Annotated in this window: 104 protein-coding genes and 5 pseudogenes (2 of these 109 running past the window's edge); 41 read left to right on the top strand and 68 right to left on the bottom strand. The window is 60.3% G+C overall.

What is annotated here, in order from left to right:
* The 3 genes from KQ661_RS20685 to KQ661_RS20675 form a co-directional block, all read right to left on the bottom strand.
* Positions 1-447, bottom strand: the 5' portion of a protein-coding gene (locus tag KQ661_RS20685; RefSeq protein ID WP_216690283.1) for an FKBP-type peptidyl-prolyl cis-trans isomerase. Its footprint begins 150 nt before the window's first position; only the first 447 of its 597 coding nucleotides appear in the window; its start codon is at positions 445-447; its stop codon lies beyond the left edge, outside the window.
* Positions 448-536: 89 nt separating this feature from the next.
* Positions 537-1,580, bottom strand: a complete 1,044-nt coding sequence (locus KQ661_RS20680) for an FKBP-type peptidyl-prolyl cis-trans isomerase (RefSeq protein WP_216690282.1) — start codon at positions 1,578-1,580, stop codon at positions 537-539.
* A 37-nt stretch (positions 1,581-1,617) separates the two neighbouring features.
* A complete protein-coding gene (locus KQ661_RS20675) occupies positions 1,618-2,664 on the bottom strand; it encodes a DHH family phosphoesterase (RefSeq protein ID WP_216690281.1) in 1,047 nt (348 codons plus the stop codon).
* A 225-nt stretch (positions 2,665-2,889) separates the two neighbouring features.
* On the opposite strand from KQ661_RS20675, the gene KQ661_RS20670 reads away from it, so the two are divergent.
* On the top strand, positions 2,890-3,300 hold the full coding sequence (locus tag KQ661_RS20670; RefSeq protein WP_216690280.1) for a nucleoside-diphosphate kinase: 411 nt from the start codon (positions 2,890-2,892) through the stop codon (positions 3,298-3,300).
* Positions 3,301-3,411: 111 nt separating this feature from the next.
* Here the strand turns inward: KQ661_RS20670 and KQ661_RS20665 are convergent, their stop codons facing one another.
* The 7 genes from KQ661_RS20665 to KQ661_RS20635 form a co-directional block, all read right to left on the bottom strand.
* Complete coding sequence (locus KQ661_RS20665; protein ID WP_216727908.1) at positions 3,412-4,506, bottom strand: AAA family ATPase; 1,095 nt, start codon at positions 4,504-4,506, stop codon at positions 3,412-3,414.
* 33 nt (positions 4,507-4,539) lie between these two features.
* The gene (locus KQ661_RS20660; RefSeq protein ID WP_216690278.1) at positions 4,540-5,826 is read right to left on the bottom strand and encodes a nucleoside permease; all 1,287 of its coding nucleotides are present in this window, start codon (positions 5,824-5,826) and stop codon (positions 4,540-4,542) included.
* Between the two features lie 147 nt (positions 5,827-5,973).
* A complete protein-coding gene (locus tag KQ661_RS20655) occupies positions 5,974-7,089 on the bottom strand; it encodes an alkene reductase (protein ID WP_216727907.1) in 1,116 nt (371 codons plus the stop codon).
* A gap of 178 nt (positions 7,090-7,267) precedes the next feature.
* On the bottom strand, positions 7,268-7,882 hold the full coding sequence (locus tag KQ661_RS20650) for a superoxide dismutase (protein WP_216727906.1): 615 nt from the start codon (positions 7,880-7,882) through the stop codon (positions 7,268-7,270).
* 106 nt (positions 7,883-7,988) lie between these two features.
* Positions 7,989-8,402 (bottom strand): nucleoside deaminase, encoded by a 414-nt coding sequence (locus tag KQ661_RS20645; RefSeq protein ID WP_216690275.1) that lies wholly within the window; start codon positions 8,400-8,402, stop codon positions 7,989-7,991.
* Between the two features lie 27 nt (positions 8,403-8,429).
* Positions 8,430-8,984 carry a hypothetical protein gene (locus KQ661_RS20640; protein ID WP_216727905.1) on the bottom strand — a complete coding sequence of 185 codons (555 nt, stop codon included), beginning with the start codon at positions 8,982-8,984 and terminating at the stop codon, positions 8,430-8,432.
* Positions 8,985-9,156: 172 nt separating this feature from the next.
* On the bottom strand, positions 9,157-9,597 hold the full coding sequence (locus KQ661_RS20635) for a hypothetical protein (protein WP_216727904.1): 441 nt from the start codon (positions 9,595-9,597) through the stop codon (positions 9,157-9,159).
* Between the two features lie 252 nt (positions 9,598-9,849).
* Here KQ661_RS20635 and aspS point away from each other — a divergent pair, with 252 nt between their 5' ends.
* The 4 genes from aspS to KQ661_RS20615 all read left to right on the top strand — a co-directional run bounded on the left by aspS (position 9,850) and on the right by KQ661_RS20615 (position 13,832).
* Positions 9,850-11,613, top strand: a complete 1,764-nt coding sequence (aspS, locus tag KQ661_RS20630) for an aspartate--tRNA ligase (protein WP_216727903.1) — start codon at positions 9,850-9,852, stop codon at positions 11,611-11,613.
* A gap of 3 nt (positions 11,614-11,616) precedes the next feature.
* The gene (locus KQ661_RS20625) at positions 11,617-12,078 is read left to right on the top strand and encodes a hypothetical protein (protein ID WP_216727027.1); all 462 of its coding nucleotides are present in this window, start codon (positions 11,617-11,619) and stop codon (positions 12,076-12,078) included.
* A 208-nt stretch (positions 12,079-12,286) separates the two neighbouring features.
* A complete protein-coding gene (locus tag KQ661_RS20620; RefSeq protein WP_216690271.1) occupies positions 12,287-12,475 on the top strand; it encodes a hypothetical protein in 189 nt (62 codons plus the stop codon).
* A 370-nt stretch (positions 12,476-12,845) separates the two neighbouring features.
* Positions 12,846-13,832, top strand: a complete 987-nt coding sequence (locus tag KQ661_RS20615; RefSeq protein WP_216727902.1) for an SWIM zinc finger family protein — start codon at positions 12,846-12,848, stop codon at positions 13,830-13,832.
* A gap of 59 nt (positions 13,833-13,891) precedes the next feature.
* On the opposite strand, the gene KQ661_RS20610 is transcribed toward KQ661_RS20615, so the two are convergent.
* The 11 genes and pseudogenes from KQ661_RS20610 to KQ661_RS20560 all read right to left on the bottom strand — a co-directional run.
* Entirely contained in the window at positions 13,892-14,398 is a 507-nt protein-coding gene (locus tag KQ661_RS20610) for an NADH-quinone oxidoreductase subunit J family protein (RefSeq protein ID WP_168673539.1), read from the bottom strand.
* Between the two features lie 81 nt (positions 14,399-14,479).
* Positions 14,480-15,058 carry a NuoI/complex I 23 kDa subunit family protein gene (locus KQ661_RS20605; protein ID WP_168673540.1) on the bottom strand — a complete coding sequence of 193 codons (579 nt, stop codon included), beginning with the start codon at positions 15,056-15,058 and terminating at the stop codon, positions 14,480-14,482.
* A gap of 6 nt (positions 15,059-15,064) precedes the next feature.
* Positions 15,065-16,159, bottom strand: a complete 1,095-nt coding sequence (gene nuoH / locus KQ661_RS20600) for an NADH-quinone oxidoreductase subunit NuoH (RefSeq protein ID WP_216690269.1) — start codon at positions 16,157-16,159, stop codon at positions 15,065-15,067.
* A 146-nt stretch (positions 16,160-16,305) separates the two neighbouring features.
* Positions 16,306-17,322 carry a 2Fe-2S iron-sulfur cluster-binding protein gene (locus KQ661_RS20595; protein WP_235727029.1) on the bottom strand — a complete coding sequence of 339 codons (1,017 nt, stop codon included), beginning with the start codon at positions 17,320-17,322 and terminating at the stop codon, positions 16,306-16,308.
* Positions 17,323-17,490: 168 nt separating this feature from the next.
* On the bottom strand, positions 17,491-18,831 hold the full coding sequence (gene nuoF / locus KQ661_RS20590) for an NADH-quinone oxidoreductase subunit NuoF (protein ID WP_168673543.1): 1,341 nt from the start codon (positions 18,829-18,831) through the stop codon (positions 17,491-17,493).
* A 12-nt stretch (positions 18,832-18,843) separates the two neighbouring features.
* The gene (locus KQ661_RS20585; protein WP_216690268.1) at positions 18,844-19,188 is read right to left on the bottom strand and encodes a hypothetical protein; all 345 of its coding nucleotides are present in this window, start codon (positions 19,186-19,188) and stop codon (positions 18,844-18,846) included.
* 4 nt (positions 19,189-19,192) lie between these two features.
* The gene (locus KQ661_RS20580; protein WP_216690267.1) at positions 19,193-19,765 is read right to left on the bottom strand and encodes an NADH-quinone oxidoreductase subunit NuoE family protein; all 573 of its coding nucleotides are present in this window, start codon (positions 19,763-19,765) and stop codon (positions 19,193-19,195) included.
* A gap of 16 nt (positions 19,766-19,781) precedes the next feature.
* A complete protein-coding gene (locus KQ661_RS20575; RefSeq protein ID WP_226915852.1) occupies positions 19,782-20,969 on the bottom strand; it encodes an NADH-quinone oxidoreductase subunit D in 1,188 nt (395 codons plus the stop codon).
* Positions 20,970-21,162: 193 nt separating this feature from the next.
* A complete protein-coding gene (locus KQ661_RS20570) occupies positions 21,163-21,723 on the bottom strand; it encodes an NADH-quinone oxidoreductase subunit C (RefSeq protein WP_216690265.1) in 561 nt (186 codons plus the stop codon).
* Between the two features lie 110 nt (positions 21,724-21,833).
* On the bottom strand, positions 21,834-22,391 hold the full coding sequence (locus KQ661_RS20565; protein WP_226915664.1) for an NADH-quinone oxidoreductase subunit B: 558 nt from the start codon (positions 22,389-22,391) through the stop codon (positions 21,834-21,836).
* A 101-nt stretch (positions 22,392-22,492) separates the two neighbouring features.
* Positions 22,493-22,873: pseudogene (locus KQ661_RS20560) on the bottom strand (NADH-quinone oxidoreductase subunit A); the annotation flags it as partial.
* A 120-nt stretch (positions 22,874-22,993) separates the two neighbouring features.
* Between KQ661_RS20560 and KQ661_RS23200 the strand changes: the two are divergent.
* Positions 22,994-23,434, top strand: a complete 441-nt coding sequence (locus tag KQ661_RS23200; protein WP_394369650.1) for a PAS domain-containing protein — start codon at positions 22,994-22,996, stop codon at positions 23,432-23,434.
* Positions 23,323-24,270 (top strand): PAS domain-containing protein, encoded by a 948-nt coding sequence (locus tag KQ661_RS22955; protein ID WP_317196159.1) that lies wholly within the window; start codon positions 23,323-23,325, stop codon positions 24,268-24,270. The genes KQ661_RS23200 and KQ661_RS22955 overlap by 112 nt, the downstream gene beginning before the upstream one ends.
* Positions 24,271-24,390: 120 nt before the next feature.
* On the opposite strand, the gene pruA is transcribed toward KQ661_RS22955, so the two are convergent.
* The 9 genes from pruA to KQ661_RS20510 all read right to left on the bottom strand — a co-directional run bounded on the left by pruA (position 24,391) and on the right by KQ661_RS20510 (position 31,055).
* Positions 24,391-26,055 carry an L-glutamate gamma-semialdehyde dehydrogenase gene (gene pruA, locus KQ661_RS20550; protein WP_216727029.1) on the bottom strand — a complete coding sequence of 555 codons (1,665 nt, stop codon included), beginning with the start codon at positions 26,053-26,055 and terminating at the stop codon, positions 24,391-24,393.
* A gap of 81 nt (positions 26,056-26,136) precedes the next feature.
* Positions 26,137-26,544 (bottom strand): energy transducer TonB, encoded by a 408-nt coding sequence (locus tag KQ661_RS20545; protein WP_216690261.1) that lies wholly within the window; start codon positions 26,542-26,544, stop codon positions 26,137-26,139.
* 63 nt (positions 26,545-26,607) lie between these two features.
* The gene (locus KQ661_RS20540; RefSeq protein ID WP_216727900.1) at positions 26,608-27,156 is read right to left on the bottom strand and encodes a hypothetical protein; all 549 of its coding nucleotides are present in this window, start codon (positions 27,154-27,156) and stop codon (positions 26,608-26,610) included.
* Positions 27,157-27,289: 133 nt separating this feature from the next.
* Positions 27,290-27,982, bottom strand: coding sequence for a YjjG family noncanonical pyrimidine nucleotidase (locus KQ661_RS20535; RefSeq protein ID WP_216727031.1), 693 nt, complete (start codon positions 27,980-27,982; stop codon positions 27,290-27,292).
* Between the two features lie 95 nt (positions 27,983-28,077).
* Complete coding sequence (locus tag KQ661_RS20530) at positions 28,078-29,016, bottom strand: geranylgeranylglycerol-phosphate geranylgeranyltransferase (RefSeq protein WP_216727032.1); 939 nt, start codon at positions 29,014-29,016, stop codon at positions 28,078-28,080.
* Between the two features lie 147 nt (positions 29,017-29,163).
* The gene (locus KQ661_RS20525) at positions 29,164-29,358 is read right to left on the bottom strand and encodes a cold-shock protein (protein WP_216690257.1); all 195 of its coding nucleotides are present in this window, start codon (positions 29,356-29,358) and stop codon (positions 29,164-29,166) included.
* Between the two features lie 140 nt (positions 29,359-29,498).
* On the bottom strand, positions 29,499-29,735 hold the full coding sequence (gene iscX, locus KQ661_RS22415; protein ID WP_226915663.1) for a Fe-S cluster assembly protein IscX: 237 nt from the start codon (positions 29,733-29,735) through the stop codon (positions 29,499-29,501).
* A 119-nt stretch (positions 29,736-29,854) separates the two neighbouring features.
* Positions 29,855-30,190: a 2Fe-2S iron-sulfur cluster-binding protein gene (locus KQ661_RS20515; RefSeq protein ID WP_226915662.1), complete on the bottom strand. Its 336-nt coding sequence runs from the start codon at positions 30,188-30,190 to the stop codon at positions 29,855-29,857.
* A 70-nt stretch (positions 30,191-30,260) separates the two neighbouring features.
* On the bottom strand, positions 30,261-31,055 hold the full coding sequence (locus KQ661_RS20510; protein WP_216690255.1) for a Rossmann-like and DUF2520 domain-containing protein: 795 nt from the start codon (positions 31,053-31,055) through the stop codon (positions 30,261-30,263).
* Between the two features lie 282 nt (positions 31,056-31,337).
* Here KQ661_RS20510 and KQ661_RS20505 point away from each other — a divergent pair, with 282 nt between their 5' ends.
* Complete coding sequence (locus KQ661_RS20505) at positions 31,338-34,949, top strand: T9SS type A sorting domain-containing protein (protein WP_216727897.1); 3,612 nt, start codon at positions 31,338-31,340, stop codon at positions 34,947-34,949.
* Positions 34,950-35,340: 391 nt separating this feature from the next.
* Here KQ661_RS20505 and ccsA (KQ661_RS20500) read toward each other — a convergent pair whose 3' ends face one another.
* From ccsA (KQ661_RS20500) to KQ661_RS20460, 9 genes are all read right to left on the bottom strand, one after another.
* Positions 35,341-37,941 (bottom strand): cytochrome c biogenesis protein CcsA, encoded by a 2,601-nt coding sequence (gene ccsA / locus KQ661_RS20500; protein ID WP_216690253.1) that lies wholly within the window; start codon positions 37,939-37,941, stop codon positions 35,341-35,343.
* A gap of 15 nt (positions 37,942-37,956) precedes the next feature.
* Positions 37,957-38,289 carry a nucleotidyltransferase family protein gene (locus KQ661_RS20495; RefSeq protein WP_216690252.1) on the bottom strand — a complete coding sequence of 111 codons (333 nt, stop codon included), beginning with the start codon at positions 38,287-38,289 and terminating at the stop codon, positions 37,957-37,959.
* A 3-nt stretch (positions 38,290-38,292) separates the two neighbouring features.
* Positions 38,293-38,712, bottom strand: a complete 420-nt coding sequence (locus KQ661_RS20490; protein ID WP_216727896.1) for a nucleotidyltransferase substrate binding protein — start codon at positions 38,710-38,712, stop codon at positions 38,293-38,295.
* A 223-nt stretch (positions 38,713-38,935) separates the two neighbouring features.
* Positions 38,936-39,364, bottom strand: coding sequence for a cytochrome c maturation protein CcmE domain-containing protein (locus KQ661_RS20485; RefSeq protein ID WP_216690250.1), 429 nt, complete (start codon positions 39,362-39,364; stop codon positions 38,936-38,938).
* A gap of 133 nt (positions 39,365-39,497) precedes the next feature.
* Positions 39,498-39,746 carry a CcmD family protein gene (locus KQ661_RS20480; protein ID WP_216690249.1) on the bottom strand — a complete coding sequence of 83 codons (249 nt, stop codon included), beginning with the start codon at positions 39,744-39,746 and terminating at the stop codon, positions 39,498-39,500.
* Positions 39,736-40,491, bottom strand: coding sequence for a cytochrome c biogenesis protein CcsA (ccsA, locus tag KQ661_RS20475; protein ID WP_235727028.1), 756 nt, complete (start codon positions 40,489-40,491; stop codon positions 39,736-39,738). Before ccsA (KQ661_RS20475) ends, KQ661_RS20480 begins: the two co-directional genes overlap by 11 nt.
* Before the next feature lie 17 nt (positions 40,492-40,508).
* Positions 40,509-41,180: a heme exporter protein CcmB gene (locus tag KQ661_RS20470; RefSeq protein WP_394369638.1), complete on the bottom strand. Its 672-nt coding sequence runs from the start codon at positions 41,178-41,180 to the stop codon at positions 40,509-40,511.
* A 153-nt stretch (positions 41,181-41,333) separates the two neighbouring features.
* A complete protein-coding gene (locus tag KQ661_RS20465) occupies positions 41,334-44,612 on the bottom strand; it encodes a hypothetical protein (protein ID WP_216727895.1) in 3,279 nt (1,092 codons plus the stop codon).
* A 200-nt stretch (positions 44,613-44,812) separates the two neighbouring features.
* Positions 44,813-45,889 (bottom strand): NAD(P)/FAD-dependent oxidoreductase, encoded by a 1,077-nt coding sequence (locus KQ661_RS20460; RefSeq protein WP_216727036.1) that lies wholly within the window; start codon positions 45,887-45,889, stop codon positions 44,813-44,815.
* Positions 45,890-46,065: 176 nt separating this feature from the next.
* Here KQ661_RS20460 and KQ661_RS20455 point away from each other — a divergent pair, with 176 nt between their 5' ends.
* On the top strand, positions 46,066-46,707 hold the full coding sequence (locus KQ661_RS20455; RefSeq protein WP_216727037.1) for an MBL fold metallo-hydrolase: 642 nt from the start codon (positions 46,066-46,068) through the stop codon (positions 46,705-46,707).
* A 107-nt stretch (positions 46,708-46,814) separates the two neighbouring features.
* Here KQ661_RS20455 and KQ661_RS20450 read toward each other — a convergent pair whose 3' ends face one another.
* Positions 46,815-47,930 (bottom strand): IS4 family transposase, encoded by a 1,116-nt coding sequence (locus tag KQ661_RS20450; protein WP_216685403.1) that lies wholly within the window; start codon positions 47,928-47,930, stop codon positions 46,815-46,817.
* 106 nt (positions 47,931-48,036) lie between these two features.
* Between KQ661_RS20450 and KQ661_RS20445 the strand changes: the two genes are divergently transcribed.
* From KQ661_RS20445 to KQ661_RS20430, 4 genes are all read left to right on the top strand, one after another.
* Positions 48,037-48,732, top strand: a complete 696-nt coding sequence (locus tag KQ661_RS20445; protein ID WP_216690245.1) for a CDP-alcohol phosphatidyltransferase family protein — start codon at positions 48,037-48,039, stop codon at positions 48,730-48,732.
* A 148-nt stretch (positions 48,733-48,880) separates the two neighbouring features.
* Positions 48,881-52,903, top strand: coding sequence for a type IX secretion system sortase PorU (porU, locus tag KQ661_RS20440; RefSeq protein WP_216727894.1), 4,023 nt, complete (start codon positions 48,881-48,883; stop codon positions 52,901-52,903).
* A gap of 50 nt (positions 52,904-52,953) precedes the next feature.
* A complete protein-coding gene (porV, locus tag KQ661_RS20435; protein ID WP_216727893.1) occupies positions 52,954-54,177 on the top strand; it encodes a type IX secretion system outer membrane channel protein PorV in 1,224 nt (407 codons plus the stop codon).
* A 68-nt stretch (positions 54,178-54,245) separates the two neighbouring features.
* Complete coding sequence (locus tag KQ661_RS20430; RefSeq protein WP_216690242.1) at positions 54,246-55,565, top strand: M16 family metallopeptidase; 1,320 nt, start codon at positions 54,246-54,248, stop codon at positions 55,563-55,565.
* Positions 55,566-55,713: 148 nt separating this feature from the next.
* Here KQ661_RS20430 and KQ661_RS20425 read toward each other — a convergent pair whose 3' ends face one another.
* The 3 genes and pseudogenes from KQ661_RS20425 to KQ661_RS20415 form a co-directional block, all read right to left on the bottom strand.
* Entirely contained in the window at positions 55,714-57,087 is a 1,374-nt protein-coding gene (locus tag KQ661_RS20425; RefSeq protein WP_216727892.1) for an NAD(P)/FAD-dependent oxidoreductase, read from the bottom strand.
* Positions 57,088-57,146: 59 nt separating this feature from the next.
* A pseudogene (locus tag KQ661_RS23195) lies at positions 57,147-57,389 on the bottom strand (GxxExxY protein); the annotation flags it as partial.
* 146 nt (positions 57,390-57,535) lie between these two features.
* On the bottom strand, positions 57,536-58,222 hold the full coding sequence (locus tag KQ661_RS20415; RefSeq protein ID WP_168673572.1) for a carboxypeptidase-like regulatory domain-containing protein: 687 nt from the start codon (positions 58,220-58,222) through the stop codon (positions 57,536-57,538).
* Positions 58,223-58,323: 101 nt separating this feature from the next.
* Between KQ661_RS20415 and KQ661_RS20410 the strand changes: the two genes are divergently transcribed.
* The 6 genes from KQ661_RS20410 (at position 58,324) to KQ661_RS20385 (ending at position 62,274) form a co-directional block, all read left to right on the top strand.
* Entirely contained in the window at positions 58,324-58,713 is a 390-nt protein-coding gene (locus tag KQ661_RS20410) for an ArsR/SmtB family transcription factor (RefSeq protein ID WP_216727890.1), read from the top strand.
* A 130-nt stretch (positions 58,714-58,843) separates the two neighbouring features.
* Positions 58,844-59,167, top strand: a complete 324-nt coding sequence (locus KQ661_RS20405) for a (2Fe-2S) ferredoxin domain-containing protein (RefSeq protein WP_216690238.1) — start codon at positions 58,844-58,846, stop codon at positions 59,165-59,167.
* A 125-nt stretch (positions 59,168-59,292) separates the two neighbouring features.
* A complete protein-coding gene (locus KQ661_RS20400) occupies positions 59,293-60,561 on the top strand; it encodes a BamA/TamA family outer membrane protein (RefSeq protein WP_216727071.1) in 1,269 nt (422 codons plus the stop codon).
* A gap of 61 nt (positions 60,562-60,622) precedes the next feature.
* Positions 60,623-61,066 (top strand): helix-turn-helix domain-containing protein, encoded by a 444-nt coding sequence (locus KQ661_RS20395; RefSeq protein ID WP_216727889.1) that lies wholly within the window; start codon positions 60,623-60,625, stop codon positions 61,064-61,066.
* 5 nt (positions 61,067-61,071) lie between these two features.
* A complete protein-coding gene (locus KQ661_RS20390) occupies positions 61,072-61,770 on the top strand; it encodes an IS630 family transposase (protein ID WP_216727888.1) in 699 nt (232 codons plus the stop codon).
* Positions 61,771-61,986: 216 nt separating this feature from the next.
* A complete protein-coding gene (locus KQ661_RS20385; protein ID WP_216727887.1) occupies positions 61,987-62,274 on the top strand; it encodes a hypothetical protein in 288 nt (95 codons plus the stop codon).
* On the opposite strand, the gene KQ661_RS20380 is transcribed toward KQ661_RS20385, so the two are convergent.
* Positions 62,255-63,259 (bottom strand): acyl-CoA dehydrogenase family protein, encoded by a 1,005-nt coding sequence (locus KQ661_RS20380; protein WP_216727886.1) that lies wholly within the window; start codon positions 63,257-63,259, stop codon positions 62,255-62,257. The genes KQ661_RS20385 and KQ661_RS20380 overlap by 20 nt on opposite strands.
* A gap of 24 nt (positions 63,260-63,283) precedes the next feature.
* Complete coding sequence (locus tag KQ661_RS20375) at positions 63,284-63,565, bottom strand: hypothetical protein (protein ID WP_216690234.1); 282 nt, start codon at positions 63,563-63,565, stop codon at positions 63,284-63,286.
* A gap of 184 nt (positions 63,566-63,749) precedes the next feature.
* Between KQ661_RS20375 and purH the strand changes: the two genes are divergently transcribed.
* The 9 genes from purH (at position 63,750) to KQ661_RS20330 (ending at position 76,309) form a co-directional block, all read left to right on the top strand.
* Positions 63,750-65,285, top strand: a complete 1,536-nt coding sequence (gene purH, locus KQ661_RS20370) for a bifunctional phosphoribosylaminoimidazolecarboxamide formyltransferase/IMP cyclohydrolase (RefSeq protein WP_216690233.1) — start codon at positions 63,750-63,752, stop codon at positions 65,283-65,285.
* A gap of 299 nt (positions 65,286-65,584) precedes the next feature.
* Entirely contained in the window at positions 65,585-66,610 is a 1,026-nt protein-coding gene (locus KQ661_RS20365; RefSeq protein ID WP_168673580.1) for a rod shape-determining protein, read from the top strand.
* Positions 66,611-66,755: 145 nt separating this feature from the next.
* On the top strand, positions 66,756-67,694 hold the full coding sequence (gene mreC, locus KQ661_RS20360) for a rod shape-determining protein MreC (protein WP_216727885.1): 939 nt from the start codon (positions 66,756-66,758) through the stop codon (positions 67,692-67,694).
* Positions 67,691-68,218, top strand: a complete 528-nt coding sequence (locus tag KQ661_RS20355; protein ID WP_216727884.1) for a hypothetical protein — start codon at positions 67,691-67,693, stop codon at positions 68,216-68,218. The genes mreC and KQ661_RS20355 overlap by 4 nt, the downstream gene beginning before the upstream one ends.
* A 133-nt stretch (positions 68,219-68,351) precedes the next feature.
* The gene (gene mrdA / locus KQ661_RS20350; protein WP_216727883.1) at positions 68,352-70,211 is read left to right on the top strand and encodes a penicillin-binding protein 2; all 1,860 of its coding nucleotides are present in this window, start codon (positions 68,352-68,354) and stop codon (positions 70,209-70,211) included.
* 117 nt (positions 70,212-70,328) lie between these two features.
* Positions 70,329-71,045: a 3-ketoacyl-ACP reductase gene (locus KQ661_RS20345; RefSeq protein WP_216690229.1), complete on the top strand. Its 717-nt coding sequence runs from the start codon at positions 70,329-70,331 to the stop codon at positions 71,043-71,045.
* A gap of 84 nt (positions 71,046-71,129) precedes the next feature.
* Positions 71,130-71,888 (top strand): ribose-5-phosphate isomerase RpiA, encoded by a 759-nt coding sequence (gene rpiA / locus KQ661_RS20340; protein WP_216690228.1) that lies wholly within the window; start codon positions 71,130-71,132, stop codon positions 71,886-71,888.
* Positions 71,888-72,766, top strand: a complete 879-nt coding sequence (locus KQ661_RS20335) for an EamA family transporter (RefSeq protein WP_216690227.1) — start codon at positions 71,888-71,890, stop codon at positions 72,764-72,766. The genes rpiA and KQ661_RS20335 overlap by 1 nt, the downstream gene beginning before the upstream one ends.
* A gap of 339 nt (positions 72,767-73,105) precedes the next feature.
* On the top strand, positions 73,106-76,309 hold the full coding sequence (locus KQ661_RS20330; RefSeq protein ID WP_216690226.1) for a TonB-dependent receptor: 3,204 nt from the start codon (positions 73,106-73,108) through the stop codon (positions 76,307-76,309).
* 123 nt (positions 76,310-76,432) lie between these two features.
* Here the strand turns inward: KQ661_RS20330 and pgl are convergent, their stop codons facing one another.
* From pgl to KQ661_RS20300, 6 genes are all read right to left on the bottom strand, one after another.
* On the bottom strand, positions 76,433-77,158 hold the full coding sequence (gene pgl, locus KQ661_RS20325; RefSeq protein ID WP_216690225.1) for a 6-phosphogluconolactonase: 726 nt from the start codon (positions 77,156-77,158) through the stop codon (positions 76,433-76,435).
* Positions 77,159-77,258: 100 nt separating this feature from the next.
* Positions 77,259-78,785: a glucose-6-phosphate dehydrogenase gene (gene zwf, locus KQ661_RS20320; RefSeq protein WP_216690224.1), complete on the bottom strand. Its 1,527-nt coding sequence runs from the start codon at positions 78,783-78,785 to the stop codon at positions 77,259-77,261.
* A gap of 98 nt (positions 78,786-78,883) precedes the next feature.
* Positions 78,884-80,386, bottom strand: a complete 1,503-nt coding sequence (gene gndA, locus KQ661_RS20315; protein WP_235727027.1) for an NADP-dependent phosphogluconate dehydrogenase — start codon at positions 80,384-80,386, stop codon at positions 78,884-78,886.
* A gap of 261 nt (positions 80,387-80,647) precedes the next feature.
* Entirely contained in the window at positions 80,648-81,346 is a 699-nt protein-coding gene (locus tag KQ661_RS20310; protein WP_216690223.1) for a M15 family metallopeptidase, read from the bottom strand.
* Between the two features lie 242 nt (positions 81,347-81,588).
* Positions 81,589-82,989, bottom strand: a complete 1,401-nt coding sequence (locus KQ661_RS20305; RefSeq protein ID WP_216690222.1) for an NADH-quinone oxidoreductase subunit N — start codon at positions 82,987-82,989, stop codon at positions 81,589-81,591.
* Between the two features lie 192 nt (positions 82,990-83,181).
* Positions 83,182-84,648, bottom strand: a complete 1,467-nt coding sequence (locus tag KQ661_RS20300) for a complex I subunit 4 family protein (RefSeq protein WP_216727882.1) — start codon at positions 84,646-84,648, stop codon at positions 83,182-83,184.
* 178 nt (positions 84,649-84,826) lie between these two features.
* On the opposite strand from KQ661_RS20300, the gene KQ661_RS20295 reads away from it, so the two are divergent.
* Positions 84,827-85,219, top strand: a complete 393-nt coding sequence (locus tag KQ661_RS20295) for a VOC family protein (protein ID WP_216727881.1) — start codon at positions 84,827-84,829, stop codon at positions 85,217-85,219.
* Between the two features lie 18 nt (positions 85,220-85,237).
* Complete coding sequence (locus tag KQ661_RS20290) at positions 85,238-86,140, top strand: glutamate--tRNA ligase family protein (protein WP_216727880.1); 903 nt, start codon at positions 85,238-85,240, stop codon at positions 86,138-86,140.
* A 14-nt stretch (positions 86,141-86,154) separates the two neighbouring features.
* Here KQ661_RS20290 and nfi read toward each other — a convergent pair whose 3' ends face one another.
* Positions 86,155-86,844 (bottom strand): deoxyribonuclease V, encoded by a 690-nt coding sequence (gene nfi / locus KQ661_RS20285; protein WP_216727879.1) that lies wholly within the window; start codon positions 86,842-86,844, stop codon positions 86,155-86,157.
* Positions 86,845-86,967: 123 nt separating this feature from the next.
* Here nfi and KQ661_RS20280 point away from each other — a divergent pair, with 123 nt between their 5' ends.
* Positions 86,968-87,546, top strand: coding sequence for a DUF1990 family protein (locus KQ661_RS20280; protein WP_216690217.1), 579 nt, complete (start codon positions 86,968-86,970; stop codon positions 87,544-87,546).
* On the top strand, positions 87,539-88,258 hold the full coding sequence (locus KQ661_RS20275) for a DUF1990 domain-containing protein (RefSeq protein WP_216727878.1): 720 nt from the start codon (positions 87,539-87,541) through the stop codon (positions 88,256-88,258). The genes KQ661_RS20280 and KQ661_RS20275 overlap by 8 nt, the downstream gene beginning before the upstream one ends.
* 14 nt (positions 88,259-88,272) lie before the next feature.
* On the opposite strand, the gene KQ661_RS20270 is transcribed toward KQ661_RS20275, so the two are convergent.
* Complete coding sequence (locus KQ661_RS20270; RefSeq protein ID WP_216690215.1) at positions 88,273-88,578, bottom strand: DUF3817 domain-containing protein; 306 nt, start codon at positions 88,576-88,578, stop codon at positions 88,273-88,275.
* 185 nt (positions 88,579-88,763) lie between these two features.
* Between KQ661_RS20270 and KQ661_RS22410 the strand changes: the two genes are divergently transcribed.
* A complete protein-coding gene (locus tag KQ661_RS22410) occupies positions 88,764-89,810 on the top strand; it encodes an NAD(P)-dependent alcohol dehydrogenase (protein WP_235727026.1) in 1,047 nt (348 codons plus the stop codon).
* Between the two features lie 365 nt (positions 89,811-90,175).
* Here KQ661_RS22410 and KQ661_RS20265 read toward each other — a convergent pair.
* The 4 genes and pseudogenes from KQ661_RS20265 to KQ661_RS20250 all read right to left on the bottom strand — a co-directional run.
* A pseudogene (locus tag KQ661_RS20265) lies at positions 90,176-91,942 on the bottom strand (delta-60 repeat domain-containing protein); the annotation flags it as partial.
* 12 nt (positions 91,943-91,954) lie between these two features.
* Entirely contained in the window at positions 91,955-92,473 is a 519-nt protein-coding gene (locus KQ661_RS20260; protein ID WP_216727876.1) for a delta-60 repeat domain-containing protein, read from the bottom strand.
* Positions 92,474-92,529: 56 nt separating this feature from the next.
* Positions 92,530-94,074 carry a serine hydrolase gene (locus KQ661_RS20255; RefSeq protein WP_216727875.1) on the bottom strand — a complete coding sequence of 515 codons (1,545 nt, stop codon included), beginning with the start codon at positions 94,072-94,074 and terminating at the stop codon, positions 92,530-92,532.
* 295 nt (positions 94,075-94,369) lie between these two features.
* Positions 94,370-95,203, bottom strand: coding sequence for a ribonuclease H-like domain-containing protein (locus KQ661_RS20250; RefSeq protein WP_216690211.1), 834 nt, complete (start codon positions 95,201-95,203; stop codon positions 94,370-94,372).
* Between the two features lie 395 nt (positions 95,204-95,598).
* Here KQ661_RS20250 and KQ661_RS23185 point away from each other — a divergent pair.
* The 4 genes and pseudogenes from KQ661_RS23185 to KQ661_RS20235 form a co-directional block, all read left to right on the top strand.
* Positions 95,599-96,297 (top strand): annotated as a pseudogene (locus KQ661_RS23185) (carboxypeptidase regulatory-like domain-containing protein); the annotation flags it as partial.
* Positions 96,298-96,555: 258 nt separating this feature from the next.
* The gene (locus KQ661_RS23180) at positions 96,556-98,091 is read left to right on the top strand and encodes an outer membrane beta-barrel family protein (protein ID WP_394369648.1); all 1,536 of its coding nucleotides are present in this window, start codon (positions 96,556-96,558) and stop codon (positions 98,089-98,091) included.
* Positions 98,092-98,448: 357 nt separating this feature from the next.
* Entirely contained in the window at positions 98,449-99,351 is a 903-nt protein-coding gene (locus KQ661_RS20240; RefSeq protein WP_216727873.1) for an ABC transporter ATP-binding protein, read from the top strand.
* 68 nt (positions 99,352-99,419) lie between these two features.
* A complete protein-coding gene (locus tag KQ661_RS20235; protein WP_216727872.1) occupies positions 99,420-103,079 on the top strand; it encodes an ABC transporter permease/M1 family aminopeptidase in 3,660 nt (1,219 codons plus the stop codon).
* A gap of 79 nt (positions 103,080-103,158) precedes the next feature.
* On the opposite strand, the gene KQ661_RS20230 is transcribed toward KQ661_RS20235, so the two are convergent.
* From KQ661_RS20230 to KQ661_RS23175, 4 genes and pseudogenes are all read right to left on the bottom strand, one after another.
* On the bottom strand, positions 103,159-103,650 hold the full coding sequence (locus tag KQ661_RS20230) for a carboxypeptidase-like regulatory domain-containing protein (RefSeq protein ID WP_216727871.1): 492 nt from the start codon (positions 103,648-103,650) through the stop codon (positions 103,159-103,161).
* A 612-nt stretch (positions 103,651-104,262) separates the two neighbouring features.
* On the bottom strand, positions 104,263-104,667 hold the full coding sequence (locus tag KQ661_RS20225; RefSeq protein WP_216727870.1) for a carboxypeptidase-like regulatory domain-containing protein: 405 nt from the start codon (positions 104,665-104,667) through the stop codon (positions 104,263-104,265).
* A 205-nt stretch (positions 104,668-104,872) separates the two neighbouring features.
* Positions 104,873-105,313, bottom strand: coding sequence for a transposase family protein (locus KQ661_RS20220; protein WP_235727025.1), 441 nt, complete (start codon positions 105,311-105,313; stop codon positions 104,873-104,875).
* Between the two features lie 226 nt (positions 105,314-105,539).
* Positions 105,540-105,812 (bottom strand): annotated as a pseudogene (locus tag KQ661_RS23175) (hypothetical protein); the annotation flags it as partial.
* A gap of 145 nt (positions 105,813-105,957) precedes the next feature.
* Between KQ661_RS23175 and KQ661_RS20210 the strand changes: the two are divergent.
* From KQ661_RS20210 to KQ661_RS20200, 3 genes are read left to right on the top strand one after another with little or no spacing between them, the layout of a single operon-like run.
* A complete protein-coding gene (locus tag KQ661_RS20210; protein ID WP_216727868.1) occupies positions 105,958-106,476 on the top strand; it encodes a hypothetical protein in 519 nt (172 codons plus the stop codon).
* Between the two features lie 27 nt (positions 106,477-106,503).
* A complete protein-coding gene (locus KQ661_RS20205) occupies positions 106,504-106,737 on the top strand; it encodes a hypothetical protein (RefSeq protein ID WP_216728023.1) in 234 nt (77 codons plus the stop codon).
* Positions 106,738-106,785: 48 nt separating this feature from the next.
* Positions 106,786-107,034, top strand: a complete 249-nt coding sequence (locus KQ661_RS20200; RefSeq protein ID WP_216727867.1) for a hypothetical protein — start codon at positions 106,786-106,788, stop codon at positions 107,032-107,034.
* 106 nt (positions 107,035-107,140) lie between these two features.
* Here the strand turns inward: KQ661_RS20200 and KQ661_RS22950 are convergent, their stop codons facing one another.
* The 5 genes from KQ661_RS22950 to KQ661_RS20175 form a co-directional block, all read right to left on the bottom strand.
* A complete protein-coding gene (locus KQ661_RS22950) occupies positions 107,141-107,614 on the bottom strand; it encodes an SdpI family protein (protein ID WP_216727866.1) in 474 nt (157 codons plus the stop codon).
* A gap of 27 nt (positions 107,615-107,641) precedes the next feature.
* Complete coding sequence (locus tag KQ661_RS20190; protein WP_216726831.1) at positions 107,642-107,803, bottom strand: DUF1648 domain-containing protein; 162 nt, start codon at positions 107,801-107,803, stop codon at positions 107,642-107,644.
* Between the two features lie 28 nt (positions 107,804-107,831).
* Complete coding sequence (locus KQ661_RS20185) at positions 107,832-108,086, bottom strand: autorepressor SdpR family transcription factor (protein ID WP_216726830.1); 255 nt, start codon at positions 108,084-108,086, stop codon at positions 107,832-107,834.
* 118 nt (positions 108,087-108,204) lie between these two features.
* A complete protein-coding gene (locus KQ661_RS20180; RefSeq protein ID WP_216727865.1) occupies positions 108,205-108,588 on the bottom strand; it encodes a hypothetical protein in 384 nt (127 codons plus the stop codon).
* A 103-nt stretch (positions 108,589-108,691) separates the two neighbouring features.
* Entirely contained in the window at positions 108,692-109,294 is a 603-nt protein-coding gene (locus KQ661_RS20175) for an RNA polymerase sigma factor (protein WP_226915655.1), read from the bottom strand.
* Between the two features lie 314 nt (positions 109,295-109,608).
* On the opposite strand from KQ661_RS20175, the gene KQ661_RS20170 reads away from it, so the two are divergent.
* Entirely contained in the window at positions 109,609-111,723 is a 2,115-nt protein-coding gene (locus tag KQ661_RS20170; RefSeq protein ID WP_216727864.1) for an IPT/TIG domain-containing protein, read from the top strand.
* 510 nt (positions 111,724-112,233) lie between these two features.
* On the opposite strand, the gene KQ661_RS20165 is transcribed toward KQ661_RS20170, so the two are convergent.
* Together KQ661_RS20165 and KQ661_RS22945 are read right to left on the bottom strand one after the other, a co-directional pair.
* Entirely contained in the window at positions 112,234-113,346 is a 1,113-nt protein-coding gene (locus KQ661_RS20165) for an IS4 family transposase (protein WP_216685953.1), read from the bottom strand.
* A gap of 238 nt (positions 113,347-113,584) precedes the next feature.
* Positions 113,585-114,142: the 3' end of a T9SS type A sorting domain-containing protein gene (locus KQ661_RS22945; protein ID WP_216727863.1), read on the bottom strand. Its footprint extends 3,474 nt past the window's final position; the window shows 558 of its 4,032 coding nt (coding positions 3,475-4,032); the start codon falls outside the window, past its right edge — the gene reads right to left on this strand; it ends in the stop codon at positions 113,585-113,587.

Genomic DNA, 114,142 nt, shown 5'->3' with positions numbered 1-114,142 from the left:
GGGAATAGCCCCGCTGCCACCCGTGAATACCACACAGCCACACTGGGTATGATTCTCCGAGGAATTATCGAAAATAGTACCCTGTGGATAGTTGGGGTTGCCATACGAAGCCGGGTAGCCCGTGGAGGCCGGGTGCGCGCCGTTGCTCAGAAACCGCCCGATGTACTTCACACGCACCTGCTTGCCCGTGGTAACGGCCAGGCCGGTGCCCGCCACGCTGTCCACCACGTACAGGCCGGAGTTGGTGCGGCGGGCTTTTTTCAGCAGATTACGCTTGTCCAGATACTTATGAATCGTATCCTCGTCGATGATTTTCAGCTGATTCTGGTGTTCAGCCACCTGCTTCTGGTAGGTCGTTTGCGAGTTGCAGCTCCAAAGGGCCGGAGCGGCGAGCAGCAGGCAGGCACCCAGCACCAGGTGGTGTGCACGGAGCAGAATTTTATTCATGGCGAAGCGGATAAAAAGATTCCGACCAACGGAGCCCGGGCAATAGTGCCGTGCCGCCCGTTGGCCGGAATCAGTAACAGTAAGAAGGATTATTGAACGTCAACAAGTTCCACTTCAAAGCGCAGGGGCGCATTGGCGGGAATGTCGGCCCCGGCCCCACGCGTGCCATAGGCCAGCGCCGAAGGAATGAGCAGAATGGCGCGGCTGCCCTTGTTGAGCAGGGCAATGCCCTCGTCCCAACCCGGAATTACGGCACCCTGGCCGATGGGGAAGTCAATGGGCTTGCCGGCTTTGTCCGACGAGTCAAACTGCTTGCCGCTGAGCAGCGTGCCGTTGTAGTTCACGCTCACGGTCTGGCCGGCTTTGGGCGTAGCGCCGGTGCCGGGCTTCAGCACCTGGTAGTAGACGCCCGATGGCGTTTTCTGCACGGTGAGGCCATTTTTCTTGATGTATTCCTGCAGCAGGGCATCGTCCTTTTTCATCTGGGCCTGCACGGCCGGCTCGGCCAGGGCCTTCGCCTGGGCGTCTTTCTGGGCCTGCATCTGCTTGGCGTACTCGGGCGAGGCCATGCGCTGCTTCAGCTGGGCGGCCATGGCGCGCTTTTGCAGCTCGGGCTGCATCGCCTGAGCTTCTTCCTGCGTGATGAGCTTGTTGGTGGTCGATACAAACATCTGCACTACGTTGCCGCCGCGCTTCAGGAAGGGGGGCACGGGCTGGCCCGACTTGGGCTTGATGAGCGAATCGACCTGGAAGCGGAACACGCCGCTGTCGCCGGGCTGGAGCATGGACAGGGCCTCGTCGGGCATGCCTTTCTGCTTCAGCTCCTGCAGGGGCAGGGGCACGGGCATGCCCACGTCGCGGCGGGTGTTCTGAAGCACCGAGTCCTTGCCGGTGCGGTACTGCATGTTGCCGAGCAGAAACTTGCCCACGCGGTCCTTGTAGGTCGGGTCGCCGTCGGGGCCGATTTCGCGCCGCTCGTAGCTGTTTCCGACTTTTTTGAAAATCTTGTACTCGATGCCGGACTTGGTCTTGGCAAAGTCACCCCCGCCTTTGTTGCAGGCGGTGAGGGAAGCGAAGCTCAGCACGCCGGCCGCCAGGGCCAGCTGCCGCGCAGAGCGGGAGGTAAAACGCATGAAAATTAAAAAAGTGAGGGTCAGATACGGTTCAAAGTTACGCCACTGGCGGCGCTACGGCAGCGGGTACGCCCGTTAATTGTTCCTTGTATTCGGGCAGGATGCTGAGGAAGCGGTCCACGGTTGCATCGAGGGGCAGGTAGCTGATGCCGCCGGAGGCATTGTGGTGCCCGCCGCCGTCGAAATGCCTGCGCGAAAAGTCGCTGACAGAGAAGCTGCCCACCGAGCGAAAAGAAATTTTGACGGCCACGCCGCGGTCAATGAAAACCGCCGCGAAAAGGATGCCCTCAATGCTCAGGGCGTAGTTTACCAGGCCTTCGGTGTCGCCGGTTTTGCTCTGGTACTGGCGCAGTTCGTCCTGCGTAATAGCGATGTAGGCCGTGTTGAACTCGCGGTTCACCACCAGCTTATCCTTCAGTACGAAGCCCAAAAAACGCAGGCGGATTTCGGAGTGCGAGTCGTAGATGCGGCGGTGCACCGACGAGAGGTCGATGTTCACCTTGAGCAGCTCGGCAATAATCAAATGCACGTTGCGCGAGGTGCTGGGGTGGCGGAACGAGCCCGTATCGGTCATAATGCCCGCGTACAGCGCCTCGCCCATGCCCTTGGTGATTAGGTCCTGGTGGCCCAGGTCGCGGATGATTTCAAAAATCAGCTCAGCCGTAGCGGCTGCCGTGGGCACCGAGAACGTGATGTCGGCAAAGTCCTCGGGCTCCTGGTGGTGGTCTACCAGCACCTTGGTGGCGCTGGCCACCCGGATGTATTCGCCCAGCTCATTGATGCGGCCCAGGCAGCTAAAATCGAGGCAGCAGATAACCTCGGCGCGGGCAATGAGGTCGCGCACCTGCCGGTCGTTCCGGCGCTTGTCGTAAACAACGACTTCGTCGTTGCCCTCCATCCAATTGAGGAAGGCCGGATAATCGGACGGCGTGACCACCGTGACGTGGTGGCCCTGCTGCTTCAGATACCCGGCCCAGGCCAGTGACGAACCCAGCGCGTCGGCGTCGGGCTTGTGGTGGGTGGTAATAACAATCTGTTTGGGCTGCGCCAGCAAGGCTTGCAGCGCGGAAATGGAACTAGACATCGACAACGTGAATGGCCCGGAAACGGAACTGAGGGCCGGTGGCTTACGAATAATTGGGGCGGCAAAAGTCGGCATAAATCCGTTCTCAACAACGCACTGCCTGCGGAAGGTTCTCTTCAAGTATCTCAACGGCGGGTAGAACCCGGCCAAAGCAACCCGTGCGCTTTGTTGCTACTTTTGTGGCTCAATACTTTTTTCAACCCCCACTCTCCCCCGACCAACGCAATGGCCACCAACCGCACATTCACGATGATTAAGCCCGATGCCGTTCAGGAAAACCACATTGGTGGCATCCTGAGCATGATTGAGGCCGGCGGCTTCCGTATCGTGGAGCTCCAGAAACTCAACCTCAGCGCCGAGCGCGCCGGCCAGTTCTACGCCGTGCACGCCGAGCGTCCGTTCTACAACGACCTCGTGAAATACATGTCGAGCGGCCCCATTGTGGCGGCTATTCTCGAAAAAGAAAATGCTGTAGCTGATTTCCGTACCCTCATCGGCGCTACCAACCCGGCCAACGCCGAGGAAGGCACCATCCGGAAAAAGTACGCCAAGAGCATCGAAGCCAACGCCGTGCACGGCTCGGATTCGGACGAAAACGCGCAGATTGAAGGCGAATTCTACTTCGGCAACAAGTAATTCCAGCCGCCGCAAGGTAGCAAAAAGCCCGCTCTGCGCATGCAGAGCGGGCTTTTTCTTTATACCAAAAGCAGACTGTTTTTATACTAATCTTGTATTGTTGAGCTTTTTTTAGCGGCTGAAACCAATGCGTTTGCCATTGGCCTCCAGTTCGGTAAAGGTATTGGGCTCGCGGTTGTAGAGCTCGGCCAGGGAAGTTGGCTCCGTAATGGGGTCGGTCAGGCCCAGCGTGGTGCCCAGGGCCTGGGCCTTGTTGGCCGCCAGGGGGCCAAAATGATAGGCCGCAATGAGCCGGCCCTTGCGCAGTAGGGCCTTGTCGATGCGCGAAAGCTCGGTGTTGAACGTGCAGATAATCTGAATGTGGAAGCCGTCGGACAGCAGGCCGTCGGACAGGTTCAGCAGGTTGCTCACGGCGTTGCCGCCGGGCCCATCGCGCTTTGTTAGCAGCTCCTCGGCATCCTCAATCAGCAGGATGGAATTGGTGTTGTCGTGGAGCTGGTTGATGAATTCGGGGTCGGCGATGCGGGCCGCCAGATTGGGCGGGATGAACAGCTTGGGCTTATCGGTGAGGCCGCAGAGGTGGCGGATGTAGCTGGTTTTGCCGTTGCCGGGCGGGCCGTAGAGGATGATAATGCCCTTGTCGTTGGGCTTCTGCAGGCGCTGCACAATGGTTTCGTGGGCGGGCAGCAGGTCGTCGTTGTAGTGCGTGGCCAGATTCAGCGCCGGAATGGTGATGGGTAGGGGGCTGAACTCCAGGTCGCCGGTACTGAGGCGCAGCACCTGAATGCGCTTGCGCTCGACTTTGCCGGTTTCGAGGTGGGCCGTGAGCAGGGCGCGCAGCTGGGCCAGCAGGGCCGGGTCGGTCTGGGGTGAATAGTAGAGCTGGGCCGCCTGGTCGCCGTAAATGCCGCGGTCGTAAAACCACAGCAGCACGTGCGGGGCCAGCGTCAGGGCTTGGTACTGCAGCTCGGGAGCCTTGCCCACTTCCTCCACGTACACCGATTGCATCACGGTGGCGCGGTCCAGGTCGTGGGTTTCGGCAAGGGCGGTGAGCACAACCTGCCGTGCCTCGGTAGAGGCCAGCTGGTAGATTTCACGGCGCGGCAACGCGCCGAAAGTGGCATAGAACCACGCCACGGGCTGAAAGCCCTGGTGGGTGTAGCTCAGCGATAGATCGGGGGCAGGAGGGGTAAGCGAGGGCGTCATGCCAGATGCGAATGCTTGAAAAAGGCCGGCCGGCTAGGCTTGCTCAACGGAGAGCAACGGCGCGACGTGCGAGGAGTCTTCGACCGGCTGGGTGGTGTGCTTATGCTTGAAAATAAGTACGAACAGTACCGCGATAACCAGCGAGTACCCCGCAAACGTGAGCCAGATGCTGTGCCAGTCCTTCACGCCATTAGCATCGGTGAAGTAGTGCTGGATGATGAGGCCGCTGAGCGAGCTGCCCAGCACCGCTCCAAAGCCGTTGGTCATCATCATAAACAGGCCCTGCGCGCTGGCCCGAATGCTGGGCTGGGTCTGGGTTTCGACGAACAGCGAGCCCGAAATATTAAAGAAGTCGAACGCCATGCCATATACGATGCACGAGAGGATAATCATCCAGAGGCCCTGGCCGGGGTTGCCGTAGGCAAATAGGCCGAAGCGCAGCACCCAGGCAATCATGCTGAAGAGCATCACCTGCTTGATGCCGAAGCGGCGCAGGAAGAACGGAATGGCCAGGATAAACAGGGTTTCAGAAATCTGCGAGATGGACATGATGATGGCCGGATACTTCACCGTGAGGGTATTTTTGTAGGCCGGGTTCTGGTCGAAATCGTGCAGGAAAGTGTCGCCGTAAGCATTGGTAAGCTGAAGGGCGGCACCCAGCAGCAGGGCAAACATAAAGAAGGTGAGCATCTTGCGGTCGCGCAGAATGGCGAACGATTTAAGCCCCAGAATTTCTGCCAGGCTCTGGCTCGAAGAATTGGCCGACTGCGGCGGGCACTTAGGCAGCGTGAAGGAATAGAGACCCAGCGCGAAAGCTGCACCAGCCGCCACATAGAACTGGCTGGCCGACTTTTCGAAACCCAGCAGGCTTACCGTCCACATGGCCACGATAAAGCCGATGGTGCCCCAGACACGGATGGGCGGGTAGTCCTTCACTACGTCGAGCCCTTCGGTTTTCAGTACCGAAAACGACACGGCGATGGACAGCGAGAGCGTGGGCATGTAGAAAATCATGTTCAGCAGGATAACCCAGAAGAACGTGCCCGGGTCCGTCACCATCGGGATGGTGCAAAGCGTGATGCCGCCCAGAATGTGCAGGATGCCGTAGAGCTTTTCGGCGTTCACGTACTTATCGGCCACAATGCCCATGAGCGAGGGCATGAAGATGGAAGCAATGCCCATGGTTGAGAAAATGGCCCCAAACTGGGCACCAGACCATTGCTTCGTTTGAAACCAATAAGCGCCAATGGTAATCAGCCACGAGCCCCAGATAAAGAACTGGAGGAAACTCAGGACAGTAAGGCGCAGCTTCGTATTCATGCGGGAACGGGGCAAAAGGGGTGGGATATGACGAATGCAGGCGCGGCGCAGGGGCCACGACCGTCAAAGATAAATAAAAAAGCCCCTGCGAAGCGCCCGGTTGGGGGCGAGCTTCGCAGGGGCTTGCATTAGCCGTTGGGGGCCGTTTTACGCCTCGTAGGTGGGCGAGAACGTGCCTGCGGGCTGGCCATCGGCCGTGGGGTAGTCGGTGTAGCCGTCTGCAAAGCCGTTAGGGCCGGGGGAATAGTAAGAAGCTTGGTCACTCTCGGACAGAGGCTGGCCAGCTTGCAGGCGCTCCACGAGGTCGGGGTTGCCGATATAGGCGATGCCGAAGGCGATGAAGTCGGCGCGGCCGGCGAGGTCGGCTTCGGTGCGGGCCAGGTCGCGGTAGCCGCCGTTGTAGATGACGGGGCCGGTGTAAGCGGTGTGGATGCTGTCCAGCACGTCGGCCGGAATGTTGCCCGTGCCCACGAGGTGCACGTACACCACGCCGATTTTTTGCAGCTCGGCGGCCAGGTAGGCGTAGGTTTCGGCCATTTCGGGGTAGGCCCCCATGTCGTTGAAGGTGCTGCCCGGCGAGAGGCGCACCCCGGTGCGGTCAGCCCCGATTTCGGCAGCCACGGCGCGGGTTACGTCGAGCACGAAGCGGGCGCGGTTCTGCACACTGCCGCCGTATTCGTCGGTGCGCTGGTTGCTGTTCGGGTTCAGGAACTGCTCGGGCAGGTAGCCGTTGGCGCCGTGAATTTCTACGCCATCAAAGCCAGCTTCCATGGCCAGCTTAGCGCTGTGGGCGTACTGCTGCACCACTTCGGCCACTTCTTCGGTGGTGAGGGCACGGGGCACGGGCTGGTCCTGCATTTGCTGCTGGTCGGTCCACATCTGGCCTTTGGCCGCGATGGCCGAAGGAGCTACCCCCTCGGCCCCTTCGGGCAGATTGAGCGGATGGAACACGCGGCCGGCGTGCATGAGCTGAATAAAAATGTGACCGCCGTGGTGGTGCACGGTTTCCGTCACGCGCTGCCAGTTAGTCATCTGCTCCGGCGTGAACAGGCCGGGAATGCGGGCGTAGCCCAGGCCATCGGCCGAGGGCGACACGCCTTCCGAAATGATGAGGCCGGCAGTGGCGCGCTGGCGGTAGTATTCGGCCATCAGCTCATTGGCCTCGTTGCCCAGGGCGCGGCAGCGCGTCATGGGAGCCATTACGATGCGATTGGTAAGGGTGAGCGGGCCGAGTTGGGCGGGCTCAAAAGCTTTGCTTGACATAAGTTCGATTGAATTGGCGGGGTGCGCAAGCCGCCGGGTAAATAAGGCGCGGTGATAAAGCAGGTACGTACACGAATTGTTTTCGGCTGAGTTTCGCCAGCGAAGTCGACAATAAAAAAAGGCCCGCCTCCGGTGGGAGACGAGCCTTTTTCAGTAAAAAAAGCCTTCGCTGCTGAGACTATGCGGCGTAGGCGGTGGCAAAGCGCTTGTTCACTTCATCCCAGTTGATGAGGTTGAAGAAGGCGGCGATGTAGTCGGGCCGGCGGTTCTGGTATTTCAGGTAGTAGGCGTGCTCCCACACATCGAGGCCGAGGATGGGCATGCCCTTGCAGCCCGACTCGGGCATCAGCGGGTTGTCCTGGTTCGGGGTCGAGCAGATTTGTACCGAGCCGTCGGGCTGTTTGCACAGCCACGCCCAGCCCGAGCCGAAGCGCGTAGCACCGGCTTTGCTGAACTCTTCCTTGAACTTATCAAATGTGCCAAATGCCGTGGTGATGGCTTCGCCCACCGCGCCGGTGGGCTGCCCGCCGCCGTTGGGCGAGAGGATGGTCCAGAACAGCGAGTGGTTGTAGTGGCCGCCGCCATTGTTGCGCACAGCTACCGGGGCTTTGGCAATGTTGTGCATAATTTCCTCGATGGACTGGTTCTCCATTTCCGTGCCCGCGATGGCCGCGTTCAGGTTGGTCACGTAAGCCTGGTGGTGCTTCGTGTGGTGGATTTCCATGGTCTGCGCGTCAAACGTGGGTTCGAGCGCGTCGTAGGCGTACGGGAGTTTGGGAAGTTCGAAAGCCATAACTGAAAAAGGGGTTGGGTTAGTGAAAAGAGAAGGAAAGGGTGGTTTTTAAACCGGCGGCTGCCCGCATAGTTGCGTTGGCCAGTAGTTAGGCTTCAAAAGTAGATTATTTTCGCTTCATACTGAAAAACTGCTGCATCAATTTGGCACAGGCATCGGCCTGCACACCACCACGCAGCTGCGTGCGCCGATGCAAAAGGGCCCCATGCCGTCGAAAACCCACTTTGGGCTCCTCCGCGCCAAACACCACGGCTTTTAATTGAGCCCAGTAGCTGGCCCCGGCGCACATCACGCAAGGCTCGATGGTGACGTAGAGCGTGCAATCGGACAGGTACTTGTTGCCCAGGTAGTTGGCGGCGGCCGTGAGGGCCAGCATTTCGGCGTGGGCGGTCACGTCGCGCAGGCGCTCGGTCTGGTTGTAGCCGCGCCCAATTATTTGGTTTTCAAACACCACTACGGCCCCGATGGGAATCTCATCGGCGGCTAGGGCTTTTTCGGCCTCGGCCAGCGCCTGAGTCATAAAGTATTCGTCGGGGGCCAGCACTGCTTATTTCTTCATTACGATGGCTCCCATCACGGCCTGGGCCGTGGGCTGCCACTGGGCCTGCTCCTCGGCCGGGGCCACGAAGGTGAAGACGTAGAGCTGCGTGCCCTCAATGGCATACTGCACGGCCTGGTAGCGCTTGATTGGGGCCAGCTGGCTGCCGGTGCGCCGGCTGTCGGCCACGGTCGAAACGAATTCGAAATAGATGAAATCGCGCCCGTTCACGGTTCGTATATCTTCCTTGATGAAATCAACCTTGGTATAAAGCCGCTGAATGCTGGACTTGTAAATCTTAATCAGCACGCCGTAATCGAAGCTTTCGAACGTGGTGGGGCGCACGGCTACGCTAAAATCCACGCGCCCGCTGGGGTTGGAAAACACGGCCAGCGGCTTGCGCGGCGACGGATATTTCACGGCAATGCCGTCGTCGGGCAGGGGCGCGAAGCCCGCTGGTACGCCCACGCTCAGCGTCGAAGCCAGCTTCACGGTGGTGAGCTTGGGCGCGGGGCCGAAAGACGTGAGGGCAAAAAGTAACAGCAGCAGCGAAGCGAATTTCATAGCAGACAGTGAATGGTAACAATACAAAAGAACGTCATACAAAGAAAGAACGTCATGCCGAGCGCAGTCGAGGCATCTCGCGTGCAGTAGTAACCAAACAGTTGAGTTACTAACACCAGAGAGATGCCTCGGCTGCGCTCGGCATGACGTTCTGAAGTATTTCAAACTCCGCTTAGCGGCGAACGGTGGGGTACTTGATGCGGACCTTCTTCCAGTACACGTAGTTGCCGGTTTTGGCTTCTACGAGGTAGGTGCCGGCCGGAATCTTGCCCAGGTTCACGGGCGCGCCGGTGTTGTTGGCGGGGTCCAGGTCAGTCTGGTACATCACCTTGTTCTTGTAATCGGTCATCACCAGCGTGCCGGCCTTGGTGAATTGCTGCGTGAAACTCAGCAGAATATCAGTCGAGTTCGGCTTGGGAAAAACATCGATGCCCGACAGCGTTTCGATGCGCTTGATGGGGCCATCGAGCGTCACGGCGTCGCCCGTAGACTTTGATTTGATGACAGTGCCCGAGGCATCCGACTTGCTCTTGATTTTGATTTTGGTTTGGGCCTGCGCGGAGCCGGCTACTAAAAGGGCGGCGGCCAGAGCGAGAGCGGGAAGAAATTTCATGGGTATTTGAAGGGATTGAGAAGACAAAGGAACGTAGCTACGGTCTGCCTTTGCATACTCCGTACCAAAGTTTGGGTTTCGCCCCGCCCGCGTAGTGGCTACCTTCGCGGTAGATTCATCTAATAGTTATCAATTACCATTTAACAGGGCATTCCCCAGGCATCCGGCTCACCCTCGTGTACCGCAAGCCACCAGCTGTTACGTGAAAGGCGATGATTGTTAAATGTTAAATGTTAAATGTTAATTGCCAAGATGCTACGTACCCACACCTGCGGCGAGCTCCGCGCCGAACACATTGGTCAAATCGTCACCCTTTGCGGCTGGGTGCAGCGCACCCGCGACAAAGGCGCCATCCTCTGGGTTGACCTGCGCGACCGGTACGGCCTCACCCAAATCACCCTCGAAGAAGGCCAGGAGGCCGAAGCTGTGCGCGAAACCGCCCGCCACCTCGGCCGCGAGTTCGTGCTGCAAGTGACCGGCAAAGTAGCCGAGCGCTACTCCAAGAACGACAAAATTCCGACCGGCGGCATCGAAATCCGCCCCGAGAAGGTCGAGATTCTGAACCCTGCCAAGCTGCCGCCCTTTCTCATCGAAGACGACACCGACGGCGGCGACGACCTGCGGATGAAGTACCGCTACCTCGACCTGCGCCGCACCCCCGTGCGCAACAACCTCATGCTGCGCCACAAAATGGCCCAGGCCGTGCGCCGCTACCTCGATGGCCAGGAGTTTATCGAAGTCGAAACGCCCGTGCTCATCAAGTCCACGCCCGAAGGTGCGCGCGATTTCGTGGTGCCTTCGCGCATGAACCCCGGCGAGTTCTACGCCCTGCCGCAGTCGCCCCAAACGTTCAAGCAGCTGCTCATGGTATCGGGCTTCGACCGCTACTTTCAGATTGTGAAGTGCTTCCGCGACGAAGACCTGCGCGCCGACCGCCAGCCCGAGTTCACGCAGATTGACTGCGAAATGGCCTTCGTGACCCAGGAAGACATCCTCGACATGTTCGAGGGCCTGGTGCGCTACCTGTTCAAGGAAATCAAAAACCTCGATTTCCCCACCGTGCCCCGCATGACCTACGCCGACGCCATGCGCGACTACGGTAACGACAAGCCCGACACCCGCTTCGACATGAAGTTCGCCGACCTCACCGACACCGTGAAAGGCCAGGGCTTCCCCGTGTTCGACAGCGCCGAGCTGGTGCTGGGCATCAACGCCGCCACCTGCGCCGCCTACACCCGCAAGCAGCTCGACGAGCTGACTGACTTCGTGAAGCGCCCGCAAATCGGTGCTACCGGCCTCATCTACGCCCGCGTGGAGGCCGACGGTGTGGTGAAATCATCGGTCGATAAGTTCTACTCGCAGGAAGAGCTGCAGAAGTGGAGCGCCGCCTTCAACGCCAACCCCGGCGACCTGCTGCTGCTACTGGCCGGCTCCGAGGCCAAAACCCGCAAAGCCATGAGCGAGCTGCGCCTCGAAATGGGCCAGCGCATGGGCCTGCGCAACAAGGAGGAATTCTCGCCGCTGTGGGTGGTCGATTTTCCCCTGCTCGAATACAGCGAAGAGGAAAACCGCTACTTCGCCATGCACCACCCCTTCACCTCGCCCAAGCCGGAAGACCTGGCTCTGCTCGACTCGCCCGCAACCATCGGGCAAGTGCGCGCCAATGCTTATGACTTGGTAATCAATGGGGTAGAAGTGGGCGGCGGCTCCATCCGCATCCACGACCGCGCTGTGCAGGCCCGCATGTTCTCGCTGCTTGGCTTCACGCCCGAAGAAGCGCAGGCCCAGTTCGGCTTCCTACTCGATGCCTTCGAGTACGGCGCACCGCCCCACGGCGGCCTCGCCTTCGGCTTCGACCGCCTGTGCAGCCTCTTCGGCGGCTCCGACAGCATCCGCGACTTCATCGCCTTCCCCAAAAATAACTCCGGCCGCGACGTGATGATTGACTCGCCCTCGCCGATTTCGGAGGTGCAGCTCAAGGAACTGAGCATTAAAACGGACGTGGTGGCGAAGTAGCCAATGAAGAAAAAGCCCCGCTTCAGCAAAAAGCAGATTGCTTACGAATACGAAATTGGCTATTCGCAAAGTGCGATTCTGTTCAATTTTGTGTTCGGAGTGCCGCTGTTATTCGGAAGTTTGGTTTTAGCTTTTTGGTGGAGGGCATTGGCCTTGCTGTTTCTGTCAGCTACTGGGCTTTTCATGGTTTGGCGAGCTGTAAAAATGCTCCGCAACCAAGGCCCGCAACTCAAGATTGGCTACCAGGGAATCTGGACGGTAAAATCAAGTCATTTGCCTTGGACTCGGGTAATGGCCGTAATCAAGCAAAGCACTGGATTTCGCGGCGGTGTGACAGAGCATCTGGCAATTGTCAATCGATTCAATCCACACTTTGATATTGAACAAATCTGGATTGACCAGTTGGATGTCGATATTCGTTCGCTTCGCGTGTATTTGAAAAAATGCGCGTCAGGCCAGACGTAAGAATCATTGCAACAGCAGCGGCGACTGATACTTCAGTCGCCGCTTTTTATTTGGAGACTATAGCCAGAACCAAAAATCGATTTTGCAGCACTCACCTCCCGGATTCCTGCGTTCACCGGGCAACGCTCAGGGTTGAACGAAGGCCGAAATCCGACCATGCCCCAGTCGAGTAGGTTTGTTTCAGTTAAGCACCGTACCACTCGCATCCATGACTAAACTATACATCTTCGCCGCCGTTTTCCTGTTCTGGAGTGCCCTTGCTGCCTCGCTTATGCAGGTGCAGCTGGTGGTTTCGCCGATGCACAAGCTGCGGGTGCCTACCTACCGTTCCATGCCCATCCGCTCGACGGTAATCGCGCAGGTGCAGGGCATTTCGACTACCGCTACTTACAATTAATACCAGTCTGGCCGGGATATTCGGCCCGGTTAGGTGATTACTCAGGTGATTGTTATTTGTTGAAGTGCTAGGACTTTAAAAATTATCTTAGGACTTACGCAGTTGAAATACCAACCAACTGAAAAACAGCAGTATAACAAATATGCGTCTTGAATGCAAGTCGTTGATTTTCAGGTTACACAGCTTTTTAAGTGCGTAAGTCCTATATCTATTAAAAAGCGCCGTCTCCTCACTGGGAGCGGCGCTTTTGCATTGCGGCAAATGCGCGCCAAAAGGTGTTACGATGCAGTAGGGCAGGGCCCGGAACCAGCCACGTTGCTTCGGAGGTACTTATGTTTGCGGCCCCTAATTGTCAGTCACGCTAAAGGTTATGTTTACGGAAGCAGATTTGGAAGCGCTGGTGCCGCAGAAGATTTTCGAGCGGGGCAGTGCCTATTACTATGATGACAACGCCGTGGGCCGCATCAGCCGCACCGGCGACACCTTCAAGGCCAGGGTGGAAGGCACCGAAACCTACCGTGTCGAGCTGACCATGCGCCCCGGTAAGCCGCCGAAAATCTATTGCGACTGCCCCTACGACTACGGCGATGTGTGCAAGCACGGTATCGCCCTGGGCCTGGCCGTACTCGATTGGTTTGGCGGCGGCGACGAACCCAAACCAGTCCCCGAACCCGCCCCGCTGACTAAAAAAGCCCGCCGCGCCCACCTGCTGTCCGCCGCCTGGATCCGTACCAGCGACCGGGAGCGGCTGGCGTTTCTACAGCAGCTCCTGTTGCAAAAGCCCAAGTTGCTGCGTCGGTTTCTGAAGGCTTTCGAGTTCGATGAAGCCTTATTGCTGGCGGCCACAGCCCGGCCGCCGTCGGCTGCTCCCAAGCCGCGCGGCCGCCGGCCCGCGCCGCGCCGTCCGCTCACCTTCGTGGAACAAGCCCATGTCCTCATCAACGGCAACAGGCAGCCAGAGCTCCTGGCGCTGCTCCTGCCCTTGGACTGGGTGCGCGAGCCCCAGCCATTCAACACCCAGGCTTGGCCCTACCTGCTGGCCGAATCGGCCCGTGCCCAGCCCGAAGCTACCTTCGATGCGGTAATGGAGCGGTTTGAGGGCTACCTGAATAACCAGTCATTGCGCGGCAGCCCGCTCTACTATTTCATCGCGACGTGTTTGAGTAGATTGGTATCGCTGCCAGCCCTGGGGGAGCAGGTGCGGCTATTCGCTTCAGAATTGATGCAGCAGTACCGGCGGCTTTCCTCGCTGCATCAGGCCCTGACTACGGCCGGATTCTTCCCCATTAAAAATGAGCTGGATACTGGCCTGCCACCCAAAAAGCGCGGCCGTCAGCCCAAAAATCCTGCGCGCTAAAAAGCAAAAAGAGCATCCGGCCGGACGCTCTTTTTGCTTTTTGAACTGCTTCGGAAAAGCTAGAAGTTCCGCTCGCCCGTTTCGCGCTTTCCCAGCATCACCGAACCCACCATGGCGGCCAGCAGCAGAATAGACGCCAACTCAAACGGCAGCGCGTAGTCGCGGAACAGCACCATACCCAGCTTATCCACCATGCCAATCTGCGAGTCGAACGTAGCCGCGTCGTAGCCGGCAGGGCTGATGTTACGCATAGCAGCCACCAGTATCAGCAGCAGCGAACCACCGGCGATGGCGGCCGCAAATTTGGCCAGGGCCGGCTTGTGCGGCTCAGTGTCCTCGTTCAGGTTCAGGAACATAATCACGAACAGGAACAGCACCATGATGGCCCCGGCGTACACAATGATGTTCACTACGGCCAGGAACTGCGCGTTTAGCAGCAGGTAGTGGCCCGAGAGCGTGAAGAACGTGAGGATGAGGAACAGAACGCTGTGCACCGGGTTTTTGGCCAGCACCACGCCCAATGCACTCAGCAGGGCCACGAATGAAATAAAGAGGAAGAGGGACATTGATTGTGAGGTAAGCTTTGGCTTGCCGTTCGTTAAGAGGGTCAGGTTTGAAGACGGCAAGCTAAAGCCTACCGCACGAAGCTACGCCAGCTGCGTGCGCAGCTTGTCGGCCTGCTCAGGCGTGAGCTGGATGCCGCGCTTCGAGCGATTATCCGGCGTCACGGGCTCCACCAGCCGGTCCTTGCCGTAGATGAACTCGTCGCGCTCGAAGCGTGGCGGGGCCATTTTGTCGGCTTGCAGGTACACGGCGGCTTTGGGGCAGGCTTCTTCGCACAGGCCGCAGAAGATGCAGCGCAGCATGTTAATTTCGTAGCTCACCGCGTACTTCTCCTCGCGGTAGAGGCCTTCTTCGCCCTTTTTGCGCTCGCCAGCCACCATCGTAATGGCTTCGGCGGGACAGGCCACGGCGCAGAGGCCGCAGGCCGTGCAGCGCTCGCGGCCGGCTTCGTCGCGCTTCAGCACGTGCAGGCCCCGGAAAACAGGGGAGAAGGGGCGCGTTTCTTCGGGGTAGCGGATGGTGACCTGCTTCTTGGTGGCCGCCCGGAAAAAGTGCTGCATCGTAATCGACAAGCCCTGGAAAATAGCCGGCAGGTAGGCCCGCTCGGCCAGGGTCATCGGCTTCTTTTCGAGAACTTTGGCGCGTTTGCTTAAGGATTCCATAAGTCGTTATTTAATTACGCCGAACGTAATCAGGCCGCCCGTGAGCAGGATGTTGAAAATGGCCAGCGGGATGAGGATGGTCCAGCCCAGGCGCATCAGCTGGTCGTAGCGGAAGCGCGGCAGCGTCCAGCGTACCCACATGAAGAAGAAAATAAAGGCGAAGATTTTGCCGAACAGGCCCAGCAGGCCCACAATGGTAATGATGTTCTGGGCCGTGACCAACTCCAGGCCCCGGCTCGATACCAGCCAGTCGCGCATTTCGTACTGGAACGGGAAGTTGAAGCCACCGAAGTATAGCACGCTCATCACGGCCGAAGCCACGAACACGTTGATATACTCGGCAAACAGGTACAGGCCCATTTTCATGGAGCTATACTCGGTGTGATAGCCGCCGATGAGCTCGGTTTCGCACTCGGGCAGGTCGAAGGGCGTGCGGTTGGTTTCAGCGAAGGCGCACACGATGAAAATCAGGAAGCCCAGCGGTTGCTTCATGATGTTCCAGTTGAAGATGTCGTGCCACACAAACGGCGCGGCCGACGACTGTTGCAGCGTGATTTCACGCAGCGACAGCGTGCCCGAAATCATCAGCACCGCAATCAGGGCCAAGCCCATGGCCAGCTCGTAGCTGATGTTCTGCGAAGCGGCCCGGATGGCGCCCAGCAGTGAAAACTTGTTGTTCGAAGCCCAGCCGCCAATCATGATGCCGTACACGCCCAGCGACACCATGCCGAACACGTAGAGCATGCCTACGTTGATTTCAATCCCTTGCAGATGCACGATGGTATCGCCGAACTGCAGGAAGTTGCCGAACGGAATCACCGCCGACGACATCAGAGCCGTGACCATGGCCAGGCAGGGCCCGAACACGAACAACGCCCGGTTGGCCCCGGCCGGAAAGAATTCTTCCTTGGTGAAGAGCTTCACGGCATCGGCCAGCGGCTGCAGCAGGCCGAAGGGCCCAGCACGGTCGGGGCCCACCCGGTCCTGCAGAAACGCGGCGATAACGCGCTCGGCGTAGGTGGAGTAGGTGGCAATCAGCAGCGAAACGCCGAATACCACCAGAACAACGAGGCCTTGCCAGCCCAGAGCGGGGAGAGTCATATTTGGAATTGTCTATTTCGTTGGAACGTCATGCAGAGCGCAGCGAAGCATCTTGCTCGGGGAAGTAAATAATTACTTTGCTCAACGAAGCGGGCAAGATGCTTCGCTGCGCTCTGCATGACGTTCTTCTATTGTCGTTCTACTGCTTAATTATTCAAACCACCCAGCCGCAATGGCGGGTTGCGTTCCAGCTCCCGCGTGGTGCTTTCGGGCAAATCCCGAATCACCTGCGGGTTCACCACTGGCAGCTCGTAGTGGTTTTGGGCAATCACCGAGGCACGGTTGATGTGCGCCGGGCCTTCCAGCGTCCAGTCCGATGTTTCCTTTTTATCGAAGCGGCAGGTGTTGCAAATCCACTCTTTCACTTCGCCGTATTCGTCCTTGCGGGCGGTTACGCGGAGTACGTCTTTGCCTTTGTACCAGAGGGTTACGCGACCTTCGCATTTGTCGGTCTGGCAGTCGCGGTGGGCGTTCACGGGCTTGGTGAACCACACGCGCTGCTTGAAGCGGAAGGTTTTATCGGTTAGCGCGCCCACCGGGCACACGTCGATGACGTTGCCGCTGAAATCGTTGTCGATGATGTTTTCGATGTAAGTGCCGATTTCCGAGGCATCGCCGCGGCCCAGTACGCCGTGCACGCGCTCGGGGGTGAGCTGGTCGGCCACGTACACGCAGCGGTAGCACAGGATGCAGCGCGTCATGTGCAACTGGATGAGCGGGCCGATGTCGATTTTCTCGAAGGTGCGGCGCTCTTCCTCGTAGCGGGTGGTGCTCAGGCCATGCTCGAAGGCGAAGTCTTGCAGGCTGCACTCGCCAGCTTGGTCGCACACCGGGCAGTCGAGCGGGTGGTTGATGAGCAGCATCTCCACAATGCCCTTACGCACGTCCATCACCTGCTCGTTGATGGTGTTTTCCACCACCATGCCGTCCTGCACCGTGGTGATGCACGAGGCCACCAGCTTGGGCATGGGACGCGGGTCTTTGGCCGAGCCGGCCGAAACCTTCACCAAACAGGCGCGGCACTTACCACCCGAGCCTTTCAGCGGGGTATAGTAGCACATGGCGGGCGGCACGATGCTGCCGCCAATCTGGCGGGCCGCGTTCATGATAGTGGTGCCATCGGCAACCTCTATTTCAATACCGTCGAACGTTATTTTAGCCATTTGATAGTTTTGTATTTAGGTCGTCATGCTGAGTATTCTGCGTATCAAGCAGCGTCGCAGCGAAGTCGAAGCATCTCTACCGGTTAAGTAATTCAATCGATTCAACGAAGCGGTAGAGATGCTTCGGCAAGCTCAGCATGACGTCCTTTTCTTCGTTCATTACCGCCTCTACGCCAGCACCGCCGCGCCGCGATAGGCCGCGCCGGGAGCAGTAGCTTCTTTGGGGTTGGTCACGTGCCACTCGAACTCGTGGCGGAAGTGGCGTACTGCAGCGGCTACCGGCCAAGCGGCCGCTTCGCCCAGCGGGCAAATGGTGTTGCCTTCAATCTGCTTGGCCACGCTCACCAGCAGGTCGATGTCGTGCATCGAGCCGTGGCCGTGCTCCAGGCGGTGCAGTACCTTTTCCATCCAGCCCGTGCCCTCGCGGCAGGGCGAGCACTGCCCGCAGCTCTCGTGGTGATAGAAGCGCGAGAAATTCCAGGTGTTCTTCACGATGCACGTGGTTTCATCCATCGCAATGAAGCCGCCGGAGCCCAACATGGTGCCCGTCACGAAGCCGCCGTCGCTCAATGACTCGTAGGTCATCAGGCGGTTTTCGCCGGCGGCGGTTTTCAGAATCAGCTCTTTGGGCAGAATCGGCACCGACGAGCCGCCCGCTACTACGGCCTTCAGGTCGCGGCCTTTCCAGATGCCGCCGCAATACTCGTCGGAGTAGATGAATTCCTCTACCGGCAGGCCCAGCTCAATTTCGTAGATGCCGGGCTTGTTAAGGTGGCCGCAGGCCGAAATGAGCTTGGTGCCCGTGCTCCGGCCAATGCCGATTTTGGCGTACTCATCGCCGCCTTCGTTCACGATAACCGGCACGGCCGCAATGGTTTCCACATTGTTCACCACCGTAGGGCGGGCGTACAGCCCCTGCACGGCCGGGAATGGCGGCTTGTTGCGTGGGTTGCCGCGCTTGCCTTCCAGCGATTCGAGCAAGGCCGTTTCTTCGCCGCAGATGTAAGCGCCGGCACCGGGGTGCACGTGCAAATCGAGCGAGTAGCCCGAGCCGAGGATATTCTCGCCCAGGAAACCGGCCGCGTAGGCTTCGGCAATAGCCTTTTCCAGGATGCGCAGCACGTACAACAGCTCACCACGGATGTAGATATAGCTAGTGCGCGCGCCCAAGGCGTAGCTGCCCGTAATCATGCCCTCGATGAGCAGGTGGGGCAGTTTCGTCATCAGCTGCCGGTCCTTGAAGGTGCCGGGCTCCGATTCGTCGGCGTTGCACACGAGGTAGCGCGGCACGCCCTCGGGCTTGGCCAGAAAGCCCCACTTCATGCCGGCGGGGAAGCCCGCACCGCCGCGCCCGCGCAGGCCCGACTTCTTCACTTCCTCGGTCACTTCGTCCGGGGTCATGGTTTTGAGCGCCTTTTCCACGGAGCGGTAGCCGCCGTGCTTGCGGTACACTTCAAAGGTGTTGATGCCTTCGACGTTGATATGTTCAGTTAATAGCTTGCGTCCCATAGCGGTAATTGCTTATTTATTGGGCTGATTGTCTTCCAGTCGCGTTATGCGGGCATCGTGCTGTTGCAGCAACTGGCGCACGTACATGCCTTCTTCCCGAAAGGCCGCGATGAGCATTTCCGTATTGCTGCGGCTTTCCTCAGTCAGGGTTTTGATAGAACCTGCTAACTGAACAATGGCGCTTTTTACTTCGCCCATTTCAACCTGCAGCTTGTCTACACTCACCTCCAGCTTTTCCACACTGTGGCTGAGATGCACCGTCACGGTTTGCAACTGCTTAATGTCGCCGCGCAATTCGTGCATCTCAATTAGAATCTCGGACACGACGAGCGGCAAATCCTGGTTTTGTTCGGCCATAATTCTAGTTGTTTTTAAGCGAATTAGGCAGGTCGTTTTCTTCCCACGACAGGATGGGCCGATGAATCTGCCCGCGCAGCTCGTTGAGCATGGCATCCACCGCTTCGGGCGTGTCGAGCTTTTCGTAATACTGCTCGCGCACCTGCACTACGGGGGCAAAGCCGCAGGCGGCCAGGCACTCCACTTCTTTCAGGGTGAAGTTGCCATCGGGCGAAGTACCGCCTACTTTGGCCCCGGTGATGCGCTCCAGATTAGCGGTCAGCTCGTCGGAGCCGCGCAGCATGCAGGGGCCCGTACGGCAGATTTCCAGTACGTGCTTGCCCACCAGCTTGAGGTTGTACATGGTGTAGAACGACGACACCTCGTATACCTCAATGGGCTTAATATTAAGTGTTTCTGCTACCAGGTCCTGCACCTCGGGGCTCACCCAGCCGCCGAACTCGGCCTGCGCGATGTGCAGAATCGGCAGCAGGGCCGACTTGCTCTTATCGGCCGGATAATGCGTGAGCAGGCGCTTGATTTCCGCCTGGGCGGCGGCAGAGAAGGTCGGTTTAGCGGGCGCGGTAGTCGGCTCCATATATCAATAGCAAAAACTAGGCGTCCAGTTCGCCGGCGATGACGTTCATGGACGAGAGAATAACAATGGCGTCGGAGAGCGTGGTGCCCACAGCCATTTCGGGGTACGCCTGGTAGTAGATAAAGCAGGGCCGGCGGAAGTGCAGGCGGTAGGGCGTGCGCCCGCCGTCCGACACCAGGTAGAAGCCCAGCTCGCCGTTGCCGCCTTCCACCGCGTGGTACACCTCGCCCACGGGGGCATCAATCTCGCCCATCACGATTTTGAAGTGGTAAATCAAGGCCTCCATGTTCTTGTACACGTCCGGCTTGTCGGGCAGGTAGTAGTGCGGCGCGTCGGCGTGGTAGGGGCCGTCGGGCAGGCGGTCGAGGGCCTGATTAATGATGCGCAGGCTCTGCCAGATTTCCTCGTTGCGCACGATGAAACGGTCGTAGGTATCACCGTTGGTGCCCACCGGAATGTCGAACTCGAAGTCTTCATAGCTCGAATACGGGTTCATCACCCGCACGTCGTAGTCGACGCCGGCGGCCCGCAGATTGGGGCCGGTGAAGCCGTAGCTCAGGGCCTTTTCCGCCGAAATCGGGCCCACGTTTACCACGCGGTCCATGAAAATGCGGTTGCGGTTGAACATGCTTTCGAACTCCTTCATCACCACCGGGAAGCTTTTCAGCCAGGCACGGAGCTTGTCGATAGCCACGGGCGAGAGGTCGCGCTCCATGCCACCCACGCGGCCCATATTGGTGGTGAGGCGGGCCCCGCACACCTCCTCGTAGATTTCATAGACCTTCTCACGTTCCTGAAACAGGTAGAGAAAGCCCGTGAACGCGCCCGTATCCACGCCCAGAATAGAGTTACAGATGAGATGGTCGGTAATTCGGGCCAGCTCCATCATAATCACTCGGATGTATTGCGCGCGTTTCGGCACGGTCACACCGAGCATTTTTTCCACCGTCATATGCCAGCCCAGGTTGTTGATGGGCGACGAACAGTAGTTCATCCGGTCGGTGAGGGTGGTAATCTGGTAGAACGGCTTGCGTTCGGCCAGTTTCTCAAACGCCCGGTGGATGTAGCCGATGGTGGGCACGCCGGATACGATGCGCTCGCCATCCATTTGCAGGATGTTCTGGAAAATGCCGTGTGTGGCGGGGTGCGTCGGACCCAGGTTCAGCGTCGTCAGCTCCTGGCTGAAGTCGTTGAGAATGGGCATCAACTGGCCGGCTCGCTGGGCAGCGGCCTCTTCCTGAATCTTGTGGGTGCCTGCCAGGGCGTCGTTTACTGCCATTTTAGTTGGTGCCTGGTGCTTGATTTTTGGTGCTTGGTTTAGGGTAACTCGTGCTTGCTTGTCGGTTTAAATGTTGTTTGTACCAAGCACCAAGTACCAACAACTAAGCACCAAATAATTACCGGCCGAAAAACAGGTCGGTTTTATCTTCGCGGGTACCATCTTCCACCGGGTACTGCTTGCGCATTGGGAAGTAATCCATGTCCTCCACGTTGAGGATGCGGATGAGGTTGGGGTGGCCGGTGAAGATGACGCCGTAGAAATCGTAGGCTTCGCGCTCCATCCAGTTGGCCGTGTTGTAGAGGTCGGTGAGGGTGGGTACCACCGGGTCGGCAACGGGGAAGAAGATTTTCAGGCGCAGCCGGATGTTCTTCGTCAGGCTGTGCAGGTGGTAAATCATGCCCAGCTCCTGGCTCGGGTTTTCGGGGTAGTTGATGCCGCACATCGTGGTCAGGAAGTGGAACTTCAACTCCTGGTCCTGCTGCAGGCCGGCAATGATTTCGTGGATGCGTTCGCGCGTGGTGGTTGCCGTGAGCAGACCGTAGGGCTCGTGCACATCGGTAAAAGTATCCGCGCCGAACAGGCGGGTGAGCAAGGCAAGCACCTGCGAATTCTGGGCCTTTATCGGGTCTTCGGCAACGGGCGCTTCGGGCGCGACGGCAGCATCTTGAGGAGTCATTTCGTTGTAGCTATTAGCTGTTAGCTGCTAGCTGTTAGCTTTTCATGTTCACCGGAAACCTGTCTGCTCAGAAAAAGCTAACAGCTAACCGCTAAGGGCTAACAGCTAATTTACTTGATGTTGTAGGATTCCAACAGGGCCTGATACTCAGGGGCGTTGCGGCGGCGCATGGATTCGTTGCGGGCCAGGTCCTGCACACGCATCAGCCCGTCGATGACCTGCTCGGGGCGGGGCGGGCAGCCGGGCACGTACACATCGACCGGGATGATGCGGTCGATGCCCTGCAGCACCGAGTAGGAGTCGAAAATTCCGCCCGAGCAGGCACAGGCACCCATGGCCAGCACCCAGCGGGGCTCAGCCATCTGCTCATATACCTGCTTCACGATGGGGGCCATTTTCTTGGCGATGGTGCCCATCACCATCAGCAAATCGGCCTGACGGGGCGAGAAGCTGGGGCGCTCGGAGCCAAAGCGGGAAATGTCGTAGTGCGAGCCCATGGTGGCCATGAATTCGATGCCGCAGCAGGACGTGGCGAAGGGCAGGGGCCAGAGCGAGTTGGCGCGGGCCATGCCCACCACCTTTTCCAGCGAGGTAGCAAAGAAGCCGGCGCCTTCCACGCCCTCGGGCGCTTCAACGGATTTAATTTCAGGAACTCGGTTATCAGCCATAGTTATAAGAGACAAGCAGATTAGGCAGCTTTCGACACTTGGGCGGGCCCGTTTTCTAACACCGGCGTGGCGGCGAAAGTTTGGGCCATTGGTGCTTCGTTCCAGCGCAAAATGCCCTTTTTGATGATGTAGAAGAAGCCGGCCAGCAGCAGCGCCATAAATACCAGCATCTCGATGAAGCCGGCGTGGCCCAAGGCGCGGAAGTTCACGGCCCACGGATACATGAAGATAACCTCGACGTCGAACAGCACGAACACAATGGCTGTCAGGAAGTACTTCACCGAAATAGGCGTCCGGGCGTTGCCCACCGACTCGATGCCGCACTCGAAGGAAGCATCCTTCACGGTGCTGTGGCGCTTGGGGCCTACCAGGTGCGAGACAATCATGGCGAAGGCCACAAAAGCCAGGGCCAGGCCAAATTGGATGAGTATCGGCAGGTAGTCGGACGGCTGATAACCGTTGACGGGCAGGGCTAGGTACATAGCGGTCAATTATATAGCAAGCAGGCCTCACGGGCGCTGAAGGGCAAAGGTAGCGCCCACGGGGTTGGGGCGCAATGTTGAGGCGACAACCGCTACGTGGACGGCCGGTTTGGGCCGGCGATGGCGGCCCGTTGGGGTTGCACCGGTCGGGAATATTCGGCGTATTGCTGGCTTTTGCTTGGATGTGCTTCCTTAATAGGGGCAAGCTGGGCACTATCCTTCCTCCCTATGTCTAATCCTGCTGATACTTCGGGCAACTTTATGGCGGCTAATACGGCCCTGGCAGAACGAGAGCACCAGCTTTCGGTCCTTTTCGATACCATTGTCGATGTCACGTTTGTGCTGAACGTGGAGGGCGAGGGGCGCTACCGGTTTGTGTTCGCTAATAAAGCGTTTGAGAAAACGACCGGCCAGCCGGTAGAGCAGGTAGTGGGCCGCTACGGGGGGATATTATTCCGGAACCCTCGCTCAGCCTGGTGCTCAGCAAGTACCGCGAAGCCATTGCCAGCATGGAACGTGTGGTGTGGCAGGAAACGACCGATTACCCCACCGGTCAGGTAACGGGCGAAGTGAGCGTAACGCCCGTGCCCGACGAAGACGGCCGCTGCTGCCAGCTGCTGGGCGTGGTGCACGACCTCACTAAGGAAAAGCAGGTGGAAAAGGCGTTGCGCATCAGCAACGAGCGGTTGGCCTACGCCCTGAAAGCCACTACCGATGCCATTTACGACTGGACCATCAGTGACGACTCACTGTATTGGGGTGAGGGGTTTGAAAATCTATTCGGCTACCAGCTAGCGCAGAATCCCATGCCCTTCAGCGAGTGGGCCGACTATGTGCATCCCGACGACAGCCCGCGCGTAGTGGCCGGCCTGCGGCACGCGGCTTTCGAAACCACAAATCTGTTTTGGCAGGAGGAATACCGGTTTCGGCGGGCCAACGGCACCTGGGCCGAGGTATTTGACCGGGGATACCTGCTGCGCGACGCGGCGGGCCGGGCCGTGCGCATGATGGGGGCCATGCAGGACATCACATCCCGCAAGCAGGCTGAAGGGTTTTCCAATTGCATCTGCACGTTTCAGTCGGCCCAGGAGGCGCTGGACAAGCTGGTGAGCAAAAAGCAGCGCGTGCCTCAGATAATATTCCTGGACCTGAACATGCCGATAATGGACGGCTGGCAGTTTTTGGATGCCTTGGCACCCTACCAGGATGCCCTGCGCGGGACCTGCCACATCTATATTCTCACCTCGTCGCTGGCCCTGAAGGACCTGGAGAAATCCAGGCATTACGACCTGGTGGCCGACCTGATTCATAAGCCGGTGGACAGCAAAGAAATCCGAGTCATTCAGTCGCTTTTTGAGTATGATGAGATTGTTGATGATGAGCCCTGCGACTGCTGAATGGGCGTAGAAAGGTATTCTAAAACACGAAAGCCGCTTCTGGTGCAGAAGCGGCTTTCGTGTTTTAGAATACGTGAGGAAACTGCTTCAAGATAAAAAAACAGTTCCGGTGGCCAGCTTCTACAAGCCTTTGTCGCGGTTCAAGTCCTCCTTGGGCTCCGAGCCCAGGAAGGGGTAGTGGTAGTCCGTCACGGGCACGAAGGTTTCCTTGATGGCGCGGGGCGATACCCAGCGCAGCAGGTTCAGGATGGAGCCGGCCTTGTCGTTGGTGCCGGAGGCGCGGGCCCCGCCGAAGGGCTGCTGGCCGACTACGGCGCCGGTGGGCTTGTCGTTGATGTAGAAGTTGCCGGCAGCGTGGATGAGCTTCTTCGAGGCCAGGTCGATGGCGTACCGGTCCTGCGAGAAGATGGCGCCGGTGAGGGCGTAGGGCGAGGTCGAATCGACCAGCTCCAGCGCTTCTTCGAATTTGTCGGCGTCGTAGACGTACACCGTTACCACGGGGCCGAACAGCTCGTCGCACATCGTGATGTATTTAGGGTCTTTGGCCACGATGACGGTGGGCTCGATGAAGTAGCCTTTCGACTTGTCGTAGCCGCCGCCGGCGATGATTTCGGCGTTCGGGTCGGCTTTGGCACCGTCGAGGTATTTGGCGAGCTTATCGAAGGAACGCTCGTCGATAACGGCGTTGATGAAGTTGCCGAAGTCTTCCACATCGCCCATTTTGAAGGAGGCAAGGTCTTCCTTCACGTAGCCGAGAATTTCATCGGCTAGGTTGCTGGGGAGGTACACGCGGGAGGCAGCAGAGCATTTCTGGCCCTGGTACTCGAACGCGCCGCGCGAGATGCCCACGGCCACGGCTTTGGCGTGGGCCGAGGGGTGGGCGAGGATGAAGTCTTTGCCGCCGGTTTCGCCCACAATGCGGGGGTAGGACTTGTAGCTGGCAATGTTCTGGCCGATTTCCTGCCAGATGGTCTGGAACACCTTGGTGGAGCCGGTGAAGTGGATGCCGGCAAAGTCGCGGTGCTTGAACACCACATCGCCCACCACGGGGCCATCGGCGTAAATCAGGTTGATGACGCCGGCGGGCACGCCCGCTTCCTCGAACAGCTCCATGAGGACTTGGGCCGAGTAGACCTGGGTATCGGCTGGTTTCCAGACTACCACGTTGCCCATCATGGCTACCGACGAGGGCAGGTTGGCGGCGATGGACGTGAAGTTAAACGGCGTGAGGGCGAATACGAAGCCTTCGAGGGGGCGCTGCTCCAGGCGGTTCCACATGCCGGGCAGGCTCTCGGGCTGCTGCTCGTACACCTGCCGCATGAAGTGCACGTTGAACCGGAAAAAGTCAATCAGCTCGCAGGCGGCGTCGATTTCAGCCTGGAAGGCGTTCTTGCTCTGGGCCAGCATGGTGGCCGCGTTGATGCGGGCACGGTAGGGGCCGGCCAGCAAATCGGCAGCTTTGAGGAAGATGGCGGCGCGGTGCTCCCAGGGCATTTCGGCCCAGGCGGTGCGGGCGGCCAGGGCGGCGTCGATGGCCTGCGTAACGTGGCTGGCGTCGCCGTAGTGGAAGTGGCCGAGGGTGCGCTGGTGGTCGTGCGGCGGGCTGATGCGCTTGAGGTTGCTGGTACGCACTTCCTCGCCGCCGATGTGCATGGGGATGTCCAACTCCAGGTTCTTCAGGCGCTTAAGCTCCTGCTGCAGCTCCAGCTTCTCTTTCGAGCCGGGCGCGTAGCCTTTGACGGGTTCGTTAATCGGGACGGGGACGTTGAAAAAGCCGTTGGCCATGGTGGGTTCGGGTTAGGTTGAAGGAGGGTTTGGGGTGGGATGGGGCAAAGGTAGAGGGAATCTGAAGTAGCCGCAGTCGCGTTAGAAACTTGAATTCTTACGTTTCCTTGACTCTGCTTCATAGAAGCGAACGGTAAAGTTCATTGTGGACCTTATCCCTTTACCACCTAGCAGCGCAGGAGCAAATCTTAGCGTTGATACTATCTGGTTGGCATCCTCAACAAGCAGGCTGTTGCTGGTATACTCAAGTTTTAAGCAGGTAGCACTGCCATCTTTATCCACGATTACTCGGTACATGACAGTGCCTGTTTTATCCTTACTACCAGTATAGTTGACTAATTTTTCCTTGCCGGAAGTCACTTTTGGAGGTACATCGAATAACATTAGCCCTACGTTGCCTTTGTCGATAAAGCTTTTCCAAAAACGGTCCTCTGCCGCATACAGCGAATCACAAGGAGATTGTGCATAGCAGCTAACAGATGCAGACATTATGCAAATAATGGGAAAGATAAACTGCTTCATAAAACTGCTGAAAGGATTATCCATTCAAAACTACAGCTGCCCCAGCAGCTCACGCACCTGCCGCGTGAGGCCGTCGCGGGAACTGGTGTTGTGCAGGGTCGCGGCAAAGTTTGGGTAGTCGTCCATCGCAATTTCGCTGGGATGGTTGTCGTCGCGGGTGCCGTCGCCGCGCTGCTGGAGCGGGTCGCCTTCCACGCGCAGCATGAGGCCGCCACGGGCGCGGATGGGGTCGGCCTCGTTGGCGAAGCGGATGTCGGGTACGAGTATGAAGGCATCGGGTGGCAGGGCCGCGAAGAAGGCATCGACCCAGACCAGCGGCTCCCAGTCGCGCAGGGCCTGGCCTACTTGCTGGAGCATTTCGCCCCGCGTGCGGTGGAAGGTGGGCACCAGCTCGGCCTTGCCTTTCTGGGAATAATAGGGGGCCACATCCTCGCCCGAAAGGGCGGCGCAGACGGATTTGATGGAGTCGCCGAAGGAGCGGATTTGCCAGTTGCGCTCGGGCTGAAGCTGCTGAATGAGGCGGGCCACGGTGTCTTTGCCGCTGCCCCGGCGGCCGGATAGGCCAATGAGGTGTACCATGGAATTGGTGGGAAACAGTAGAACCTCATGCCGAGCGCAGCCGAGGCATCTCGCTCGCATCGTTCAACGATTGAGTTACTGCGGCACGCGAGATGCCTCGACTGCGCTCGGCATGACGTTCTTTTTTGGGTTATTACAAAAACGCCTTTAGTTCGCTCAAACAGCTGATTTCGTGCGTTATCGTATTGAAGTGCCGGCGCTTGTCGGGATTGAAATACACCTGGTCGATGCCGGCGTTGTGGGCGCCCAGTACGTCGCATTCCAGGTTATCGCCAATCATGAGGCTTTCGGTGGCAGTGGCACCGGTACGCTCCAGGGCGTGCGCAAACATGCGCGGGTCGGGCTTGAGGTGGCCACTGTGCTCGGAAGTGATGAGCTCCTGGAAGTAGTGCGTGAGGTTGGACGAATCCAGCTTGAGGGCCTGCACATCGTTGAAACCGTTGGTGACAAGGTGCAGGTGGTACTTGGGTTTCAGGTAGTCCAGCACCTCGTGGGTGTAGGGAAATACCGCCGATTTCAGGGGCAGGATGTCCGTGAATTCCGAGGAAATGCTGGCCGGAATATCACCTTCGGCCACCCCCAGCTTCGTTAGCGTCCGCACAAAGCGGGTTTCCCGCAGTTGCTTCTGCGTGATTTTATTGTTCTGGTACATACGCCACAGCGCGTGGTTGATGTCGCTGTACACGCTGATAAACTGTTCCACCGCAAAGGTGCCGTAGCGGGCAAAATCGTGCCGCTCATACAGCGTGTGCAGAGTTTCGTTGGCGTTTTTCTCGAAGTCCCACAGCGTGTGGTCGAGGTCGAAGAAGAGGTGGCGGTATTTCATTATGGGTTTAGTTATCAGTTGTTGGTTGTCAGTTGTTTGTTTTGTTGAATAAGCCTTTAAACCAATAACGGGCAACCAGTAACTGACAACTAAAGTCACAGCGAGCCGGCCAGGGCCATGCTCAGCACGCCCGCCAGCATAATGCCCTTACAGAACGTGCTGAGGTGGCGGAAGTGCCGTCGCCGGTCGGCTCGAATGAGCAGGCGCGTCAGCTGGGCCATGGGCAGCAGCACCAGCAGCAGCAGCCACAGCGCCAGTGGCCAGTGCCCGCTCACCAGCAGCCGGCCCGTAGCGCCCAGCGTGAGCAGCGCCAGGCAGGCCAGAAAAAAGCCCGCCACCCACTTGGTGCGCGCCACGCCCCACACAAGCGGCACCGTGCGGCAGCCGTGCTGGGCATCGCCGCGCATGTCTTCCACATCTTTCACGATTTCGCGCACCATGGTAAGCAGGAACGCGGCCAGCGCGTAGGGCCACACCACGCTGTTGTTGTCGTGGCGCTGGAGCTGCAATTGCAGCTCGGGCAGCAGCACCAGCGCCGCCGTGAGGGTGGCAATGCTGAGGTTGCCCACCAGCGCCATGCGCTTGAAGCGGGCTGAGTAGCCCCATAGCAGCAGTGCCGCGCCCAGCGTGACGGCCCCCAGCACCGGGTGCAGCCAGCCGGCCACCAGCACGCCCACGCCGCTGAGCACCATGTGGGCCAGCATGGCCATGCGCCGGTTCACCACGCGGCCAATCACCAGCCGGTCGGGGCGGTTGATGGCATCAATTTTTACATCGTAATAGTCGTTGATGATGTAGCCCGCCGCCGCTATCAGCAGCGCCGCCCACACCAGAAGCCCGAAGCGCGGGGCCAGCAGCGACTGCCGCAGCGGCAGGCCGGGCAGCAGCAGGCCGGCCCGCACCAGCGCCAGGCACAGCAGCATAATCAGCAGGTTGGGCCAGCGCACCAGCGTGGGCAGGGCCGTGCGCAGCCCCCCGGTGGGGTGCGGCGGGGGCAGGGCGGGGGCAGGCGGCTTGGGGGGCAGCTGGTTCATCGGCAGAGCGCGGGGCGAAGTGCAAAGGTCGGCGAAAGTGGCGGGCTGTTGGTGGGCGGTGGGCGCGTGCCGGGCACAAAAAAGCCTCTCCGTGGCGGGAGAGGCTTCTGCGATGGCGCGGGGGCAGCCATCAGAGCGTTTTCAAGCTCAGATTTTGCGCACGTTCACGGCATTGATGCCTTTGCGGCCTTCCTGGGTCTCAAATTCTACCCGGTCGTTTTGTTGCACTGTGGTCCCGTTCAGGCCCGTTACGTGTACGAAAAAGTCTTCTTTCGTTTGGTCGTTGGTCACGAAGCCATAGCCTTTGGCCTCGTTAAAAAATTTGATGATGCCGGTTTTCATGCAAAAAACAAAAAGGAAAAGAAAAACCGCCCGGGTAAAGGCTGCGGAAAGGCCTGAAACGGCACCAATAATGCCATTCCAAACCCGCTTACGCGGGAAACCAACGCGGGGTTGGCCGGCCGGCGGCTCAGGCTCGTCCGTTATTGGTTATCGCGCCACTCGTACACCCACTTAGCCTGGATTTGCTCCAAGTGGCCCTCGGTGGCCTGCTCGCGGGTGCCGTCGAAGTTGTTCAGGCTCAGTATCCAATCAATCAAATCGGTGAAGCGGATGCGGTAGATTTTTGCTTCCGTGAAGTCGTCGCCGAACTTCTCGTAGAGGGCCATGGCAATATCCTCGTGGTCGGCCCAGTGCATGGGCGGCTCAAAGTGGTTCACGGATGAAATGTGAAGATGTGAATTAATGTGAAGATGTGAAAATGCTTGATTTAAGAAATAGTGCGCTGCTGAAAGCATTTTCACATTTCCATATCAATCATATTTTCACATTTAAAAACCTAGTGTCCCAGGAAGTGCTGGGGCGGAATGGTGACGACGAGCTGCATATCGGCCTCCACTACGCACTGGCAGGCCAGGCGGGAGTTGATGCGCGGGTTTTCGGCGCGGTCGATGAAGTCCTCTTCTTTATCGGAAATCTCGGGCAGGTCGTTGCCGCCGGAGTTGATGTAGACGTGGCAGGTGCTGCAGCCGCACACGCCGCCGCAGTTGTGCTGCAACTGAATGCCGTTGTTCAGGGCCACGTCGAGCACCGACTCGCCAGAGGCCGCCACGTGGGTCTGGGCCGGCTGGCCGTCGTTGAACTGGAAGGTGATGGTGGTGGCGGAAGCGGACAAAACGAGAAGCGAATAAGACGAATAATAGACGGCATTTGCCACTGCAAAGGTACTGCCTCCGGTCCCGGCATCAAAGCTGGGCCTGGATGCTGGCTGTGAGCTGCCCATAGAGCGCCTGCCAGGCCGGGTGGGCCGCCAGGGCGGCGTGGTGGGCGGCCAGCGTGGGCGCATCGTGCCGCACGGCCGGCCCGGTCTGCACGCCAAACGGTGAGTTGGCCAGGGCTTTCGCTACGGTTTCGCGCACCAGCGGGGCCAGCAGCTCGGCCGGCAGGGCGGCCTCGGCCAGCAGGGTATCGGCAATGCCCAACAGGTGGTTGGTGAAATTGTTGGCAAAAACGGCTGCCACGTGCAGCTTCAGGCGCTGGGCCGAGGCGAGCTGCCGCACGTGCCGGCTGAGGCTGCCGGCCAGCGCCAGCAGCGTGGCTTCGGCCCCGGCATCGGCCGCCTCAATGCACAGCGGCACCGTGGGCCAGTCGATGGCGCGGCCGGGACTGAAAGTCTGGAGCGGGTAGAACACGCCGCCCCGCACGGCCGGCTGCACTTCGAAAATCGCCAGGGGCAGGGCCCCAGCCAGGTGGGCCACCAGCGCCCCGGCGGGCCAGGTGGTGCCGGCCAGCAGCGGGGCCACGGCAGTATCGGGCACGGCCAGCAGGTACACGTCGGCGGGGGGCAGGGGCGCGGCCAGGGTGGCCAGGGCGGGCGTGCCGGGCAGCGTGGCCGCCAGGGCTTCGGCGGCCGTGGCCGTGCGGCTCCACACGAAGGCCAGCCGGTGGCCGGCGGCCACCAGAGCCGGAGCCAGCTGGCTGGCCACACGGCCCGCGCCAAACAGGCCAATTTGCAGGGAATCAGGATGATTAACTATCATTAATTAATGATATAATATAAAATTTATAAAATAGGATAAACGATTGACTGCGTTATTGCTGCCAGTGCAATGGTTGAGGTCGCTGCAAAAAGGCGCGGGTTCACTGATTTGTGCCCAAAGTTTAGCAACTTGTATCCCCAAAGCTACCGGCTAACCTGTAAGTTAACTGGCACAGCGGCTGGTTACACTCATTCGCTCAACCCCATAATTCTCTCTATTCACCCATTTTACACCCTCTTTTCAATGAACCACCACTACAATCGTTCGGGGCCAAATGCGCGTTTGCGGCATGTTGCCCTGGCCGCGCTGCTGGCCACGGGTACCGCCGTGGGCGCGCAGGCGCAAACAACCCTTAACTACCCGGTTGCCAACACCCAGAACCTGGCCGGCACTTACTCCGACCTGGGCACGACCGGCACGGTCATCAGCACTTCGAGCACCGACGACGCCAACTCGGCCGAGCAGCTTATCGGGTTCAACTTCGCCTACAACGGCGCAACGATGGATCGCTTCATTCTGAACACCAACGGCTTCCTGAAGCTAGGCGCGGCGGCTGGTATGACGGCTCCTACCGTAGCCCTCTACACGGCCTATGCTGAGTTTAACAGCGGTGGCACGCTGCTGGGCACCGGTGCCGACGATATCAACCTAGTGTCGCCCTTCAACTACGACCTGCTGAGCGGCACCAGCACCGCTGAGTACCGCATGGTTACCACCGGCACCACCCCCAACCGGGTGTGCACCATTCAGTGGAAAAACGTGGCCGATAAAGCCCAGCTTTCCCAGGCCGGCGGCCCCAGCATCGCGAACCAGTACGCCAACATGGCGTTCCAGGTGAAGCTGTACGAAGTCAACGGAACCATTGACTTTGTGTACGCGGCACCAACTGCGGCGGCGGCGGCCAACAACAACTTCAAATATGCCCAGACGGGCCTAAAAGGCGCCGGCAACGGGGCTACTCAGATTGTACGGGTTACTAAGGGTTCGATATCGCCGTGGGGTGATGCGGCCGTGACCTTTGCCAGCGGCCCCGTAACGGCCGGTGCTACCGGCGCGTTCAACTTCCGCCAGTCGGTGCCGCCGGACAATGGCCGCACCTACCGCTTTGTGCCCACCGTGCCCAACGATGCCGGCATTTCGCAGCTCTACACCATCAACCAGCTGGCGGTGCCCGGTGCGGCTCCGCACGCGGTGAAAGCCCTGGTGAGCAACAACGGCACCAACTCCCTGACCAACCTGGTGGTGACCCTGAACGTGACCGGGGCCAACACCTTCACCAATACCCAGACCATTGCGGCGCTGGCCGTGGGCGCCAGCGCTACGGTAACGTTTGCCGCCTACACGTCGGCCAACCAAGGCACCAACACTGTTACGGTTTCGGTACCGAACGACGACAATACCCAGAATAACTCCAAGGCTGAAACCCAAGTGGTGAACACCACTACCTTCTCCTACGTTTCGCCGGGCGTGGGGGCTTCCAGCGCCGTGGGTTATCCCTCGGGCAGTGAGCTGGGCTTCGGAGCCAAGTATTCGCTGAGTACGGCCCGTTCGGTAACGGCTGTGCGGGCATTTGTGTACGATGCCCCTTCTAGCCCACCTACCCAAAAAACGACCGTGGGTGAAACTCTCTACGGCATCGTGCTCGATGGGACGGGTACCGTACTGGGCCGCTCAGCCAATTTTGTAGTGACGGCTGCCGATATCAACGCCATGCACACCTTCACCCTGACTTCACCGGTAACGGTGCCGGCCGGTGACTTTATTGTGGGCATGGTGCAGGTATCGCCGGCCAGCAACGGCACGGCTTCGTTCTTCCCCATGGGGGTGCAGAGCGAGTCGCCCACCCGCCCGGGTACCTTCTACCGCTTCTCGCCCGCCGGAGGAACTCCGACGGATGCTGCCGCCGGTACCAGCCGCTACCTGGTGGAAGCCGTGACGGCTGCCCCGGCCAACAACGACGTGGCCGTGAATGAGATTCAGGGCTACGGCTCGGTGGCCGTACCGGCCGGTAACCCCTTCAGCCTGCGTGCCGTGGTGCGCAACGCCGGGGCCGCCGCCATCACCGCCCCCACCGTGGTTACGCTGAACATCACCGGAGCCAATACCCTGACCCTGACCCAGACGGTGACCTCGCTGGCTGTGGGCGCAACCAACGTAGTGAGCTTCGCCAACATCAGCCTGGCTAACGCCGGTGCCAACACCGTGACCGTGACCGTGCCCAACGATGACGTGAACGGCAACAACTCGGTGGCGCAGGTCATGACCACGAGCCCCACCAAATTCTCGTTCATCGCCCCCGGCGTAGCGCCCTCCGGTGCTTTCGGGGTACCGGTAACTACTGCGGCCCGCACCATTGCCTTCTGCGCCAAGCTCACCGTGAATGCCACGCGCGATATCTCGGCCGTGCGCGCCTTTATCTACAACGACCCCAACCTGCTCACCAGCAATACTGCCGTGTTTGGCGTAGTGGTGAACGCTACCACCGGGGCTGTAATTGGCCGCTCGGCCGACTACACCCTCACTGCCGCCGACCTGGGCCAGCTGCACACCTTCAACCTGACGGCCAACGTCCCGGCCGGCGATTTCCTCGTGGGCATTGCCCAGGTAACGCCCGCCAACAGCACCGCCGTGTTCCCGGTGGCTGTGCAGGACGAAACGCCTGCCCGTCCGGCTACCTTCTACACCATCAACATCACGACCACCACGGCCACGGCCCCGGTCGATGCCGCCAGCAACAACTCGCGCTACATGATTGAAGCCGAAACGGCTACTCCTAACACCTGCCCCACGCCTACGGCCCTGGCCATCACGGGCAGCACGGCTACCTCGGCTTCGTTCTCGTTCACGGCTGCAGCCGGTGCTACGGGCTACCAGATTGTGTACGGCGCGCAAGGCTTCACGCCCGGTGGTGCCGGCAGCACTACCTCGGCCACCTTCACCGGTACCACCTACACGCTGACTGGCCTGTCGGCCAGCACGACCTACGATTTCTACATCCAGACCATTTGCAGCGCCACGTCGCTGAGCGGCCTGGGTGGCCCGGTACGGGTGACCACGGCCTGCACGCCGCCCACCATCGCTGCCTTCCCCTACGCTCAGAACTTCGACGTGGTGGCTGCCAACCAGGCATTGCCCTGTGGCATTACGGTAACCGATGTGAACAACGACGGCTTCACCTGGCGTGCCACCAGCACCGTGGTAGACCCCGCCGCCACCAACGTGGCCCGCTCGGCTCCCAATGCCATGGTGTACTCCTACAACAACCAGGGCCCGACCCCCACGGTAGCGGCCAACGACTGGTTCTTCACCCCGGCCCTGAGCCTGGTGACCACGCAGCGCTACCGCGTGTCGTTCTACTACCGTGTGGCCACCGGTGGCTACACCGAAGGCCTGGAAGTGAAGTACGGCACCGCCGCCACGCCCGCAGGCCAGACCAACCTCCTCTACACCAACACGGCCATGACCAGCGCTGCGTACTTGCTGGCCAGCAACGCCACCACCCCGGCTGTGCTCGACATCACGCCCGCCACGGCGGCCAGCTACTACGTGGGCTTCCACGCCATCAGCCTGGCCAACCAGGGCTTCCTGGCCGTGGATGACTTCTCCATCACGGCCGGCCCGCTGGCTACTTCGGAGGCGCTGAAGCGCGCCGTGAGCGTGTTCCCGAACCCTTCGAACACGGGCGTGTTTAACCTCGAAATCCACGGGGCCAACGCCCGGCAGGCCATGAGCGTGGAAGTAATCAACATGCTTGGTCAGCGCGTGTACACGGGCTCGGCCAAGGACAATTTCAGCAACAGCGTGAACCTGTCGTCGCTTGCTTCGGGCATCTACTCCCTCAAAGTGCGCAACGGCGAGGAGTACACCCAGCAGCAGATTTCGATTGTGAAGTAAGCTTCGGCTTCGCTGCACTTCGGCAAAAGGGCCGCCCATTGGGCGGCCCTTTTTTTGTGTCTGCGTCAGGAAAGGCAGGCCGGGTTTGGAAACCTGATTCTTACCTCTGGAAAATAAGATTACATGCCTGATATGCTCGTCACGAATGAGATTGCGAAACAGCGGTAGGGTGCGGGGCCCGCCCCCGCCCGGCGTTGAACGAAGCAGTTGTAGCCGTTCAACGCCGGGCGGGGGCAGGCTCCGTACCCTACTTCGCTTTTCGCAATCCATTTCGTGACCATTATAATTCGATTATCTGCGGTAGCAGCAAGAGTACCAATGAATGGGATGCTAGAAACAAGAAAGCCATTCCTGCGCGCAGGAATGGCTTTCTTGTTTCTGATTGGGAGGTTTACCCCACTGGCTGGGGCCGCACGGCCCGCCCGCTGGACTCGGCCGGCGCTTCGGCTTCGGCCGATGTATCGGCCAGCACGCCTTTGCCGCCGCGCTGCCGCACGCTCAGCCCAAAGCCGATGGCCATGAGCAGCGTACCGCTCCAGAGCAGGTTGATGAAGGGTTTTTCCATCGCCTTCAGAATCACGTAGTCTTTTTGGGTGGTGCTCACGCCGAAGGTGAACTTGCCTTTGGCCGGGTCTACGGCGTTGAAGGTGATGCGGACGCCGAGGTCTTCGGCCTCGTCGGGCAGGCTGCCCACCATGCGGTTGCGCACCACAAACACGGGGTGAACGTGGTACTGGCGCTTTTCGCCGTACACAATCATGTCGGCCTGCAGGGCGAGGTCGCCTTTTTGCAGGTTGAGGCCGGCGGTTTCGTGCGCTGCCTCCACGGCCCGGAATACGGCAAAGTAGTCGTTGAGGAAAATGGTATCGCCCACGCTCAGTACCGATTCCTTGGCCTCGCTCCAGGGCTTCTCCTTGCGGGGGTCGAGCACCGAGCTGATGTGCGTGTAGATGTCGTGGCCCCAGAATTTCTTAATGGCAGGCGAGGCCAGCAGGCCGCCCATTTCCTCATTCACCTGCGCCCGGGGGTAGAGCGTGAACTGCTCGCCCGACTTCTGGTCCTTGTAATTGATGCGGTAATAGGTGTTTTCGGGCAGGATTTCAACCGTATCGCCGGTGGCGTAGTAGGTCTTGCCATCAACGGCAATGGGCGTGCGGGCCACGGCCTTGTAGTCGTCGTCGGTGCGGTACAGGAACTGCTTGTCAACGTAGCCGGGCACGCCGGGCACCTCAAAAAACTGGCCCGTGTAGGTGAGTTGGTAGCCGTGCATAGGCGCGGTTTCGTTGCGCCACAGCAGCACGTTGTCGCGGTTCAGGTCTTCGGTAAACTCCCGCGAATACAGCAGCCCCGACACGTTGCGCGAAATGATACTGGAGTAGCCCGACGACGCCAGAATGCCCAGCAGCATCAGCGCGATGCCCAGGTGGGCCACCGCGCCCCCCGACAGGCGCACGCCCCGCCGCAATAAGGTGAAGATGGTACTAAAGTTGGCCAGCACGCCAAACAGGCCCGCCAGCGTGAGCACCACGTAGGCCGGCGAGATGGTGAGCTCGTTGTAGCGCACCAGCAGCACCACCAGCGCCGTGCCCAGCAGGGCCAGTAGTGTGGGCGCGGTGAGGGAGTTGATAAGAGTTTCTTTGGTATTGCGCTGCCACCACATCACCTGCGCGATGCCCGAAAGCAGGGCCACGCCCACACCCATCCAAAGCTGCAGCTTGGAGTAGTGGGCAATCTGGTCGGCCGGCAGCGCCACGTTGGTCTTGATTCCAATCAGGCCCATAAACGAATTGTAGACCGGAATACTAGTCGTGAACAGCACCTGGAACGCGCCCAGGCACAGTACCGTGGCCCCCACAAATACCCACAGCTCGGGGTTGTAGGCGTTCAGCTCTTTGGCTGAAATCGGAATCTCTTTCCAGCGCCAAATCAGCAGGGCCACGGCCAGCACCGTGAAGAAAGCCAGGTAGAGGAACAGCTGGCCCGACAGGCCCAAATCGGTGAACGAGTGCACCGAGGCATTGCCCAGCACGCCGCTGCGGGTGAGGAAGGTGGCGTAGAGAATGAGGATGAACGTAGCCACCACCAGCGCAAACGCGGTGCGCAGGCCGGTGCGGCGCTTCTGCCACAGCACCATGCCGTGCAGCGAGGCCACCAGTACCAGCCAAGGGATATACACGGCGTTTTCGACCGGGTCCCAGTTCCAGTAGCCGCCGAAGTTCAGCGTTTCGTAGGCCCAGTAAGCGCCCATTACCACGCCCACGCCCAGCACGCCGCCGCCGATGAGCGTCCAGGGCAAAGCGGGTTTCACCCAGGCCGTGAGCTCCTTTTTCCAGAGCGCGGCGATGGCGAAGGCAAACGGTACCAGTGTGAGCGCAAAGCCCAGGAACAGCGTGGGCGGGTGAATCACCATCCAATAGTTTTGCAGCAGAGCATTCAGGCCGGTGCCGTCCTTGGGCACGAAGTTGGGGTTCATCTTCCACACCGGCAGGTCCGTCAGGAACTCGCGTAGCAGGATAAACGGCGACGAGCCAATCTTCACCCCGCCGAGCACCACGCCCACAATCATGCTCACGAGAAACACCTGCACGCCGCTGAACACGGCCATTACGGGTGCTTCCCACTTCTTATTGTAGCGCATGATAAACAGGCCGATAACCACATGCCAGAAAATCCAGAGCAGGAATGAGCCCTCCTGGCCTTCCCAGAAACAGGAAATCATGTACTGCACCGGCAGGTGGTTCGAGCTGTGACTCCAGGCGTAATAGTATTCGTAGCGGTGCGCGTGAATGATGTTGAACAAGCACACAATCACGGAGATAATGGCTATGGCGTGCACGAAAAACGCGCCGCGCCCCAGCCGCAGCCAGCTGGCGTCTTCCTCGCCCAGCGCCCGGCCCCGCGAGGCCTGGAAATAGCTATACGCCGCCACCAGCGCCGCCGCGAAGGCCAGAATGACGCTGAGGTGGCCGATTTGTCCTACTAATAAGTTCATAAGCAACAAGTAAAATCAGGCGGTTACCGCTGGTACGGGCGCGCAGGGACGCACCACTTCGTAGCGGTTAAGAATTCTCGGATGGAACGACTCGGGCAGGGTAGCCCAGTCGTGCGTATCCACAAAAATCGGGAGGTTGCTCTCGGTCAGCGCTTCGCGGAACCCGGCGAGCAGGCGGCCCGGCAGCGGGGTCAGGTCGGGGGTGCGCAGCACCAAATCCAAGTCGCTGCCCTCGTGGTGGTTGCCGTTTACGCGGCTGCCGTAGGCCCACACGGCAACTTCGGCGGGCAGGTGCCGGGCGATGAGGTCGTGTACTAAGGCGAGGTCTTTGGGGCGCAGATGCAGCATGGGTCAGGCTTGTTGGCGCAGGGTGGCGAGCACCGCGTGGGTATCGCTGATGAAGGTGGGCAGGGAACTCACGATTTTCTCGGCAAACTGCATCCCGTATTCGTGGGCTGAAGTGTTGCGATTGTCGCGGTGCAGCAGCCAGCGGTCCACTTCATCGAGGCTAAGCAGGCCATGCTGGACCGCCAGCCGCAGAATATGCTTGAACGGTACTTCATTCAGCTCACGGGTCGAGGTCACGTATTCACGCAGCACCTTGCGCAGCAGCCTCACTATAATTTCGAGTATCAATTCAAACTCCTTCACGCAGGCCGCCCGAAAAAGGTCATGGTCGTCGTTGGTCGGACTGGTCACGACCAGCCGGGCATGCGCGCGTTCCAGCGTAGCCAGGCAGCGTTCCAGAGCGGTTAGGTCGAGCGTGTCCATGAAGCAGAATGCAGGAAAAAGGCAATGGTGAAAATTTCGGGGCCACCCAAGCAATGGCAAATTTACGGCCGCGCCGCTGGAGCCGGGAGACTCAATAACAATCGGTCGGTGAAAAAGTCGCGGGCCCAGGCATTTGAAACGGGTCTAACTAAAAACCAGGCAGTGTGGGCAACGAATTTTCGTTGCCCACACTGCCTGGTTTCCGGTCAGGGGCTGTCAATGCTTAGTTGATCGAAGCTGTCGCGCCCTTCAAATCCTTCTTCACGTACTTACTGGGGCATTTCAGCAGAATCTGGTCGGCCATGAACACGTCGCCCTTCATGCAGCCAGTGATAACGACCTGCTCGGAAGCGTCGAAATCCTGGGGCTTGGGGTTGTTGTACACCACGCGCTGGGCCAGGTGTGTGGTGTCGACTAGCGTGAAAGCGAAGTAGTTAGGGTCTGATACCGGGTCATACTCCAGGCCCATGGGCTTCTTCTGGGAATCGCGGGGCAGCTTGCCTACTACGTGCACTTTGGTGGTGTTGCCCTCGGCGGCCCGGGTGCGGGCCTCGCCAAAGCCCACGTACACGCTGGCATCGGCCGTGGTGCTGAGAATGATGGCGGCGGCTACCGCGATAATGGCAACAATGAACAGATGCGTCTTCTTCATATACCACGGATTAGCACGGATTTAAGCGGATTTCACGGATTTCGTGGATGGCGCTGGCTCCGGGCGGTTTTTTAATGGGGACAATTGCGAGGTGATAACAAGTCTGGGGGGACTTGGGTGCCCGGGTAAGCCGCTAGGACTTCATTTCTTTTTCGAGGCGGCTCACTTTGCGGTCGAGCGAAATGAGGTAGGCCAACAGGCCCGCCACGATGATGGCCACCACGGCCACCACCACGTATATTTTGCCGCTGGCGCGCAGGTCATCGGCCATGGTGGGGGCCACCTCGGCCGTTTGGGCAAAAGCCAGCGAAGTGAGTAGCAACAGCGGCAGCAGCAGTTGGCAAACGCGCCCCAGTGGGCGCAGGACAAGCTTATTGTTCATCGTGTTTCAGTTTCAGGAAAACGTAGCGGCTGCTCACCTGGGCCACCCAAAAGGCAAACAAAATCCAGCCGATAACGGCCGGGTAAAACACCTTGCGCATGGTGTTGTCGAGGTCGTATTGGTTGAAGCCCGGGTTGCCGGTCTGGCCCGGGTGCAGCGAGGGGCCGCTGAGGCGGGGCAGTACAAACAGCAGCGGAATGACCGCCGCAAACGCAAAAATGTTGTAGATAGCCGAAACCCGCGCCCGCTGCTGCTCGTCCTGAAACGAACCGCGCAGCACCAGGTAGGCCCCGTAGATGAGCATGGCCACGGCCGCGCCGTTCAGGCGGGGGTCGGGCGTCCACCACGCGCCCCAGGTGAAGCGGGCCCACAGGCTGCCGGTGGCCAGGCCCAGCAGGCCCAGCACGATGCCGGTTTTGGCCGACTCATGGGCGAGTACATCGAGCCGGGCCGAAGGCTCGCGCAGGTACCGGATGGAATACCACACCGATACGAGTAATACCATAATCATGGCAAACCACATCGGTACGTGGAAGAACAGGTTGCGGATGCTCTCGTTCACAATGGGCAGGGCTGGCACCGGGGCCAGAAAGCCGGCCACCGTCGCGCCCACAATCAGCAGCACGGCCAGGCCTTTCCAGAGTGCGCCGCCGCCACGCTGCTCCACCAGGCGCTGCCCGCCCCACACGCCGCCCACCGTCATCACGAGGCCCGACACACTGCCAATAATTGCCGCTGTAGTCATAGGTAATTAATTAAAAATCAACCGCGCCACAAAAAAGGAAACAGCAGATACGAAGTTGCGCCCACTATCATGTTCAGGGCCAGCAGCGTGAGTAGCGACTGGTGGCTCAGGCCCCGGTCCAGCCCATCGAGCGCATTCTTGCTCACCTTGATGAGCAGCAGCAGCATGGGCACCATCAGCGGGAAGCCTAGGATGGCCATGAGCGTGGCCCCATTGCCGCCCGCCTTGGCCGCAATGCCCGACACCAGCGTGAGCGTAGTGGCAAAGCCCACGGCCCCCAGCAGCAAGTTGGCCACAAACAGCGGCGCATCCTGAATGGGATTGCCCAGAAACACCGTGTAAAGGAAGAGTCCCAACAATGCCACCGCCATTAGCAACAGGGTATTATACAGCATCTTGGCCAGAATCACGGCCTGGGGCCGCACCAGCGTGTAGTAGTACAGCCGCTGGCCCGGGCTTTCCTGCATGAATCCTTTGGCTACCGCGTTCAGGGCCGCAAAGAGCAGAATGACCCACAGCAGCGCGTTCCAGGCCGGCGGGGGCGGGGTGCCGCCGCGCAGGCTGAAGCTCAGAAAGCATACGAATACCGTGCTGCCCACGTACAGCAGCAACCCGCCCAGCGCCGCCCGCTGCCGCCATTCGAGGCGGAAGTCTTTGGCTAACAAGGTGGAGATTTCGCGGAGCAGCACTGGCAGGGGTTCAGTTTCGGGCTGTAAAGATAGACCACAGATTGAACGGATTTTAACGAATTGAACGGATTGCCTGTGGTCCAGCCCGTTGGTATTGTCCGGGTAGAACCACAAATAATCCGTTCAGTTCGTTGAAATCCGCAGAATCTGTGGTTAAAAGTCGTAGCCCAGCGTGAAGTAGAATTTCGGGCCGTGCGTCACGTAGTCCTTCTGGCCCCAGGCCACATCAACTTTGCCATAAAAGCCCAGTAGCGTGGTGCGGGCACCCACCCCGTAGCCGATGAGTAACGGGTTGCTGAAATTGGTGACCGTGGCCCCAAAATACTGGTTATACTGCTTGATTACGGTATTGGCCGAGTTGTCGGTGCCAAAGGGGTTGGTGCCCGAATAAGCCGTGCCGGCATCGGTAAAACCTACCAGCTGCAGGTTGCGGAAGAAGCCCGAATAGATGGGCCGGTGCGCGAAATACTGCACAATTGGTATGCGCAGCTCGCTGTTGAACAGCACATAGCGCGGGCCGCTACGGGCGCTGTAGTCGAAGCCGCGCAGGTTGGTTACAAACTCCTGGTTGAACACTTGGTCGGGGGCAGTGTAGCCGTTCAGGAAGCGGGCATCGGTGTAGCCGGCGTTCAGCCAGTCGTCCATGCCGCCGATGCGGAATACCTGGGGCCGGGGACCAAAAAACTGCCCGTAGCTGGCCCGGTTGGCCCACACAATGGAGCGGCTGATTTTCTGGTAGTGGCGCAAATCGACAACGAACTTGCCGAAGCTCAGGCCTTTATCGCTCAGGTTGCTTAGGTTCAACACGCTGGCCTTCAGACGGGTGCCGCTCACCATGTTCACACCGGTATTGATGCTGTTATCGAATACCAACTCGCCGTTGTAGCCCAGGTAGTTATAGCTCTGGTCGGTTTCCGTGGATACGTCGCCCAGTCGGGTACGCGAGATACTCACGAAGCGGGGCCCGCCGCGCACGCTCAGGTTGTGGGTGAGCGGGTAGGCAATGGTGGGGGCTATTTCGTGGCGGCCGTAGCGGTAGCGGCCATCATCGAGGTCGAAGAAATAGGCTTGTTTCTGGTAGGCAATGCCCCAGTCGTAGCGCTTGGTCAGGTTGGTGTAGGATGCCCGGATATTGCTGGTGCGCAGGTCGAACAAGCCGAACAGGCTGGCGTCGATGCGCTGATTTTCGAGCACATCGGTCAGGGCCGCTCTAAACTGGAGGCCGAGGCCCAGCAGCGGGTCCATGTACAGCGAAGTCGACACGTTATCGGCCATGAAGCGCGTATCGTAGCGGAAGGGGCCCGTGATGGCCGGGGCGTCCGCCTGCGCTTTAGCCGTGGCCGCCGCTGCCGTAGCGGCGGCGGTAGGCGTGAGGCGGCGGCGCTTAGCTGCCGCTGCCTGCACGGGCTCGTCTTCCTCAAACTGATAGTCGCTGGTGTTCACCGCTTCGGTGGCCTTGCGGCGCTCGGGGCGGGTGGCGGGTTGGGTATCCGTCGAGTCGCCTGGTTGCGCTGCGGGGGCCGCCACCCGCGCAACTGCGGGCGCGGCGGGCTTGGGTACCGCCGCACGCGGGGCCGCCGACCGTTCTTCCAGCGTTTGCTGGCGGGCGGTTTTGGTGAGGGGCAGCGAGGCCGGCAGCGGGAACTCGGGGTACACGTACAGGATGTCGTGGGACTGCGCCGGGGCCACAAACACCAGCGCCGAAGTAAGTGGGCTGTAATCGAAGTCCTGGGTGTTGGGCAGCCAGTTGGTCAGCAGCGCGTGCTGCTTGCTTTTCAGCGAATACCGGTACAGGGCGCGCACGCCGCTTTCCTCGCCGAGGTACAGAATTTCATCGTCGGAGATGGCGCGGGGGCGGGTTTCGTTCGAAATCGTGCTCACCAGCGTTTCCACCGGCACGGGGCGGCCATCGAGGTGGTACTGGAACAAGTCATAGTTGTTCACCACGTTCTGGAACGTAGCCGGCCGGGCACGGCCCAGCGAATCGAGGTAGCGGTTGGAGCTGAACACCAGCGCCTGCCCGCTGGGCAGAAACACCGGCTGCACGTCGTCGAACAAGTCGTCGGTGAGTTGCTCCACCTTCCGGCTACCGGCGCGCAGCAGGTAGATATCGTTCTGCCCATTGCGCACGGCGCTAAATGCCAGTGCCTTGCCATCGGGCGAATAGCTCATGCTCAATATCTGGTCATAAGCCGCGAATAGGGAAGCCGGCCGCGAAAACCGGATGGCCTCGCGCACCCGGCGCACCAGGCCCCGGCCGTCGGCGTCGCGCAGGTGCAGGGCCATTTCGCCCCGGCTCATTTCGGCCACCGCTACCTGGGAGTTGCCGCGCCAGGCCAGCACTGGCAGGCGGGTTTCCACCTGCTGGTCTGGGGTGTGGTAGCCGCCACGGCTCAGGGTGCGGCGGTGGCGGCCATCGCGGTCCACCACCATCACGCGGTAGCGGCCGCCTTCGTTCTGGGCGTAAGCTATTTGCTGGCCGTTGGGGCTCACAATGGGCTGCGAGAACACATCGGAATGGCGGTTGCGGCCGCTCTGCCGGAATTTCTTGTCGGGCTCGACCAGCGTGGCCACGGGCTGGCCGTTGAGCTCGCGGTAATACGTGAGCCAGTCTTTCAGAAATACCTTAAACGGCACGTTGAGCGACGAGCTGATGCCCACTTCCACATCGCGGGTAATACGTGTGAGGTTCAGGATGTTTTGAATGGTGGTGTAACCGTAGCGCTCGGCCACGTAGTTCCAGATGCTCTGGCCGGCCAGCTTGGAGTTGCGCAGGAAAAACGGGGCCGTGCGGTTGCCGGTGGGGTACTGCTTGGTCATGTCGCGCATGTAGCCGTCCATGTCCACGCTCCAGCCTTCGGCGGCGTAGGCCGAAGCCCCGCCGATAAACCAGTCGGGCAGCTGCAGCAGGTAGCTGCTTTGCAGCACTTCCTTCAGCGAGCCGCCGTACATCATATCATTGAGCAACACCTCCGTAATCTGGGTGCTGAGCTGGCGCTTGAACTCGGTTTCTTCGCCGGTGAAGGCAATCTGCACCTTGCTCATGCGGGCCAGCGGGGTTTCGCCGCCGTTTATCTGCTGCTGCGTGGCGGTGAGGCCAATGTTGCTCTGGCGCAAATCACCCACCGAATTATAAAACAGCAGCGTCGATTTTGAGTACGGATAATAGCCGATGAGCGCCGTAATGCGTTGAAGCTCCTTCTCGGCATACTCGGCGGCGCGGCGGGCGCTGGCCTGGCCGCCGTCGTAGTACATCACATTGAAATTCTGCGTGCTAAGCTGCTGCCAATGAAAATTTTTGTATTGCACGCGCACCCGGCCGAAGGGCTCCTGCGCCGTTTGGGCGCGGGCCGTGGGTGGGCAAAGCATCGGCAGCAGCAGCGCCAGGACCCCCAGCGTACGCTTCGTAGTAGTGGATAGTGGAATGGTCATAATGGGGGCCAACGAGCAAAAACAAAAATTAATCCGCCGAAACGCTAAAAAATTTGTGGTCTGCACCGCCGCCCCGGGCAGTCCCGAACTGGCGGCGCAGGCTACAATAAAAGCAGTTAACGGAAAATTGTTATCCAGCCGCATATCGGCCGGGCAAACAGGGCGCCACCGCTTCAATATAAGCCGGGGATAATAGGATTTCAAGTTACGCCAACGGGCTGCAAGGCGTTGTATCGCTGCAAGCTGGCATCGGGCCAAAGTTCGGTCTGGTGAAGGAGCGAATCGGCCAGCATTACTGCCAGCCGTGGGGCCAGCATCACACCTTTGGACCCGTAGCCGCCGCAAAAGCTTAACGCCGGCACGGTGGGGTGGGGGCCCATTAGCGGCCGGCGGTCGCGCACGGCGGGCCGCACCCCGGCTTGCTGCCCCGTCACGGCAAACGGCAGGTCGGTTACCATGGTGAGTCGGGCGGCCAGCTCCTCGCGGCCCACGGCCGTGGGGCCATCGGCAAACGGCGGCCAGCGGTAGGTGGCACCCACCCGAAACCGCCCCGCGCCCACCGGCACCACGTAGGCCCCCCGGTTGAGCACCTGGTCCGAACTAAGGTCCGCGCAGTCCACATCCAGCACCTCGCCCTGGTTGGGCGTGAGGGGCAGCCAGCTGAAGTACGGGTTGCGCACCGCCGCCGCGCCTTCGCAGCAGATGACGTGGCGGGCCCGCACCTGCCCGGCATACTCGGCTCCACCGGGCTCGAAAACCAGTCTGGTCCAGTCAAACGTTTCGCGGCGCAGCCAGCCGTCGCGGGTGCCTTCGGCGGCCATGCTCGCCAGTAGCTCGCGCACGGCTACGTGGCCGCCGTGCCGCAGCCAGGCCCCGCCAAAGGGCGCGTGCACGCCGGCCAGGCCGGGGTCGGTGGTGGTGAGGGCGGCCACGAAGTCGCCCCACGGATTGTCGGCGCTGCGGGCCAGCATGGCGTTTTGCTCTTCTACAGAGGCAAAGATTTTAAAAATGGGCGCTTCGCTGAAAAACGACTGCTGGTAGCGCTGCTCCAGCTCGCGGTAAAAAGCAGCCGCGAAGGGCAGCAGCTCGGCCGCCCGCCAGGTGAGGGCGAAGCGCTTGCCGGCCACGGGGTTCATCAGGCCCGCCGCTACGTTGGAGGCCGAGTTTTCCTGGCCGGGGTCGTACACCAGCACCCGGTGGCCCCGCTCGCGCAATACATAAGCCAGCGTGGCGCCCGCAATGCCGTGGCCCACTATCAGAAAATCACAGTCCGTCATGGCCGGCAAGGTAAGAAAGAAGAAATGTTGAATGTTGAGGGCTGCGTTTTAAATGTGCGACCAGGCTCCTTGAATAGAAAGCCGCCGCCCCGATTTCTATTCAAAACTCAACCCTCAACATTCAACATTTCTTTTCTGCCGTACCTTTCCGCATTGCTCAGAACCTCTATTTTGCCATGACAGTCGCTGGTTTTACCTTCAACGCTTTTTCCGAAAATACCTACCTGCTCATCGACGAGGCCACCCGGCAGTGCGCCATCGTGGACCCCGGCTGCTACACGCCCGCCGAGCAGCAGGCCCTGCGCGAGTACGTGGAGCACAATGCTTTACAGGTAGTAATGCTGCTGAATACCCACGCCCACATCGACCATGTGCTGGGCAATCAGTTTGTGCTGAGCACCTGGCCCGGCACGCCGTTTCTGCTGCACAGCCTCGATTTGCCCACGTTACGCGCCGTGCCCACCTACGCCGCCAATTACGGCTTTCCGCAGTACCAGCCGGCCGAGCCCACCGGCGAGCTGGTAGCCGGCCAGCCCGTGCACATCGGCGAAACGGAGCTGGAAGTGCGCTTCACGCCGGGCCACGCGCCAGGCCACGTCGTATTCTACCACGCGCCCACGGCCACCGTTATTGGCGGCGACGTATTGTTTCAGCGCAGCATCGGCCGCACCGATTTGCCCGGCGGCGACCACGCCACGCTGCTCCACAGCATCGAAACCGAGCTGATGACCCTGCCCGATGCCACCACCGTGCACCCCGGCCACGGCCCCGCCACCACCATCGGCGAGGAGCGGCGCGGCAACCCGTTTCTCATTTAACAATTAGCATTTATCATTTAACAGCCATTAGCGGGCACCAATGGTGCTGCCAGGGGAAGGCTGAAGAAGATAGACGAATTCGTTAAAGTGTTATGCTACTTGATACTCTACCCTACTATTTTTCTAGTGAATTGATATCGAGTAATTTGCCAGCAAAACCAGCGCAATACTGTTTCCACCATTCGGGCGAGCTTCTCAGCCGCCCCGGTACCGGGGCGGCTGAGCTGGCGCAGGATATTTAAGCCGTGTCGGCTAAGGCTCATGGCTCGGTAGCCGTGGTTTTTGCGGCCGATGGGCTGGCTTTTCCGGTCGGCTACCGTGCCCACGCCCAGGCAAAAGGCGTACGCCAGACTGACCAGGGCCACGAGCTTGCGCAACTTCAGGTGGCAGCGCAAGTGACTGGCCTCCAGGTTGAAGCCCCGACCTTTGAGGTTCTGAAAGCACTGCTCGATGGTCCAGCGCTTGGCGTAGAGCTGCCCCATGTACGGCAGGCCCACGTTGCCAAAAAGAAAGAGGAAATCCCCGTCCGTCAAGGCCTTGACCCAGACCTGTCCCCAGACCCCGTCGACCTGGCACTGGGCGAAGCGCCGGGTCTGTCCGACGGCCAGGCCCAGGTCCGTAATGGCTTGCCGGCGGCCACTCGGGTGAGTGAGCAGGTGGTGCCGGGGTAGACGCATAACAAAAGGCAGTCCGTTGTCCTTGAGCCATTTGAACCAGGCATGGCCCACGAATTCGCGGTCGCCCAGCACCAGGCCAATCCGGTCTTTGCCCAGCACCTGGACGCAGACCCGGAGCAGGGCGATGCGGTCAGCCGCGTTGGAATTGCCGCTGCGGTTGTCGAGCAGTTCCCAGTAGAGGGGCACGTGAAACGCGCCCTGACCCACGGTCACGAGCAGGATATTGACCTGGCACTGGCCGAAATCCCACTCCGTGCGGTCCAGGCACAGGCGCAGCTTGCCCTGGGCCGGCAGCAGGCCCAGCACTAACTGCGCCAGCACCAGATAGTTCAGGTCCGTTTCGCGGAAAAAATCCTGAATCCGGGTTTCGTTCGAGGCCAACTTGACGGCATCGTTCAAGTGCTGGGCCACCTCGCAGAATTGGACGTTGCGGCTTTTTATCAGCGCGATAATGAACTGGCTCACAAACTTTTGGCGAGCCAGGTTGCGCACCACCGGCAGGTGTTGTAAAACGGTCGTAATTTTGGCGATGAGGCGTTGCTTCATGGGGCGGAACGAGTTGAGCGTGTAGGAACCTCAAAGGTCGGGCCGCCCCGTTTTTTTGCCTTGCCTGACTTTTAGTAGGGTAGAGTAGCTACTTGATACCTGTTAAATGAAAAGACACCTGCCCAACGCCGTTACCTGCCTCAATCTATTATGTGGCTGCCTGGCGCTGACCAATATTTTTGCCGGCCGGCTGGAAATCGGGGCCTGGTTTGTGGCTGCCGCCGCCGCCGCCGACTTTGCCGACGGCCTGCTGGCTCGGGCCTTGCGCGTATCCTCCGCCATTGGCAAAGACCTTGATTCGCTGGCCGATATGGTTTCCTTCGGGGTAGTGCCGGGTGCCATTTTCTTTGAGCTGCTCACGCGGAGCGTGGGCGCGGGTGGGCTGCCGGAATGGGTACCTTATTTCGGCTTCGCGGTCAGCATCTTCTCGGCCCTGCGGCTGGCCAAGTTCAACAACGACACTCGGCAGACGACTTCCTTTATTGGCCTGCCCACGCCAGCCTCCACGCTGGTGGTGGCTTCGCTACCGCTCATTCTGGCGTACGACCAGTTTGGTGTTGCGCCCATCATTCTGAACCCCTGGCTGTTGTTGGGCCTCACGGCGCTGCTCTCGGGGCTGCTGGTGGCCGAGCTGCCCCTGTTTGCCCTCAAGTTTAAGAACCTGCGCTGGGCCGATAACCGGCGGCGGTTTCTGTTTATGCTGCTGGCGGCAGGATTATTGCTGGTGCTCAAAGCCGCCGCCGTGCCGCTGGTGGTGCTGCTCTACGTGCTGCTCTCGGTGCCGAAAACGGCCGTTCGGTAGCTGCATTGGATGCAGGGACGCAATAAATAGATTATTTGGTTGTTAAGAAGCTATTGCCGGGTGAACCTGCCGCCCGGTAGTGCTGTTGCGGAAACCAGTACGTGACGGGTAGGGCAGCCAGGAAACAAGTCTCAATTTACTAAGGTGTATGCGTCTTTCTTTCCTCTTTGTTGCATTCGTGGGAATCATCGTGGGGGCCACAGCTCCGGCGGCCAAAGCCCAGTCGGATGGTACCACAGCCCACGGAGTAGTGAAATGGGGCGGCTACATTGAGGTGCCCAGCCTGAACCCCCGCAAGCAGAAAGTGCCGGGCTTCAGCGAAGCCCAGCTGGTGCTCGATGACCAGGTTGGCTGGTTCAGCATGCGCCTGAGTGGGGAGGTGCGCCAGGGCGAGTTCCTCAACATGGTGTACGAGCCGTTTTCAGCGGCCGATGCTAAGCTGTTCAATAGCAGCAAGCTGCCGGCTGGCCCCGAGGCCCAGCTCGTCACCGGCGTTGAGATGAAGCAGGCTGTGACGTTCCTGCGCCTGCGCCCCGTGCGGCGCGGCCCCCAGAGCGGCCAGCCCGAGCGCCTGGTTTCGTTCGACTACCGCTACGCGCCCGCCGGGGCCGGCGTGGCCGCCCGGGGCACCGCCTCTACCCGCAACTACGCCGCTCATTCGGTGCTGCAAAGCGGCGACTGGTACAAGCTGGGCGTGGCCGAAAACGGCAGCAGCAAAAGCGGCATCTACAAGCTCGATAAAGCTGCGCTGAGCAAGCTGGGCCTGCCGTCGGGCCTCAACCCCAACAACCTGCACCTGTACGGCAATGCCATGGGCATACTGCCCCAGGCCAACGCCGCCTACCGGCCCGATGACCTGATGGAGAATAACATCATGTTTGTCAACAGTAATAATGACAACGTACTGGACGACAACGAGTACTTCCTGTTTTATTCGCCCGGGGCGCATACCTGGGCGGCGCAGGGTGGCATGTTCCGGCACCGCAACAACGTTTACACCGATACTGCTTACTACTTCGTGAAAGTGGATGCGCGGCCGGGCCTGCGGGTGCCGGTGAAGGCCGCCGTGCCGGCCACGGGCCAGCCCGTCAGCATCACCAGTTTCACCTACCGCGACTTCTACGAGCACGACCTGGTGAACCTGCTGCACTCGGGCCGCAACTGGGTGGGCGAGGGTTTCCAGGTGGGCGGCAAGCAGGAGTTTACGCTCGGCGGAATCAGCGATTTGGTGCCGAATAGCTCGGTACGTGTCACCACGAACTTACTGGCCAGCTCCTCGGTGGCTAGCGCTTTTCAGGTTACGCTGAATGCGCAGCCCCTGGCTACTCAGCTCATTGAGGCCCGGTCCGGCCAGCCGTTCTCGGCCGAAACCATTGTGTCGTCATCCACCAACCAGTTGAGCCTGAGTGCGCCGGGTACTGAGCTGCGGCTGGGGCTGACGTATAGCAGCAACGACCCTGGCGCCAGCGGCTACCTCGATTACTTTGAGATTAACGCCGAGCGCCTGCTCAAGCTCAGCGGCCCGCAGCTGGAGTTCCGGACGCTGACCAACGTTGGCCCCGGCCGGCAGAACCGCTACGTTTTTGCTGGCCTGCCTACCGGGGCCGTGGTGTGGGACGTGACCAACCCGCGCCGCCCCCAGGCCATGACGCTCGATGCCAGCAGTAGCTTCATCGCGCCGGCCGATACGGTGCGCGAGTTTGTGACCCTGCAACCCGGTGGCGACTTTAGCGACCACCCGGTGCGGGCCTTCGGCAAAGTAGCCAACCAGGACCTGCACGCGCTCAATAGCACCGTGGGCGCGCCCATGCTGGACCTTGTGATTGTGACGCATCCGACGTTTCTGGCGCAGGCAAAGCAGCTGGCCGCTCACCGCACCACGCACGACAACCTGCGGGTGGCGGTGGCCACTACTGGCCAGATATACAATGAGTTTGGCTCGGGCGGGCAGGACGTGTCGGCCATCCGCGATTTTATGAAGATGCTGTACGACCGCGCTCCGGCCGGCAAAAACATGCAGCTGCTGCTACTGGGCGATGCTTCGTATGATTATAAGTCGGACCCGTACAACGACAAGAGCGCCGAGCCAGACTGGTGGAAAAAAAGGGTGCCGTTTAAAACCGATGCCAATTTTGACGCCTTCAACCAGAACTACGTGCCCACCTACGAGTCGCGGGAGTCGCAGTCGCCCTACCCGTCGTACCCTCCCGGTTTCTATGGCCAGGCCAGCTATTCTTCCGATGATTTCTATGGCCTGCTGGATGACAACGAAGGCGAGTGGGACGAGCAGAACCTGGGCAGCGAGTTGTTTGATATTGGCGTGGGCCGCCTGCCGGTGCGCCTGCCCAAAGGCGAGCTGAACAACACCACCCAGGCCCAGCAGATGGTGAACAAGGTGATTGGCTACGATGCCACCGCCGCCTACGGCAAGTGGCGCAACCGTATTACGCTGGTGTCGGACGATGGCAACAACAACATCTTCATCGACAGCAGCATTGGTTCCGATGCCATTGCCAACATCATCAATGCCACCGCCCCGGTTTACAACGTGCACAAAGTGTACCTGGACCTGTACGCCCAGCAGGCCGTGGCCGCCGGCCAACGCTCGCCCGATGCCAACCGCGCCATCGACCAGTCGGTGGAGCAGGGCTCGCTGATTGTGAACTACCTGGGCCACGGTGGCCCCAAGGGCCTGGCCGATGAGCAGATTGTGACCAACGCCTCGGTGCTGGCCCTGCGCAACCCCAACAACCTCACGTTCTTCACCACCGGCACCTGCGATTTCAGCACCTACGACAACCCCGATTTCACCTCGGCCGGCGAGCAGTCGCTTACCGATAATGCTACGGGCGGGGCCGTGGGGCTCTTCACCACCACCCGCGTGGTTGAGGCCGGCCTCAATGCCGGCCTCAACCAGCGCTACTTCAACCGGGTGCTGCAGCCCATCAATGGCCAGATGCCCAACATCGGCACCATTGTGATGATGAGCAAGAATGACTACCAGGCCGGGGGCATCAACAACCGCAACTATTCGCTGCTGGCCGACCCCAGCATGGTGCTGGCCTACCCCAAGCAAACGGTGGTGCTCGACAGCGTGCGCCAGCGCATCGGGAAAGGTTGGGTGACTGCCGACACCTTGCACGCGCTGTCGCGCATTCGCCTGCACGGCAAGCTGCTGAACAACGGTACCCTGAACGCCACGTTTACCGGCCGGGCCCAGGTTACGATTTACGACAAGCCCACCACCGTGATGACCCTCGGCAACGAGCCCGGCGATACGCCATCGCCGATTAGGATTCAGGAGAGCGTGATTTATGGCGGGCAGGCCGATGTGGTGAACGGCCAGTTCAGCCTGGTCTTTGTGGTGCCCAAAGACATCAATTACCAGGTTGGAATGGGCAAAATCAGCCTTTACGCTTCAGATGCTACCCACAGCATCGACGCCAACGGCTACCAGACACGGCTGGCGGGTGGAGCCTCCCGCAATGCGCCTGAGGACAACCAGCCGCCGCGCATCAGTCTCTTTATGGACAGCAAGGCATTCGTGTTCGGCGGCCTCACGGGCCAGACCACCACACTGCTGGCCGATTTGGCCGACGAAAACGGCATCAATACCACGGGCACGGGCATTGGCCACGACATCACGGCTGTTATCGACCACGACCCTAATAAGCTGCTGGTACTGAACGAGAGCTATGTGGCTAACGTGGGGGACTTTACCTCGGGCAACGTGAAAAATCTGTTCAAAGACCTGAGCACGGGGCCGCACTCGCTCACGGTCAAAGCCTGGGATACTTATAATAATTCGTCCGAGAAGGAGATTGAGTTCATCGTAGCCCACGATGTGAAGCTGGCGCTCGACCATGTGCTGAACTACCCCAATCCGTTTGCCCACTCCACTACGTTCTTCTTCGACCACAACCAGGCGGGCAGCGAACCCGACAACCTGGATGTACAAGTGCAGATTTTTACCGTGGCCGGCCACTTGGTGCGTACCCTCAATGCCATTGTGCCCAGCACCGTAGCCCACCAGCAGAGCATCAGCTGGAACGGCCGCGACGATTACGACGACCAGCTGGCGCGCGGCGTATACGTTTACCGCCTCACCGTGCGTTCGCAGCGTAACAATTCGGTGGCTTCGAAATACGAAAAACTCGTCATCCTCAATTAATCCGCTTTTATTTGCGCCCGGGCCACACCCGGTCCTCATTTCCCACCTCTATGCAGCTTCTTTTTTCCCGTTCGCGCGTGGCGCTTTCAGCCGGCTTGCTGGCCGTAGTGGCCACTGCCCAGGGCCAGACTACACCCCACACCATTACCACGGCCGTGCCTATTCTGACCCTCAGCCCCGATGCGCGTTCATCGGCGCTGGGCGAGGCGGGTGTGGCAACTTCGCCCGACGCGAACTCGGCGTATTTTAACCCGGGCAAGCTGGGCTTCGTGCAGTACAAGTACGCCGCCTCGGTATCCTACTCGCCCTGGCTGCGCAACATCACCGACGATATGAGCTTGTCGTACCTCTCGGGCTACGCCAAGGTGGGCAAGCGCTCCGCCTTTGGGGCTTCGCTGATGTATTTCGATTTGGGAAGCATTGACTACCGCGACGGCGGCAATCTGCCGGTCGGTTCTTTCAACCCCAAAGAGTATGCCCTGGCCGTGTCCTACGGCTTGCAGCTGACGGATAATTTCGGGGTGGGCGCTTCGGTGCGCTACATCCGCTCCAACTTGGTGGGAGCATACGCAAACAACGATGCCAAGTCCGGCAATGCCGCTGCCGTGGACCTGGGGGCCTATTATTCCAAGGATGCCACCATTGGCACCGGCATCTATAACCTGGCTTTTGGGGCTTCGATAACCAACATCGGCAACAAGATGACCTATGCCGACCCGCTCAACCCCAGCTTCCTGCCCACTACGCTGAAGCTGGGCACGGCCATCACCCGCGAGATTGACCAGTACAACAAGATTACGGTCACCTTCGACGCCAGCAAGCTGCTCGTGCCTTCGCCGTACTATATTGATGGCGTGTCGGCAAACGACCCAAGAGTTAAAGACGAAAATACCCGCCGCAACAACCAGAACATCGTGAGTGGCATCTTCAACTCGTTCAACGATGCGCCCGGTGGCTTTAAGGAAGAGCTGCGCGAAATCAACCTTTCCAGCGGCTTGGAGTACAACTACAACGACCTGCTGTATGCGCGGGGCGGCTACTTCTACGAAAACCCCGAAAAGGGTGGCCGTCAGTACATGAGCCTGGGCCTGGGCGTGCGCTACCAGGTATTTGGCATCGACGGCACCTACCTGGTGCCCACGGGCCAGAACAGTCAGGCCAATCCCCTGGCCCAGACCATTCGCGTATCGCTGCACTTCAACCTGAACAAGCTGTCTGAGGCGTTCGACCAGAACGGGGCCGGTGGCACCAGCGGCGACACGCCTTCGAACTAACCCGTCCTTTTTTAGTTACCCCACAGCTCCCCTTCTCGGCCGAGAAGGGGAGTTTGTTATTACTGCTTATGCCTTCTTCTTCGACTTCTGCTTCGATGCTCGACCGTACCGTTGCCCCTCCCGTTCAGCCGCTGGCCCGCGTCACGCTGCCCGATGCCGATGTACATACCCTGCCCAGCGGTGCCCGCCTGCACGTACTGGCCAACGATGCCCAGCCCGTAGTGCGCCTGCAAGCCGTGTTCCGGGCCGGCAAGCTGGCCGAAAACCGCCCCGGCCTGGCGTCCCTCACCGCCCGTATGCTGCTGGAGGGCACTACCACCCGCACCGCCCGCCAGATTGCCGACGAGGTGGCCTTCTACGGTGCTTCGCTCGACTGCGACTCCGGCTTCGACCGCTCCACGCTCACGCTCTACTGCCTCACCCGGCACCTGCCCACGCTGCTGCCGCTGGTGATTGACGTGCTCAGCAATCCCGCCTTTCCGGCGGCCGAGCTGGAGCAGCTGAAAACCCGCACCATCCAAAATGCGCGCGTCGAGCGCAAAAAGACTAGTTACCTGGCCTCCGAGCGGTTCAATGAATTGCTCTTCGGGGCTGATACAGCCTACGGCCAGCCCTTCGACGCCGAAGCCTACCAGACCCTGACGGCAGTGGAAGCACAGGCTTTTCATCAGACGATGTATTCGTTTAGTAACGCCGAGATTTTCCTCTGTGGCGATGTGGCCGCTGAGCAGGAATTGGTGGCCGCTACCTTCGGCACGGCCCCGGTTACGGCAGTGCCCCTGGCCGCGTCGCCCGCCGTTGACGAGCCCGTCATTTCTGCGCTGCCCGACCGGGTTTCTGTGACCGGCAGCTTGCAGGCGTCCATTCGCATGGGCCGGCCCTGGCCCGCGCCCACCCACCCCGATACCCACCGCCTCCGGCTGCTGGTGAACGTGTTCGGCGGCTACTTTGGCTCGCGCCTGATGCGGAATATCCGCGAAGACAAGGGCCTGACCTACGGCATTTACGCCAGCGTGGCTCCGCGCGAGTTCGGGACAACGCTCGTTATCGGCACCGATGTGAAAGGCGAAAGCGCCGACTTCGCGGTGAGTGAGATTGAGCTGGAGCTGCGCCGCCTGCAGGAAGAGCTGATTCCGGAAGAGGAGCTGGAAACGGTGAAAAACTACATCCTGGGCAAGTTTGCCAACGAGCTGTCCACCGTTTTCGAGCAGTGCGATAAATATAAGAACCTCGTGTTCCTGAACCTGCCGGCCGACTACTACACCCAATTCGTGCAGCAAACCGAAGCCGCCGATGCTCAAACGCTGCAAGCGCTGGCTCAGTCCTACTTCGCACCCACAACTATGCAAACGGTTATCGCCGGCCCGCCGCTGAAGCTTACCGCCTAAGCATGGGCGAACGGTAATAACACGAAAAACGGTCATGCTGAGCGCAGCCGAAGCATCTCTGCCGCATAAGTAATCTATTTACTATTGCAGTAGAGATGCTTCGGCTCCGCTCAGCATGACCGTTCTTATTTAGCGAGAAGCGAGGCTATTAGGCCGGCTCCTGAATGGCGGGCGGCGTAGCGTTGTACTCAACTGTAGCGGTGCGGTGCTCCGCGCCTTTTTTGCCCTTGTCGTCCTTCACATCGCGGCGGCTGAAGGGGCGGATGATGAGCCGCAACGCCTGGTCGGAGCTGAAATAGCTGAAGGCCCAGTCTACCAGCGCCACCACTTTATTGCGGAAGCCCACCAGCGTCATCAGGTGCACAAACAGCCAGGTGAGCCAGCCAAAGAAACCGTTGAAGTGGATGTTCCCGGGCAGGTCGACCACGGCCTTGTTGCGGCTCACGATGGCCATTGAGCCCTTGTTGTTGTACACGAAGTCGCGGGGCGTTTCGCCGCGCAGCATACGCTGGAGGTTGAGGGCCAGGTGGTCGGCGTGCTGCTGGGCCACGGGCGCGAGCATGGGCATGCCCTGGGGCATGTCGGTGGTCACCATGTTGGCCACATCGCCGATGGCGAAAATGTTGGTCTGGCCCTGCACCAGGTTCCAGTCGTTCACCGTGATGCGCTTGTTGCGGGTCACGGACTCGGCGGGCAGACCGGGCACTTCGGCCCCGTTCACGCCGGCGGCCCACACCAGGTTTTCGGTCTGAATAAATTCAGTGTCCGAGAAATAAGCCTTGCCGTCTTCGTAGCGCTTAATGGGCGTGTTGAGCTGCACCAGCACGCCCAGGTCGTCCATGTAGCGCTTGGCATCAGACTGCGAGGCCAGCGACATCGTCCCAAGTAGCGCCGGCCCGGCTTCTACCAGAAAAATCTGCATGGCCTGCAAGTCCAGCTCCGGGTAGTCCTTGGGTAGCACGTGCTTGCGCATTTCGGCCAGCGAGCCGCTGATTTCCACGCCCGTGGGGCCGCCGCCCACTACCACGATGTTCAGCAGCGCCTGCTTCTCGGCCGGGTCGCTGGTGAGCAGGGCTTTCTCAAAATTCTGAAAGATGAAGCTGCGCAGGTTCAGGGCATTCGGGATGCTCTTGATTTGCATGGCGTTGCGCTCAATGCTCTCCAGCCCGAAGAAGTTGGTGAGCGAGCCGGTGGCCAGCACCAAGTAGTCGTATTGGATATGGCCTACGCTGGTTACCAAGGTATTGGTGGTAGATTCTATCCGCTGCACATCGGCCATGCGGTAGAAGAAGTTGGTCTGCCCCGCAAAAATCTTCCGAATCGGATACGCAATGCTATCCGCTTCGAGCGCGCCGGTAGCTACCTGGTACAGCAGCGGCTGGAAGTTGTGGTAGTTGTTGCGGTCGACGACGACGACCTGCACCGGGGCCTTGTGCAGCGCCTGGGCCAGGCGCAAACCGCCAAAGCCACAGCCTACAATAACGACGCGCGGCTTATCCGAAACGGGGAGGTTAGTATCCATAAGACCACAGATTAAGTTGATTTCAACCGGTTAAACAGATTTCTATGGTTTCTGGTTGACTATTGGCCTGAAATACCTGTATATATTGGGATGGCTGGTGGTTGTGCGTTTGGCTGGTTTAGGCATTTCAGTAGCCGTTTGATTTCCAGATGGGGAGTGCCGAAATTGAGCATCGGCCCTACCGGAATCCCGAATGCTTCGAGGTCGTTGAGTAGTTGCGAACTGTGAGCTGGAGTCAAACTGTCGAATGCTTTCAACTCAACTAATATTTGGCCTTCCACGAAAAAGTCGGCCCTGCGGGAGCCGACTTTTTCGTTCTAAATAAATGGGCAAGTCAATTTTGCGCTCGGCGTTCAACCCCTTCAACGGGTAAAAGGTAGCGAAAGGAAGTCCGAATCAGAACCATAAAAACCCGTTCAATCGGTTGAAATCCACTTAATCTGTGGTCCTATTCGTCGTCGTAGTTCTTCTTCTTAAACTCGCCTTTTTTCACCTGCTGAATGAGCTGGAGCCAGCTAAACGGGTTGAGCAGCGGGTTGTTGGAGTACTGGTTGGGGGCCATGCCCATGCGGCGGTCGTAGTCGAGCTGCTGGTTGCTCATCGACTGGCGGAAGTTAGCCACCGCGCCCATGGGCTGGGTGCGGAAAATGCGGTTCATCAGTTCCTGGTTCAGGTTATCGGCGGCGGCGGTGCCGCGCTCGGTGGGCAGGCGCAGGGCCAGGAAGGCTTTTTTGAAGTCGCGCTCGGTGGTGTAGGGAAACACGCGCACCTCGGGCAGCACGGTGGCATCTTCCTTCAGCTGCACGATAACGGAGTAGCTCTGGCGCTGAAAATCCTTCGGGATGATGATGGTCTGGTTGGCATAGCCCAGCGAGCGAATCACGATGCTGTCGCCGGCCAGCACGGCCATCGAAAAATAGCCGTAGATGTTGGATGCCGTACCCCGGCCCGCCTTGGGCACGTATATCGTGGCCCCGGGCACGCCCAGCAGGCTGTCGCCGGTAGCCACAATGCCGGTGAACTGAATCACCTTGCGCTTGCCCTGGGCGTGCGCGCCCGAGCCGGCCAGCAGCATGAGCAGCAGCGCTGCGGCAAAAAAGAAGGGAAAGCGACGAAGGCGCAAGAAATCAGGCATATTCAGATAGCGGAAAAACAAATATACGGCATCCGATTCGGGGCCGATGGTAACTTTGGGCAGAAAGAACGACGGGCAAACTTCCCCTTCCCAGACAGCAGATGCGCTTGAAACATTTCACGGTTGCTTTTGGGCAGCAACTTTTTAAATCTTTGGGCGATGAAAGCCGCGTGCGCATCCTGCATTTGCTGTGGCGCAACCAGGAAATGGTGGTGGCCGATTTGGAACAAGTGCTGGATTTCACCCAGACCAAAACCAGTCGGCAATTATCGTACTTAAAAAATGCAGGTTTGGTGAATGTGCGCCGGCTCGATAACTGGATGTATTATTTCCTGAAAGAAGAGACGGTCGAGCTGCTCCAGGAGTTGCTGGCCTTCATGGAAAAAGACCCCCAACTGCTGCACGACCAGCAAGTGTACCAAACCCTGTGGTCGAACCGCGAGCTGGCCGCGTATAAGCTGCAAAACCGCCACTGGCACGGCCTGGGGTAGGCTTCCGTAAGACCGTCATGCAGAGCGCAGCGAAGCATTTTTACCGCAGTAGTAAATAAATGCGTTGCGCGGTAAAGATGCTTCGCTGCGCTCTGCATGACGGTCAGCTTCTTGTTTTTCGTCGTTAATTATGAGTACCGTTCGTCGCCTTTTTGTGTGCACCAATCAGAAATCCGGAGTAGGGGAGGACGTGGCCAAAGCTCTGAAGAAAGAGCTGAAGATTCAGGGCCTGAAAAAGCTGCTGCACGGGGGGGAGCGCGAGCAGGTGCGGGTGCAGACCTGCAATTGCCTCGACCTGTGTAAACAGTGCAAAAAAGGCCCCGGCGCGGCCCTCATCGTATATCCCGAAGGCACGGCCTACGGCAAAGTGCGCCCCGCCGATGCCGCCGAGCTGGTGGCCCGGCACCTGGGCCTGGGGCAGGTGGTGGAGCGCTTGCTGCTGTGCGACGAATAGGCCGGCAAAAGCTAGCCTCCGCGGGGTAAAAAGGGCCTTTGGCCGGCCACGCCGCCGCTACTGCCAACCGTAGGGCTCCATAATCCGTTGATAGAGCAATTTATTTGCTTCTCATTTCCGCTCCCATGCGTTTTTCTCTCGCAGCCCTGGTCTTCTCCGGGCTGAGCTTTACCGCCGCCGCCCAGCCAGCTGCGCCCCCCGATTCGGTTTACACCACGCCCCCGGCCGCGCCTCGCAGCGTTGGCCTTGCGCCCCCGGCCGGGCAGCAGCTTCGCAGCACGAAGTCTTTCGGCCAGCTGGGTAAGAATGGCAATCTTAGCCTGCTGCCCATTCCGGTGCTGTTTTATCAGGCCGAAACCGGACTTGGCTACGGCCTGGGTGCCTTGCTCAGCGGCCGGTTCTCGGCCGATACCCTCACCCGGCCTTCCAACGCGCGGCTGCAGTACTGGACCACCACCGAGGGCCAGTCGCTCATTCAGCTGGTGCACTCGGTGTACACGCCGGGCGAAAAGTTTTACCTGAACGGTGAAATCAGCGCCTACGACATCCTGCTATATTACTACGGCAAAGGCCCAGGCACTACCAGCGCCAACGAGTCGGAAACGGATTACAAGCTGTTCATTATCAACCAGCGGATTCAGAAGCAGATTGCACCCAAGCTGTTTTTTGGTGCGCTGTACCGTTTCACCAACATTACGGGGGTGGGCGCGCCGGCCAAAACCACCGACGGCAACAGCACCAACTTCTTCTACAACGACTCGCGCATGACCGAGCGCGAACGGAAGAATACCCGGATTTCGGGCCTCGGGCCGGTCCTCACCTACGACACGCGCGATGTGCCGCTGGCCGCTTTCAGTGGCAATCTGCTCGATGTGAGCGCCACCTTCAACGGCACGGGCCTGGGTTCCGACTACCGCTTTACGCGCTATCAGGTCGATGCCCGCCACTTTCAGCCGCTGGGGTCCAACCGCACCATTCTGGCCGCGCAGTTCCTCGGGCAGTTCCATACCGGCGATGTGCCATTCCGCGAGCTGGCCGGCATTGGTGCCAACTTGGGCGGCACGCTCTACAACAACGCCAACCTGTTGCGCGGCATTTACGAGCAGCGCTACCGCGACCGCCAGATGATAATGTTTCAGGCCGAAATCCGTCATAAGCTGTTCCCCAATGCTACTATCAGCTGGTTGAAGCGTTTCGACGGGGCCGTGTTCGGCGGCGTGGGCAACGTAAACCAGTACGTCGACAAGTTCAGCCTCAGCGATACCAAGTACGCCGGGGGCGCGGGCATCCGCTTCAACTTCATCCGCCGCGACCGCGTGAACCTGCGCCTCGACTACGCCGGCGGCACCGGCAGCAAGCCGGGCATCCTGTTTGCCATCGGCGAAGCCTTCTAGTGGTCTGACAACTTAATTATGTCAGCAATGGTTAGGAGAGGACACGCTTCACTTCTTGCTTATGCCGCGCCTCGCCACCCCCGTTACCGTACCGCCTGCCGACGCCGCCAAGCTGCGGGCCATCCTCCGCAAAGGCACCCACAAGAGCCGCAAAATCGCGCGGGCCCGGGCGCTGCTGGCCATGGGGGCCGGCCAGGGTGCCGCCGCCGTGCAAGCCGAGGCCGGCATTTCCGCCCGTCAATACTACCGCCTCAAGGGGCGCTACCTGGGCGGTGGCCTGGCCCAAGCACTGGAAGAACGCCCGCGCAGCGGGCAACCACCGAAGGTAACGGCCACCCTGGAGGCGCAAATCACCAGCTTGGCCTGCAGCGAATTACCGGCCGGGGCGTCCCGTTGGACACTCTCGTTGCTCAACCAAACCCTCGTCTCGCTCGACTACGGACCCGCCGTTTCCAACGAAACGATTCGCAAAGTTTTAAAAAAAGTCAACTCAAGCCCTGGCTGAAACAGATGTGGTGCATCGGCACCCTCACGGGCGAGTATCTGGCCAATATGGAGGACGTACTCGACATCTACGCGCAGCCCGCCGAAGCGGGCGTGGTGCGCCTCTGCTTCGACGAGCGGCCCTGCCAACTGCTCGACCACGTGCTCACGCCAATTCCGCCCAAACCGGGAGCCACTCAAAAAGAACACCAGGAATACGTGCGAAAAGGGGTCTGCAACGTCCTGCTGGCCTACGACATCGACACGGGCCAGCGCCACTTGCGGGTCACGACGACCAAAAACAAGGGCGATTACGCCCACTTTATGGACTGGCTCGTGCAAACCCACTACCCGGATGCCCAGAAAATCAAGCTCGTGCAGGATAATTACAGCACCCACACGTACGGCGCCTTTTATGAACACCTGCCCGTCGAAACGGCCCGCCGCCTGCGCCACACCCTCGAATTCCACTACACCCCCAAGCACGGCTCCTGGCTCAACATGGCCGAAATTGAATTCGCCGCCCTTTCCCGCCAGTGCCTGGACCGGCGCATCGGCACGCAGGAACGACTCGAAGCGGAGGCCCTGGCGTGGGAAGCCAAACGAAACGCGGCGGCCGTCAAGGTCAACTGGTCCTTCACGACCGAAAAGGCCCGTGATAAATTGAAAAACAGGTACGCCGAAGTGAGCAAAATAACTGACGAAATTAAACTGTCAGACCACTAGGTAGGAATTATAGAATTGCGTAAAAAGCCTCTTCTGATTTCAGAAGAGGCTTTTTTGTAAATTTTAACCCCGATTATAATCAAAACAGCTGCCGCTGCCAGCGCGCTGATTACCTGAGAAATGCTGGCTGTAAAACCCCATCCGTGAGCGAATTGGCGCATTAGTGGCGTAAGCTCCGTCTTATCCTTTCGCCATTGCCCGGCGTACACCCGCCCGATGGACCACGCTACCCCCGCGCGTTTCCTGGCGGCCCACGAGGCCACGGCTACCGCTCCCATTTCTTTGCTGCTGCGGCAGCCCCTGCCACCCCGCGACCAATGCGCGGCCCGCCTGCGCATCAGCGTCATCATTCCAGCCAAAGACGAAGCCGCCACCCTGCCCGCCACCCAAACCACCGAGCACGGTCAACCCCTGCCCCCAGCAGCTTCGAGGTCATCGTATTGGCCAATAATTGCCGGGATGCTACTGCTGCCGTGGTGCGCCGTCAGGGCACTAGCACGGTAGCGGCCTGTTGGCATTTCAGAAACTCCCGCAGCCGCGCCACGGCTTCGGTAAAGCCGGGCTTATTTGGGCCGTCGGGCAACCCGCCATCGGGCAGGGCCAGCAGCATCGGCTCCGTTGCATCGGCCCCCAGAATGGTGAGGGCGTGGCGGAACTCGGCCGCCCGCACCGCCTGCCGCGCCGGTGCCGAAAATAGCACCCAGCTGGGGTGCGACATGGTGCCGTCGCTCGCCAGCACAGCCGCCGTGGGCTGCCCGGCCAGGCGCAATATCTCCAGGTTGATGGTTTCGATGGCGGTACGCATCATGTTGGCGTAGGCCACGGTGGCTTCGGCTCCTTCAGGCGTTGCAGCACTGGGGCGGGCGGCATTTTTGGCGCCCCCGCGCAGCCATTGGCGGCCGCTTTCCAGCATAATGGCCATTTCGCCGAGGCGCTGGCGCTGGTAGGGGTCGTCGGTGCGACCGAGGCTGCGCAGGAAGTCGCGGGTTTCGTCAAAAGCAGCTTCGGCCCCGCCCAGCTGCACGGCCGCAAACCGGATGGCTCCGCCGCTGAACGCCGGCTGCTGGTAGTAGGCATTGGGCGGGCCGATGAGGTCCTCTGGGCCGATTTTCAGCCCGGTCAAATCGGCCCGGAAGCTGGCGGTGGCCCGCATGCCTATCGGCTGCCAGAAAGAGCGGTCCAGCGCGGGCGGCTGGGCATCGGCCGGCAGCACAAACAGCTGCCAGCCCTGCCCATGCGGCAGCGCCCCGGTAATGAGCGGCCGCGCCAGCTGCCCGGCCCCGGAAGCGAAGGTTTTGGCCCCGCGCAGGCGGTAGCGGCCGTTGGGCAAGTCCTTCAGGTGCACGCCATCGGCCGGGTTCTCAGTGTTCCAAACGCCGAATAAGCGCCCGGCGCGGGCATCGGCCGCATAGCCGGCTACCTGCGCTGCCGTGGCCAGCTGCTGAATAAGCAGCAGTGCGTTGGTGTGGCCTTCAAATACGCGCCCCATCGCTAGGTTGCTCCGCCCAACGTGCTACAACACCCGCAGCAGCGGCAGCGTGGCCGCCGGCGAGTGCAGCCCGGCTCCGCCCAGGGGCGCCGGTAGCGCCGCCGTGAGCAGCCCGGCCGCGTGCAGCCAGCCAAACTCTTGGATGGGAAAGCCGCCTTCCACATCGGTAGCGGCCGCCTGGTCGAAGAGACGGGGAGCCAGCTGCGCGGCGGCCTCTTCGGCTTCGGTAGGCGTCATCACGGCCGGGGTGGGCGCTTCAATAGGGCCGGGTTCGGTAGCGGGCAAAGCGGCCGCGGTAGTCAGCATGTGCTAGAATGGGTAAAGCAGGGTGCTTTGCTATACTTATCAAAGTGGCGCAGTGTTCGGCCAGCGCTGATTTTGCAGCCGCCGGGCGCGGTGGTAATAATTCGGTAACACTGCCCGCAGACGGCAGGCTAAGGCCGGGCGTACCTTCGTGGCGGTAATTATGCCCAGTTTTTTCGCCCGTTTTATGTCGTCCCGTCCCATTCGCGCTGCGTTGCTTTCCGTGTATCACAAAGACCGGCTGGCCCCGCTGGTGCAGGTATTGCGCCAGCACGGCGTCACGCTGTACTCCACTGGTGGCACCCAGAAATTCCTCGAAGAAGAGGGTGCCGAAGTAACCGCCGTGGAAGACCTCACCGGCTTTCCCGAAGTATTCGGTGGCCGCGTGAAAACGCTGCATCCCAAGGTGTTTGGTGGTATTCTGCACCGCCGGCACGACGTGGGCGACCTCGCCGAAGCCGAGCAGCACGATATTCCGCCCATCGACCTGGTAGTGGTTGATTTATATCCTTTCGAAGAAACCGTAGCCAGCGGGGCCGAAGAGCAGGACGTCATCGAGAAAATTGACATCGGGGGCATTTCGCTGCTGCGTGCCGCCGCCAAAAACTTCCGCGACGTGCTCGTAATCAGCAGCCGCGACCAGTACGCGGCCGTCACCGAGCTGCTCACCGCCAAAAACGGCGCGACTGACATCGAAGACCGCCGCCACTACGCCGCCGCCGCTTTCGCCACCACCTCGCACTACGACACCGAAATTTTCAACTACATGAGCCAGGGCACGGCCGTAGCCGGTAGCGCCCTCCGCCTCAGCGCCCAGCCCGCCACGCCCCTGCGCTACGGCGAGAACCCGCACCAGGCCGGCACGTTCTACGGCGACCTCACGGCCCTGTTCGACCAGCTGCACGGCAAGCAGCTGAGCTACAATAATTTGGTGGACGTGGATGCCGCCGTGGCCCTCATGGCCGAATTCACCGATGGCGAGCCGGCCTGCGCCATTCTCAAGCACACCAATGCCTGCGGCGTGGCCCAGGCTGCCACTCTGCGCGAGGCCTACGTGAATGCCCTGAGCTGCGACCCAACGTCGGCCTTCGGCGGCGTCATCATCGTAAACAAGGAGGTAGACGCGGCCACTGCCGCCGAGCTCAGCCAGCTGTTCTTCGAAGTCCTTATCGCCCCCGGCTTCGCCGCTGATGCGTTGCCGGTGCTCCAGAGCAAGAAAAACCGTATTCTGCTGTTGCAAAAGCCCGTTGAGTTCCCGAAGAAGCTGGTCAAAACCCTGCTCAACGGCATTATCGAGCAGGATGCCGACCGCCAGACCGAAACTGCCGCTGATTTCCGCACCGTGACCCAATCGGCCGCGACTGAAGAGGAAACGGCCGCCCTCGTTTTCGCCGGCAAAATCTGCAAGCACACCAAGAGCAACACCATCGTGCTGGCCCGGGCCGGCCAGCTGCTGGCCTCTGGCGTGGGCCAGACCTCGCGCGTGGATGCCCTGCGCCAGGCCATCGAAAAAGCCCGCACCTTCGGCTTCGACCTGGACGGGGCCGTGATGGCTTCCGACGCCTTCTTCCCCTTCCCCGACTGCGTGGAAATTGCCGGCGCGGCTGGCATCCGCGCCGTGGTGCAGCCCGGCGGCTCCATTAAGGATGCCGACAGCATTAAGGCCTGCGATGATTTGGGTATGGCCATGGTGCTCACCGGCGTGCGGCATTTCAAGCACTAAGGCTGAGGCAGTTGAACAAAACTCCCCTCCTTTTTAAAGGAGGGGAGTTTTTGCGAAGTAAAAACGGGGGTGGTGCATTGGTCGAACGAAGCCGGCGCAACGCCTGCGCAAGCCGTTCGGCCGTCGTTCGACCAATGCACCACCCCAATTTCAGCTTTGCTGAAATGTCCCCCCCCCTTAAAATAAGGAGGGGAGCTGGTCGTTGTGCGGTAGCACCAACCCCGCGCAAACCTTCCGTACCTTTGCACATTATTCTGCCCGGCCCTAAAACCGGACTCCGCCTTATTGCAGCTAACTCAATGGGTTTCTTTAATTTCCTGACCAGCGACATCGCCATCGACCTGGGTACGGCCAATACGCTCATTATTCATAACGATAAAATCGTGGTGGATGAGCCGAGCATCATCGCCAAAGACCGCACTACTAATAAAGTCATCGCCGTGGGCCGCCAGGCCCAGCAGATGCACGAAAAAACGCACGATAACATCCGTACCATTCGCCCCCTGAAGGACGGCGTGATTGCCGATTTCCACGCCGCCGAGGAAATGATTAAGGGCATGATTAAGATGATTGACACGCGCAAGCGGCTGTTTCAGCCCTCGCACCGCATGGTCATCTGCATTCCGTCGGGTATTACCGAGGTAGAGAAGCGCGCTGTGCGCGACTCCGCCGAGCACGCCGGAGCCAAGGAAGTCTGGATGATTCAGGAGCCCATGGCCGCTGCCATTGGCATTGGCATCGACGTGCAGCAGCCCGTCGGTTCGATGATTATCGACATCGGAGGTGGCACCACCGAAATCGCGGTAATTGCGCTGTCGGGCATCGTGTGCGACCAGTCCATTAAAACGGCCGGCGATGTGTTCAATCAGGATATTCTCGACTACATGCGCCGGCAGCACAACCTGCTCATCGGCGAGCGTTCGGCCGAGCGCATCAAAATTGAAGTTGGTGCGGCCCTCACCGAGCTCGACGTGCCGCCGCCCGACCACGAAGTGCGCGGCCGCGACCTGATGACGGGCATTCCGAAAGTTATCAAAGTAACCTTTTCGGAAATCGCCATTGCCCTCGACAAATCAGTAGCTAAAATTGAAGAAGCGGTATTGAAAGCCCTCGAAATTTCGCCGCCCGAATTGTCGGCCGATATCTACGAAAACGGCATTCACCTCACCGGCGGCGGCGCCCTGCTGCGTGGCCTGGACAAGCGCCTGGCCGCCAAAACCAAGCTGCCGATTCACATTGCCGAAGACCCGCTGCGCGCCGTGGTGCGCGGCACGGGCAAGGCTATTAAGGACATCCAGGCCTTCAAAGGCGTGTTGCTGACGTAACTCAAGATGATAATAGTTGAACGTCATGCAGAGCGCAGCGAAGCATCTTTACTGCGTAAGTAATCAGATTTACTACAGCGGTAAAGATGCTTCGCTGCGCTCTGCATGACGTTCTATGTTCTCCGATAAAAAGTAAAATACCTCCGTGCGGAATCTATTTCTTTTCCTATTTCGCTTTCGCGGGGCGCTGGTATTTGGCTTATTGGAAATAATCAGCCTGTATTTATTCATTACCAGTAATTCATATCAGCGGGCGGCGTTTTTTAATTCGGCCAATTCATACGCGGGCATGGTGCTGGCCCGCCGCACCCAGATACTGGACTACTTCCAGCTGGCCGAGATGAACCAGCAGTTGGCCGCCGAAAATGCTGCCCTCCGCCAGCAGCTTTTTCCGGCCGATTCGACGCGCCGCGAGGCCGATTCGGTGGCCCTGGCCCCGGCCCGCGCCGATTCGCTGAAGCGCGTGCGCTACCAGCGGCCGGCAACCAGGCCCGACACCTTATTGCTGGGGCAGCAGCTGGTGGCGGCCCGCGACCCGAGTTATCCACTTATTCCGGCCCGGGTTATCAACAATATGTTGCATAATGTTGATAACTATCTCACGCTGAACGTGGGCAGCGCCGATGGCGTGGTGCCCGGTAAGGGCGTGGTGGCGGCCGGGGGCGTAGTGGGCCGCGTGAAAGTGGTGAGCGCGCATTATGCCACCGTCACGAGCCTGCTGCATTCGCAAACCCGCATTGCCTCCAAAATCAAGCGCGATGGCACGTTTGGCACCATCAAGTGGCAGGGCGACGACCCCACCCACGCGCTGCTCGACAACGTGCTGCGCGAAACCAAGCTGGTGAAGGGAGATACAGTGCTCACGTCGAGCTACAACTCGGTATTCCCCGAGGGCATTTTCATTGGCACCATCGACTCCTTTGTGAAGGAGCCGGACAAGAATTTCTGGACCATCCGGGTGAAGCTGGGCGTCAATTTTGCCAATCTGACCTACGTGTACATCGTGACCAACCGCAACAAGCCCGAGCGCGACACCCTGGAAACCCACACGGGCATGCTGCCGAAAGGAGGGGCGCATCCATGAGCGGCCTGCGGTTTATTTTTTTGCAGGTGCTGCGCTTCGTGCTGTATGCGGGCGTGCACGTTTTGCTAATCAGCCGGCTGGTGCTGTTTGATTTGGGCTGGTGCTTTTTCTACCTGGGCTTTTTGCTGTTTTTGCCCATCACCACGCCCATCGTGGTGCAGCTCCTGCTCTCGTTTGCGATGGGGCTCACGATGGATATTTTTTACGACACGGGCGGACTGCACGCGGCGGCGGCGGTGCTGCTGGGCTTTCTGCGGCCGTGGGTGTTGCGCCTGCTCACCCCGCGCGACGGCTACGACAGCGCCGACGCCGTGAACGTGCACCAGATGGGCTGGCAGTGGTTTGGCGTGTACATGACGCTGCTGGTAGTGCTGCACCACGCCGCGTTTTTCCTGCTGGAGCTGGGCAGCTTCCGGTATTTTGGCACCACGCTGGGGAAAATGTTGGTGAGTGCACTCTTTACCAGCCTCGCGCTGTTGATTGTGCAGCTGCTGTTTTTTCCGGTGCGCCGGGGAAGGAGCTAGTTGTTTAGTTGATTGATATAGAGTGTTATGCTGAGCCTGCCGAAGCATCTCTACCGCTCAAGTAATTATTTACTATTGCGGTAGAGATGCTTCGGCAGGCTCAGCATGACGTTCGGGAGAATTTAAATTACCCATGCAATACCTCGAAGGCCGTAAATACGTGGTGCAGGGCATCTTTTTACTGGTGGCCCTCATCTTCCTCACCCGTCTGTTTTTTATGCAGGTGCTGGACGGGACGTATAAGCTGGCCGCCGACAAAAACACCTTGCAGCGCCTGGTGCAGATTCCGTACCGGGGGCTGATTTATGACCGCAAAAACCTGCCGCTGGTGCAGAATACGCCGGTGTACGACCTGGTGGTGGTGCCCCGCGAAGTGCAGCAGCTCGACACGCTCCGCTTTGCCGAATTGCTGCAAATACCGCTGGAAGACCTGCGCGCCAGCCTGAAAGCGGCCAAAAAGTATTCGCGCGTGAAGCCCTCGCCTATCCTGCAAAACCTGACGACGGCCGATTTGGCGGTTATTCTGGATAAGCTGGGCGACTTCCCGGGCTTCCGCACCCAGACGCGCATGGCGCGGGCCTACCGCACGCCCAACCTGGCCCACGCCCTGGGCTACGTGGGGGCCATCACGCCGGCTTTTCTCGAAAAGCCCAAATACGCCAAGTATCAGCCCGGCGAGAACGTGGGCATCTCGGGCCTGGAATCTTACTACGAGCAGACGCTGATGGGCCGGCGCGGCGTGCAGTACAAGATGGTGAACGTGCGCGGCATCGAAAAAGGCAAGTTTCGCGGTGGCGAGTTCGACACGCTGTCGGTGGCCGGGCAAGACCTGCATCTGAGCATCGACGCAGAATTGCAAGCGTATGGGGAGAAGCTGCTGGCGGGCCGGCGCGGCTCCATTGTGGCCATCGACCCCAAGACGGGTGAGATTCTGGCCTTCGTTTCGGCCCCGCACTACCAGCCGCAGCTGCTCACGGGCAAGGGCTCGGGCAACCGCTACATGACCCTGCTCAATAACCCCGACCGACCGCTGTTCGACCGACCGCTGATGGCTACCTATCCGCCAGGCTCGGTGTTTAAGCTGGTGAATGAGCTGGTAGCCTTGCAGTTGGGCGTGGTGCAGCCCAGCACGGGATTCGAGTGCAACCAGAAGCTGGTGAAATGCACCCACCGCCACGAGTATCCGGCCAACGTCAGTCTCGCCATCAAAAACAGCTGCAACCCGTATTTCTACCAGGTGCTGCGGGCTGTGGTGCAGCGCGGGCAGGCCAAGAACAAGTACGACGATGCCCACATTGGGCTGGCGCAGTGGCAGAAAATGGTGAAGTCCTTCGGCTTGGGCGAAAAGCTGGGCGTGGACATGAGCCAGGAAAAGCGCGGCCTGATTCCGTCGCCGGAGTTCTACGACCAGAAGTTTTTCGATAAGAAGCACAACCGCCAGCACCGCTGGAGCTTCCGCAACGTGTACTCACTCAGCATCGGGCAGGGCGAAATCGGTATCACCGGTTTGCAGATGGCCAACGTGCTGGCCACCATTGCCAACCGGGGCTATTACTACACGCCGCATTTCGTGCGCGGCATTGGCCAGGGCGGGCCGCTGCCCGAGTTCCAGCAGAAGCACTACACGGCCGTGGACACGACACTGTTCAAGTACATCATCCCCGGCATGGAGATGGTGGTGGACGGCAACGGCGGCACCGGCAACCTGGCCTCGCTCTCGCAATACGGCATCACGATGGCCGGCAAAACCGGCACCGTGCAAAATCCCCACGGCTTCGACCACGCCACCTTTGCGGCCTTCGCCCCGGTGCAGGACCCCAAAATTGCTATTGCCGTGTTCATCGAGAACAGTGGCTTTGGGGGCACCAGCGCTGCCCCGGCCGCTGGTTTGATGATTGAGAAATACCTCCGCGGCAAAGTGGCCCCGCACCGCAAGCGCTGGGAAGATTGGGTGATGTACGGCGACTTCACCAAGCATCTGCACGGGATGTAGGACGACGTGCGACGTAAACTGACCGTCATGCTTCGCTACGCTCTGCATGACAAACGGAAGTGCCCCAACCTTTCGGCCCCAAAGCTGGTTCTACCCCTTCACAACCCCCGAAAAAACATGGAATCCCTCCAAGGAAAAGTCGCCCTCGTTACGGGCGCAGGCAAAGGCATTGGCCGTTCGGTGGCCCTGGCGCTGGCCGCTGAAGGCGTGCACGTAGGCCTACTGGCCCGCACCGATAGTGACCTGCAAGCCGTAGCGGCCGAGATTATTGCCGCCGGTGGCACTGTCATTACGGCCGTGGCCGATGTGGCCGACCGCACCGCCGTGAATCTCGCCGTGGCTAAAATCCACCAGGAGCTGGGCCCCATTGACATCCTCATCAACAACGCCGGCATTGGCACGTTTGCCAAGTTTCTGGAGATGGAGCCCGAGCAGTGGGAGCACATCATTCAGGTGAACCTGATGGGCACGTACTACGTGACCCGCGCCGTGCTGCCGGTGATGATTGCGCGCCAGACCGGCGATATCATCAATATTTCGTCCACGTCGGGGCAGCGCGCTGCCGCTGGCAGCAGCGCCTACAGCGCCTCGAAGTTCGCGGTGCTGGGCCTCACCGAGTCGTTGATGCAGGAGGTGCGCAAGCACAATATCCGCGTGTCGGCCCTCACGCCCAGCACGGTAGCCACGCCACTGGCCCTCGAAAACAAGCTCACCGACGGTAACCCCGACAAGGTGATGCAGCCTGAGGATTTGGCCGAGTTCATGGTGTCGCAACTGAAGCTGAACCGTCGCATTTTTATTAAAGAGGCCGGTATGTGGTCGACAAACCCGTAATTTCGGGCACCCAATTGTTGGCGAAGCGCCCCCGCAGCCTGGCTGCGGGGGCGCTTCTGGTTATCACCAAACGCTCCAAGCTCCATGTCAAGCCCCGAAACCCAGCAGCAGCAGCATCAGCTCGCTCAGGAAAAACAACTCGTTGCCGCCACCGCCGCCGGTTGGGTACGCGATGGCATGGTGGTGGGGCTGGGCACGGGCAGCACGGCCGCGCCGTTTATTGAGCTGCTGGGCCAGCGGGTGCGCGAGGGCGGCTTGCGCATTCAGGCCACGGCTACCTCGCGAGCGAGCGATGAGCTGGCCCGCCGCGTGGGCATCCCCATGCTGGAGCCCCGGCGCGGCCTGCGCTTCGACCTGACCGTGGACGGGGCCGATGAGCTCGACTCGCAGCTGCGCCTCATTAAGGGTGGGGGCGGGGCCTTGCTGCGCGAAAAAGTCATTGCCACCGCTTCCGATTACCTGCTCATCGTGGCCGATTCGTCGAAGGCCGTGGCGCAGCTGGGCCGGTTCCCGCTGCCGCTGGAAGTGGTGCCCTTCGCCCTGCCCTGGGTGATGGACGCCGTGGCCGCCCTGGGCGGTGCGCCCGTGGTGCGGGCAGACAAGCTGCGCCCTGCCGACCTGGCCCAATCCGACCAGGGCAACCTGCTGGTGGACTGTTATTTTGAGAAAATTGAGAATCCGGCCGAGTTGGCCCTCACGCTGAAAACCATTCCCGGGATGGTGGAGCACGGCTTGTTTCTGGGATTGGCGCGGGCCGCCATCATCGTGCAGGGCGGCGCGGCGCAGGTGCTGCGCCCGGGCCAGGCGGCGGTAGCGGCCGCCACATTTTCGGCGCTGCCGTAATGCCTGATTCCGGCCGATTTACGTTTCCGGCGGTGCCTGCCGTGCTGCTTTCCATTGTGAGCGTGCAGGGCGGGGCAGCTATTGCCAAGGGCCTGTTTCCGGTGTTGGGGCCAGCGGGCACTACCAGCCTGCGGGTGGGTATTTCGGCCCTGGTGCTATTGTTGGTAGTGCGCCCGCAGCTGGGGCGCTTGTCGGGGGCGCAGTGGCGGGCGGTGGTGCCCTACGGCCTGGCCCTCGGGCTGATGAACCTGCTGTTCTACTTCGCCCTGGCCCGCATTCCGCTCGGGCTGGCCGTCACGTTGGAATTTGTGGGGCCGTTGGGCCTGGCGCTGGCAGGCTCGCGCCGCTGGGCCGATGCGGTGTGGGCGCTACTGGCCGCCGCGGGCATCGCGCTGATTGCGCCGTGGCACAGCCAGGGAATTGACCTCCTGGGCCTGGCTTTTGCGCTGGCGGCCGGCGGGGCCTGGGCCGTGTACATCGTGCTGGGCCAGCGCACGGCGGCAGTGTTGCCGGGCCAGCAGGCGGTGGCCATTGGGATGCTGTTCGCGGCCTTGCCGGTGTTGCCTTTTGGGGTAGCCAGCGGCAGCTTGCTGAACCTCACGCCGCACTTGTTACTGCTGGGGGGGCTGCTGGCGCTGTTTTCCAGCATATTGCCATTTTCGCTGGAGATGCAGGCGCTGCGCACGTTGCCCACCCGCACCTTCAGCATTCTGATGAGCCTGGAGCCAGTGGCGGCGGCGATATCCGGCTGGCTGCTGCTGGGCGAGCGGCTGCTTTTGGGGCAGTGGCTGGCGGTGGGCTTTATTGTGGTGGCCAGTTTGGGGGCCACGCTGGCGGCCGGAGCTGGGCCGCCAGTACCGGCCGTGGGCGGGCAATAGGAACGGGGTAGCGGGGCTTTAAGTAGTAGTCAGTAATTAGTAGTCAGTAATCAGACTTCATCTATGTGAAAATCAGCAAATTGATTTCTGCCCGACTACCGGCTACTTATTACTGACTACCTGCTTATCATCGCTGCTTTCGGTACCTGTGGGCCCGGCTGCGCACCAAAATAGGCAGTCAGTACAGAAATCGGAGTGGTTTTAATGTTACGGTATAATTATGTTTATATTATATATTGCATCCGGCATTAATGTTATGCATGCATCACTTGTATGTTACCGTACTTTTGCGGCCAGATTACCGGGAAGATTTTCGGAAAACCACATAAGACGCTTGCTATGAAAACGTTATTACGCGTATTGGTGGGATTTTTAATGCTGGCGAGTGCCTTGCCGGCTGTGGCGCAGGGCGTTACTACTTCAGCCATTAAGGGCTTGGTGCTGGATAGTAAGGGGCAACCGCTGCCCGGCGCGACGGTAGTTGCCACCCACCTGCCTTCGGGCACGACCTACGGCAACGGCACCCGCGACAATGGCCAGTTCGACCTGCTGAACATGCGCATTGGCGGGCCCTACGAAATCAAGGTGTCCTTCGTGGGCTACGAAACCTACGTGCAGAACAACGTGCAGCTGGTGCTGGGCAAAACCTTCGAAACCCGCATCACCCTGAGGGAAGGCGAGGGCCAGAAGCTGGATGAAGTGGTGGTGAAGGGCAACCGCGACGGCCAGATTAACCCCGACCGCACCGGGGCCGTCACCAACATCAGCTCCACGGCCATTCGCACGCTGCCCACCATCAGCCGCTCGCAGGAGGACTTTACGCGCCTCACGCCCCAGGCCAGCGGCCAGAGCTTTGGTGGGCGCAACACGCTGTATAACAACTTCTCGCTCGACGGCTCCATCTTCAACAACTCCTTCGGCCTCGACTCGCCCACGCCCGGCGGCCAGACCAACTCGCAGCCCGTGAGCCTCGACGCCATCGAGCAGATTCAGGTGAGCCTGGCACCCTACGACGTACGCCAGGGCGGTTTCACGGGGGCCGGCATCAACGCCGTAACCAAGAGCGGCACCAACGAAATCAAGGGCACGGTGTACACCTACTTCCGCAACCAGGGCCTGATTGGCAGCAAGGTGGAAGGCGCGACCATTGATAACCCCAGCCTGAAATTCAACCAGACAGGCTTTGCCCTGGGTGGTCCGATTATCAAGAACAAGCTGTTCTTTTTCGCTAATGCCGAGCTGACCCGCCAGACCGACCCGGGCCAGACTTTCCGGCCCGCCAGCAGCGCGGCCGAGGCCACTGCCGCCCAGAATGGCCAGCTCACCGGCGTGAGCCGGGCGCGGGCCTCGGATTTGCAGGCCATCCGCGACCGGCTGACGTCGGTGTACGGCTACGACCCCGGCGACTTTCAGGGCTTCAACTACCGCACGTACTCGGATAAGATTCTGGCTAAAATCGACTGGAATATCAACCCGCAGAACACCTTCTCCATCCGCTACAACTACCTGAAGAGCTACCGCGAGCAGGGCCCGCACCCCATTGCCATCGCGCCTTCGTCGCGGGTGCCCGGCGTGAATACCCTGCAGTTTGCCAACTCGGGCTACACCATCAACAACAACCTGAACTCGGTGGTGGCCGAATTGAACAGCAGCTTCGGCAACGGCAAGTTCAGCAACAAGGCGCAGGCCAGCTTCTCGGCCTTCCGCGACTTCCGCGAGCTGCCCGCCGGCAAGTTCTTCCCGCAGATTGACATTACGCAGGGTGGCACAACTTATACCACGGTGGGCACCGAGCAGTTTTCGGCCAATAATACCCTGGACCAGAATATTCTGCAGCTGACCGATAACCTGAGCTACTTCGCCGGCGCCCATATCCTCACGGCGGGCGTGAACTACGAGCGGTTCCAGTTCGTGAACGGCTTCAACCTGCAGCGCTACGGCTACGGCCGCATGGAGCTGAGCGACTTCTTCGCCAACACCCGTCCCGGCCAGCCCAGCTTTATGGACCTGAATGCCCAGGCCGCCGCCGGTGCCAAGCTGCCCGTGAAGCAGGTCGACGTGACCGTGGCCCAGCTGGGCCTCTACGTGCAGGACGAGTTCCAGGTGAACCCGGCCCTGAAGCTGACGCTGGGCGTGCGCGCCGATATGCCCATCTACAGCACCACGGTGGCGGCCAACGCCCAGATTTCGGCGGCTACCTTCAACGACCCGAACGGCAACCCCACCAAGGTCGACGTATCAGAGCTGCCCAAGTCTACGCCGCTGTTCTCGCCCCGCCTGGGCTTCAACTATACCTCGCAGGCTGAGGGGGCAAAAACCCAGGTGCGTGGCGGCACCGGCATTTTCACCGGCCGCATCCCGTTTGTGTGGATTTCGAACCAGGCCTCGAACGCCTCGTTTGGCGACTTCTACACTTTCCAGATTAACTCGACGGGCCGCGACTTCAAGTTTCCGCAGGTATGGCGCTCGAACCTGGCCATCGACCAGGAGCTGCCCGGCGGCATCATCGGCACGCTGGAGGCCATCTATTCGAAGGATATCAATGCCGTGGTGCACCGCAACTACAACCTCGTGACGCCCACCCAGCGCCTAACCGGGGCCGACAACCGCCAGATTTATCCCGCCAGCGGCCCGCGCCTCAACTCCTTCACCGGTCCCAACGGCCAGTTCACCTTCCTCGATGCGGGCGTAATCGGCCTCCAAAACACCAACCAGGGCTACCAGTACTCCCTCACCGGGCAGCTGCGCAAGGAGTTTACCAGCGGCTTCTACGCCTCGGCCGCCTACACCTACTCGCTGGCCAAGGACCTCACCTCGAACCCCGGCGAGATTGCCGGTGATGCCTTCCAGCGCCTGCCCGTGGTGGGCAACCCCAACCAGCCCCAGCTCTCGTACAGCGACTTTGGCCTGCGCCACCGCATCATTGCCGCCGCCGGCCGCCGCTTTTCCTATGCCGATAACAAGCTCGGTACTACCCTCGGGCTGGTGTTTGAAGCCGGCCAGGGTAACCGCTTCAGCTACACCTACGCCGGCGATTTGAACCGTGACGGCATCGAAGGCAACGACCTGATTTTCGTGCCAGCCAGCCAGAGCCAGATTAACCTGGTGCCCTACACCAACGCCGCCGGCCAGACCGTGACGGCCGCCCAGCAGTGGCAGCAACTCGACGCCTACATCAACCAGGACGACTACCTGAGCAGCAACCGCGGCGGCTACGCCGCCCGCAACGGGGCCATCTCGCCCTGGTACACCCAGCTCGACGCCAAGCTGATGCAGGATTTCATCCTCACCACCAGCGGCGGCAAAAAGAATACCCTGCAAGTGTCGTTCGACATTCTCAACCTCGGCAACCTGCTGAACCGCAGCTGGGGCAACCGCCAGCTGGTGGGCAACAACCGCCTCATCGAGGCTGCCTACGGCACCGGCACTTCTGCCGATACGCCTGCCTATACCTTCCGGGGCGGCAACCAGACCTTCTTCACCGATACCAACCTGACCAGCCGCTGGCGTGCGCAGGTGGGCGTGCGCTACATCTTCGACTAGGTATCGACCCACGCGACCAGCAAAAGGGCCCCGGCGAATATCGCCGGGGCCCTTTTGCGTCTGCGAGTAGCCGGAATCGTATGCGATTGCTCGTCTGCTATATAGTTGTCTTTGTTGTTGAGCTTAGCGGGTCAAAACGGCCGCTGCGGGCTCATCCAGAAACCAATGCCGCTCGTTTGCCGAAGGGGTGATGAGCTGGGCCGGAAACTCCTCGGTGTTGCGCGGGCCCTGGCGCACCCGGCGCACGGCCGCCGCCTTATCGGCCCCAAAAACAAGGAAGGCCACGGCTCTGGCCTGGTTGATGAGCGGCGCCGTGAACGTAAGGCGGAACATGTCTACCTCGGGCACGAATACGGCCTGCACCTCGGCCACGGTGGCCTGCAATACCTCGGTATGTGGAAACAGCGAAGCCGTATGCGAATTATCGCCCAAGCCCAGTAAAATCAAATCGAGCCGGGCGGGCTTGGGGCTGAAAAAGTGGTTGATTGTCTGGGTGTAAGCCTTCGCCGCCTCGGCTGGCGGTAGGGCCGTGTCGAAGCTGAAAACGTGGTCGTCGGCAATGTTGAGCGGGGCCAGCAGGGCCGTTTTGGCCATCAGGTAGTTGCTCTGCGGGTCGGTGCGGGGCACGTTGCGCTCATCGCCGAAAAAGAAGTACGCTTTGGTCCAGTCAATCTGGTCGCGGTAGGCGGGCGAAGCCAGCAGCTCATAAAGCTTTTTGGGCGAGCTGCCGCCCGACAGGGCCACGGCAAAGCGGCCGCGCGCAGCAATGGCATCGGCGGCACGGGCCACAAAATAATCGGCCAAGGCATGCAGCGTGGCCTCAATGGTAGGCTGGATGTGTAGGTGCATGGGGTATTTTCAGGGATTAGGGGAAGGAGGAGCTGAGTGCAGGTGCTTAATCCGGACCGTCATGCCGGGCGCGACTGAAGTATCTCGCGGGCTACTGCTACTACGCTTTTTTCTTGTCGTTACTTTTCAGCGGTAGCGTGAACCAGTGGAAACCGTCGCGGGCAATGAGGGCCTCGGCCACTTCCGGACCCCACGAATCGGCCGAGTAGTTGGGGAAATTGAGGCTGGGGCGGCCCTGCCAGGAGTTGAGGATGGGCATCACCAAATCCCAGGCTTCCTCCACCTGGTCGCCGCGCATGAATAGGGTCTGGTCGCCGAGCATGGCGTCGAGCAGCAGGGTTTCGTAGGCTTCGGGCGCTTCGGCGGCGTAGGTGCCATGGTAGTCGAACACCATGTCCACAGTGTTCAGCATCATGTCGAGGCCGGGGCGCTTGGCTTGCACTTGCAGGCGGATGCTCATTTCGGGCTGAATGCTGATAACAAGGCGGTTCTGTTGCCAGCTCTCGCCCGTTTCGGGCGGAAAGATGACGTGCGGCACGTCCTTGAACTGGATGCTGATGATGGACGCCGAGCGGTGCATGCGCTTGCCGGTGCGCACGTAGAACGGTACGCCCTGCCAGCGCCAGTTATCCACAAAAAACTTCACGGCCGCGAAGGTTTCGGTGTTGGAAGCGGGGTTGGCGTCCTTTTCCTCGCGGTAGCCGGGCACCTCCTTGCCCTCAATCCAGCCCGCGCCGTACTGCCCGCGCACTGCCGACTCGCGCACTTCCTCGGGCGTGAAGCGGCGCATGGCGCGCAGCACGTCTACCTTGCGGTTGCGTACTTCGTCGGACGTGAAATTCACGGGTGGCTCCATGGCCACCAGGCACAGCAGCTGCAACAAGTGGTTCTGAATCATGTCGCGCAGCGCGCCCGAGCCGTCGTAGTAGCCGGTGCGGTCGCCCACGCCCAACTGCTCGGTCACCGAAATCTGGACGTGCTCGATGCTGTTGCGGTTCCAGAGCGGCTCCATGATGGCATTGGCGAAGCGGAAAGCCATGATGTTTTGCACCGTTTCCTTGCCCAGGTAGTGGTCGATGCGGTAAATCTGGCACTCCTGGAAGCTTTGGGCCAACAGTTTGTTCAGTGCCCGGGCCGACTCCAAATCGTGCCCGAAGGGCTTCTCAATCACGATGCGAACCCGGGTAGGGTCGTCCTTGGTGTGGCGTTGGGCAATGCCCGTGGCAATGATGGGGAAGAACTCCGGGGCCACCGCCAGGTAGTAAATCACGTTGGCCGGGGCATTCCATTCCTGCTCGAAGGCCGAAAGGCGCTGGCTGAATTCCTCGTAGGCGGCCGGCATTTTTACGTCGGATACCTGGTAGTAAATGTGTGGTGAGAACTTGTCCCAGGCCTCTTTTTTGGCCTTGCCACTGCGCGAAAACTCGTTGAGGTCGGCTAGCAGAATGGTGCGAAACTCCGCGTCGGTGAGCTTGGTGCGGCCCGTGCCGATGATGGCAAACTGCTCAGGCAGCCAGCCGTCGAGGAACAGATTATACAGCGCCGGCGAAAGCTTGCGTGCGTTCAAATCGCCGGTGCCGCCGAAGATGACGAAAACGGTGGGCTTAATATTATGGTTGTTGTTCATTGCCAATAAAGCGGGAATGGCTGGTTTTTACGGTAGTATCTGCTCGTCGTGCTTCGCTGCGCGCTGCACGACCGTTTGTGAATGGTGAGAAAGCCCGACTAGCTGTTCGGCTTCACCGGCTCCTCGGTCGAACCATGTTCCTCCACCTGCGCATCCTGCTTATTAGTCGCATCCTCGTGCGCCGGCGTCCACTGCGTGTGGAATACGCCTGCCTTCCCAATCAGCTCGTACGTATGCGCCCCAAAGTAGTCGCGCTGGGCCTGGATGAGGTTGGACGGCATCCGCGCCGTGCGGAACGTGTCGAAATAGCTCAGCGAGGCCATGTAGCCGGGCAGGGCCAGGCCGGCCGTGGCGGCGGCCGCCACCACGGCGCGGCTGCCGGGCACGGCATCGTTCACCAGCTTCTGCACCTGGCTATCGAGCAGGAGGTGGGCTAGTTTCGGCGTGTGCTGGTAGGCGTCAAAAATCTCGTTCAAAAAGCCCGAGCGGATAATACAGCCGCCGCGCCAGATTTTGGCGATGTCGGCCAGGTTCAGGTCGTAGGTATAGTCCTCTGAGGCCTTCGAGAGCAGCTGCATGCCCTGGGCGTAGGTGATGACCATGCTAAAGTAAAATGCTTGCTCCAGCTGTGCCAGGAAGGCCTCGCGCGCTACCGGCAGCGGGCCGGCCACCGGGCCGTATAGCCCCGCCAGCTCCCCGCGCAGGGCTTTGTACTTCGATAGATTGCGCATGGTCACCGCCGTGTCGATGGTGGATAGCGGCACCTCCAAATCCATGGCCACCTGCGAGGTCCACTTGCCGGTGCCCTTCGAGCGGGCCTCGTCCTTGATGTCGTCGAGCAGCAAATGGTCGGTATTTGGGGTCTTGAAGCCGAAAATGTCCTTGGTAATGTCGAGCAGGAAAGATTGTAGCCGGCCCTCGTTCCACTGCGTGAATACCTGGCCAATGGCCGCGTTATCCATCCCCAGGCCGATTTTCAGCACGGCGTAGGTTTCGGCAATGAGCTGCATCAGGCCGTACTCGATGCCGTTGTGCACCATCTTCACAAAGTGGCCGGCCGCGCCGGGGCCGATATAGGTCACGCACGGCTGGCCGTCGACCTGCGCCGCGATGGCCTCAAACATGGGCTGCATCACGCGGTAGGCCTCTTTGTCGCCGCCGGGCATCATGCTGGGGCCGAAGCGGGCGCCTTCCTCGCCGCCGCTCACGCCCATGCCGAAGAAGTGAAAACCAGCCGCTTCTACGGCCTTGGCGCGCCGCTCGGTGTCGGTAAAGTGGGAGTTTCCGCCGTCGATGATGATGTCGCCGGGGGCCAGCAGGGGCTGCAGCTCGGCAATCACGCTGTCCACAATGGGGCCGGCGGGTACCAGCATCATCACCGCGCGCGGCGTTTGCAGGCCGTTGAGGAAGGTGGCGAGGTCGGCGAAGCCGTGTACGGGCTTGCCCGCGCCTTCCTTGGCCAGCAGGGCAATTTTATCGGCGTCCTTATCGTAGCCGGCCACGGGAAAGCCGTGGTCGGCCATGTTCAGCAGCAGGTTGCGGCCCATGGTACCAAGGCCAATCATGCCAAAAGAAGGCTTGGAAGCGGGAGTTGTACTCATCAGAAAAGAGGGGTTTAGGAAGCAGTGTTCAGGTTAAGGAAACGAGTTACGCCGGAAAAAGGCGAAACCGGGGCGAAAGTTTTGGTGGGGGCAGGGCGCCGGCGCGTATTTGCGCCGCGTGCCGCTGGCCCTGCTGGCACGCACCGGCAGCCTGGCCGGGATGGCTGGCCTTGTTATAATAGGACTTACGCAGTTGAAACACTAACCAACTGAAAAACAGCAATATAACAAATATACGTCTTGAATGCAAGTCGTTGATTTTCAGGTTACATAGCTTTTGAAGTGCGTAAGTCCTATATAAAATCCGCTACAACCGATTAAACGGCACGTTCTGAATTGGATATGATTTCCAGTCCTGATAGTCGAAATGCCATCACTCAGCGGGAAACACGATGAAGCCGTTTTGCTCCATTGTGCTGCGGAGCAGGTCCCGCGATATCCGTTGTGCCGGAGTGCCACCAGCGTAAGCAGCGTAGGAGAGCGAGGGCTCATCTCGTCGTACTCGCCGGGCATGGCAACTTCTTTGTTGGCCGCCATATCCCACAAGCTCAGGTCTACGGCGCAGCCCCGGTTGTGGCGGGAGCCTTTTTGCGGGTCGGCCACGAATTCCTTTTTATCGGTCGGAGTGTGGTCCCACATCTGTTTGGTGATGCGCCAGGGGCGATACCCATCGAATACCAGTAGGCAGTAGCCCAGTGGTTTCAAGGTGCTATTCGCCCGCACCAGGGCCTCGGCGGCAGGGCGCTGCAAGAATGCCCGCGCCTGCGGGTACAGCACCCGGCCCATGAAATTGTGGGTAGTGGCGTAGCGGATATCCAATCGAATGGTAGGGTCGAGCCGGGCCAGCTCCACCAGCCCGCCGGGCTGGAACGGGCCGGCTTCGTGCGGCGGCTGCACGGCGCAGCCACCGAAGATGCTCAGGAAGCACAATAGCCACAGCTGTAGTAGGATACGATTCATAGAAGCTGTTTAGAAAATCGGGTTGCGCCGGTCCGACCGGTTGTCGTTGGCATCGGCCCCATAAGCACTGGCGCCGTTCTCGCGGCAACCGGTCATACCACCTAGAGCGGTCGGACCGGTTGCCGCGACTTTGGGCTGACTTTCCAAACAGCTTCATAGCGAAAGCCGATTGGCGGAGAGTCAAATAAGCAGAAAAAGCAGCCCATTAGGCTGCTTTTTCTGCTTATACGCAAAGAAGATTTTTACAAAATCCCACTCATAAAGCCCGGTACCACGCCCAGCGCAATAGTCAGTAGCGCCAGCACCACCATCGTCACGGTCTGAATACCATCGACCGGCACCGGCGTGGCACCCTCGGGGGCGGGCTGCATGTACATGGCGATAATGGGCCGCAGGTAGTAGTACAGGCCCACCATGCTCATGATAACCGCGAATACCACGAGGCCGATATAGCCCTGGCCCACGGCCGCCGCCAGCAGGAAAAACTTGCCAAAAAAGCCGCCCGTGAGCGGAATGCCAGCCAGCGAAAGCATGGCCACCGTCATCACGAAGGCCAGCAGCGGGTTGGTTTTGCCCAAGCCATTGAGGCCGGCGTAGGAGTCGTCCTGGCGGTGTTCGGCCACCAGTTTCAGTACGCCGAAGGCGGCTACCGTAGCAATAGAATAAGCCAGCGAGTAGAAGAAAATGCCGCTGGCGGCATCGCCAGTCAGCATGCCCTTGCTGGCCACGAGGCCGATGAGCAAGTAGCCGGCGTGGCTCACGCTGGAGTAGGCCAGCATGCGCTTGGTGTTGGTTTGGGCCGCCGCGCCTACGTTGCCGAGGAGCAGCGTGAGGGCGCACATGGCCTGAATGGTGGGCATCCAGAAGCCCTGAGCGGCGGGTAGGGCCACCGCCAGCAGCTTGAGGAAGGCGGCGAAACCAGCCGTTTTCACCACCGTACTCATGAAGGCGGTGAAGAACGTGGGCGTGCCCTCGTACACGTCGGGCGTCCAGAAGTGGAACGGCGCGGCCGATACCTTGAAGCCGATGCCGATAATCATCATCAGAATACCGATGTAAAGCATCGGCTGCAGGCTGGCGTTGGCAGGGTTGGCTACGGCCGCGCCCAGCTGCGAGAGGGCGAAGGTGCCGGTAGCGCCATACAGTAGCGCAATGCCGAAGAGCAGGATACCGGTGGCAAACGCGCCCATCAGGAAGTATTTCAGGGCGGCTTCGTTGCTGCGGGAGTCGCGCTTGTTGCTGCCGGCCAGCACGTACATGCTGATGCTTAGGATTTCAATGCCCACGAAGAGCATGATGAGGTGGTCGTAGCCAATCATCATGATGGCTCCCACCAGCGAGAAGAGTAGCAGGGCGTAGTATTCGGCCAGGTTGGGCTCGCCCGATACCACGTAGCTGCGCGAGAAGGGCAGCAGCAGAATGGTGGTGAGTAGCACGATGCCCGTGAAGGCTACCGTGTAGTTGTCCACCACCAGCATGTTGTTGAAGTAGGGCGCGTGCGCCACGTTCCAGTCGGCGTAGTTGGCCCCGAACACGGCCAGCAACAGCAGCATGGCGCCGGGCAGCAGCACCTTATTCGAGCGCAGAAAGCCCAAGAACAGGTTGAGAATGCCGAAGACGGAGAGGAGAATGATGGAAGTCATGTTGTTCTGGCGTTCGCCTCACCCCCCGGCCCCCTCTCCGTGGGAGAGGGGGAGCCAGGCGACGTTGGGGGCTTTTATTTAGGGGAAACTTAGCAGTCTGGAAGCAGGATTGTTAGCCCCGGCTTTGATTAGAATCGTTGTTTTGACAAGCTCCCCTCTCCTGCGGAGAGGGGCCGGGGGTGAGGCGTCCCGTTAGCGCCCGACCAGCGCCAGGATATTTGTGACGGCCGGCTCGGAGATGTGCAGGAAGGTGTTGGGGAACAGGCCAATCCAGAACACCAGCACAATGAGCGGCACCAGCACCAGCAACTCGCCGCCGGTGAGGTCGGTAATGGTTTCGGAGAACGATGAATCCGGGCCGAGCATCACGCGCTGGAACATGCGCAGCAGGTACACGGCCGAGAAAATGATGGTGAGGCCGGCCACCGCGCCCACCCAGGCGTTGTATTCGTACACGCCGGCCAGCAGCAGGAATTCACCCACAAAGCCGCCCGTGAGGGGCAGGGCCACCGTGCTCAACAGCATTATCAGGAAGCAAACTGAGAGGATGGGCGTGCGGCGCGTGAGGCCGCCCAGGTCGGGGATGTAGCGGGTGCCGGTGCGGCGCTCAATGGCATCGGCAATGAAGAACATGCCGACCACGTTCACGCCGTGGGCCAGCATCTGAACCACTGCGCCTTGCAGGCCGATTTGGGTGAGCGAGAACACGCCGGCCGCCATCAATCCAACGTGGCTAAGGGACGAGTAGGCGATGAGGCGCTTCACGTCGCGCTGCCGAATGGCGATGATGGCCCCGTAGATAATGCCAATGACGGAGAGGATGATAACCGGCTTCTGCCACTGGCTCACGCCGAGCGGCACCACGGGCAGCAACCAGCGCAGGGTGCCGTAGATGCCCATTTTCAGCATGATGCCCGAGAGCAGCATGGTGGCGGGGGCGGGGGCTTCGGTGTAGGTGTCGGGCTGCCAGGTGTGGAAGGGGAAGATGGGCATCTTCACGGCAAAGGCGGCGAAAATCAGCCAGAACAGCCACGACTGCTCGGCGGCGCTGAGCTTCAGGCTGTAGAAAGCGGTGAGCTCCGAGGAGTGCTGGGCCAGCGAGCCGGCGGCGGGGCCGGTTTGCTGGTAGAGGTACACGAAGCCAGCCAGCATCAGCAGTGAGCCCACCACGGTATAGAGGAAAAACTTGAGGGTGACGGCAATGCGGCGCTCGCCGCCCCAGGCACCCGCCAGCAGGTAAATCGGAATGAGGGCCACTTCCCAGAAGAAGTAGAACAGGAAGGCATCGAGCGAAACGAACACGCCGAGCAGGCCCGTTTGCATAAACAGCACGAGGGCGTAGAACGTGGACGGGTTGTCGTAATCGCGCTTGAAAGCGCTCAGCAGAATGAGCGGAACCAGGAACGTGGTGAGCAGCACCATCAACAGGCTCAGGCCATCGAGCCCGATATGGAAGTTGATGCCGGCCGAGGCAATCCAGCGGTAATCGAGGTTGTAGGCAGTTGAGCCGTGGCGGGTGAAGTCGAACGTGACGTAGGCGGCGACAACGAATTCGAGGAGCGAGGCCCCGAAGGCAAGGGCGCGGGCGGCGGCTCCCTTAACGACTAGCAGCAGCAGGGCGGCGGCTAAAGGGAGAAAAAGCAGTACAGCAGTCAGCATCAGCAGGCGGGTTGGGCGCGTTGCAGGGTGGGGGAACCCACCCGCAAATTGACCGCAAACTTACGCACGGAGTAGGAAGGCACCACCGTTTTTGTGCAACTTCTACTGGCGGGCCACTTTACGGCTGGGGCGCCTGTACCCGTTGGCCGCCAACTTTGCCGTTCACAACCTTCCCCTCATGACAATACCCATGCTGCGCGTGGTTCGGCCCACCGACAACCTGCCGGCCCTGCTGCGTTTCTACTGCGATGGCCTCGGCTTGCAGGTACTCACATCCTTCACCGCCCACAACGGATTCGACGGCGTGATGCTGGACCACCCGCACGCGCCGTACCATCTGGAGTTCACGCACCAGCCGGGGCACGCCGTGGGCCGCGCTCCCACGGCCGACAACCTGCTGGTGTTCTACCTGCCCGATGCCGCCGAATGGCCGCCCGCCGTGCAGCGGATGCTGGCCGCCGGCTTCGCGCCCGTGCCAGCATATAATCCGTATTGGGACCAGCAGGGCCGTACTTTTGAAGACCCCGACGGCTACCGCGTGGTGCTGCAACAGGCGGTCTGGAATCTGTAGCGCCAATTACTGCCAAAGATGTCTGACCACTCGCCCGTTGTTTCGCGCCTCGCGCCCACGCCCAGCGGCTTCCTGCACCTCGGCAACGCCGTGAACTTCGTGCTCACCTGGCTGCTCACGCGGCAGGTCGTACCCGGCAGGGCCGGCGGCACGCTGCACCTGAGAATCGACGACCTGGACCGCGCCCGTCTGCGCCCCGCCTACCTGGATAATATCTTCCGCGTAATCGACTGGCTAGGGATTGACTACGACCACGGCCCCAGTGGCCCCGACAATTTCCTGCGCCACCATTCGCAGCTGTTGCACCTGCCCGACTACAACCGCGTGCTGCGCCGGCTGGCGCAGCAGCCCGGTTTGGTGCAGGCCAGCCAGCGCACCCGCACCGGCGGCCCCGAAGCCCCGGTTTCGCTCGAAACGCCCGGCGCGGCGTGGCGGGCGCAGGTGCCGGCTGGTACTGAAATTCAGTTTGCCGATGGTTGGCAGGGCGAAATCAGTGTGCCGCTCGGCGCGCTAATGCCGGATTTTGTGGTTCGCAAAAAGGACGGCGTAGCCGCGTACCAGGTGGCTTCAGTAGTCGATGATTTACGCCTCGGTACCAACCTGATTGTGCGCGGGCTGGACCTGCAAGCCAGCTCTGCCGCGCAGCTTTGGCTGGCCGTGCAGCTCTCGGAAACAACTGCTTTTAATAGAACACAGGTGCATTTTTTTCATCATTCGCTGATGACCGATGCGGCCGGCCAGAAGCTCTCTAAGTCGCAGCAGCTGCCGCTGGATGCGGGTATTCTGGCTCAGGAGCAAGGAAAGCAAGCCGTATTCCAGGCCGTGGCGCAGCTGCTGAAGCTCCCGGCAGAGGCTGCTGCCACATTGCCGACGCTCCAACAGGCCTTCACCTCGGTGAAACGCTCTTTGCCCTCTCGTTAACTCTGTGCGAAAAACTACCGCACCTCTTTCTTAAACTGCTCGGCCCAATAATCGGCCAAACGGGTAGGCTCCGGTAATTTGTAGCCTTTCAAGCATGCCAGGGTGAGGCGGGTAGCGGTGGCTTGGTCGCAGCGGTGGCCGGGGCTCACGAACAGCGGCAGCACCTTGTCCTTGCTGCGAATAACCTCGCCGATGAGCTCACCGGATTTCGCATCGAGCAGCGGCTCAATGTTGCCGCGCTCGATACCGGGCTCCTGAAAAATGCCCGTCAGCTTATTCTTGGCCACGCCGAAGGTGGGCATGTCGAGCAGCACGCCCAGGTGCGCGGCAATGCCCATGCGGCGCGGGTGCGCAATGCCGTGGCCGTCGACCATAATCACATCGGGCTTGTTCTCCAGCTTGGCGAAGGCGTGAATCACGTTCGGCGCCTCGCGGAAGGAGAGGAAGCCGGGCACGTAGGGCATGTCTACGGGCCCGTAGCTGTACACTTTCTCTACCAGCTCCAGCGAAGGAAATTTCAGGACTACGAACACCGATAGAATGGTGTCGGGCGTGGGGAATGAGGAGTCGCAGCTGGCGATGAGGTGTGGCTCCCGGGGCAGGAGCTCGGCGCGCACGCGCTGGCGCATTTCGTGCTGTTGCTCGGTGAGGCTGCGCACGAGGGCGGGGTCGGGGGGAGGGCCGGGCGGGCGGTAGTAAGCCATTTGGCGGGTATGAGCGTTGAATTCTGAGCTGAGGAAAAGGCAGCATTGTGGCCCCGAATAGCTCAACCTTAGCATCCTGCGGCGGCATGGGGCGTATGAAGGCCATACGTTTCTTCGTTGGCCATGTCTGATTCCCCTCCCGAACAACCCGCTTCTACCGGCTCCGGCCCGCTACTGGAGCGCCGCTACTTTATTGACGTGCAGCGGGCGCGGCATTCACCCGCTCAGCTTATGGCCGAGGTGCAGGCCGATGTGCCCCGCTTCTCGCCCGAGGCACTCGCCGATTTCGAAAAGACAACCGGCGACGCGGGCCCCATTAAGACCGGCGACGAATTCCATATCACCATTCGCGGCCCCTGGAACGGCAGCGTGCGCGTCACCGATGTCGGTGCCACTTACTTCGAATTCATCACGCTCGAAGGCCACCCCGAGGCCGGCCGTATTCGTTTCGAAGCCCACTATCTGGACGAGTCGCCCGACGTGCTGCGGTTCGAAATCCGTTCCTCGGCCCGCTCGCGCGATGGGCTGGTGGCTTTCGCCTACGACACCCTGGGCGGCGGCAAGCTGATGCAGGAAGCCTCCTGGGTCGAATTCTGCCGGCGCGTGGCGGCGGCCAGCGGCGGCCACGCCCTGGCCGACGTAGTAGTCGAAACCTTCCGGCACGACGAAGCCAGCCACGTTCATCACACCCGCCATGAGTAGCCCAACTATCGCCGTGCCGGCCTCGGCAAAGCCGCCCGCCTGGGAGCAGTACCGCGCCCGCCTCGATGCCTACCGCAACGCCAAGGTCAACTACGACTTTTCGCGCCAGAACGAGCACACCAGCGCCACCGGCTGGCGCCTCGACGACTACGAAACCGACCTGCCCGCCGAAGCCCCCGGCCCACCCGAGGCTGCCGGCTCCTTCGCCGCCGCCCAGGATGTGCTGCGCCGCTACGCCTTCCCCCCGCCCGACCTCATCACCGGCTACTTCGACCCCACTATGCCGCTCGAAAAGCGCATTATGGTGCTGCGGGCGCACTTTCTGGTCTTCAATTTCTACTTCGGCGTGCGCGTGAGCGAGGTCACCGATGAGGAAGCCCGCCCCACGCCCAGCGGCCCGGCCGGCTCGTACCCGGAACGGGTGTGGGGCTACGGCTACCGCACCCTCGAAGGCCACTTCGAGCGCGGTCAGATTGACTTCACCATTCACAAAAATCTGCCGACCGGGGCCGTACAGTTTCGCATTCACGCCGTATCGCAGTCCGGCCAGATTCGCAACCCGTTCTACTGGGTGGGTTTCAAGCTGTTTGGGCGAATACTCCAGCGCAAGTTTGCCCGCGAGTCGTTGCGTCGAATGCGGGAGCTGGTGAGCCAGGCTTTGGCACAAGGCTCGCCAGCTGCCGCCGCCGCCGGGGCACCGCGGCCGGGATAACAAGCTGCGAATTTTTAGTGGAACAGCCGTTTTTCAGCCCAAAAAGTGCCGAATGGCAGCACGGAAACGGCCAGCGCCAGCAGCGCTTTTCCAAACGACCAGCGCCGTTCAATGGCCACCTGAATAACCAGCAGCACGTACGCCACAAACAGCACACCGTGCGCCATACCCACGTAGCGCACCGCCAGGGGCTGGCCCGCCAGGTATTTTAAGGGCATGGCAATGCCCAGCAACACCAGCAACGAAATGCCTTCCAGAAACCCAATCAGCCGCAGGCGGCCCAGTGAAGTGAGAAAAAGATGACCGGGCGTGAGGGACATAGCAATGTGCGTTTGGGTGGAAACGCAAAGCTACCCCACACCTTTCGGCCCGGCCCCGCAAACTTTAGTGGCTCTGTCCGGTTATACACTTCAGGGTTTCCGGCATTCAGGCCATGGGCGTATTACGTTACTGCCTTTGTGCCGACTTATTTCCCTAACCATTAACGCTTACAATACCCCCAATTATGCTTCCAACGAAAGCCTACGCCGCCCCGGCTCCCAGTGTCCCCCTCGCACCCTTCGATTTTGAGCGCCGCGAAGTAGGCCCGCACGATGTGCTCATTGATATTCAGTTTTGTGGCGTGTGCCACTCCGACCTGCACCAGGTGCGCGACGAGTGGGGCGGCTCGATGTTCCCGATGGTGCCCGGCCACGAAATTGTGGGCCGCATCAGCAAAGTGGGCGACCACGTGAAAAACTTTAAAGTAGGCGACCTGGCTGGCGTGGGCTGCATGGTGGACTCGTGCCGCACTTGCCCCAGCTGCCAGGAAGGCCTGGAGCAGTACTGCGAAACCACCGGCATGGTGGGTACCTACAACAGCCGCGAGATTGGCAGCGGCGCGCCCACCTACGGCGGCTACTCAAGCCAGATTGTGGTGGACGAGAAGTACACCCTCAAAGTATCCGAGAAGCTGGACCTGGCCCGTGTGGCGCCGCTGCTCTGCGCCGGCATCACCACCTACTCGCCCCTGCGCCAGTGGAAAGTGGGCCCCGGCCACCGCGTGGGCGTGATGGGCCTGGGCGGCCTGGGCCACATGGCCGTGAAGCTCGCCGCCGCCATGGGTGCCGAGGTAACGGTGCTCAGCACCTCGCCCGGCAAGGAAGCCGATGCCAAAGAGCTGGGCGCCCACAAGTTTGTGGTAACCAAAGACGAGGCCCAGCTGAAGTCGGTAGGCAACTACTTCGACTTCATTATCAACACCGTATCGGCCCAGCTCGACCTGGCCACCTACGTGAACCTGCTGCGCCGCGATGGCACCATGATTTTGCTGGGCGTGCCCACAGAGGCACCGCACATCCATGCCTTCAACCTCATCAGTAAGCGTCGTCGCATTGCCGGCTCGCTCATCGGCGGCATTGCCGAAACGCAGGAAATGCTGGACTTCTGCGCCGAGCATAACATCATGTCCGACATCGAGCTCATCGACATGAAGGACATCAACGAGTCGTACGAGCGCATGCTGAAAGGCGACGTGAAATACCGCTTCGTGATTGACATGGCCACGCTGTAACAACCAGCAGCCACTCGATAATTAAACGCAAAAAGCCGGCTTTCCGCGAGGGAAGCCGGCTTTTTACGTTTGGCCGATAAGTTGGATTCGGGCTTATTCGATGGCAATACGCTGCCAGCTTTGGCCGGCCGTGGTGGTGATGCCCAACAGGTACACGCCCGGCGCGAGGCCACCCAGCGGCACCGTGCCGCTGGCCTGCGCCAGCGCCCAGCGGCGCACCGTGCGGCCCTGCAGGTCGGCCAGCAGCACGGGGCCGGTGGGCGCGGCGGGCAGGCGCAGGGTGAGCTGGTTATGGGCCGGTTGGGGAAGGCATCGGCCAGCGGCACCGCCGTGGCGTTGCGCGTGGCCAGCACCGTGTTCACGAGGCGGGCCAGCCCGAAGCGCGGCTGCCCGGCCACGCTGGTGAAGTCGCCGCCAAGCACAATGGCATTGGTGCCGGGCTGGAGGTAAACGGTCGCTGCTGCGGGCGAGAACGACTCATTGCCCACCACTACGGCCTGGAAACCAGTATCGAAGCTGCCGGTGGTGATGAGGCGCACCAGGCGCTCGGTTTGCGAGGTAGCGCCGGGTGCCACGATGAGCAGCTTGCCATCGGGTTGTTCGGCCAGCGTGTGGGCGGCGCTGGCGGCCGTGAAGCCGGGGTCGGGCGCGCCGCTTGGCAGTAGGCGCAGCAGGCCGTAGGGCGCGGCCTGCCCGTTGAAGGAGGTGAAGTTGCCATTTGCCATAATTTTGCCGCCGGCCACAACCACGATGCTAAACAGCGAGCCAGGGCCGCCGCCCGTGCCAATCGAGAAGGTGTTATCGATGGTGCCATCGAGGTTGAGGCGGTCTGCGTAGCTGCGGGTGGCATCGTTCCAGAGCACCAGCGTCTGGCCGTTGGCCAGGCCCACGGGGTAGCGGAAGCCGGCGGTATTGCCCGTGCCTACGGCGAGCACTTGCCAGGCAGTATTGAGGGGCGGAGCAAATTGCGTGTTGAGCGTGCCATCGGCGTTGAGGCGCACCATCGTCCTCATGGGCTGGCCATTTGCTTTAGTGGAAGAGCTGGTGACCAGCAATCCACCGCCGGGGTGGACGGCAATGCTCGCTCCAAGGCAACAGGGTGGGTACGGGCGGCTCCAACGGAGCTCGGCCGCGGCAAACGTGGCGTCGAACGTCCCGTTGGCCAGTACGCGGCGCACCAGGGCAGTGCTGTCAGTATTCTGGTAAGTGGCGTAGAAAGTACCGTCGGCCTGTGCGGAAGCATTGACAGAATAGGTGCTGCCACCGGGCCGGGCCGTAGGGGCGGGAAGGGTTATCAGTGCGTTGTAGCTGCCATTGGCACTGATGCGGTGGAAGCGCGGGTAGCCTTGGGTGCTCACCGCCTGACCGTTGAAGGTGGTGAGGTTGTAGGCACTCAGCACGAGCTGGCCGTTGTTCTGCGGGGTGACGAGCCCCGAGGCTACCGTTTCCAGCAACATGGTGTAGCTGGTATCGACGTTGCCAGTGGCCAGCAGGCGCATCACGCCGCTGCTTGGCTGGCTGCCTGAGCTGTTGAAAAAGCCGACTATCAGGTACTGGCCACTATTCAGCTCTACCGCGCGCATCACGGTGCCGTAGTTGCCCTGGCTGCCCGCCCCAAACGCGGCATCGACCGCCCCGGCCGAGGTTAGCCGCACCAGGCCGGTGCTGGAGAGCCCGCCGAAGGAGTTGAGCCCACCCGTAACCAGGATGCTGCCATCGGCGCGGAGGCCCAGGCCAAACACTACTCCGCTGGCCGCAACGCGGGTAAAAGACGGGTCCAGCGCGCCGGTGGGCAGCAGGCGCACCACCAGGCTGGAACCGTTGGTCGAGCTTGCCACCGTGTTGCCCCCGAGAACGAGCTTGCCATCGGGCTGCCGCACCATATCGAACACAAACGCGTAGCTGACCAGCGGCGAGCTAAACGAGGCATCGCGGCTGCCGGTGGCGCTGAGGCGGGCAACGCCCAGGCAGGGCTGCCCGTCCACGGCATCGAACTGGCCGGCCACCATAATGGTGCCGTCGGGCTGCGCGATAATCCGCCGGATTTCCCCGTAGCCGCCCGTTCCGTTGGTGAACCCGGCTCTGGTGGCAAAGCTGGTGTCGAGCCGGCCGGTGGGCAACAGCCGAATCACGCCCTTGGTGGGTTATCCGTTGAAAGTGGACTGTAAAACGCGGCCTACCAAAATCTTACCATCGGCCTGCACGGCAATGCTGTAGATGCTGCTCTGCCACCCGGTGCCACCCGAGCTGAACGAATTGTCCAAGCTGCCATCGGCATTGAGGCGGATGAGGTTTTGCACGGGCGCACCATTGTAGCCCGTCACGCCGTATTCGCCCCCCAGTAGGATTTTTCCGTCGGGCTGGAGCGCCAGCGCGGTAATGTTGGCACTGGGACCACTGCCGGCCTGCGCCCGGAACGTAAGGTCGGGGGGGCCGTCGGCATTGAGGCGCGCTACCCGGGGCGACGGCTGCCCGTTCATCAGTTGGAACTGACCGGTAATGAGCACCTTGCCGTCGGGCTGCTTGAGGGAAGCGAAAACCCCGCTGCCGGGGGCCGTGAGCGTGCTGGGCGCAAAGCCGGGGTCGAGCTGCTGCGCGGCGGCGGAAAGCCAGCTGCCGCAGCTCAGCATAACGGCCGCGAGAAACGAATAAAAAAGACGCATAAAGTTGAAAAGAAAGGAATTGACGCAGATTTAATTTGAATAGGTAATTGACTGATTTACTGTTTCGTGAACAGGTACGGTTCCTGCTCCAGCCCATCGTTCACCCGAATTTCCAGCGTTTTCACCTGCCCGCTCTCCACGGCGAAGGGAGCCGGGAAAATCCCGTAGGCCGCGTTGGAAAAGGTGCTGCGGAAGGTGTCGCTGTCCATATACTCCAGCGTGGTGGTGAGGGCAGGGTGATGCGAGAAACGCACGAGCAGCTGCTTGCCTTTGGGCTCGACGGTGATGGTGCCATATACCGGGTGCTGGTAGGTGCCGGTGTAGGATTTGAGGCTGCGGGCGGGCTTGTTTTTCTTGCTGACGCGGGCGGCCAGCTCGGCCACGCTTTTGGCGGTTTCGGCGTTGCCCTTTTGGGCGAAGGCGTAGAGCTGGCGGCTGCGGTCCACGTAGGGCACGCTCAGGTAGGCATCGAGCAGCTGGTAGCGCAGGGCTTCGAAAAAGCTCTGGTTGTCCTGGTTGGTGAGCACGGCGAGGCCCAGGTTTTCTTCGGGCACAAAGCACACGTTGGTTACAAAGCCATTGGCCCCGCCCGTGTGCCAATAAATCTGGCGAGCGTTGTAGTCTGCCGAATACACGCCCAGGCCGTAGGTGCGGAAATGGCTGGGGAAGATGGGCGATTTACTGGCGTTCACCAGCGTGTTGCCTTCGCGGGTGCGGCGCAGCGTGGCCCAGGGCATGATGCGCTGGCCGTTGTACTGGCCGCTGTCGAGCTGGAAGCGCAGCCAGTGGCCAAGGTCATTCACGTTGGAAACCAGGCTGGCGGCCGGCCCAAAGTTGTCCACCTCATCAAACGGCACCCGCGTGAGCGGGCCGAAAGCCGTGGTGTAGGGCAGCGCCACGTTGGCCCGCTGGCTGGCCCCCGCCGTACTGGGGTAGGTATTCGTCATGCCCAGCGGGGTGAGCAGGCGCTGCTGCACGAAGTCCTGCCATGTGGTGCCACCGGTGGCCACGGGAATGATTTCGCCGGCCGTCAGGAAGCCGTAGTTGCTGTAACCGTACTGCTGCCGAAACAGCCCCACAGGCTTCAGATAGTGCACTTTTTGCAGGATTTCGGCCCGGCTCAGGTTAGAATCCCAGAAGGTGAAATCGCCCTGGAAGGTCTTGGTGCCCATGCGGTGCCCCAGCACATCGCGAATGGTAACCAAGCGGGTGCTGACGGAGTCATAGAGCCGGAAATCGGGCAGGTACTGGTGCACCGGGTCGTCCAGCTTCAGCTTTTTTTCCTCGACCAATTGCGAAATGGCGGTGCCGGTGAAGAGTTTGGAATTGGAGGCGATGAGGAAGAGGGTATTACCGTCCACTGGTTCGGGCTTGTCCACGGCTTTCACGCCGAAACCCTGCGACACCACTACCTGCCCATCCTTCACCACCGTCACGGCCAGGCCGGGAATGTTCCATAATTTGAGGCCGCGCTGCACGTAGCTGGCCAGGCTGTCGCGCACGAAGGCGTTGCCCGCGCCGGGCGTAGGCGTTTGGGCGTGAGCGGGGAGGGAAAGGGCGGCGGCCGCAGCCAGCGTGACCAGGAAAGGAAGTAAGCGCATTGGTGTTGAAAGCAAGGTCTAAAAAGTGCCGAATGAAGGATTTTTTGCTCTTTCGGAGTGGAACTCCTGCTCTTTCGGAGTTGCACTCCGAAAGCCGCGTGTTGCGGAGTTGTACTCCGCTCCGGGGTGGCAACGGCGTAACGATTGGGGACTATAAGTCCCCGGCAGTCCGGCTTTCGGAGTGCAACTCCGAAAGAGCAGAGCAACGGGCAGCGGTTGAGCACAACGTAAAAAAAGCCGGCTGAAACACCCCGAAGGGATTTCAGCCGGCTCAAAGCTAAGCCGCCTGCCAGGGTTAGGCCACTACCCGCATGACCGGTATGGGCGGCCACGGGGTATGGGTAACCCGCACGTCGGGCCAAAACGACTTGAGGCCCTGATAGTGCATAAAGACGCGGGCCGTGGTGATAACGTCCTTCTCGCAATAGGTCACAATGCGTTTGAGGTCTTTCTCGGTCCAGTAGGTGTGGCCCACCTGGGAGCCGTCGATGTCGTCTTTGGGTGAGGGAATGCCGAAGACGCCGGCCAGCAGGGCCAGGGAGATAGTGCCTTTGAAATCGCCAAACTTCCACAGCTCCATGGTGTCGAGCAGGTGAGGCAGGTCCCAGGCCTTGTAGCCGGCCACGTCGAGCATCGGCGGAATGGGCTGACCGCAAATCAGCATGCGGCGGCCGATGTAGCCGTAGTCGAACTCGCGGCCGTTGTGGGCGCAGAGGTAGTGGCCGATGCGCTTCGGGTCGTCGTGCTCGCGGGTGTTGGTGGCGGTGGGCAGCTTGGTGCCGTAGGGTTTGGCTTCGTCCAGGGCCCGGGCGAAGCTCCGCAGCACTTCGTGCTCATCATCGTTGGCGTACGATTTTACTTTAAATTCAAGCGTGTCATCGGCCAGGGTGTAGAACTTGCCCACCGAAATGCACACGATTTTGCCAAACTCGGCATAGAGGCCGCCGTTGGCAAACAGGGCTTCGTGGGTCTGGCCCTCGGCCAGCTCGCGGGCGTGGCGCTTGTCGCAGAACTTCTTCCAGAGCGGCTGGTGGGCGGCCGGCATCTCGGCATGGGTGGCGTGGCCGGGCACGGTTTCAATATCGACGAAGAAAATGCGGGTCAGGTCGACATTGTGCAGGATGTTCATGGCAGAAGGAAAAGCAGTGAAAGTAGTGGAAGATACGTCGGGGCCGCCGGGCCGCCCGCCTATCTCAAAGCTACGGCAAAGCCTGCGCTGCATGCAAGCGGCTCAGATTCGCAGGCATCCTGCTGCCGCATCCGGTATCCGCTGGTGGCACGTCCCAGCCTGGACTATGCGGCTCGGCAGCCCGGCCCTTTGAGTCAGAAAGCTGCCTGTTACTCCGGTCTTGCGCCAGTAATGGCGATTCCTCAAAAAAATAATGCTGGCCGCTGTAACGTTTGGACACCAGGGCCAATATTCTCCAGAGCTTCACCTCAATTTAATGCTCCTGACAGGCAACCCTGGCCACGGCTAGGTCATCTGTTTGAGCGTAACCTTCTTTCCTTTCCTAATCTGCACCGATGAAACTATCTACGCATTGCTTTGCGGCGGGCCTGTTGTGTCTGCTCCTGACTGGCTTGGCCCGCCCCGCCGCCGCCCAAACGCCTGCCGCTACTCCGGCGGTGGCGGCCACCGGCTCGCTCGTCGGCACCGTGCTCGATTCGCTTAAGAAAGAGCCCGTGCCCTACGCCACGGTGGTACTGCTGCCATCCGCGCCCAACGACAAGCCCATCACCGGCGTGGCCGCCGACGAGGCCGGCAAATTCTCCCTCACCAAGCTCGCGCCCGGCCCGGCCCGGCTGCGGGTGAGCTACGTGGGCTACGGCACCCAGACGCGCAACGTGACCATTACCGCCGGCGCTACCGACGCGGGCACGTTCCGCCTGCCCGTGGCCGGCACCGCGCTGGCCGAGGCCGTCATCATCGGGACGAAGCCGGTGGTGGAAATCCGGCCCGACCGCATGGTGTACAACGCCGACCAGGACGCCACCAATGCCGGCGGCACTGCGGCCGACGTGCTGCGCAAAGCCCCGCTGCTGGCCGTGGACGGCGACGGCAACGTGAAGATGCGCGGCTCCAGCAACTTCAAGGTGCTGGTGAATAACAAGCCCTCGCCTACGCTGGCCAGCAACCTGGCCGAAGCCCTGAAAGGTATTCCGGCCGAGCAGATTAAGTCGGTCGAAATTATCACCACGCCGCCGGCCAAGTACGACGGCGAAGGCACCGCCGGCATCATCAACATCGTGCTGAAAAAGGGGGTGGAGCAGGGCCTTAACGGCCGCATTGGGGCGAGCGGCGGCAACCGGAATTCGGGCGTGAACGGCTCGCTTAACTTCAAAACCAAGAAACTGGGCTTCACTTCCTCGGGTGGCACGGGCGGCTGGCACGGGCCGAACCGGTCGGAGCGCACCCGCTTCGGTAAAACCGATAACTCGACCCTGACCCAGCAGGGTGTGGGCAACTACAGCGGCCAGTGGATGTATGGCTCGGTGGGCCTCGACTACGACCTGAGCGAGCACCAGAGCCTGTCGCTGGCCGCCTCGGTAAACCGCTACGCCGGCCACGACTACAATAACATGCTGAACGACTTCGTGTCGCCCGCCCGCCCGCAGGACAACCAGCTCTTCACCCGCGCCACCAACAGCAAGTTTAGCGGCCTCAATGGCGAGCTGACCGGCACCTACACCAAAACCTTCGCTCTGCCCCGAAAGGAGTGGAGCGTGCTGGGCCAGTACGCCAATAATAGCGGCACGTTTGGCTACGATTTCGACCAGTATCTCAACTCCACCACCAACCTGGAAGTGGGCCGCGCCAACTACCGCGAGCGCAGCCGGGGCCGCACGCCGGGCAGCGAAGTAACGCTGCAAACCGACCTCACCCAGCCTTTCGGCGAGAAGCAAACCCTGGAAACGGGCCTAAAAGCCATTTTTCGCAATACTGGCTCGGTGGCCAACGTCGATGGCCTGACCCGGGGCCAGACCGAGGATTTTGTGCGCCTGCCCGGCCGCTCCACCGATTTCAGCTACGGCCAAAACGTGCAGGCCGGCTACGCCACCTACACCAATAAGTTGAGCAAGAAGCTGAGCGTGAGCCTGGGCGGCCGTCTGGAGCGCACCGCCATTTCGGCCGATTTCCGCACCAACGACACCAGCTTCGTGCGCAGCTACCTCTCGCTGCTGCCCAATGGCAACGCGCAGTACGCTTTCAGCGACAACAACAGCGTGCGCCTGGCCTACAGCCGCCGCATCACCCGGCCCTACATCGACTACCTCAACCCCTTCGTGGACCGCTCCGACCCGAAAAACCTCGTGTACGGCAACCCCGCCCTGAGCCCCGAGCTGACCGATTCCTACGAGCTGAGCTTCAACACCAACGGCAAGGCGGGCTCGCTCAACATCGCGGCCTCGATGCGCCGCACGGGCAATGCCATCGAGTCGATTCGCCTGGGGCCTGATGCCAGCGGCGTGACCCGGCAGACCTACGCCAACGTGGCCTCCAATGCGTTTTACCAGCTCAATTGCTACGGCTCGGCCAAGCCGGCCAAGGGCTGGGATATTAGCGGCGGGCCGGATATTCAGTACATCGTGCGCCGCAGCCCGTCGCTGGGCATCGAGCGGCGCGGCTTCACGGCGGGCCTCAACCTGAATTCCTCCTATAAGCTGCCCAAAAACTTCACGCTGCAGGGGTACGTGTATGCTTCGCTGCCCTCGCCCGACTTGCAGGGCCAGGGCGCGGCTAACCTCTACTACCAGATGGGCGTCAAAAAGACCTTCCTCAAGGACAAAGCCGACGTGGTGCTGAACATCGCCGCCCCCTTCAACGACTATTGGCTCTACCGCAACACCACCGACACGCCCACCTTCAGCGAAACCAACCGCAACTACTCCTATCAACGCTCATTCCGCCTCAGCTTCAACTACCGCTTCGGCCAGGCCCAGCAGGGCAAGCAGCGCAAGTCCATCTCGAACGACGATGTGAAAGGCGGCGGTGGCAGTAAGCAGGGCGGGCAGTAGGGCGGGATGGTGCTGAATCTATGGCATCGCTGCGCTTGCGGAGTTGCACGTTGCTCTTTCGGAGTTGCACTCCGAAAGCCGCGCTGTGGCGGAGTTATACTCCGCTTTGTAAATCGTTGCTGGCGTCAACGGTGAGTATAACTCCCCACCAAGGCAGCTTTCGGAGTGCAACTCCGAAAGAGCAAGGGACTCCGAAAGAGTAGAGGTCTTAGCAAGGCCTTTTATTACCCTTCAGGCAACCCCCTCGCCGGGCCGTGCATCTCTTTGGTCAACTCTCTGTAATGAATCGCCACCTCTGGCGATTTCTGTAGCGCATAGTGCCTTCCGGCTTACATTCTTCATATTCTGCAAAAAAGCATGGCCCTTACGATTACCAATCTTTCCAAAACCTACCCCAACGGCACGCAGGCCCTCAAAAACGTTACGCTCGATATCCCCAACGGGATGTTTGGCCTGCTGGGTCCCAACGGCGCGGGCAAATCCAGCCTGATGCGCACCATTGCCACGTTGCAGGATGCCGACACGGGCTCCATCATGCTCGACGACATTGACGTGCTGCGCGATAAAGAGGCCGTGCGCCGCGTGCTGGGCTACCTGCCGCAGGAATTTGGCGTGTATCCCAGCGTGAGCGCCGAGGAGTTGCTCGACCATTTCGCCACCCTCAAAGGCATTGCCAACGGCCGGGAGCGCAAGGAAATGGTGGCCGCCCTACTGCACCAGACCAACCTGTATGACGTGCGCAAAAAGTACGTGGGCGGCTATTCCGGCGGCATGAAGCAGCGCTTCGGCATTGCGCAGGCGCTGCTGGGCAACCCGCGCCTCATCATCGTGGACGAGCCCACCGCCGGCCTCGACCCCGCCGAGCGCAACCGCTTCCACAACCTGCTGAGCGAGATTGGCGAAAACCTGGTGGTGATTCTCAGTACCCACATTGTGAGCGACGTAGCCGACCTGTGCCGCCATATGGCCATCATCAACAAGGGCGAAGTGCTGCTCACCGGCGACCCGGTTTCGGTGATGGGCAACCTGAAAGGCAAAATATGGCGCAAGCTTATTGAAAAAGCCGAACTGCCAGCGCTGCAAGCCAGCCAGCAGGTTATCAGCTCGCGCCTTTTTGCGGGCAAAACCGTGGTGCACATCCTGGCCGATTCCGCGCCCGACAGCGGCTTTGAGGCCGTGAATCCGGATTTGGAGGACGTGTATTTTTCGGAAATTAAAAATTATGAATTAAAAATTAAAAATGGCCCCGTCACGGCCTAATGAGCTCAGCTGGGCGGCTTGCGTCCACCTCATTCTTAATTTTTAATTCATCATTTTTAATTGACCACATGTTCCTCCCAATACTTCTTTTTGAACTCAAATACCGCCTCAGGCGGCCTGCTACCTGGATTTATTTTCTGCTGCTGTTCGCCATGGCTTTTCTGCTGGTAACGGCGGCCGGCGGCGGCTTCGGTACGGGCGTGAAAGTGGCCCTTGGCGGCGACGGCCAGACGGTGAAAATCAACGCCCCGTTCTCGCTCAACATCATCACGGCGGTGCTCAGCGTGTTCGGCGTCATCATCGCCTCCTCCCTGATGGGCAACCCCGTGTACCGCGACTTCGAGTACCGTACGCATTCACTGTTTTACACCACGCCCATCAGCAAATTTGGGTATCTGGGCGGGCGGTTTTTTGGCTCTTACCTGATTTCGGTGCTGGTATTCAGCGGTATCGGGCTGGGCGCGGCCGTGGCCGGTATGATGCCCTGGGTGGCGGCCGAGCGGTTTCTGGCCGTGGCCCCGGCCGGTACCTACGTGTGGCCCTACCTCGTGCTGGTGCTGCCCAATCTGCTGTTTTCGGGCGCTATTTTCTTCACGGGAGCTACGCTTTCGCGCAATATTCTGAGCACGTATATCGGCTCGGTGCTGCTGCTGGTGGTGTACCTGGTGGCCACGGCCTACCTGCAGGACCTCAAGAATGAGCACCTGGTAGCCGCGCTGGATGCCTTCGGCATATCGGCCATCGAATTCACCACCCGCTACTGGACTTCGGCCGAAAAAAACTCCCTGCTGCTGCCCCTCTCCAGTTATGTGCTGCTGAACCGGGCCGTGTGGCTGGCGGTAGGCTTAGGTCTGCTGGGCCTGTGCTACGCCCGGTTCCGGTTCTCAGCTTTCGCCTCGGATAAGCCCGATAAGAAGAGCCGCCGCGTGGCTGCCGCCGATGTCCTGGCGGCCGAAGCGGTTCCCGCTGCCCAGCCCGGCGGCCTGCGCCTGCCGCGCGTGGCGCAGGTATTCAGCGGGGCCATGAGCCTGCGCCAGTGGTGGAGCCTGACCAAACTGGAGTTTCGCGGCATTGTGCGCAGTCGCTACTTTCTGGCCATTGCGGGAGCGGGTGTTATCCTGCTGCTGGCCACCTCGTCGCAGGTTGGCCGAACCTTCGATACCGCTACTTATCCCGTCACCTACGAGGTGCTGCAAGCCATCACCGGCTCGTTTTTCCTGTTCTTTCTGGCCATCATCATCTTCTACAGCGGCGAGCTGGTGTGGCGCGAGCGCGAGGCCGGCGTGGCCCAGATTACCGATGCCGTGCCCGTGCCCAGCTGGGTGCCTTTCCTGAGCAAGCTGGCCGCGCTGGGGCTGGTGCAGGTAGTGCTGCTGGCCGTGGTGATGGTCTGTGGCCTGCTGATTCAGACCTTCAAAGGCTATTTCCACTACGAAATCGGCCAGTATTTGCAGGCGCTGTTTCTGTATGAGCTGCCGTTCCTGCTGTTGCTGTGCGTGCTGAGCATGGTGACGCAGGTGGTGGTGAACAACAAGTACCTGGGCTTCGCGGTGATGGTGATGTACTACGTAGCCAATATTTTCCGGAGCCAGATTGGTTTTGGCCACCGGCTGCTGGGCTACGGCGGCGGCCCCACACCCGGCCAGTATTCGGACATGAACGGCTACGCGCACTTCCTGCCCGCCTTCTGGTGGACCAAGCTGCTGTGGGCCGGCGTGGCGTTGCTACTGGTGCTGCTGGCCAGCCTGCTTTGGACACGCGGTACCGACACCACCGGCCGCCTGCGCGAAGCCCGCCGCCGCTGGAGCGCCGGCAGCACCGCCGCTCTGGCCCTGGGCTTGCTCATCAGCCTGGGTACGGGTGGCTACATCTTCTACAACACCAACGTGCTGAACAAATACCTGACGCCCAAGGAAGGTGAGAAGCGCCAGGTAGCCTACGAGAAGCAGTACCGCCGCTTCAAAGACGTGGCCCAGCCCCGCATCACGGCCGTGGATATGAACACGGAGATTTTCCCCAGCACCCGCGCAGTGCGGTTCCGGGGCCGGTTCACGCTGGTGAACAAGCACGCCCGCGCCCTCGATACCGTCATCGTGAGCATTCCCGTGGAGCAAAACCCCCGCGTGCGCTCCATCACGCTGGGCCAGCCCGGCCAGGCCACCCTGGCCCTGAACGATACCACCTACGGCGTGCTCCTCTACCGCCTGGCCCGGCCGCTGGCCCCCGGCGATTCGCTGGCCCTCGGCATGGATATTCTGTACCAGGAGCGCGGCTTCCCCAGCACGGGCACGAATACCGACATCGTGTACAACGGCACCTTCATCAGCAGCAACTACCTGCCCGGCCTGGGCTACCGCGAGGGCGCCGAGCTATCCGGTGACCAGGACCGCAAAAACTACGGCCTGAAACCCAAGCCCCGCATGGCCCCCGTGAACGACCTGAAGGCGCGCCAGAACACTTACATCAGCCAGGATGCCGACTGGATTCGCTTCCGCACCACCGTGAGCACCGAGGCCGACCAGACCGCCATTGCCCCCGGCTACCTGCAAAAGGAGTGGGTGAAAAATGGCCGCCGCTACTTCACCTACGTGATGGACCGGCCCATGCTCAACTTCTACACCTTTCTCTCGGCGCGCTACCAAGAGTATAAGAGCCAGTGGGTTGACACGGCCGGACACCGCACCATTCCCATCACTATCTACTACCAGCCGGGCCACGAGTACAACCTCAAGCGCATGGCCGAGAGCGCACGGGATGCGCTGGCGTATTGCTCCAAAAACTTCTCGCCCTACCAGCACCGCCAACTGCGTATTCTGGAGTTTCCGCGCTACCAGTCCTTCGCCCAAAGCTTTGCCAACACGGTGCCCTTTTCCGAAGCCATCGGCTTCATTGCCAACGTGAACGACAAAGACCCCGAAGACCTGAACTACCCCTATTACGTGACGGCCCACGAAGTAGGCCACCAGTGGTGGGCGCACCAGGTAATAGGCGGCAACGTGCAGGGCAGCACGCTCCTGGCCGAAGCCATGGCCGAATATTCGGCCCTGATGGTGCTGCGGGCGCACAATGGCCCGGCCACCATGCAGCGCTTCCTTAAGTTCGACATGAACCGCTACCTCACCGGCCGCGCCTTCGAGCAGAAGAAGGAAGTGCCGTTGGCGCTGGTCGAAAACCAGCAGTACATCCACTACGCCAAGGGCTCGGTGGTGATGTACGGCCTGCAGGACTACCTCGGCGAGGCCACCCTGAATGCGGCCCTCAAAAAGTACGTGGCCGCCGTGGCCTACCAGCAGCCGCCCTACACCAACTCGACGGAGTTCATCGGTTACCTGCGCCGCGCCGCCCCCGATTCGCTCCAGGCCTACCTCACCGACCAGTTCGAGCGCATCACGCTCTACGATAACCGCGTGACGGCCGCCACCAGCAGAAAGCTGCCCGACGGCCGCTATCAGGTCGATTTCACGGTGAAATCGGCCAAGTTTTATGCCGACAGCCTGGGCGCCCAGAAGCCCGCCGACCAAACCCGCGACGCCCTGCCCGTGGCCATTTTCCCCGAAATGGGCAAGGATAAAAAGCCCGTGGCCCCGCTGCTGCTCCAGAAGCGCCGCCTGCGCACCGGCGACAACCAGCTGCGCTTCGTGGTGAGCAAAAAGCCCGCTTCCGTCGCCATCGACCCCTACCACTTGCTAATGGACCGGCAGCTCGACGATAACACCAAAGACCTGTAGGGCTGGAAGCACAGGCGCACAAAAAAATCCCCGGCCAAAGTGGTCGGGGATTTTTTGTATTCGGGCAGCCGCCGTGCGATTATTTGCGCACCTGGCGCACTTGGCGCAGGTCGCGCTTCACTTGCTTGTGGGCCGTTTTGAGGTAGCGCTTGAGCTGCTGCTTGCGCGATACCACGATTACGCGGGCATTGGTCAGGCTCACCGTCGACTCGTCGGCCGAGGCATTCAGGGTCATTTTTTCATCGGCGTAGCCGGCGTAAGTCACCAGCGCATCGAGGGCTCCGGCGTTGGCTGGTACTTCAAATTTGAACTCGCCGTCGGCGTTGGTCACGGCCATTTGCTTGGAGGCCGTCAGGATAACCACGGCGCCGGGCAGCGGGCCGGCCGGATTGGTGATTTTGCCCATGAGCACCCTCTTCTCCGGCTTAGTACCCATGGTCCCGCCGTCGGTATCAGTCGCCAGGGCAAAAGCAGCGCCGGTAAAGCCACGTTGGGCCTGCGCCGTAAAAGTAGCCAGGTTGATAACACAGGCAAAAACGGCGACGACGAGTATAGAGGAGGAGAAGCGCATGGCGGTGATAAGTATCAGATATTTTTGAATGATACAAATGTCGCATTGCATTTGTGGGATAATGACCCGCCTCGCCCAACTGTATCAAACCGCCGGTGAATGACTGGATTTGCCAAAGCAATGAATTAGCTGGCGCATTTGCACTCCTTGCAGAGTGTATTGTAAGAATGATATAGGGACGCTATGTTTTGCATCTCGCCGTTGCACAACCCACGCCAGGACCGTCGAGTAATTTCCCTCAGTAATGAGCCGTAACCCATTGTGCCCGTCCCTGCAGCTTGCGAACGAGCAGTTGTACATATCCGGCCGGGCTTGTACCCGCACCTTGCTTTACTTTAGAGCAAATTCAAGGTCCGTGTACACGATGTAGAGACGCAATATTTTGCGTCTCGTCGTTGCTGATGTTGTTATAACCGCGCAGGTTTGTGCGGTCCCGGTCGTTCAACGACGAGACGTAAAATGTTGCGTCTCTACATCGTGTACATAGAATCCGAAACCTCTCTAGGAGTATCAAATAGAAAAACCCTGGCCTATGAGGCCAGGGTTTAGCAATTGGGGTTGCAGAAAAGAGGTGTGGTAGCTAGTAGCAAGAGGAAAGTGGGCGGGAAGGAATCATTGGGTAGCCGGGCCTTTATCGCGCAGCAGGTACACCGAGCCCAGTGCCTGCACGGCTGCCAGATGCACTACTTCTTCGCGCAGGCCCCCGTAGCCGCAGGTCAGCTCTACTTCTTTCGTGTTGCTGGGCACGCGCAGCTCGAATTCACCTTCCGAGTTGGTTACCACAATGGTGTGGCTGCCGTGTAGCCAAATCGTAGCTCCGGGTAATACACCTGTTTTGCCCTGTATCACGCCATGAATAACTTTGGTAGTGACGGTTTTAGTGCCTTCTTCCGGGTCGGTGCCGGCTGCTTCTTCCATCTTTTCACCCGCTTGGGTATAAGCATATTGTGCCTGGCTGGGCATGGCGGCCAACAAAAAACCGACAGCAGCAACGGTGGAAGTAAGGCCGAATTTCATGGCGAATTGCACTAATAATATTATTTATTGCAGAATACAAACGTACAATAAAATCATAGTATGTTGCAAGCATTTGTAATAATAAATTCGCTTTTATTCTGGGATAAGCGCAATTATTAGTTAGCGCACCGGCTCAGCATCCATAAAAAAACCTCCGCACTATTAGTGTGGAGGTTTTCTGTTAGAATACTAAAACTTATGCGGCTTAATTAGCGGGATTCGCGCGCTCGTGTGCGAGATAAGCCCGGTGTGGGCTGCGGACGCGCAGGTTATGCAGCCCGCAGGCCACCCCCATGACCGTATCGCGAAACCAGTCGCCGCGGACCCGCAGCTTGTCGCGCACCATGCGCAAGCGTTTGATGCCACTGTGCACGTGCTCAATCACCACGCGTAAGGGACTCAGCAGCTGGTTGTAAAGTTTCTGGGAAAAGGTCAGTTCGCCCTTCGGGGGCTTCTTGTGCGGCATCTCGACCAGCACCCCCGGCGGGCGATGGTCGAGCAAACCCAAATCCTGCCGCAGCACGCTGCCCGCCGGCAGGTGCAAGGGGTATTCGTCGGCCACTTTTTTGTCGTGCATGCGCCCTGATTCCGTGGGCGAGAGGTAGTGCAGATACTGCGTATCGTCGCACAAGGTGTTGTTTTTCAAGGCATGGACTTTTTTTAGCACTATACTCTTCTTCTTGCCCTTCCCGGTCCGCGTTGCGCGGGATACCGCGTTCCACCCCGTCGTAGGTAAAGATCTTATCGGGGTGCGCGGCCAGGCGCTGGGCCAGTTGCGCGCCGTCGCGCACGGGCGACAGGCCGCGGGCGGCCAGCGTTTGGTTGAGCACGTTGAGCAACGGGCCCGTCAGGCGGCTGACGCGGGTCTGCGAAACGCCAAAGCTGGCGGCTTGGTGCTCTTGCAACGAATTGGTTTTGAGATAGGTCAGCAAGAAGAAAAGCTTCGTGTCGGTACCGGACAAGGTCGCATTGGCCCGCTCCCGATGGGCCGGGATGCGCCGCCGGGTGCCGTCGAGGGTGTGGTAGCGCTGATGCCGTTCCCAACGGGGCGCAAAGTCGGTGAGCAGGTCGTCAAATTCGGCGGGCAGCAGACTGGTTAAGGCCAGAAACTGCGTCGGCCGCTCGCGTAGGGCCAAATAATTCATCCCCAAAAGTACGGCCCGGTCTCACGCACCAGTATAGCTAACTTTACCGCATCAGCACTACTCTACCCTACTAAAAGTCAGGCAAGGCATAAAAACGGGGCGGCCCGACCTTTGAGGTTCCTACACGCTCAACTCGTTCCGCCCCATGAAGCAACGCCTCATCGCCAAAATTACGACCGTTTTACAACACCTGCCGGTGGTGCGCAACCTGGCTCGCCAAAAGTTTGTGAGCCAGTTCATTATCGCGCTGATAAAAAGCCGCAACGTCCAATTCTGCGAGGTGGCCCAGCACTTGAACGATGCCGTCAAGTTAGCCTCGAACGAAACCCGGATTCAGGATTTTTTCCGCGAAACGGACCTGAACTATCTGGTGCTGGCGCAGTTAGTGCTGGGCCTGCTGCCGGCCCAGGGCAAGCTGCGCCTGTGCCTGGACCGCACGGAGTGGGATTTCGGCCAGTGCCAGGTCAATATCCTGCTCGTGACCGTGGGCCAGGGCGCGTTTCACGTACCCCTCTACTGGGAACTGCTCGACAACCGCAGCGGCAATTCCAACGCGGCTGACCGCATCGCCCTGCTCCGGGTCTGCGTCCAGGTGCTGGGTAAAGACCGGATTGGCCTGGTGCTGGGCGACCGCGAATTCGTGGGCTATGCCTGGTTCAAATAGCTCAAGGACAACGGATTGCCTTTTGTTATGCGTCTACCCCGGCACCACCTGCTCACTCACCCGAGTGGCCGCCGGCAAGCCATTACGGACCTGGGCCTGGCCGTCGGACAGACCCGGCGCTTCGCCCAGTGCCAGGTCGACGGGGTCTGGGGACAGGTCTGGGTCAAGGCCTTGACGGACGGGGATTTCCTCTTTCTTTTTGGCAACGTGGGCCTGCCGTACATGGGGCAGCTCTACGCCAAGCGCTGGACCATCGAGTAGTGCTTTCAGAACCTCAAAGGCCGGGGCTTCAACCTGGAGGCCAGTCACTTGCGCTGCCACCTGAAGTTGCGCAAGCTCGTGGCCCTGGTCAGTCTAGCGTACGCCTTTTGCCTGGGCGTGGGCACGGTAGCCGACCGGAAAAGCCAGCCCATCGGCCGCAAAAACCACGGCTACCGAGCCATGAGCCTTAGCCGACACGGCTTAAATATCCTGCGCCAGCTCAGCCGCCCCGGTACCGGGGCGGCTGAGAAGCTCGCCCGAATGGTGGAAACAGTATTGCGCTGGTTTTGCTGGTAAATTACTCGATATCAATTCACTAGAAAAATAGTAGGGTAGAGTACTGTTAGAATTAACTAATTAGACAATAATTAGTTATCAGCTGGTTATTGTCATAATAGGCGATTCAGACCACATTGCGCCGCTGCTCTTCCTGCCGGAAAACGAAGTAGGAGTAACCATAGCAAAATGCCGTTGTAAGCAGTATCAGCCCCACGGGTACCAGATTCATCTGTCGGGCCGGTACTATCAGCGCCAGCCCGATAAGCAGGACCCCCACCAGGCAAAAGACCATGCCACCTATGCGGTGCGTACGGGCCCACACGGTAGGGCTTTCCAACGTCCAGGGCGTGCGGATGCCTACGAAGTAATTGGGCTGTACTGTGGTTAAATAGTTGCCCATAAAGGCCAGAAACAGGCCCAGCAGCACTGTTATGCCCCGGCTTGTGGTGCCGGGGTGCAGCCCCATATACAGGCCGTAGGCTAACAGCCCTCCCAGCATGGCCACCATTGCAAGGCGCAGCTTCTGGAAATTTACGCTGCTACTGTCGAGCCGGCGTTTGGGGTCGAGATAGGGCAGTATCGTGAAAAAGAACGCCACAAATAGTGGCGCCCCCAGCATGAGCAGCTACATGTGGTCGCGCCCGATGTAGTCGTTGGGCTGTCCGGCGCTGTCGAAGTGCGTAGGCACCTGGGCCGGCAGCTGCGGCCACACAAAAAGCAGATACAGCGACGGGGCCAGCATGGCCCCGAGCGTGAGCAGTTGCCAGATGAGTAGGTTTTTCTTCATGAGTAGGGCAAAAAGAGCGGTGAAAAGGTTAGGACTTGAATTGGTAAAGCCAGCCTAGTAGTTCGTCTAATACGGTCATGTTGAGGGTGTATACCACGAACTGGCCTTGCTTCTGGCTGGTCACGAGGTCGGCTTGGCGCAGCAGGTCGAGATGGTGGCTGATGGTGGGGGCCGAGAACTGGAACTGCTTGGCAATGGCCCCGGCGGTGGCCGGCCCGCCGCGCAGCCGCTCCAGAATGGCGCGGCGCGTGGGGTCGTTCAGGGCTTTGAAAAGAGCATTCATACAGGATGTTTCAATAATTAGGCAAATATCTAAATAAAATCGGAATAAAAAAGCGCGACCCCCAAAAAGGGCCGCGCTGCTAACATAGTTTGTGGATTGGGCCGAACCTTGCCAGCCGCTAGGCCGGCTGCTGCGCCGGGGTTTCGGCGGCCGTTTCGGGGCGGCGGCCCCAGGAAGCCATGCCGCAGCGGCTTTGCATTTGCTGGCGGAATTTCTCGCGGGCTTCGGGGCTGAGGTGCTCCATGCGGCCGGCCATGCGCTGCTTCCACTCGCGGCGCTTGCGGGCCCAGCCGCCGGGCTGCCTGCCCCGGAAACCACCAAACAGGATACGGCTCAGCAGTAGCAGGCCGTAGGTTTGGCCCAGCGTGATGGCCGGCAGGCGGAACAGCGCCGGCATCAGCCAGTTCCAGAGGGCCTGTGTGGCAAACCCGACTACGGCAACAAAGAGCGCCGCAAAGAAGAAGAAGCGAAGGCCGCGCAGCAGCCAGAATTTACGGTTCATGATAGGTGAGATAGTGAAAGGGTGAGGTGGTTAGATAGACTAGGATTTGATGCGGCCGACGAGGTTGGCAGAACATCAAGCCCACTATTTCACCACTTCACCTTTAGTCGGTGAATAGTTCGGTGTAGAGCTTTTGCAAGCGCTTGCGCAGGTGCAGCACGGCGTAGTGCTTGCGCGAAATCAGGGTTTTGAGCGGCACGCCGGTTTCTTCCTCCATCTGGCGGAAGGTCTTATCCTCCAGCTCGTGCCACACAAACACTTCGCGCTGGGCCACCGGTAGCTCGGCCAGGGCATCGCTGAGGGCTTCCATGAGGGTTTCGCGCAGCAGGCGGTTTTCGGGCGAGTCGTCGGGGGCGGGGAGCAGGTCGGCCAGCAGCAGGCCCTCACCGTCGTCGCTGGCTTCGGCGGCGCCAAAGGCTGCCTCCAGGCTCACTGGCCGCTTGCGGCGGTAGAGGTCGGTGATGCGGTTGCGGGCCACCCGGAAGAGCCAGGCCGCCGCCTGTTCCACGGGCTTGAGCAGCCGGTAGCTTTCTACGAGCTCGGCGAAAACGTCCTGCAGGAGGTCTTCGGCCTCGGCCTCATCCGGAATGCGCCGCCGGATGAACTGCAGCAGCCGGGGCCGCTGCTGGCGCACAGTTTCAGCAATCTGGCGGTCTTGCTGCGAGGCCGACATCGGCAGGAGGGGAGAGGGGAGCGAAAGTGCCATGGTTGTCATTCTGAATAAACAGACGCTGGCGGGTTGAAATTACTTTACAACTTTTCGATTTGTGCACCAAAACCAGTGGGTAGCCTTTCATATCGGGGGCGATGGCCAGCGGTAGCGGTAGTCGATGGGTTGCCTGCGGGACCACGTATTGGGTTTGCTGCCTAAAATAGATGACATTTACGGAAAAAGTTATACTATTTGCGATGTCAATCCTGATGTCAGCCAGGCTATTGGATGGCGGTTAGTACTTTTGAATTAAACTTTATTGCCACGGAATACCCCTTTCACCTTCTTTCCTGTTTTCACTTTTTACCATGAATTATTTCTACTTTAACAAATTGTTGGTTTGCCTCGTTGGGTGGCTGTATTTATGTCCGTTCCTAGCATCGGCCGTGCCTTTCACGCCGGGCAACATTGTGGTGACGCGCGTAGGCGATGGCACCGCCACACTGACCGCGGTGGCCACAGTCATATACCTGGATGAGTACACGCCAGCTGGAGTGCTAGTGCAGTCGGTGGCACTGCCTACGGCCGTGACCGGTAACAACCGCATTCTTACTGCCAGTGGCAACTCCACTTCGGAATTAGTGTTGTCCCGTACCGGCAATGGCCGTAGCCTGCTGCTGGCCGGCTACGGCACCTCCCCGGGCACCGCTGCCGTGGCCAGCTCCCAAGCCGCCGACGTGGCCCGCGTAGTAGGCGTGGTGAGCCCCGATGGCAGCGTGGACACCAGCACGAGCCTCGGTAGCGCCTTCAATGCCTCTAACGTACGCGCCGTGGCCTCGGCCGATGGCACGGATTTGTACGTAGTGGGCGGCAACTCGGGAGTGCAGTACGTTACCTTCGGTGGGTTCAATCCCACGCAGCTAAACACCTCGCCCACCAACCTGCGCGGCGTGGCCGTGGCCGGGGGCAACCTCTACATCTCGACCGCTTCCAGCTCTTACATCGGTCTGAGTGCCGTGGGTACGGGCCTGCCTACGGCGGCGGGACAAACCGTTGCCATCCTGCCCGGCTTTCCTGCCACTGCCGCTGGCCCCAGCCCCTACGGCTTTTACTTTGCTGACCTGAGCACGACTGTACCCGGCGTGGATGTACTATATGTGGCGGATGACCGCAGCGGTACCGGCGGCGGCATTCAGAAATGGAGCCTGGTGGCCGGGACCTGGACGCTGAATGGCATCATCGCCGGGTCGGCCACGACCATGGTGCGCGGCCTCGATGGCAATACCACCGGCACTACGGTGTCGCTAGTAGCCACCAGCGCCACCGGGCTCTACCTGCTTTCCGACAATACCGGCTACAACGTGGCCCCGACGCTAACCAGCATTCCGGCACCGGTGGCCACGGCCGCTACCAATACGGCCTTTCGGGGCATTGCCTTCGCGCCGGTAGCGCCGGCCCCGCTGATTGCCAGCTTTAGCCCCACCAGCGGGCCGGTAGGTACCACGGTCACCGTCACAGGTTCTTTCCTGACTGGTGCCTCGGCCCTCACCCTGAATGGCGTAGCAGTGACGGGCTTCACCGTAGTAGATGCCAGTACCATCACCTTCGTGGTGCCGGCCGGGGCCACTTCGGGCACTATTGCCGTTACCACGGCCGGGGGCATGGCCACCAGCACGGGCACGTTCACCGTGGTGGCCCCCAACCCGCTGCCAGTTATCAGCAGCCTGACGCCCGCCACCGCTGTGGCCGGCGCGGCAGCCTTTACCCTGACACTTAATGGCACGGGCTTTTACAGCGGTTCGGTTGTGAGCTTCAACGGCACGGCCCTGGCCACAACCTTCGTCTCGGCTACCCAGCTGACGGCCAGCGTACCTGCTGCTGCCATTGCCACGGCTGGCACCTGCGGCGTGACGGTAATCAATGCCGCACCGGGCGGGGGAACTTCGGCCGGTGCTACGTTCACCGTGACCGTGCCAGTGCCCACCATCACGAGCTTTACACCCACCACGGGCGGCCCTGGTACGTCGGTAACCATCACGGGTACCAACTTTACAGGAGCTACAGTTGTGCGCATTGGCTCGTTCAACGTGCCTAACTTCACGGTGGTGAATGCCACTACCATTACTTTGGTGCTGCCTGCCGGCACCGGCAGCGTAACCGGTTTGCTCACGGTGACGACGCCGGGTGGCACGACCACCAGCGCCACGTCATTCAACCTGGTGTCGGCCACGCTGGCCAGCCAGGCGCTACCCGGCCTAAGCGTGTTCCCGAACCCCGCCACCGACCACCTGACGGTAGACCTGCCTTCAGCAGCACCGGCCACCGTGGCCCTGCGCGACCTGACGGGCCGCCTGGTGCTGGCCCCGGCCCCGCTAGGAGCCGACAAGCATTTGGCGCTGCCCGCCACGCTGGCCAGCGGCGTGTATTTCCTCGAAGTGCGGCAGAGTGGTCTAATCGCCGTGCGGCGCATCGAGAAGCGCTAAGCAGCAACCGGGCAGCCTCCCCAAATCGGCCGCCTACAGCAAAAAAAGAGCCCCACCGGAGTTTTCCGGTGGGGCTCTTTTTTTGTGCGAAAGGGTAGTGATATGTGTGTTTGTCCGGGTGATTAGGTTGACCGGTTCAAGCACTTATAAGGTGTTAGTCCTGAGCGATAGATAGAAGCTGTTTAGAAAGTACTCAAACGGTCATGCTGCGCTGCGCTCTGCATGACCGTTTGAGTACCTTTTGTGACTTTCTAAACAACTCTATAGTCTGGTGATGGGTAATCACCATTTTTTTCAGTGGCTTATGATATAGGTAAAGCTACTGGCTGCTTACCTGACCCCGGTTGCGAAGTAGCAAGCCGTCGGCAACCATCTTACCGACGAAGGAAAATGCTCTGACGGGGCAGAGCTTGTGTACCAAATACTTTTATTGCTCTCATGCAATGCTCCGCAGAATTAAACCGCAGGGACCCGCAGTGTTTCCGTTAAGTGGTACAGCAGGATACTACTCTACCCTACTATTTTAGTTAATTGATAAAGAGTTAGTTGGCAAATAATCCATCGAAACACGGCGTTCATGTTAGCAATGAAGGCCGGGTCAGTGCTGCGGCCGGGCCGCGTGTATTGCCGCAGAGCGTTGAGGCCGTGGCGGCTGAAACTGGCGCGTTTGTAGCCGTTGTTTTTGGTTTTGATGGGTTGCACCTTTTCGTGGAGCCAGGTGCCCACGCTGACACACAGCGCGTAGGCCAGGCTCACGAGGCCAACGAGTTTTTTGAGCTTGCCGCGGCACTGCAAATGCGTCCCGCGCAAGGCAAAGCCGCGCCCTTTCAGGTTCTGAAAACAGGCTTCGATGGTCCAGCGCTTGCGGTAGAACTGGCCCAAAAAAGCGACGTTGGCCGTGCCGAAAAGGAACAGGTACTCGCCCCCGGTCAGGGCCGTGACCTGCGCCCCACCCCAGACCCCGTCGACCTGGCACGCGGCCAGTTGGCGGCACTGGCCCGGGTGCAGGCCCCAGTCGGCCACGGCGTGACGGCGGCCGTGGCGGTCGGTGAGCAAGTGGTGCTTGGGCAGGCGCATGACGAAGAAAATGCCCTTGTCTTTGAGGTACTTGAACCACGCATGGCCCACAAATTCCCGGTCGCCCACCACCAACCCCACCCGGTCGGGGCCCAGTACCCGGAGGCAAAAATCCAGCAGCGCGGCGCGGTCAGCCGCGTTGGAATTACCGCTGCGGTTGTCGAGTAATTCCCAGTACAGCGGCCAGTGGCAGTCGCCGCGGCCCACCGTGACGAGCAGAATGTTTACCTGGCACTTGCCGAAGTCCCACTCCGTGCGGTCCAGGCACAGGCGCAGCTTGCCCGTGCCCGGCAGCAGGCCCACCAGTAGCACAGCCAGGGCCAGGTAATCCAGGTCGACCTCGCGAAAAAAGTCCTGGATGCGCGTCTCGTTCGAGGCCAGTTTTGCGCCGTCGTTGAGATGCTGCGCCACTTCGCAAAATTGTACGTTTCGACTTTTGAAGAGACCCAGCACGAAGCGGGCAATGAACTTCTTGCGGGCCAGGTTCCGCACCAGCGGGGCCGAATGCAAAAGGGTCGTAATTTTGGCAACGAGGCAATGCTTCACGGGAAGGGGTGCTTTTGGCAGTTGAGGAACTACAAAGGTCGAACCTTCCCGTTTTTATGCCCGATTTTTAGTAGGGTAGAGTAGCAGGATACAACATGGCATAGCGATTTAGCCCTGCGGAACCCTGTATGAAATTTTAGTGCGAAAGCTCGACCACGGCAATGAGCTCAAAATGAACAACCCCGGCTGCATGAACAGCCGGGGTTGTTGAAGCAGGATTCAGGAAAATTACGCTACGCTATTCTATCACTACTTTGATGGTCAGCTTAGCACTCTCCGTTGTCCAGGTTACGAAATACATGCCCGAGGCCAGTGGGTGAGTCGGCTTAATGGCGGCTTGCATAGTGTTGGCATCCACGGCCTGCGTGAATACCAGGCGGCCTACGTTATCGAACACCTGTACCGTGCTACCCGCGCTGCCCGTGAGGTTGGTAACCGCTACCTGGAAGCCGTCGTGGGTGGCGGGGCTGGGGTAGGCCTGCAGAACCGGCGCGGCACCTTCCGGAGCATAGTGCACCGTAGCTACCGGAGAGTAGGCCAGGATGCCATCGTTGTCTACCTGCCGCAGGCGGTAATAGCTTAGGCCAGTCAGCGGAGCGTTATCAACCAGGGTGTAGTCGTGGCGGAAGGTGGTGCTGCCCTGGGCCTCTACGCGGCCAAGCTCATTAAACCTATGGCCGTCAGCCGACCGCTCCACCATGAAGTAGGCGCTGTTCTTTTCCGAAGCCGTGGCCCAGTCCAGGTGCACGGCCGAGCCTTTGAGTGTAGCTGTGAATTGCAGAAGCTCGACGGGCAG

Source organism: Hymenobacter siberiensis (genome assembly GCF_018967845.1).
GTDB lineage: Bacteria > Bacteroidota > Bacteroidia > Cytophagales > Hymenobacteraceae > Hymenobacter > Hymenobacter siberiensis.
This window is presented reverse-complemented; position numbering and strand designations above follow the sequence as displayed.

Excerpts from the sequence above, each read along its gene's own strand:
- KQ661_RS20680 (WP_216690282.1), bottom strand. The coding sequence starts at position 1,580 with ATGCGTTTTACCTCCCGCTCTGCGCGGCAGCTGGCCCTGGCGGCCGGC.
- KQ661_RS20675 (WP_216690281.1), bottom strand. The coding sequence starts at position 2,664 with ATGTCTAGTTCCATTTCCGCGCTGCAAGCCTTGCTGGCGCAGCCCAAA.
- KQ661_RS20670 (WP_216690280.1), top strand. The coding sequence starts at position 2,890 with ATGGCCACCAACCGCACATTCACGATGATTAAGCCCGATGCCGTTCAG.
- KQ661_RS20665 (WP_216727908.1), bottom strand. The coding sequence starts at position 4,506 with ATGACGCCCTCGCTTACCCCTCCTGCCCCCGATCTATCGCTGAGCTAC.
- KQ661_RS20660 (WP_216690278.1), bottom strand. The coding sequence starts at position 5,826 with ATGAATACGAAGCTGCGCCTTACTGTCCTGAGTTTCCTCCAGTTCTTT.
- KQ661_RS20655 (WP_216727907.1), bottom strand. The coding sequence starts at position 7,089 with ATGTCAAGCAAAGCTTTTGAGCCCGCCCAACTCGGCCCGCTCACCCTT.
- KQ661_RS20650 (WP_216727906.1), bottom strand. The coding sequence starts at position 7,882 with ATGGCTTTCGAACTTCCCAAACTCCCGTACGCCTACGACGCGCTCGAA.
- KQ661_RS20645 (WP_216690275.1), bottom strand. The coding sequence starts at position 8,402 with ATGACTCAGGCGCTGGCCGAGGCCGAAAAAGCCCTAGCCGCCGATGAG.
- KQ661_RS20640 (WP_216727905.1), bottom strand. The coding sequence starts at position 8,984 with ATGAAATTCGCTTCGCTGCTGCTGTTACTTTTTGCCCTCACGTCTTTC.
- KQ661_RS20635 (WP_216727904.1), bottom strand. The coding sequence starts at position 9,597 with ATGAAATTTCTTCCCGCTCTCGCTCTGGCCGCCGCCCTTTTAGTAGCC.
- aspS (WP_216727903.1), top strand. The coding sequence starts at position 9,850 with ATGCTACGTACCCACACCTGCGGCGAGCTCCGCGCCGAACACATTGGT.
- KQ661_RS20625 (WP_216727027.1), top strand. The coding sequence starts at position 11,617 with ATGAAGAAAAAGCCCCGCTTCAGCAAAAAGCAGATTGCTTACGAATAC.
- KQ661_RS20620 (WP_216690271.1), top strand. The coding sequence starts at position 12,287 with ATGACTAAACTATACATCTTCGCCGCCGTTTTCCTGTTCTGGAGTGCC.
- KQ661_RS20615 (WP_216727902.1), top strand. The coding sequence starts at position 12,846 with ATGTTTACGGAAGCAGATTTGGAAGCGCTGGTGCCGCAGAAGATTTTC.
- KQ661_RS20610 (WP_168673539.1), bottom strand. The coding sequence starts at position 14,398 with ATGTCCCTCTTCCTCTTTATTTCATTCGTGGCCCTGCTGAGTGCATTG.
- KQ661_RS20605 (WP_168673540.1), bottom strand. The coding sequence starts at position 15,058 with ATGGAATCCTTAAGCAAACGCGCCAAAGTTCTCGAAAAGAAGCCGATG.
- nuoH (WP_216690269.1), bottom strand. The coding sequence starts at position 16,159 with ATGACTCTCCCCGCTCTGGGCTGGCAAGGCCTCGTTGTTCTGGTGGTA.
- KQ661_RS20595 (WP_235727029.1), bottom strand. The coding sequence starts at position 17,322 with ATGGCTAAAATAACGTTCGACGGTATTGAAATAGAGGTTGCCGATGGC.
- nuoF (WP_168673543.1), bottom strand. The coding sequence starts at position 18,831 with ATGGGACGCAAGCTATTAACTGAACATATCAACGTCGAAGGCATCAAC.
- KQ661_RS20585 (WP_216690268.1), bottom strand. The coding sequence starts at position 19,188 with ATGGCCGAACAAAACCAGGATTTGCCGCTCGTCGTGTCCGAGATTCTA.
- KQ661_RS20580 (WP_216690267.1), bottom strand. The coding sequence starts at position 19,765 with ATGGAGCCGACTACCGCGCCCGCTAAACCGACCTTCTCTGCCGCCGCC.
- KQ661_RS20575 (WP_226915852.1), bottom strand. The coding sequence starts at position 20,969 with ATGCCCATTCTCAACGACTTCAGCCAGGAGCTGACGACGCTGAACCTG.
- KQ661_RS20570 (WP_216690265.1), bottom strand. The coding sequence starts at position 21,723 with ATGACTCCTCAAGATGCTGCCGTCGCGCCCGAAGCGCCCGTTGCCGAA.
- KQ661_RS20565 (WP_226915664.1), bottom strand. The coding sequence starts at position 22,391 with ATGGCTGATAACCGAGTTCCTGAAATTAAATCCGTTGAAGCGCCCGAG.
- KQ661_RS23200 (WP_394369650.1), top strand. The coding sequence starts at position 22,994 with ATGGCGGCCCGTTGGGGTTGCACCGGTCGGGAATATTCGGCGTATTGC.
- pruA (WP_216727029.1), bottom strand. The coding sequence starts at position 26,055 with ATGGCCAACGGCTTTTTCAACGTCCCCGTCCCGATTAACGAACCCGTC.
- KQ661_RS20545 (WP_216690261.1), bottom strand. The coding sequence starts at position 26,544 with ATGTCTGCATCTGTTAGCTGCTATGCACAATCTCCTTGTGATTCGCTG.
- KQ661_RS20540 (WP_216727900.1), bottom strand. The coding sequence starts at position 27,156 with ATGGTACACCTCATTGGCCTATCCGGCCGCCGGGGCAGCGGCAAAGAC.
- KQ661_RS20535 (WP_216727031.1), bottom strand. The coding sequence starts at position 27,982 with ATGAAATACCGCCACCTCTTCTTCGACCTCGACCACACGCTGTGGGAC.
- KQ661_RS20530 (WP_216727032.1), bottom strand. The coding sequence starts at position 29,016 with ATGAACCAGCTGCCCCCCAAGCCGCCTGCCCCCGCCCTGCCCCCGCCG.
- KQ661_RS20525 (WP_216690257.1), bottom strand. The coding sequence starts at position 29,358 with ATGAAAACCGGCATCATCAAATTTTTTAACGAGGCCAAAGGCTATGGC.
- KQ661_RS20510 (WP_216690255.1), bottom strand. The coding sequence starts at position 31,055 with ATGATAGTTAATCATCCTGATTCCCTGCAAATTGGCCTGTTTGGCGCG.
- ccsA (WP_216690253.1), bottom strand. The coding sequence starts at position 37,941 with ATGAACTTATTAGTAGGACAAATCGGCCACCTCAGCGTCATTCTGGCC.
- KQ661_RS20495 (WP_216690252.1), bottom strand. The coding sequence starts at position 38,289 with ATGCTGCATCTGCGCCCCAAAGACCTCGCCTTAGTACACGACCTCATC.
- KQ661_RS20490 (WP_216727896.1), bottom strand. The coding sequence starts at position 38,712 with ATGGACACGCTCGACCTAACCGCTCTGGAACGCTGCCTGGCTACGCTG.
- KQ661_RS20485 (WP_216690250.1), bottom strand. The coding sequence starts at position 39,364 with ATGAAGAAGACGCATCTGTTCATTGTTGCCATTATCGCGGTAGCCGCC.
- KQ661_RS20480 (WP_216690249.1), bottom strand. The coding sequence starts at position 39,746 with ATGAACAATAAGCTTGTCCTGCGCCCACTGGGGCGCGTTTGCCAACTG.
- ccsA (WP_235727028.1), bottom strand. The coding sequence starts at position 40,491 with ATGACTACAGCGGCAATTATTGGCAGTGTGTCGGGCCTCGTGATGACG.
- KQ661_RS20465 (WP_216727895.1), bottom strand. The coding sequence starts at position 44,612 with ATGACCATTCCACTATCCACTACTACGAAGCGTACGCTGGGGGTCCTG.
- KQ661_RS20460 (WP_216727036.1), bottom strand. The coding sequence starts at position 45,889 with ATGACGGACTGTGATTTTCTGATAGTGGGCCACGGCATTGCGGGCGCC.
- KQ661_RS20455 (WP_216727037.1), top strand. The coding sequence starts at position 46,066 with ATGACAGTCGCTGGTTTTACCTTCAACGCTTTTTCCGAAAATACCTAC.
- KQ661_RS20450 (WP_216685403.1), bottom strand. The coding sequence starts at position 47,930 with ATGAAGCAACGCCTCATCGCCAAAATTACGACCGTTTTACAACACCTG.
- KQ661_RS20445 (WP_216690245.1), top strand. The coding sequence starts at position 48,037 with ATGAAAAGACACCTGCCCAACGCCGTTACCTGCCTCAATCTATTATGT.
- porU (WP_216727894.1), top strand. The coding sequence starts at position 48,881 with ATGCGTCTTTCTTTCCTCTTTGTTGCATTCGTGGGAATCATCGTGGGG.
- porV (WP_216727893.1), top strand. The coding sequence starts at position 52,954 with ATGCAGCTTCTTTTTTCCCGTTCGCGCGTGGCGCTTTCAGCCGGCTTG.
- KQ661_RS20430 (WP_216690242.1), top strand. The coding sequence starts at position 54,246 with ATGCCTTCTTCTTCGACTTCTGCTTCGATGCTCGACCGTACCGTTGCC.
- KQ661_RS20425 (WP_216727892.1), bottom strand. The coding sequence starts at position 57,087 with ATGGATACTAACCTCCCCGTTTCGGATAAGCCGCGCGTCGTTATTGTA.
- KQ661_RS20415 (WP_168673572.1), bottom strand. The coding sequence starts at position 58,222 with ATGCCTGATTTCTTGCGCCTTCGTCGCTTTCCCTTCTTTTTTGCCGCA.
- KQ661_RS20410 (WP_216727890.1), top strand. The coding sequence starts at position 58,324 with ATGCGCTTGAAACATTTCACGGTTGCTTTTGGGCAGCAACTTTTTAAA.
- KQ661_RS20405 (WP_216690238.1), top strand. The coding sequence starts at position 58,844 with ATGAGTACCGTTCGTCGCCTTTTTGTGTGCACCAATCAGAAATCCGGA.
- KQ661_RS20400 (WP_216727071.1), top strand. The coding sequence starts at position 59,293 with ATGCGTTTTTCTCTCGCAGCCCTGGTCTTCTCCGGGCTGAGCTTTACC.
- KQ661_RS20395 (WP_216727889.1), top strand. The coding sequence starts at position 60,623 with ATGCCGCGCCTCGCCACCCCCGTTACCGTACCGCCTGCCGACGCCGCC.
- KQ661_RS20390 (WP_216727888.1), top strand. The coding sequence starts at position 61,072 with ATGTGGTGCATCGGCACCCTCACGGGCGAGTATCTGGCCAATATGGAG.
- KQ661_RS20385 (WP_216727887.1), top strand. The coding sequence starts at position 61,987 with ATGGACCACGCTACCCCCGCGCGTTTCCTGGCGGCCCACGAGGCCACG.
- KQ661_RS20380 (WP_216727886.1), bottom strand. The coding sequence starts at position 63,259 with ATGGGGCGCGTATTTGAAGGCCACACCAACGCACTGCTGCTTATTCAG.
- KQ661_RS20375 (WP_216690234.1), bottom strand. The coding sequence starts at position 63,565 with ATGCTGACTACCGCGGCCGCTTTGCCCGCTACCGAACCCGGCCCTATT.
- purH (WP_216690233.1), top strand. The coding sequence starts at position 63,750 with ATGTCGTCCCGTCCCATTCGCGCTGCGTTGCTTTCCGTGTATCACAAA.
- KQ661_RS20365 (WP_168673580.1), top strand. The coding sequence starts at position 65,585 with ATGGGTTTCTTTAATTTCCTGACCAGCGACATCGCCATCGACCTGGGT.
- KQ661_RS20355 (WP_216727884.1), top strand. The coding sequence starts at position 67,691 with ATGAGCGGCCTGCGGTTTATTTTTTTGCAGGTGCTGCGCTTCGTGCTG.
- mrdA (WP_216727883.1), top strand. The coding sequence starts at position 68,352 with ATGCAATACCTCGAAGGCCGTAAATACGTGGTGCAGGGCATCTTTTTA.
- KQ661_RS20345 (WP_216690229.1), top strand. The coding sequence starts at position 70,329 with ATGGAATCCCTCCAAGGAAAAGTCGCCCTCGTTACGGGCGCAGGCAAA.
- rpiA (WP_216690228.1), top strand. The coding sequence starts at position 71,130 with ATGTCAAGCCCCGAAACCCAGCAGCAGCAGCATCAGCTCGCTCAGGAA.
- KQ661_RS20335 (WP_216690227.1), top strand. The coding sequence starts at position 71,888 with ATGCCTGATTCCGGCCGATTTACGTTTCCGGCGGTGCCTGCCGTGCTG.
- KQ661_RS20330 (WP_216690226.1), top strand. The coding sequence starts at position 73,106 with ATGAAAACGTTATTACGCGTATTGGTGGGATTTTTAATGCTGGCGAGT.
- pgl (WP_216690225.1), bottom strand. The coding sequence starts at position 77,158 with ATGCACCTACACATCCAGCCTACCATTGAGGCCACGCTGCATGCCTTG.
- zwf (WP_216690224.1), bottom strand. The coding sequence starts at position 78,785 with ATGAACAACAACCATAATATTAAGCCCACCGTTTTCGTCATCTTCGGC.
- gndA (WP_235727027.1), bottom strand. The coding sequence starts at position 80,386 with ATGAGTACAACTCCCGCTTCCAAGCCTTCTTTTGGCATGATTGGCCTT.
- KQ661_RS20310 (WP_216690223.1), bottom strand. The coding sequence starts at position 81,346 with ATGAATCGTATCCTACTACAGCTGTGGCTATTGTGCTTCCTGAGCATC.
- KQ661_RS20305 (WP_216690222.1), bottom strand. The coding sequence starts at position 82,989 with ATGACTTCCATCATTCTCCTCTCCGTCTTCGGCATTCTCAACCTGTTC.
- KQ661_RS20300 (WP_216727882.1), bottom strand. The coding sequence starts at position 84,648 with ATGCTGACTGCTGTACTGCTTTTTCTCCCTTTAGCCGCCGCCCTGCTG.
- KQ661_RS20295 (WP_216727881.1), top strand. The coding sequence starts at position 84,827 with ATGACAATACCCATGCTGCGCGTGGTTCGGCCCACCGACAACCTGCCG.
- KQ661_RS20290 (WP_216727880.1), top strand. The coding sequence starts at position 85,238 with ATGTCTGACCACTCGCCCGTTGTTTCGCGCCTCGCGCCCACGCCCAGC.
- nfi (WP_216727879.1), bottom strand. The coding sequence starts at position 86,844 with ATGGCTTACTACCGCCCGCCCGGCCCTCCCCCCGACCCCGCCCTCGTG.
- KQ661_RS20280 (WP_216690217.1), top strand. The coding sequence starts at position 86,968 with ATGTCTGATTCCCCTCCCGAACAACCCGCTTCTACCGGCTCCGGCCCG.
- KQ661_RS20275 (WP_216727878.1), top strand. The coding sequence starts at position 87,539 with ATGAGTAGCCCAACTATCGCCGTGCCGGCCTCGGCAAAGCCGCCCGCC.
- KQ661_RS20270 (WP_216690215.1), bottom strand. The coding sequence starts at position 88,578 with ATGTCCCTCACGCCCGGTCATCTTTTTCTCACTTCACTGGGCCGCCTG.
- KQ661_RS22410 (WP_235727026.1), top strand. The coding sequence starts at position 88,764 with ATGCTTCCAACGAAAGCCTACGCCGCCCCGGCTCCCAGTGTCCCCCTC.
- KQ661_RS20260 (WP_216727876.1), bottom strand. The coding sequence starts at position 92,473 with ATGCGTCTTTTTTATTCGTTTCTCGCGGCCGTTATGCTGAGCTGCGGC.
- KQ661_RS20255 (WP_216727875.1), bottom strand. The coding sequence starts at position 94,074 with ATGCGCTTACTTCCTTTCCTGGTCACGCTGGCTGCGGCCGCCGCCCTT.
- KQ661_RS20250 (WP_216690211.1), bottom strand. The coding sequence starts at position 95,203 with ATGAACATCCTGCACAATGTCGACCTGACCCGCATTTTCTTCGTCGAT.
- KQ661_RS23180 (WP_394369648.1), top strand. The coding sequence starts at position 96,556 with ATGTATGGCTCGGTGGGCCTCGACTACGACCTGAGCGAGCACCAGAGC.
- KQ661_RS20240 (WP_216727873.1), top strand. The coding sequence starts at position 98,449 with ATGGCCCTTACGATTACCAATCTTTCCAAAACCTACCCCAACGGCACG.
- KQ661_RS20235 (WP_216727872.1), top strand. The coding sequence starts at position 99,420 with ATGTTCCTCCCAATACTTCTTTTTGAACTCAAATACCGCCTCAGGCGG.
- KQ661_RS20230 (WP_216727871.1), bottom strand. The coding sequence starts at position 103,650 with ATGCGCTTCTCCTCCTCTATACTCGTCGTCGCCGTTTTTGCCTGTGTT.
- KQ661_RS20225 (WP_216727870.1), bottom strand. The coding sequence starts at position 104,667 with ATGAAATTCGGCCTTACTTCCACCGTTGCTGCTGTCGGTTTTTTGTTG.
- KQ661_RS20210 (WP_216727868.1), top strand. The coding sequence starts at position 105,958 with ATGAAGCAACGCCTCATCGCCAAAATTACGACCGTTTTACAACACCTG.
- KQ661_RS20205 (WP_216728023.1), top strand. The coding sequence starts at position 106,504 with ATGCGTCTACCCCGGCACCACCTGCTCACTCACCCGAGTGGCCGCCGG.
- KQ661_RS20190 (WP_216726831.1), bottom strand. The coding sequence starts at position 107,803 with ATGAAGAAAAACCTACTCATCTGGCAACTGCTCACGCTCGGGGCCATG.
- KQ661_RS20185 (WP_216726830.1), bottom strand. The coding sequence starts at position 108,086 with ATGAATGCTCTTTTCAAAGCCCTGAACGACCCCACGCGCCGCGCCATT.
- KQ661_RS20180 (WP_216727865.1), bottom strand. The coding sequence starts at position 108,588 with ATGAACCGTAAATTCTGGCTGCTGCGCGGCCTTCGCTTCTTCTTCTTT.
- KQ661_RS20175 (WP_226915655.1), bottom strand. The coding sequence starts at position 109,294 with ATGGCACTTTCGCTCCCCTCTCCCCTCCTGCCGATGTCGGCCTCGCAG.
- KQ661_RS20170 (WP_216727864.1), top strand. The coding sequence starts at position 109,609 with ATGAATTATTTCTACTTTAACAAATTGTTGGTTTGCCTCGTTGGGTGG.